The sequence below is a fragment of the Euzebyella saccharophila genome (assembly GCF_014855495.1).
GTDB lineage: Bacteria > Bacteroidota > Bacteroidia > Flavobacteriales > Flavobacteriaceae > Euzebyella > Euzebyella saccharophila.
On the sequence record NZ_JACYFJ010000007.1, the window covers coordinates 1 to 115,343 of the forward strand.

General features: G+C 40.8%; 100 protein-coding genes and 1 tRNA gene (1 of these 101 running past the window's edge). 45 read left to right on the forward strand and 56 right to left on the reverse strand.

Annotated elements, in window-relative coordinates; all coding sequences use genetic code 11:
- Positions 1-119: 119 nt before the first annotated feature.
- From IL355_RS16675 to bla, 4 genes are all read right to left on the reverse strand, one after another.
- Positions 120-1,028, reverse strand: coding sequence for a DNA adenine methylase (locus IL355_RS16675; protein WP_317175510.1), 909 nt, complete (start codon positions 1,026-1,028; stop codon positions 120-122).
- On the reverse strand, positions 1,013-2,350 hold the full coding sequence (locus tag IL355_RS16680; protein ID WP_192463253.1) for a hypothetical protein: 1,338 nt from the start codon (positions 2,348-2,350) through the stop codon (positions 1,013-1,015). The genes IL355_RS16675 and IL355_RS16680 overlap by 16 nt, the downstream gene beginning before the upstream one ends.
- A 280-nt stretch (positions 2,351-2,630) precedes the next feature.
- Positions 2,631-4,145, reverse strand: a complete 1,515-nt coding sequence (locus IL355_RS16685; RefSeq protein ID WP_317175511.1) for an alkaline phosphatase D family protein — start codon at positions 4,143-4,145, stop codon at positions 2,631-2,633.
- 171 nt (positions 4,146-4,316) lie between these two features.
- Entirely contained in the window at positions 4,317-5,072 is a 756-nt protein-coding gene (bla, locus tag IL355_RS16690; RefSeq protein ID WP_317175512.1) for a subclass B1 metallo-beta-lactamase, read from the reverse strand.
- Positions 5,073-5,105: 33 nt separating this feature from the next.
- On the opposite strand from bla, the gene IL355_RS16695 reads away from it, so the two are divergent.
- Positions 5,106-5,483 carry a GTPase gene (locus tag IL355_RS16695; RefSeq protein ID WP_192463256.1) on the forward strand — a complete coding sequence of 126 codons (378 nt, stop codon included), beginning with the start codon at positions 5,106-5,108 and terminating at the stop codon, positions 5,481-5,483.
- On the opposite strand, the gene yihA is transcribed toward IL355_RS16695, so the two are convergent.
- Both yihA and IL355_RS16705 read right to left on the reverse strand, forming a co-directional pair.
- On the reverse strand, positions 5,480-6,097 hold the full coding sequence (gene yihA, locus IL355_RS16700; RefSeq protein WP_187458835.1) for a ribosome biogenesis GTP-binding protein YihA/YsxC: 618 nt from the start codon (positions 6,095-6,097) through the stop codon (positions 5,480-5,482). The genes IL355_RS16695 and yihA overlap by 4 nt on opposite strands.
- Positions 6,098-6,238: 141 nt before the next feature.
- Positions 6,239-7,003: an alpha/beta fold hydrolase gene (locus tag IL355_RS16705; RefSeq protein WP_192463257.1), complete on the reverse strand. Its 765-nt coding sequence runs from the start codon at positions 7,001-7,003 to the stop codon at positions 6,239-6,241.
- A 243-nt stretch (positions 7,004-7,246) separates the two neighbouring features.
- Here IL355_RS16705 and mraZ point away from each other — a divergent pair, with 243 nt between their 5' ends.
- From mraZ to IL355_RS16780, 15 genes are all read left to right on the forward strand, one after another.
- On the forward strand, positions 7,247-7,717 hold the full coding sequence (mraZ, locus tag IL355_RS16710) for a division/cell wall cluster transcriptional repressor MraZ (RefSeq protein ID WP_187458833.1): 471 nt from the start codon (positions 7,247-7,249) through the stop codon (positions 7,715-7,717).
- Positions 7,689-8,606 carry a 16S rRNA (cytosine(1402)-N(4))-methyltransferase RsmH gene (rsmH, locus tag IL355_RS16715; RefSeq protein WP_225621306.1) on the forward strand — a complete coding sequence of 306 codons (918 nt, stop codon included), beginning with the start codon at positions 7,689-7,691 and terminating at the stop codon, positions 8,604-8,606. The genes mraZ and rsmH overlap by 29 nt, the downstream gene beginning before the upstream one ends.
- A gap of 18 nt (positions 8,607-8,624) precedes the next feature.
- On the forward strand, positions 8,625-8,951 hold the full coding sequence (locus tag IL355_RS16720) for an FtsL-like putative cell division protein (RefSeq protein WP_192463258.1): 327 nt from the start codon (positions 8,625-8,627) through the stop codon (positions 8,949-8,951).
- Positions 8,951-10,957 carry a penicillin-binding protein gene (locus tag IL355_RS16725; protein WP_192463259.1) on the forward strand — a complete coding sequence of 669 codons (2,007 nt, stop codon included), beginning with the start codon at positions 8,951-8,953 and terminating at the stop codon, positions 10,955-10,957. Before IL355_RS16720 ends, IL355_RS16725 begins: the two co-directional genes overlap by 1 nt.
- Positions 10,954-12,417, forward strand: a complete 1,464-nt coding sequence (locus IL355_RS16730) for a UDP-N-acetylmuramoyl-L-alanyl-D-glutamate--2,6-diaminopimelate ligase (RefSeq protein ID WP_192463260.1) — start codon at positions 10,954-10,956, stop codon at positions 12,415-12,417. The genes IL355_RS16725 and IL355_RS16730 overlap by 4 nt, the downstream gene beginning before the upstream one ends.
- A 60-nt stretch (positions 12,418-12,477) precedes the next feature.
- On the forward strand, positions 12,478-13,698 hold the full coding sequence (gene mraY / locus IL355_RS16735) for a phospho-N-acetylmuramoyl-pentapeptide-transferase (protein WP_192463261.1): 1,221 nt from the start codon (positions 12,478-12,480) through the stop codon (positions 13,696-13,698).
- A complete protein-coding gene (gene murD / locus IL355_RS16740; protein WP_192463262.1) occupies positions 13,699-15,033 on the forward strand; it encodes a UDP-N-acetylmuramoyl-L-alanine--D-glutamate ligase in 1,335 nt (444 codons plus the stop codon).
- 31 nt (positions 15,034-15,064) lie between these two features.
- The gene (locus IL355_RS16745; protein ID WP_192463263.1) at positions 15,065-16,261 is read left to right on the forward strand and encodes an FtsW/RodA/SpoVE family cell cycle protein; all 1,197 of its coding nucleotides are present in this window, start codon (positions 15,065-15,067) and stop codon (positions 16,259-16,261) included.
- Positions 16,248-17,336 (forward strand): undecaprenyldiphospho-muramoylpentapeptide beta-N-acetylglucosaminyltransferase, encoded by a 1,089-nt coding sequence (gene murG / locus IL355_RS16750; RefSeq protein WP_192463264.1) that lies wholly within the window; start codon positions 16,248-16,250, stop codon positions 17,334-17,336. Before IL355_RS16745 ends, murG begins: the two co-directional genes overlap by 14 nt.
- Before the next feature lies 1 nt (position 17,337).
- Positions 17,338-18,696, forward strand: coding sequence for a UDP-N-acetylmuramate--L-alanine ligase (murC, locus tag IL355_RS16755; RefSeq protein ID WP_192463265.1), 1,359 nt, complete (start codon positions 17,338-17,340; stop codon positions 18,694-18,696).
- Positions 18,680-19,399, forward strand: a complete 720-nt coding sequence (locus IL355_RS16760; protein WP_192463266.1) for a cell division protein FtsQ/DivIB — start codon at positions 18,680-18,682, stop codon at positions 19,397-19,399. The genes murC and IL355_RS16760 overlap by 17 nt, the downstream gene beginning before the upstream one ends.
- 3 nt (positions 19,400-19,402) lie before the next feature.
- Positions 19,403-20,749: a cell division protein FtsA gene (gene ftsA, locus IL355_RS16765; protein WP_192463267.1), complete on the forward strand. Its 1,347-nt coding sequence runs from the start codon at positions 19,403-19,405 to the stop codon at positions 20,747-20,749.
- A gap of 42 nt (positions 20,750-20,791) precedes the next feature.
- Positions 20,792-22,750 (forward strand): cell division protein FtsZ, encoded by a 1,959-nt coding sequence (ftsZ, locus tag IL355_RS16770; protein ID WP_192463268.1) that lies wholly within the window; start codon positions 20,792-20,794, stop codon positions 22,748-22,750.
- A gap of 115 nt (positions 22,751-22,865) precedes the next feature.
- Complete coding sequence (locus IL355_RS16775) at positions 22,866-23,312, forward strand: GatB/YqeY domain-containing protein (protein ID WP_192463269.1); 447 nt, start codon at positions 22,866-22,868, stop codon at positions 23,310-23,312.
- Between the two features lie 6 nt (positions 23,313-23,318).
- Positions 23,319-23,392: transfer RNA gene (locus IL355_RS16780), tRNA-Arg, on the forward strand.
- Between the two features lie 561 nt (positions 23,393-23,953).
- Here IL355_RS16780 and IL355_RS16785 read toward each other — a convergent pair.
- The 4 genes from IL355_RS16785 to IL355_RS16800 are packed head-to-tail and all read right to left on the reverse strand — an operon-like array spanning position 23,954 to position 27,694.
- Complete coding sequence (locus tag IL355_RS16785) at positions 23,954-25,027, reverse strand: nucleoside hydrolase-like domain-containing protein (protein WP_192463270.1); 1,074 nt, start codon at positions 25,025-25,027, stop codon at positions 23,954-23,956.
- Between the two features lie 52 nt (positions 25,028-25,079).
- The gene (locus tag IL355_RS16790) at positions 25,080-25,964 is read right to left on the reverse strand and encodes a dienelactone hydrolase family protein (protein ID WP_192463271.1); all 885 of its coding nucleotides are present in this window, start codon (positions 25,962-25,964) and stop codon (positions 25,080-25,082) included.
- Between the two features lie 12 nt (positions 25,965-25,976).
- Complete coding sequence (locus tag IL355_RS16795) at positions 25,977-26,681, reverse strand: LytR/AlgR family response regulator transcription factor (RefSeq protein ID WP_192463272.1); 705 nt, start codon at positions 26,679-26,681, stop codon at positions 25,977-25,979.
- Positions 26,682-26,686: 5 nt separating this feature from the next.
- The gene (locus tag IL355_RS16800; RefSeq protein ID WP_192463273.1) at positions 26,687-27,694 is read right to left on the reverse strand and encodes a sensor histidine kinase; all 1,008 of its coding nucleotides are present in this window, start codon (positions 27,692-27,694) and stop codon (positions 26,687-26,689) included.
- A 200-nt stretch (positions 27,695-27,894) separates the two neighbouring features.
- On the opposite strand from IL355_RS16800, the gene IL355_RS16805 reads away from it, so the two are divergent.
- Positions 27,895-30,306, forward strand: coding sequence for an outer membrane beta-barrel family protein (locus IL355_RS16805; RefSeq protein ID WP_192463274.1), 2,412 nt, complete (start codon positions 27,895-27,897; stop codon positions 30,304-30,306).
- 74 nt (positions 30,307-30,380) lie between these two features.
- Here IL355_RS16805 and IL355_RS16810 read toward each other — a convergent pair whose 3' ends face one another.
- From IL355_RS16810 to tamL, 14 genes are all read right to left on the reverse strand, one after another.
- The gene (locus IL355_RS16810; RefSeq protein ID WP_192463275.1) at positions 30,381-31,025 is read right to left on the reverse strand and encodes a response regulator; all 645 of its coding nucleotides are present in this window, start codon (positions 31,023-31,025) and stop codon (positions 30,381-30,383) included.
- Entirely contained in the window at positions 31,015-31,302 is a 288-nt protein-coding gene (locus IL355_RS16815) for a hypothetical protein (protein ID WP_192463276.1), read from the reverse strand. Before IL355_RS16815 ends, IL355_RS16810 begins: the two co-directional genes overlap by 11 nt.
- A complete protein-coding gene (locus tag IL355_RS16820) occupies positions 31,299-33,224 on the reverse strand; it encodes a tetratricopeptide repeat-containing sensor histidine kinase (protein WP_192463277.1) in 1,926 nt (641 codons plus the stop codon). The genes IL355_RS16815 and IL355_RS16820 overlap by 4 nt, the downstream gene beginning before the upstream one ends.
- A 50-nt stretch (positions 33,225-33,274) precedes the next feature.
- On the reverse strand, positions 33,275-33,763 hold the full coding sequence (locus IL355_RS16825) for a hypothetical protein (protein ID WP_192463278.1): 489 nt from the start codon (positions 33,761-33,763) through the stop codon (positions 33,275-33,277).
- Positions 33,764-33,863: 100 nt separating this feature from the next.
- The gene (locus IL355_RS16830; protein ID WP_192463279.1) at positions 33,864-34,844 is read right to left on the reverse strand and encodes a YpdA family putative bacillithiol disulfide reductase; all 981 of its coding nucleotides are present in this window, start codon (positions 34,842-34,844) and stop codon (positions 33,864-33,866) included.
- Positions 34,823-35,503: a ribulose-phosphate 3-epimerase gene (gene rpe, locus IL355_RS16835; RefSeq protein WP_192463280.1), complete on the reverse strand. Its 681-nt coding sequence runs from the start codon at positions 35,501-35,503 to the stop codon at positions 34,823-34,825. Before rpe ends, IL355_RS16830 begins: the two co-directional genes overlap by 22 nt.
- A gap of 350 nt (positions 35,504-35,853) precedes the next feature.
- Entirely contained in the window at positions 35,854-36,087 is a 234-nt protein-coding gene (locus tag IL355_RS16840; RefSeq protein WP_192463281.1) for a VF530 family protein, read from the reverse strand.
- Positions 36,088-36,314: 227 nt separating this feature from the next.
- Positions 36,315-37,178, reverse strand: a complete 864-nt coding sequence (locus tag IL355_RS16845; RefSeq protein WP_073180565.1) for a sigma-70 family RNA polymerase sigma factor — start codon at positions 37,176-37,178, stop codon at positions 36,315-36,317.
- Between the two features lie 168 nt (positions 37,179-37,346).
- Entirely contained in the window at positions 37,347-39,590 is a 2,244-nt protein-coding gene (locus tag IL355_RS16850) for a polyribonucleotide nucleotidyltransferase (protein WP_192463282.1), read from the reverse strand.
- Between the two features lie 188 nt (positions 39,591-39,778).
- Positions 39,779-40,048 (reverse strand): 30S ribosomal protein S15, encoded by a 270-nt coding sequence (rpsO, locus tag IL355_RS16855; protein WP_187458807.1) that lies wholly within the window; start codon positions 40,046-40,048, stop codon positions 39,779-39,781.
- Positions 40,049-40,176: 128 nt separating this feature from the next.
- Positions 40,177-41,895, reverse strand: coding sequence for a tetratricopeptide repeat protein (locus tag IL355_RS16860; RefSeq protein ID WP_192463283.1), 1,719 nt, complete (start codon positions 41,893-41,895; stop codon positions 40,177-40,179).
- 134 nt (positions 41,896-42,029) lie between these two features.
- Entirely contained in the window at positions 42,030-42,890 is an 861-nt protein-coding gene (accD, locus tag IL355_RS16865; RefSeq protein WP_192463391.1) for an acetyl-CoA carboxylase, carboxyltransferase subunit beta, read from the reverse strand.
- A gap of 33 nt (positions 42,891-42,923) precedes the next feature.
- Positions 42,924-43,991: a class II fructose-bisphosphate aldolase gene (gene fbaA / locus IL355_RS16870; RefSeq protein WP_192463284.1), complete on the reverse strand. Its 1,068-nt coding sequence runs from the start codon at positions 43,989-43,991 to the stop codon at positions 42,924-42,926.
- 141 nt (positions 43,992-44,132) lie between these two features.
- Positions 44,133-46,745 carry a translocation and assembly module lipoprotein TamL gene (tamL, locus tag IL355_RS16875; protein WP_192463285.1) on the reverse strand — a complete coding sequence of 871 codons (2,613 nt, stop codon included), beginning with the start codon at positions 46,743-46,745 and terminating at the stop codon, positions 44,133-44,135.
- Positions 46,746-46,768: 23 nt separating this feature from the next.
- Here tamL and IL355_RS16880 point away from each other — a divergent pair, with 23 nt between their 5' ends.
- Positions 46,769-47,491 carry a TrmH family RNA methyltransferase gene (locus IL355_RS16880; protein ID WP_192463286.1) on the forward strand — a complete coding sequence of 241 codons (723 nt, stop codon included), beginning with the start codon at positions 46,769-46,771 and terminating at the stop codon, positions 47,489-47,491.
- Positions 47,492-47,497: 6 nt separating this feature from the next.
- Here IL355_RS16880 and porT read toward each other — a convergent pair whose 3' ends face one another.
- Positions 47,498-48,217, reverse strand: a complete 720-nt coding sequence (porT, locus tag IL355_RS16885; RefSeq protein WP_192463287.1) for a type IX secretion/gliding motility protein PorT/SprT — start codon at positions 48,215-48,217, stop codon at positions 47,498-47,500.
- A gap of 85 nt (positions 48,218-48,302) precedes the next feature.
- Positions 48,303-49,031: a bifunctional demethylmenaquinone methyltransferase/2-methoxy-6-polyprenyl-1,4-benzoquinol methylase UbiE gene (gene ubiE, locus IL355_RS16890; protein ID WP_192463288.1), complete on the reverse strand. Its 729-nt coding sequence runs from the start codon at positions 49,029-49,031 to the stop codon at positions 48,303-48,305.
- A gap of 209 nt (positions 49,032-49,240) precedes the next feature.
- Between ubiE and trkA the strand changes: the two genes are divergently transcribed.
- Complete coding sequence (trkA, locus tag IL355_RS16895) at positions 49,241-50,590, forward strand: Trk system potassium transporter TrkA (protein ID WP_192463289.1); 1,350 nt, start codon at positions 49,241-49,243, stop codon at positions 50,588-50,590.
- Positions 50,590-52,080: a TrkH family potassium uptake protein gene (locus tag IL355_RS16900; RefSeq protein WP_192463290.1), complete on the forward strand. Its 1,491-nt coding sequence runs from the start codon at positions 50,590-50,592 to the stop codon at positions 52,078-52,080. The genes trkA and IL355_RS16900 overlap by 1 nt, the downstream gene beginning before the upstream one ends.
- A gap of 80 nt (positions 52,081-52,160) precedes the next feature.
- On the opposite strand, the gene IL355_RS16905 is transcribed toward IL355_RS16900, so the two are convergent.
- Positions 52,161-53,369: a pyridoxal phosphate-dependent aminotransferase gene (locus tag IL355_RS16905; protein ID WP_192463291.1), complete on the reverse strand. Its 1,209-nt coding sequence runs from the start codon at positions 53,367-53,369 to the stop codon at positions 52,161-52,163.
- 63 nt (positions 53,370-53,432) lie between these two features.
- On the reverse strand, positions 53,433-54,536 hold the full coding sequence (locus IL355_RS16910) for a fatty acid desaturase family protein (protein WP_192463292.1): 1,104 nt from the start codon (positions 54,534-54,536) through the stop codon (positions 53,433-53,435).
- Positions 54,537-54,645: 109 nt separating this feature from the next.
- Here IL355_RS16910 and rsmG point away from each other — a divergent pair, with 109 nt between their 5' ends.
- Positions 54,646-55,281, forward strand: a complete 636-nt coding sequence (gene rsmG / locus IL355_RS16915; protein WP_192463293.1) for a 16S rRNA (guanine(527)-N(7))-methyltransferase RsmG — start codon at positions 54,646-54,648, stop codon at positions 55,279-55,281.
- A gap of 337 nt (positions 55,282-55,618) precedes the next feature.
- On the opposite strand, the gene IL355_RS16920 is transcribed toward rsmG, so the two are convergent.
- From IL355_RS16920 to IL355_RS16940, 5 genes are all read right to left on the reverse strand, one after another.
- Positions 55,619-56,131 (reverse strand): DinB family protein, encoded by a 513-nt coding sequence (locus IL355_RS16920; RefSeq protein ID WP_192463294.1) that lies wholly within the window; start codon positions 56,129-56,131, stop codon positions 55,619-55,621.
- Positions 56,132-56,301: 170 nt separating this feature from the next.
- The gene (gene pruA / locus IL355_RS16925; protein ID WP_192463295.1) at positions 56,302-57,930 is read right to left on the reverse strand and encodes an L-glutamate gamma-semialdehyde dehydrogenase; all 1,629 of its coding nucleotides are present in this window, start codon (positions 57,928-57,930) and stop codon (positions 56,302-56,304) included.
- 143 nt (positions 57,931-58,073) lie between these two features.
- Positions 58,074-58,460 carry a Co2+/Mg2+ efflux protein ApaG gene (gene apaG, locus IL355_RS16930; protein WP_187458793.1) on the reverse strand — a complete coding sequence of 129 codons (387 nt, stop codon included), beginning with the start codon at positions 58,458-58,460 and terminating at the stop codon, positions 58,074-58,076.
- Between the two features lie 14 nt (positions 58,461-58,474).
- Positions 58,475-59,596 (reverse strand): DUF3667 domain-containing protein, encoded by a 1,122-nt coding sequence (locus tag IL355_RS16935; RefSeq protein WP_192463296.1) that lies wholly within the window; start codon positions 59,594-59,596, stop codon positions 58,475-58,477.
- Positions 59,597-59,627: 31 nt separating this feature from the next.
- The gene (locus IL355_RS16940; protein WP_192463297.1) at positions 59,628-60,872 is read right to left on the reverse strand and encodes a type IX secretion system plug protein; all 1,245 of its coding nucleotides are present in this window, start codon (positions 60,870-60,872) and stop codon (positions 59,628-59,630) included.
- 155 nt (positions 60,873-61,027) lie between these two features.
- On the opposite strand from IL355_RS16940, the gene IL355_RS16945 reads away from it, so the two are divergent.
- The 8 genes from IL355_RS16945 (at position 61,028) to IL355_RS16980 (ending at position 68,590) form a co-directional block, all read left to right on the forward strand.
- Positions 61,028-62,380: a Na(+)-translocating NADH-quinone reductase subunit A gene (locus IL355_RS16945; RefSeq protein ID WP_192463298.1), complete on the forward strand. Its 1,353-nt coding sequence runs from the start codon at positions 61,028-61,030 to the stop codon at positions 62,378-62,380.
- Positions 62,381-62,382: 2 nt separating this feature from the next.
- A complete protein-coding gene (locus tag IL355_RS16950; protein ID WP_192463299.1) occupies positions 62,383-63,657 on the forward strand; it encodes an NADH:ubiquinone reductase (Na(+)-transporting) subunit B in 1,275 nt (424 codons plus the stop codon).
- Between the two features lie 2 nt (positions 63,658-63,659).
- On the forward strand, positions 63,660-64,409 hold the full coding sequence (locus IL355_RS16955; RefSeq protein WP_187458788.1) for a Na(+)-translocating NADH-quinone reductase subunit C: 750 nt from the start codon (positions 63,660-63,662) through the stop codon (positions 64,407-64,409).
- Position 64,410: 1 nt separating this feature from the next.
- Positions 64,411-65,058 (forward strand): NADH:ubiquinone reductase (Na(+)-transporting) subunit D, encoded by a 648-nt coding sequence (locus tag IL355_RS16960; protein WP_187458787.1) that lies wholly within the window; start codon positions 64,411-64,413, stop codon positions 65,056-65,058.
- A 21-nt stretch (positions 65,059-65,079) separates the two neighbouring features.
- Positions 65,080-65,832, forward strand: a complete 753-nt coding sequence (gene nqrE, locus IL355_RS16965; RefSeq protein WP_192463300.1) for an NADH:ubiquinone reductase (Na(+)-transporting) subunit E — start codon at positions 65,080-65,082, stop codon at positions 65,830-65,832.
- 2 nt (positions 65,833-65,834) lie between these two features.
- Entirely contained in the window at positions 65,835-67,142 is a 1,308-nt protein-coding gene (nqrF, locus tag IL355_RS16970) for an NADH:ubiquinone reductase (Na(+)-transporting) subunit F (protein WP_187458785.1), read from the forward strand.
- A gap of 77 nt (positions 67,143-67,219) precedes the next feature.
- On the forward strand, positions 67,220-67,579 hold the full coding sequence (locus IL355_RS16975) for a Na(+)-translocating NADH-quinone reductase subunit F (protein ID WP_192463301.1): 360 nt from the start codon (positions 67,220-67,222) through the stop codon (positions 67,577-67,579).
- Positions 67,580-68,590: an FAD:protein FMN transferase gene (locus IL355_RS16980; protein WP_192463302.1), complete on the forward strand. Its 1,011-nt coding sequence runs from the start codon at positions 67,580-67,582 to the stop codon at positions 68,588-68,590. It begins immediately after the preceding gene.
- Here the strand turns inward: IL355_RS16980 and IL355_RS16985 are convergent.
- The 3 genes from IL355_RS16985 to gpmI are packed head-to-tail and all read right to left on the reverse strand — an operon-like array spanning position 68,587 to position 71,765.
- Positions 68,587-69,360: a class I SAM-dependent methyltransferase gene (locus tag IL355_RS16985; protein ID WP_192463303.1), complete on the reverse strand. Its 774-nt coding sequence runs from the start codon at positions 69,358-69,360 to the stop codon at positions 68,587-68,589. The two genes, IL355_RS16980 and IL355_RS16985, sit on opposite strands and share 4 nt — an antisense overlap.
- A gap of 39 nt (positions 69,361-69,399) precedes the next feature.
- Positions 69,400-70,218 (reverse strand): type I methionyl aminopeptidase, encoded by an 819-nt coding sequence (gene map / locus IL355_RS16990; RefSeq protein WP_192463304.1) that lies wholly within the window; start codon positions 70,216-70,218, stop codon positions 69,400-69,402.
- Positions 70,219-70,247: 29 nt separating this feature from the next.
- Complete coding sequence (gene gpmI / locus IL355_RS16995) at positions 70,248-71,765, reverse strand: 2,3-bisphosphoglycerate-independent phosphoglycerate mutase (RefSeq protein ID WP_192463305.1); 1,518 nt, start codon at positions 71,763-71,765, stop codon at positions 70,248-70,250.
- A gap of 291 nt (positions 71,766-72,056) precedes the next feature.
- Between gpmI and IL355_RS17000 the strand changes: the two genes are divergently transcribed.
- Complete coding sequence (locus tag IL355_RS17000) at positions 72,057-72,449, forward strand: ankyrin repeat domain-containing protein (RefSeq protein ID WP_192463306.1); 393 nt, start codon at positions 72,057-72,059, stop codon at positions 72,447-72,449.
- A gap of 103 nt (positions 72,450-72,552) precedes the next feature.
- Here IL355_RS17000 and IL355_RS17005 read toward each other — a convergent pair whose 3' ends face one another.
- The 3 genes from IL355_RS17005 to IL355_RS17015 form a co-directional block, all read right to left on the reverse strand.
- Positions 72,553-72,720 carry a DUF6747 family protein gene (locus tag IL355_RS17005; protein WP_192463307.1) on the reverse strand — a complete coding sequence of 56 codons (168 nt, stop codon included), beginning with the start codon at positions 72,718-72,720 and terminating at the stop codon, positions 72,553-72,555.
- A gap of 250 nt (positions 72,721-72,970) precedes the next feature.
- On the reverse strand, positions 72,971-73,735 hold the full coding sequence (locus tag IL355_RS17010; protein WP_192463308.1) for a M48 family metalloprotease: 765 nt from the start codon (positions 73,733-73,735) through the stop codon (positions 72,971-72,973).
- A 38-nt stretch (positions 73,736-73,773) separates the two neighbouring features.
- Positions 73,774-74,508 (reverse strand): M15 family metallopeptidase, encoded by a 735-nt coding sequence (locus IL355_RS17015; RefSeq protein WP_192463309.1) that lies wholly within the window; start codon positions 74,506-74,508, stop codon positions 73,774-73,776.
- Between the two features lie 562 nt (positions 74,509-75,070).
- On the opposite strand from IL355_RS17015, the gene IL355_RS17020 reads away from it, so the two are divergent.
- The 3 genes from IL355_RS17020 to IL355_RS17030 are packed head-to-tail and all read left to right on the forward strand — an operon-like array spanning position 75,071 to position 82,956.
- Complete coding sequence (locus IL355_RS17020) at positions 75,071-75,790, forward strand: hypothetical protein (RefSeq protein WP_192463310.1); 720 nt, start codon at positions 75,071-75,073, stop codon at positions 75,788-75,790.
- A 45-nt stretch (positions 75,791-75,835) separates the two neighbouring features.
- Complete coding sequence (locus IL355_RS17025) at positions 75,836-78,982, forward strand: beta strand repeat-containing protein (RefSeq protein ID WP_192463311.1); 3,147 nt, start codon at positions 75,836-75,838, stop codon at positions 78,980-78,982.
- Positions 78,983-79,035: 53 nt separating this feature from the next.
- On the forward strand, positions 79,036-82,956 hold the full coding sequence (locus tag IL355_RS17030) for an Ig-like domain-containing protein (RefSeq protein WP_192463312.1): 3,921 nt from the start codon (positions 79,036-79,038) through the stop codon (positions 82,954-82,956).
- Positions 82,957-83,147: 191 nt separating this feature from the next.
- Here the strand turns inward: IL355_RS17030 and IL355_RS17035 are convergent, their stop codons facing one another.
- Together IL355_RS17035 and IL355_RS17040 are read right to left on the reverse strand one after the other, a co-directional pair.
- Positions 83,148-84,299, reverse strand: coding sequence for a gliding motility-associated C-terminal domain-containing protein (locus IL355_RS17035; RefSeq protein ID WP_225621307.1), 1,152 nt, complete (start codon positions 84,297-84,299; stop codon positions 83,148-83,150).
- A complete protein-coding gene (locus IL355_RS17040; protein WP_192463313.1) occupies positions 84,299-88,288 on the reverse strand; it encodes a beta strand repeat-containing protein in 3,990 nt (1,329 codons plus the stop codon). The genes IL355_RS17035 and IL355_RS17040 overlap by 1 nt, the downstream gene beginning before the upstream one ends.
- Positions 88,289-88,615: 327 nt before the next feature.
- Between IL355_RS17040 and IL355_RS17045 the strand changes: the two genes are divergently transcribed.
- The 6 genes from IL355_RS17045 to IL355_RS17070 all read left to right on the forward strand — a co-directional run bounded on the left by IL355_RS17045 (position 88,616) and on the right by IL355_RS17070 (position 94,159).
- Positions 88,616-89,356, forward strand: a complete 741-nt coding sequence (locus IL355_RS17045) for a hypothetical protein (protein ID WP_192463314.1) — start codon at positions 88,616-88,618, stop codon at positions 89,354-89,356.
- Between the two features lie 79 nt (positions 89,357-89,435).
- The gene (locus IL355_RS17050) at positions 89,436-90,203 is read left to right on the forward strand and encodes a carboxypeptidase-like regulatory domain-containing protein (RefSeq protein WP_192463315.1); all 768 of its coding nucleotides are present in this window, start codon (positions 89,436-89,438) and stop codon (positions 90,201-90,203) included.
- A 54-nt stretch (positions 90,204-90,257) separates the two neighbouring features.
- Entirely contained in the window at positions 90,258-90,764 is a 507-nt protein-coding gene (locus IL355_RS17055) for a DUF6702 family protein (RefSeq protein ID WP_192463316.1), read from the forward strand.
- A 61-nt stretch (positions 90,765-90,825) separates the two neighbouring features.
- The gene (locus IL355_RS17060; RefSeq protein ID WP_192463317.1) at positions 90,826-93,135 is read left to right on the forward strand and encodes a M1 family metallopeptidase; all 2,310 of its coding nucleotides are present in this window, start codon (positions 90,826-90,828) and stop codon (positions 93,133-93,135) included.
- A 119-nt stretch (positions 93,136-93,254) separates the two neighbouring features.
- Positions 93,255-93,584 carry a Sec-independent protein translocase subunit TatA/TatB gene (locus tag IL355_RS17065; RefSeq protein ID WP_187458420.1) on the forward strand — a complete coding sequence of 110 codons (330 nt, stop codon included), beginning with the start codon at positions 93,255-93,257 and terminating at the stop codon, positions 93,582-93,584.
- Between the two features lie 2 nt (positions 93,585-93,586).
- Positions 93,587-94,159: a phosphatase PAP2 family protein gene (locus tag IL355_RS17070; RefSeq protein WP_192463318.1), complete on the forward strand. Its 573-nt coding sequence runs from the start codon at positions 93,587-93,589 to the stop codon at positions 94,157-94,159.
- Here IL355_RS17070 and IL355_RS17075 read toward each other — a convergent pair.
- On the reverse strand, positions 94,125-94,766 hold the full coding sequence (locus IL355_RS17075) for an O-methyltransferase (RefSeq protein ID WP_192463319.1): 642 nt from the start codon (positions 94,764-94,766) through the stop codon (positions 94,125-94,127). The two genes, IL355_RS17070 and IL355_RS17075, sit on opposite strands and share 35 nt — an antisense overlap.
- Before the next feature lie 64 nt (positions 94,767-94,830).
- On the opposite strand from IL355_RS17075, the gene IL355_RS17080 reads away from it, so the two are divergent.
- Positions 94,831-95,307, forward strand: coding sequence for a GNAT family N-acetyltransferase (locus tag IL355_RS17080; protein WP_192463320.1), 477 nt, complete (start codon positions 94,831-94,833; stop codon positions 95,305-95,307).
- Between the two features lie 38 nt (positions 95,308-95,345).
- Positions 95,346-96,614 (forward strand): kynureninase, encoded by a 1,269-nt coding sequence (gene kynU, locus IL355_RS17085; RefSeq protein WP_192463321.1) that lies wholly within the window; start codon positions 95,346-95,348, stop codon positions 96,612-96,614.
- On the opposite strand, the gene IL355_RS17090 is transcribed toward kynU, so the two are convergent.
- Positions 96,615-97,001 carry a response regulator gene (locus IL355_RS17090; RefSeq protein ID WP_192463322.1) on the reverse strand — a complete coding sequence of 129 codons (387 nt, stop codon included), beginning with the start codon at positions 96,999-97,001 and terminating at the stop codon, positions 96,615-96,617.
- A 47-nt stretch (positions 97,002-97,048) separates the two neighbouring features.
- Positions 97,049-98,641: a sensor histidine kinase gene (locus IL355_RS17095; protein WP_192463323.1), complete on the reverse strand. Its 1,593-nt coding sequence runs from the start codon at positions 98,639-98,641 to the stop codon at positions 97,049-97,051.
- Positions 98,642-98,898: 257 nt separating this feature from the next.
- On the opposite strand from IL355_RS17095, the gene IL355_RS17100 reads away from it, so the two are divergent.
- A complete protein-coding gene (locus IL355_RS17100; RefSeq protein ID WP_192463324.1) occupies positions 98,899-100,050 on the forward strand; it encodes an MFS transporter in 1,152 nt (383 codons plus the stop codon).
- Here the strand turns inward: IL355_RS17100 and IL355_RS17105 are convergent.
- Entirely contained in the window at positions 100,043-100,717 is a 675-nt protein-coding gene (locus IL355_RS17105; protein ID WP_192463325.1) for a hypothetical protein, read from the reverse strand. The genes IL355_RS17100 and IL355_RS17105 overlap by 8 nt on opposite strands.
- A gap of 146 nt (positions 100,718-100,863) precedes the next feature.
- On the opposite strand from IL355_RS17105, the gene IL355_RS17110 reads away from it, so the two are divergent.
- The gene (locus IL355_RS17110; protein ID WP_192463326.1) at positions 100,864-101,412 is read left to right on the forward strand and encodes a ClpP family protease; all 549 of its coding nucleotides are present in this window, start codon (positions 100,864-100,866) and stop codon (positions 101,410-101,412) included.
- 157 nt (positions 101,413-101,569) lie between these two features.
- Here IL355_RS17110 and IL355_RS17115 read toward each other — a convergent pair whose 3' ends face one another.
- Complete coding sequence (locus IL355_RS17115; protein ID WP_192463327.1) at positions 101,570-103,102, reverse strand: cryptochrome/photolyase family protein; 1,533 nt, start codon at positions 103,100-103,102, stop codon at positions 101,570-101,572.
- A 247-nt stretch (positions 103,103-103,349) separates the two neighbouring features.
- Here IL355_RS17115 and IL355_RS17120 point away from each other — a divergent pair, with 247 nt between their 5' ends.
- Positions 103,350-104,690: an FAD-dependent oxidoreductase gene (locus IL355_RS17120; RefSeq protein ID WP_192463328.1), complete on the forward strand. Its 1,341-nt coding sequence runs from the start codon at positions 103,350-103,352 to the stop codon at positions 104,688-104,690.
- Between the two features lie 66 nt (positions 104,691-104,756).
- Here IL355_RS17120 and IL355_RS17125 read toward each other — a convergent pair whose 3' ends face one another.
- Positions 104,757-105,536, reverse strand: coding sequence for a zinc ribbon domain-containing protein (locus IL355_RS17125; RefSeq protein ID WP_187458432.1), 780 nt, complete (start codon positions 105,534-105,536; stop codon positions 104,757-104,759).
- Between the two features lie 6 nt (positions 105,537-105,542).
- Positions 105,543-106,637: a Nif3-like dinuclear metal center hexameric protein gene (locus tag IL355_RS17130; RefSeq protein ID WP_192463329.1), complete on the reverse strand. Its 1,095-nt coding sequence runs from the start codon at positions 106,635-106,637 to the stop codon at positions 105,543-105,545.
- Between the two features lie 47 nt (positions 106,638-106,684).
- Here IL355_RS17130 and lpxK point away from each other — a divergent pair, with 47 nt between their 5' ends.
- Positions 106,685-107,689, forward strand: coding sequence for a tetraacyldisaccharide 4'-kinase (lpxK, locus tag IL355_RS17135; protein WP_192463330.1), 1,005 nt, complete (start codon positions 106,685-106,687; stop codon positions 107,687-107,689).
- Here lpxK and IL355_RS17140 read toward each other — a convergent pair.
- From IL355_RS17140 to murB, 8 genes are all read right to left on the reverse strand, one after another.
- Positions 107,670-109,913 (reverse strand): tetratricopeptide repeat-containing hybrid sensor histidine kinase/response regulator, encoded by a 2,244-nt coding sequence (locus IL355_RS17140; protein WP_225621308.1) that lies wholly within the window; start codon positions 109,911-109,913, stop codon positions 107,670-107,672. The two genes, lpxK and IL355_RS17140, sit on opposite strands and share 20 nt — an antisense overlap.
- Positions 109,910-110,920 carry a type I glyceraldehyde-3-phosphate dehydrogenase gene (gap, locus tag IL355_RS17145; protein WP_192463331.1) on the reverse strand — a complete coding sequence of 337 codons (1,011 nt, stop codon included), beginning with the start codon at positions 110,918-110,920 and terminating at the stop codon, positions 109,910-109,912. The genes IL355_RS17140 and gap overlap by 4 nt, the downstream gene beginning before the upstream one ends.
- A gap of 43 nt (positions 110,921-110,963) precedes the next feature.
- Entirely contained in the window at positions 110,964-111,839 is an 876-nt protein-coding gene (gene lipA, locus IL355_RS17150; protein WP_192463332.1) for a lipoyl synthase, read from the reverse strand.
- A gap of 129 nt (positions 111,840-111,968) precedes the next feature.
- Positions 111,969-112,523, reverse strand: coding sequence for an RNA polymerase sigma factor (locus IL355_RS17155; protein ID WP_192463333.1), 555 nt, complete (start codon positions 112,521-112,523; stop codon positions 111,969-111,971).
- 24 nt (positions 112,524-112,547) lie between these two features.
- Positions 112,548-112,766, reverse strand: a complete 219-nt coding sequence (locus tag IL355_RS17160; protein ID WP_192463394.1) for a membrane or secreted protein — start codon at positions 112,764-112,766, stop codon at positions 112,548-112,550.
- Between the two features lie 85 nt (positions 112,767-112,851).
- Positions 112,852-113,610, reverse strand: a complete 759-nt coding sequence (locus IL355_RS17165; RefSeq protein ID WP_192463334.1) for an anti-sigma factor — start codon at positions 113,608-113,610, stop codon at positions 112,852-112,854.
- A gap of 3 nt (positions 113,611-113,613) precedes the next feature.
- A complete protein-coding gene (locus IL355_RS17170; RefSeq protein WP_192463335.1) occupies positions 113,614-114,180 on the reverse strand; it encodes an RNA polymerase sigma factor in 567 nt (188 codons plus the stop codon).
- 207 nt (positions 114,181-114,387) lie between these two features.
- On the reverse strand, positions 114,388-115,343 hold the 3' portion of the coding sequence (murB, locus tag IL355_RS17175; RefSeq protein WP_192463336.1) for a UDP-N-acetylmuramate dehydrogenase. The gene runs 61 nt beyond the window's last position; 956 of the gene's 1,017 nt are visible here — the last part of the coding sequence; its start codon lies off the right edge, out of view — the gene reads right to left on this strand; the stop codon is at positions 114,388-114,390.

Consider the following 115,343-nt stretch of genomic DNA (forward strand, 5'->3'; position numbering starts at 1 on the left):
ATTGGTATTGAATGATTGATAATCCTATCGGAATTATCAACGATTCAACACCCCAAAATCAACAATATGAAGTAATTAAAAAATTAAATAGTAACTTTAGAGAACTGGACTAGGGCTTTTCATAGGACACAATGTTGGGCATAGTACTTTTTCACTTCTTTTTTGTTGGTCGGATTTTCAATCTCGGGAATTATTAGCTTATCATCATATACAATAACTTCCGAACCTTTAGCAGTTGTTCCGGCACTATAACTGAGAGAATACTGTTTCTGTCTGTAATTTTTATACATTTCTTTAATTTCTCTGTGGTCGTCATACGAGATAATCCAATTTCCTTTTGTTACTGATTTTATTAAATCGGCTATTTCAATATGGTCATTGTGTTCGTAAAAATTGATGTAAAGCTGTTTTCCTTTATTGTAGTACGGTGGGTCTAAATACGTCAAAGATTTTTGAGGAATAATTTTTTGAGTTTTTTTAATAAAATCAATTGCATCTAAATTGTAAATATTAATACGATTACCATAGCGGGCAATCATTGTTATTCGATTGATTAAATCTTGCTTATTGAACCGAGCATCAATTTTCCATTTTCCAGTTTGTTCCAAGCCTCCAATCACACCTGCCTTTAAAATTCCCGAACGGTTGGTCCTATTTAAAAAAAATGTTGAAAATCCAACATCTAACATAGAGTTGTCCGATGGTTTTTTTTGAATTGCCTTCTGCTTTCTCCATTCATCAACATTAATTTCTGTTTGTTGAATTTTTTTGCACAGATTATCTGTGTCAAAAATAACTGAATGCCAAAAGGAAAAAATACGTTTGTCGATGTCGTTAATATGAACGCTGGAAACATATTCATTTATAACTAAATCAAGTGCTACGGATGCTCCGCCTGCATACGGCTCAATATAGTGGCCATCAATCAAATGATTTGTTGAAATAATAGTTTTGACGTAATCGGCAATTTTAGCTTTACCGCCAGGATATCGAAGAGGTGAATAGTAGCCCATTATATTATTTCCCACAATTTAGTTATAAATTTTTCAAATCCATCCCACGTGGTTTTCAAATCTTTAGGTATAGGGCTAAAATGTTTATTGTGAACGTAAGCATTAAAAGTATTAATTGAAAGAATTGAATTGGGGTTAGTTACAGCCGTATTTATTGGCTTCGCTTCGTGTTTTGTTACAACCTTATTGTTAACCAAGTCGGCACTAACCGCACCTACTTTGTTAGCCAAAGTTTCTCGACCCTTATATGTTATTTTCTTTTCTTCAATGTAAGTGTCAATGCTCAATTCAATAAACACTCTGAAAAGAATTGAGCCAGCATTTTCAAAATATCTTAAATCCAAATCTTTCAATTCACGGTAAATTTTGTTTATCCTCGGTTGATTTATTGGTATAACACAGCTCTTTGGAATTATTGTATTCCGGTCAGTCGATAATCGTTTGCCCTTCTTTTTACTTTTTTTGGAAGTGTTTTTAGGTGGTGTCGAAGTAATAATCTCCCATTGACCAACTGAAGCCGTATTATCAGGAATATCAGTTGGTTTGAAGGTTTCTATATAGTTTAATCTGTCACTTTTGCTATAAATTTCCTTGACTTTAAAGTCTTTACTCGTAAGGTCTTTGATTATTTTAGTAAGTGGTTTCTTTATCTCGTCTGGTGTTAATTGCGAGGTAAGTTTACCATCCCTTACTTTCAAACCGACAACCTTTCTAATATCTGGGTCTCCGATTAATCTTTGTAAACTTGATGATGGAACTTTTGGTAGTTTCTTTTTTAAACTCGCATCGAAATCCTTGTCTTTTTTTAGAAAATCAATTACTTGAAGTGCATAACTTGATTTACCTTCATTTCGTTCTTCAAATCTGTCTTTTTGTTGCGCGTCCCAAGTTACAGTCCCTACACCTTCGTTCTCTCCAGTATGTTTTAACTTAATCCATTTATATGCATCATCCTCGTTTTTGAAAATTACACAAGGAATTTCATCGATTGGATTTTGAGCAAAGGTGTCTGAATAAGACTTAAATTTTTTAAAAGTGCTTTTGTGTTTTTCATTTATCAAATTTGGGTTATTGAGCAATTTTAAAGTAGTAACTCTGCGATTGCCTTCAAGAACATCGAATTTTCCTCTATCTGATTTGTTGGGTGTTACAATTGGAATATCTGAGGGATTAGTACCATTCTTTAATATGTGCTGTCCGAGTTTCTCAAGTTTAGCTTTTTGTTCTTCAATCATAACAGATAGAGCTTCTCTCTGATTGCTTACCATTTCAAATCTTGGGTTTTCGGTACTCAAAAGTAAATTTGATACTTTGATGTCTTTAATCTGATATTCCATATGGTTGTTTTTGTATTATGCCCAACACATAAATATCTGGAACTCCAACATATATATGTGTCTTATTTTCAGTACTTTTTAAAATTTAACCTTCGGTAAAACATATATCAGTTCAATTATCCTTATAGAATGATATACCCCTAGCTATTGGCATACACTCAGGTCAATACCCTAACTTTTCATCGCAAAGTAGCACCAACTATTGACCTTTCTTTACAGAAAAGCGTAATCCGTAAAAATTAAATGGGGGAAAGTACAGCCTTAAAAATAGTATTTTTTTCTATTCCATCGCTACCGTAATGGGCCAGCCCTCAAATTGTTGGGCATTGGCTTGGGTCACATCGGCATCGCGGGCCCAGCATTCAAAAGTGGCCGTGCCTTCTTTTTTGTTCAAGCGGGTAAGGCCATAGCCGCCACCGGCAGACTGGCTTTCAGGGTTTACATAGGCCATCATACTGATCTTGTTGCCAAAACCATCCAAATAATCCCCGGTCCACGGTAGGCTGGTATTGGTATTGGGGTTGGGGCCGGCCTTTTCATCTTCGGGCCACCACCAACGGCTGTAATAATCGTTTACAATGGCGGGCACCACAAAAGACCAGGGGCCATCGCCAAATTCGTCCACACCCTGTTGTATAACCGTCGCCAAATGCTGGTCCCCGGCAATATGTACGGCCTTGGCGGCCTTGATCAGGCGCAGTGCCTTGTTCCGGCCCGTTTGCGGCCATCCGTTGCTATCGAGGTCGGCATGCAGTCGGTTGTCCTTTTTTCCATGAATATGGGCGCCCCCACAAAAACCGGTCTGCGAAAGTACCACTTTTAGCTGCTCGGGGTTTTGCTGCCCCCAGTCTTCCAAAAAGGTCAATTGACGCTCGCCCAAAAGGGTGAGCCCCGGTAGGTCAATACTCGCAGGGTCGTACTCCGGATTGCGAATATGGTCCGGTCGCGGCCCTTGCTGCGGTATTTTACCATTGGGTCCCGATTTAAACTTGCGGTCTTCCAGAATGGCAAAATCCACGCCGCCCCAGCTAAGGTTGGTATAGTAAACGCCAATGCCCTGCTCAATGGGGGTAGGGTCATAGGGATCCGGCAAATGGGCCGTTTGGCAGCGCTCTACCATTTGTACATATTCGGGGTGGTAGGTGTAGCCGCCGTCATTGGAACCTTTTACGACGGACTTTTTACCGTTCTCGCCCCAAAGGTTGCCCTGGCCAATATCATGATCATCGGGGATGCTAATGGCAGGTCGGTTTCTAAAGGTCTCCCTGAACTGCAGCCCAAATTTGAGCCATGCGGCGGTATGCTCCGTATGGTCGTAGGATTGGTCGCCTGCAAAAAAGATAAGGTCCGGATCCTGGTGGTTGATGTTGCGCACATAGTTCTCGCGCATGCCGCGGTCTTGGTTGCTATTGCAGCTAAGGGCGGCAATGGAAATCTCGTTCTTGTTCACCGGATTTCTGCGGATCAGGCCTTCGTACATGGCTTTTTCACCATGGCGGATGCGGTAGGGCACATTGGCGGTATCGTCCCAATTCTCCACCCGAAAAAGGGCCGACCAGCCGAGGTCGTTCACGGTGGCGGACTGAATTTCTTGCCATTCCCCTTCTTGCTGAAACTCCAAACGTACCTCCCGGGTTTCCTCAGGGTAGAGCGGATACAGCTGGGCGCTCATTTTGAGCACGCCCCCGGAAACGGTATAGATGCCAAAGGCCACCACTTGGTCGCGTTCCACTTTTAAATCGATGATGGGGTTATCGGCGCGGTTCCACCAATCGTTCGTACTCAAGGTATCCACCTTTTCAAAAGGGGCTTTTACGGGCGGAATGCGTTCAGCGGTTTTCTTTTCGGCGCAGCCCAAAGCAAAAAGGGCGATCAAGGGTAGGAGGTAACGTTTTTTCATGTTGGGTCGGGTTTGTATTTAAGTTTTTATTTTGTCAGGTCGAACTCAGTCGAGACCTCGGTTCGTTTAGGGTTCTTTAAACAGTTGTGCCGTATAATCCAGCAATTCCGTTCCGCCATGCTGCCCGTGCCCGGGAATGACAATTTTGGCATCCGGGAAGGCTTCTTTCACCTTTACAGCGGTACTGCTCCATTCGTTGACGTTCGCATCACCCAAATACCCTTTGCTGGCATCCACTTCCTTTACCAGGCAGCCACCAAAAAGCAATTGGTCTTCGGGTACATAGCTCACAATATTGTCTCGGGTATGCCCTTCACCCACAAATTGATGGATGATCTTGCCATCGCCTACCTTCATTTCCAGGGTTTCGGAAAAAGCGTTTTGCGGCACCTGATTGCCTTCTTTTTTGGCCAGTTCCAAGGTCAGTTCATTGCCGTAGGAGGGAATTCCCTTTTGGTGAAAGGCTTCCAGTCCGCCCACACAATCATCATGAAAATGGTTGGCCACCACGGCGGTAATGGTTTTTTGTTGGGTTTCGCTGATCCAATGCATTAATTCTTCGCTTACCTCGGCATCTACCGGCGTATCGACCACCACGGCCTCGTTTCCGTTCATATAGACCAAGCCGTTGCAGGCTACCTTGCCAAAGGAATCCGTCTGCAAATAAGAAACATGAATGTAGCTATTTTTGCTTACCGGAATCATTTTTAAGGTCTCGCTGCTGTAAGCAATGCTGTTTTTTGCGGACTTACAAGCAAGGCCTGTCAAAAGCAGCAGGAAAAGAAAAACGGGAATTTGGACACGCATGGTAGGGAGTTTCATTTCCGTCTAAATATAGCATATTACCTTTCAATAATGGATAACCAACGCATAGAGAAACTCATTTTTGTGTACAATGCCGATGCCGGATTAAAAAACGCGGTGATGGACAGCCTGCACAAGGTGATGAGCCCCCAAACCTATGATTGTAAGTTGTGTGAGCTTACCTTCGGTGTTTTTACGGAAAACAAACGCTGGAAAGATTTTCGGGAAAATGCCGAAGTGGACATGGTGTTCTTGCACAAGGACGAATTTCAAAAAAGCTATGCCTCCAAATTTGCGGCCAAGTACAGCTATCCTTGTGTTTTGGCAGCTACAGCTCACGATTTGCAGTTGTTTATGGATACGCAGACCTTGAACCAGTTGCAGAGCCTAGAAGAACTGATCGCTTTGGTGCAAAAGGGAATCGCTTAATTCTTTAGCGCCTGAAAGAAATCCGTATTGATGCCGTCTATATAGGTGAGGAGTTCCTCACGGCCCATATTTTTGGAAGAAGAAGTGATAAAGTAGGAGGGGGCTTCTTCCCAAAGTCCGTTTTCCATTTCGTTTAAATAGGCGTTCACGTTGCGCTCAATGGCGCCGGGTTTGAGTTTATCGGCCTTCGTGAAAATGATACAGAAAGGAACTTGGTTCTCTCCCAGCCACTCCATAAATTCCATATCTATTTTTTGCGGACTATGGCGAATATCCACCAGAACAAAGGCGCAGACCAGTTGCTCGCGTTGGGTAAAATAATCCGTAATGTATTTTTGAAAGGTTTTTTTATCCTTTTTGGACACGCGGGCGTAGCCGTAACCGGGCAAATCGACCAAAAACCAGTTTTCGTTGATCTTAAAATGGTTGATCAATTGGGTCTTTCCCGGCCGTCCGGAAGTCTTGGCCAAGCTTTTACGCTCCGTAAGCATGTTGATGAGGGAAGATTTTCCCACATTACTACGGCCTATAAAGGCATATTCGGGCAACAGCTCATTGGGGCATTTAGAAACCTCGGTATTGCTAATGATAAAGTTGGCCGTTTTTATTTGCACGTCAATACTTGTTTTTATGATTTGTCCAGGTCCAGCGCAGTCGAAACTCCAGTGCTGTTTTTGCCCTTTTTTGTCAGGTCGAGCGCAGTCGAGACCTCAGTAGTTCTGTTTTCAATTTGTCAGGCTGAGCCCAGTCGAGACCTAAAACCCTCTTTTTTGCAACCAGGCATCCAAAATTTCGTTGAATGCATCGGGGTGCTCCATCATGGGTGCGTGTCCGCATTTCTCGATCCAGTACAGATCGGAATCCGGAAGCAGTTCGTGAAACAGATTGGCTACATCAGGTGGGGTAACGTTATCATCCTCTCCCCAAATGATACAGGTAGGCGTTTCCATGGTGGGCAGGTCATTGGCCATATTGTGCCTAATGGCGCTTTTGGCAATGGCAAGCGTCTTGATGATCTTGTTGCGATCGTTCACTGTAGCAAAGACCTCGTCTACAATTTCTTTGGTGGCCACTTCGGGATCGTAAAAAACCGCTTCGGCCTTTTTCTTGATAAATTCATAATCGCCCCGGCGCGGATAGCCATCGCCCATGGCACTTTCGTACAGTCCGGAACTTCCTGTAATAACCAGGGCCTTTACCATATCGGGGTACATTTTGGTATGCAACAATCCAATATGTCCGCCTAATGAATTACCCAAAAGAATCACGTCTTTTAAGCCTTTGAACTCGATAAAGCCTTCCAAGAATTTGGCAAACTGCTTTACGTTGGTCTTAAGCATGGGCATGTCATAAATGGGCAGTTCCGGCAAGAGGATTTTGTACCCTTTTTTCGGGAAAAAGTCCGTAACCCCATGAAAGTTGCTAAGCCCGCCCATGAGCCCGTGCAGTATAATGATAGGGGTTCCTTCCCCTATCTCCATGTACCGGTATTTTCCTTCCTTAATAATGTTTTCTTCCATTCAGGATGCTTATCAACGTTGCCAAAGATAGGCATTTCAAATATATGCACATACGCTTTGGCGGTCCGTAAAGTAATCATTTTTGTCTCTTTCCCACAAACTACCACTCTTTAAATTCCCACAGAGATGGGACTAGGATATGCACAAAAGCCACAATTTATCAACAAAGTGGTAATTTGTGGTAAAATGTGGTAATAAAATTTGTAATTTTGAGTTATTGTACTGAAAAACTAGCCATTTAGCGTGATTAATTTCATTGGAACATACGATTGTAAAGCCGATACCAAAGGTAGGATAATGGTTCCGGTTGCGCTAAAAAATCAGATGGCACCCGTGCTAAACAAGGGGTTTGTGATCAAAAGGTCGGTTTTTCAGCCCTGTTTGGAACTGTATCCCATGGACGAGTGGAATTTGCTTATGGCCAAGGTGAACAAGAAGAACAGGTTCAAAAAGAAGAACAATGATTTTATACGCCGTTTTCAAGCCGGTGTAAAGGTGGTGGAAGTAGATGCGGCGGGAAGATTGTTGATCCCTAAGAATTTGGTGGATGTGGCCAATATTTCCAAGGAAGTGGTGTTGAGTTCCGCTATCAATATCATTGAGATTTGGGACAAGGATAGTTACGAGCAAGTACTCGAGGAAACAGCGGAAGATTTTGCCGCATTGGCCGAGGAAGTCATGGGAGATGACGGAGACGATGAAGATGTATCATAATCCAGTGTTGTTACAAGAGTCCGTAGACGGGCTCGCCATCAAAGAAGATGGGGTGTATGTGGATGTTACTTTTGGAGGTGGCGGTCACAGCAAGGAAATATTGAAGCGCTTGGGAAGTGAAGGAAAACTCTTCGCTTTTGATCAAGATGAGGATGCGCTTGAAAATAGGTTGGATGATGGGCGGTTTACGTTGATTGCTGCCAATTTTAGGTTCATCAAGCAGTATTTAAAGTTCTATGGCATAAAGAAGGTAGATGGTATCCTGGCGGACTTTGGGGTGTCCAGTCATCAGTTTGATAAAGCGGAACGTGGTTTTTCCACTCGTTTTGATGCGGATCTGGACATGCGTATGAGCCAGCAGAGTGAACTATCTGCCTATGAAGTGGTCAACGGTTATGAGTATGATGACCTGCGCAAGGTGCTTTTTCAGTACGGGGACCTTCGCAACGCCAACGCCATGGCCCGCACCTTGGTAGAGCAGCGTGAAAATACACCCATCAAGACCACGGCAGACCTTAAAAGGGTGTTGCAGCGGTTTTTGCCCAAAGGCAAGGAGCACAAGGTGTTGGCACAGATATACCAAGCCATTCGAATAGAGGTGAACCAAGAGATTGCCGTAATCGAGGAGTTTCTGTTGCAGACCCCGGATTTGCTGGAAGAGGGTGGTAGGTTGAGCATCATCAGCTACCATTCCTTGGAAGATCGCTTGGTAAAGCGCTTTATCAGGGCCGGTCAGTTTGAAGGCGAGCCCGAAAAGGATTTTTATGGAAATATTTCCGTGCCCTTTAAAAAGGTGGGCGGACTCATAGTTCCCACGGCCAAGGAGATAGCCGAGAATAACCGTGCCCGAAGTGCAAAACTTCGGATTGCAAGAAGAATAGGTGAATAAAGAATAAACATATAAAAGGTGAAAGACGGACTGTTGAACATATTAAAAGGAAAGTTTTTGGTGAGCGGCGATGCTCCCAAGCACTGGCTGTTCATATTGTTCGTGTCCTTTTTGGCAACCGTGATGATCGGAAGTTCGCACAGCGCCGATAAAAAAGTGCACCAGATTGCCGCCTTGAACGAGGAGGTGAAGGAATTGCGCAGCGAGTTTGTGGATGTACGATCGGATGTTCAAAAATTAAAATTGGAATCTACTGTAACCGAGATAGTTTCCGCCAAGGGGTTGTATCCGCCAGAGGTGCCGCCCAGACAGATAAAAATAAAATCCCCTAAGAAAGAGGAATAGTGGCCGTAACCGAAAAGAACATATTAAATAGACTCTACTTTGTAGTGGCTTGCATGTTTTTGTTTGCCGGTGCCATCTTGTTCAAATTGGTGAACATACAGTTGGTGCAGGGCGAAAAATATCAGGAGCTGGCCATGAAGCGTACGGAGAAGATGTTCACTATCGCGCCCAATAGGGGTAACCTCTATTCGGATGACGGTAGTTTGTTGGCTACTTCCGTTTCCCGCTATACCATTCGTTTTGATGCCGTAACGGTCAAGGACGATGATTTTAGGGAGAATGTGAAGCCTTTGTCCAATGCGCTTTCCCGTATGTTGGGAAAATCGCCTTCCCACTATCAGCAACTATTGCGAAAGGCAAGGGTGAACAAAAATCGCTATGCCTTGATAGCTAGGAATTTGGATTATTCGGAATACATGGCCGTCAAGGAGTTCCCGTTGTTTAACAAAGGTCCGTACAAAGGTGGTTTGGTCATTGAGCAAAAAACCGTACGTGAGCATCCGTTGGGTAAAATTGCGGAGCGCAGTGTGGGCTATGAGCGTGTGGATGAAAACGGCTACTATACCCGTGTAGGGCTGGAAGGTGCTTTTGGGGAGTACCTACGGGGCGTGGAAGGAAAGCGTTTAAAGCAGAAAATTGCCAAAGGCCAATGGAAGCCTATTGGGTGGGAGAACATTGTGGAGCCAAAAGATGGCTATGACGTGATTTCTACCATTGATATCAATATTCAGGATATTGCCCATCATGCTTTGTTAGGGCAGTTGGAAAAATATAAAGCGGACCATGGCTGTGTCATTGTTATGGAAACCGAAACCGGCGAGGTAAAGGCCATTTCCAATTTAGGCCGTACCGAAGCCGGAAAGTATTACGAGCGTTTGAACTATGCCGTGGGGGAATCCCATGAGCCTGGCTCTACCTTTAAATTAATGACCATGGTAGCGGCCTTGGAAGATGAGGTGGCAGATACTACGGATATTATTGATACGCATGACGGAACCTGGAAAATTTATAACCACCGGGTAAAGGACTCCAAATGGGGCGGTTACGGTAAAATTTCCTTTGCCAAGGCCTTTGAGGTGTCTTCCAATACGGCTTTTGCCCAAGTTATTCATGAGGGTTATAAGAATAATCCGGACAAGTTCGTCAACCGCTTGATGTCCATGAATGTGCACCGCACCTTGGATTTGCCCATAAAAGGAGAGGGGAAACCGGTACTCCGTTCCCCGGGTGATAAAGGTTGGTCCGGACTTTCCTTGGCGCAAATGGCCTATGGCTATGAGGTAGCCATGACGCCACTGCAGGTGTTGACCTTTTACAACGCCATTGCCAATGATGGGGAAATGGTGAAGCCAAGGTTGATCAAGGAGGTAAAGGAATGGAACCGTACCGTAGAAAAGTTTGATAAGGAAGTCATAGACGCTTCCATCTGTTCAAAGGAGACGGCATCCAAGGTGCAGGATCTTTTAAAGAACGTAGTGGAAAGAAAGACAGGTACGGGGCATGGGCTCTATTCCGCTAATTTTTCCATGGCAGGAAAAACGGGAACCGCCCAAAAGGATTACGTTTCCAAGGACCCGGACAAGCTAAAGTACATCTCCACCTTTGCAGGTTATTTTCCTGCGGAAAATCCAAAATACTCCTGTATCGTGGTCATTCACGAGCCGGATAAAAGTGTGGGTTATTATGGTGCCGATGTAAGCGGACCCGTTTTTAAGTCCATCGCACAGAAAGTATATGCATCCAACCCCCTTATCGATGAAGTGGAAATGGATGAGGTAGAAGATCCTAATTTGGATAAGAACTACCAAAGATTTTATGCCGAAGCCCAAAAGAAATACAGTAAGGTGCCCAATGTAAAAGGTATGAGCGGAATGGATGCCATTTCCATCCTTGAAAATTTAGGCCTTGAGGTAGAGGTAAAAGGCAACGGAAAAGTAAAAAGACAGTCGGTTTCCCAAGGAGCGGACCTACGTACAACCAAAAAAATAACCCTGGAATTATCTTGAAACTGCTAAAGGACATATTGTACGGTGCTGGCTTAACGGCCGTTAACGGCTCTACGGACATACTCGTGAACGAAATTCAGTTCGATTCGCGCAAGGTGGCCATGGACGATGTTTTTATAGCGATCAAGGGTACGCTAACGGATGGACACTTGTATATTCAAAAAGCGGTGGACTTGGGAGCCAAGGCCATTGTATGCGAAGAGCTTCCAGAGTTGCTGGTAAACGGTATTACCTATGTTCAGGTAGCGGATGGCAATACGGCCCTGGCCGTTATGGCTTCCAATTTTTACGGAAACCCGTCTAAAAATTTAAAATTGGTGGGCGTTACCGGTACCAACGGTAAAACCACTATTAGCAGTCTGCTATACCAATTGTTCAAAAAAGCGGGGTATAAAGTGGGCTTGCTTTCCACAATTAAGATCATGGTAGATGACGAGGTGCATTCCACAACGCACACTACTCCAGATGCCTTGACCATCAACAAGCATTTGTCTTTCATGAACGATGCAGGAGTGGAATATTGCTTTATGGAGGTGAGTTCCCATGGAATCCATCAAAAAAGAACCAAAGGGCTGGTCTTTGAAGGAGCTATTTTTACGAATCTCTCCCATGATCATTTGGACTACCATAAAACCTTTGCGGAGTACCGAGACACCAAGAAAATTTTGTTCGATGAGCTGCCAAAAACAGCTTTTGCCCTTACCAACCTAGATGATAAGAACGGTAATGTGATGCTACAAAATACCAAGGCCCGTAAGTTGACCTATGCCTTAAAAAGCTATGCAGATTACAGGGGCCAAGTATTGGAAGCCCAGTTTAGCGGGCAATTGATCAAAGTAAACGACCATGAATTTTGGACCAAGCTTATAGGCCACTTTAATGCCTATAACCTCTTGGCCATATATGCTACGGCGGATCAGTTGGGTCTTGACAATTTGGAGGCCCTACGGTTAATGAGCGAGCTGGACAATGTGGACGGCCGCTTTCAATATTTTATTTCTGAAACGAAGATAACGGCGATAGTGGATTATGCCCATACACCGGATGCACTTAAAAATGTGCTTGAGACAATCGGCACATTGAGAACTGGAAATGAACGCGTCATCACCGTTGTGGGGTGTGGTGGCGACCGAGACAGCTCAAAGCGTCCGGTTATGGGTCATATCGCCTCGGAGATGAGCAATCAGGCGATTTTTACTTCGGATAATCCAAGAGGTGAATCGCCTGGTGCCATTATCAAAGACATGGAGGCCGGCGTAGAGGCCCATAACGTTAAAAAAATCCTTTCCATAGAAAATAGGGAACAGGCCATAAAGGCGGCTTGTCAAATGGCATCGGCACAAGATATTATCCTCGTGGCCGGTAAAGGCCATGAAACCTATCAGGAAGCCAATGGCAAACGAATAGATTTTGACGATTTCAAAATAGTTAAGGCGCAATTGATGGGCCTTAATAAGTAAGAAGAATTAAGAACCGTACCAAACAAGATTACCAATTAATACCGTGAAACCAGAATAGTTATGTTGTATTATTTGTTCGAATTTTTGGAAAAACAATACCAGTTGCCCGGGGCGAGCTTGTTTCAGTTCATGACCTTTAGGGCGGCCATGGCCATTCTATGTTCTTTATTGATCGCAACGGCATATGGAAAGCGTATTATCCTTTTTCTTCAAAAACAACAAATAGGCGAAAGTATTAGGGATTTGGGGCTGGAAGGTCAAAAACAAAAGGCCGGTACCCCTACCATGGGCGGTTTGATCATTATCATGGCTACCCTTATTCCTGTACTGCTTTTTGCCAAACTCGAGAATATATACATAATCCTATTGATCGTTACCACCTTGTGGATGGGTTTTATTGGTTTTGCGGATGATTACATCAAAGTATTTAAAAAGGACAAGCAAGGTTTAAAAGGTAGGTTCAAGGTGATGGGTCAAGTGGTGTTGGGCCTAGGGGTGGGAGCTACCCTTTATTTTCACCCGGGGGTGACCATGAAGGATGAAGACCATAGCGTAATTACCGAAAATTTTGAGGTGAAATCCATAGAAGGTGCAGAGGTGAAATCAACCAGCACCACCGTGCCATTTTTTAAGAACAATGAGTTGGATTACAGTGATTTTATCAGCTGGGCGGGAGATGGCGCCAAGGAATATGCGTGGTTGATATTTATTCCCATTGTCATTCTCATAGTTACCGCCGTTTCCAATGGTGCTAACCTTACGGACGGTATAGACGGTCTTGCGGCAGGCTCATCGGCAATTATCGTATTTACGCTTGGCATTTTTGCATGGGTTTCCGGTAACATCATTTTTTCAGATTATTTAGATATCATGTTTATCCCCAATTCAGGGGAATTGGTAGTGTTCATCACCGCCTTTGTGGGGGCTTTGGTAGGCTTCCTTTGGTACAATGCCTATCCGGCACAAGTGTTTATGGGAGATACCGGTAGTCTTACCATTGGGGGGATAATTGCTGTCATCGCCATCATTGTACGAAAGGAACTTTTGATTCCCCTTTTATGCGGAATTTTCTTTGCGGAATCCCTTTCCGTAATGATTCAGGTAAGCTATTTCAAGTACACCCGTAAAAAATATGGGGAAGGCAAGCGGGTTTTTCTCATGTCTCCCATACACCACCATTACCAAGTAAAAGGGTATCACGAGAGTAAGATTGTTACCCGTTTTTGGATCATAGGTATCCTATTGGCCATTCTTACCATTGTGACGCTTAAGATCCGATAGATGAAGCGATTGGTGATTTTGGGCGGAGGCGAAAGTGGTGTGGGTACCGCTATTTTGGGGAAGAAACAAGGATACGGGGTATTTGTATCCGATAAAGGAAAAATAAAAGACAAGTATAAAGAAGTTCTTGAACATTTTGATTTTGATTGGGAGGATGAAGGCCATACCGAAGCCAAGATTTTAAATGCCGATGTGGTTATGAAAAGTCCCGGGATTCCAGATACGGTTCCCTTGGTTAAGAAGTTGGTAGCGCAAGGTGTTCCGGTGATTTCGGAAATCGAGTTCGCATCCAAGTTTACCAATGCCACTTTGATCGGCATAACCGGAAGTAATGGGAAGACCACTACCACCATGCTTACCCACCACCTTTTAAAGGAGGGCGGTTTGCACGTAGGAATGGCAGGAAATATTGGCGATAGTTATGCGCAAATGGTAGCGGAAAATGACTATAGCCACTACGTGCTGGAAATAAGCAGCTTTCAGTTGGATGGGATTGTGGATTTTGCTCCGCATATAGCCATTTTGACCAATATTACCCCGGATCATTTGGATAGGTATGATTATAAGTTTGAAAATTATATCGCATCCAAATTCAGGATTGTGGAAAACCAAACGGAGGATGATTATTTCATTTATGATGCCGATGACCCAGTAATTACGGAATGGTTGGACAAAAACCCTATCAAATCAAAAAAAATACCCTTTTCGTTGGAGAAGGAGTTGGAAGAAGGAGCCTTTTTAAAAGACGATGAAATACTACTAAAAATAACTAACGAGACATTAAAAATGAAAACAGAAACACTGGCATTAGAAGGAAAACACAACGTAAAAAACTCAATGGCGGCAATGACCGCTGCAAAATTGGTAAGCATTCGCAAGCAATCGATTAGGGAGAGTATTGCGAGCTTTCAAGGGGCACCCCATCGATTGGAGAAAGTATTGAAAATTCACCACGTACAGTACATCAATGATTCCAAGGCTACCAACGTAAATTCGGTATTTTATGCCTTGGACAGTGTTAAGACCTCCATTGTTTGGATAGCCGGTGGTCAGGATAAAGGAAACAACTACAAAGAACTAATGCCTTTGGTAAGGGAAAAGGTAAAGGCAATTGTTTGTTTGGGCCTGGATAATGAGAAATTAAGGGATGAATTTGGTAATGCCGTGGATTTGATGGTAGAGACCAATTCCATGGAGGAGGCTGTAAAGATGGCCTATAAAATTGCCGAAAGGGGAGATACGGTTTTACTTTCGCCTGCTTGTGCCAGTTTTGACCTGTTCAAAAATTATGAGGATCGTGGAGATCAATTTAAGAACGCGGTAAAGAATTTATAAATAAAAGTATTCACCGGAAAGAGTAGAAAATTTGAAGTCATTTTTTCAAAATATAAAAGGAGATAAAGCTATTTGGGCCGTAGTGGCCCTTTTGGCGTTGTTTTCCTTTTTACCGGTCTATAGTGCCAGCAGCAACTTGGTCTATGTGGTGGGCAATGGTACCACCTTTGGCCATTTGCTTAAGCATGCCATGCTTTTGGTGCTCGGTTTCGGAATTATCTATGGGGTGCATAAGATACCCACGCATTTTTTTAAGGGGCTTTCCCTAATTGCATTGCCAGTGGTCTTGGTGCTTTTGGGCTTTACCCTGGCACAAGGTACTACCATAGATGGGGCCAATGCCAGCCGCTGGATAAGTATACCTTTTGTAGGTGGGTTTCAGCCTTCCAATTTGGCGGCCGTGGTGCTAATGATCTATGTAGCACGCTACTTAAGCAAAGTGCGCGATAAGAAAGTCACTTTTAAGGAAAGTATTGTGCCTTTGTGGTTGCCTGTATTCTTGGTGGTGGTATTGATTCTACCGGCCAACTTTTCAACGGCGGCCATCATTTTTACCATGGTGCTGTTGCTTTGCTTTTTGGGCGGGTACCCTATCAAGTATTTGGTGGGTATTATAGGAACGGGAGTGGTCTGTCTCACCATTTTTATTCTTGCTGCCAAGGCGGCTCCGGGTATGTTTCCCAATCGCGTGGATACGTGGATGAGCCGTATTGAAAGTTTTAGCAATCCTGAAGATAGTGAAGCCAATTATCAGATAGAAAAAGCAAAAATAGCCATAGCCACAGGTGGAATTGTAGGCAAAGGAGCTGGAAAAAGTATTCAGAAGAATTTTCTGCCCCAGAGTTCTTCGGATTTTATCTATGCGATCATCGTAGAGGAATACGGTCTGATCGGTGGGGTGGTGTTGATGCTTTTCTACCTCTTTCTACTTTTCCGGATTACGGTAGTTGCCAACGGTAGTATGACCATTTTTTCCAAATTATTGGTGCTTGGGGTGGGGTTGCCTATTATATTCCAGGCCTTGATCAATATGGCGGTAGCGGTAGAACTATTTCCGGTGACAGGTCAAAATTTACCCTTGATCAGTAGGGGTGGTACCAGTAGTTGGATGACCTGTTTGGCAATCGGAATCATTTTGGGAGCAAGCAACAAAGAACAAACGGCCGAATCAAAATCGGACAAAATAGATGAAACAAACCCTTTAGAGATTTTAAGTGGACAATTATAGATTCATATTATCCGGAGGGGGAACGGGTGGGCATATCTATCCCGCCATAGCCATAGCCAATGAGCTAAAGAGAAGGTATCCCAATGCGGAATTCCTTTTTGTAGGGGCTCAGGGAAGAATGGAAATGGAAAAAGTGCCGCAGGCCGGTTATAAAATTGAAGGTCTTTGGATTACAGGGTTGCAACGGAAACTCACCCTCAAAAATGTAATGTTTCCTTTTAAAGTGATCAGTAGTTTGTTAAAATCAGGTAAGATAGCAAGGAGATTTAAGCCCCATGCCGTAATTGGTACGGGCGGCTTTGCCAGTGGTCCTATGCTCCGGGTGGCTTCGGGAAAGAATATTCCCTGTGTGCTTCAGGAGCAGAATTCCTTTGCGGGTATTACCAACAAACTTTTAAAAAATAGAGTATCTAAGATTTGTGTGGCCTATGACGGTATGGAAAAGTTTTTTCCGGCCGATAAAATTGTGAAGACCGGTAACCCGGTTCGTGGGGATTTGGTGGAAATGCAGGTAGACAAAAAAGAGGCTTTATCCCATTTTGGGTTAGATCTGCAGAAACCTACCCTTTTAATATTGGGAGGTAGCTTGGGTGCTCGAAGGATCAATCAATTGATTGCCGCCAAATTGGAATATATTCAATCCTTAGGGTTGCAGGTCATATGGCAATGCGGCAAACTGTACATAGAAGAATACAAAAAATATGAATCGGATACCGTAAAGGTGTTCGACTTTATGAACCGAATGGATTATGCCTATACCGCTGCAGATGTAATGATTTCCCGATCAGGGGCCGGAGCAGTTTCGGAATTGAGCATTGTGGGCAAACCGGTACTTTTTATTCCATCGCCCAATGTGGCAGAAGACCATCAAACCAAAAATGCCATGGCATTGGTCAATGAAGATGCAGCTTTAATTTTAAGGGAATTGGAATTGGACGAGAAGTTTGAATCGGTTTTTTCCGGTTTGATCAATGACCCGTCCCGCCAGAGAAAATTATCGGCAAATATTAAAAAAATGGCTTTGCCAAATGCCACAAAGCATATTGTGGATGAAATAGAAAAATTGTTGAAGTAAAGTGAATTTAAAAACCGTACATAACGTCTTTTTTATAGGTATAGGTGGCATAGGTATGTCTGCCTTGGCGCGGTATTTTAAGTTTATAAACAAGAATGTGGCCGGTTATGACAAGACCGAAACGCCGCTTACCCAAGAATTGGTAGAGTTGGGGGTGACCGTCCACTATGAAGATGATGTGAGCCTTATTGGTACGGAATTTAAGGATACGGCCAAAACATTGGTGGTTTATACGCCCGCCGTACCTATAGAGCATTCACAGTACCAATATTTTCTAAATCGCGGTTTTGATATTAAAAAACGATCGGAGGTTTTAGGCTTGATTACCAAAAGCTCTTATTGTTTGGCGGTGGCCGGTACCCATGGTAAGACCACGACCACGAGCATTTTGGCCCATTTGCTAAATGAGGTGGAAGCTCCGTTTACCGGATTTTTAGGAGGTATTTCAGAAGATTTTGATAGCAATTTTGTGTTCCGGGGAGCAGATATATCAGTGGTGGAAGCAGATGAGTTCGATCGCTCGTTTTTAAGGCTGTTCCCAAACGTAGCCTGTGTTACTTCTATGGATGCCGACCATTTGGATATTTATGGGGATGTGGAAGCGCTCAGAACCTCCTTTAGGGATTTTGTGGGACAGCTACAGCCTGGGGGGCATTTATTGGTTCGTAACGGACTTCCTCTTGAAGGGTTGACTTATGGTATAGAAGACGGAAGTGATTTTTGTATAGAAAACCTGAAAGTTGAAGGCGGCAGTTATCAATTTGATGTGCGTACCCCACAAGAATTACTAACAAATTTAAGGTTCAGCAAACCCGGTAGGCACAATCTTTTAAATGGATTGGTGGCCTTGGCTATGGCCAGCTTTACGGATTATCCGGTACAGGAACTGGCTAAGGGGCTGTCCACTTTCAAAGGCGTGCAGCGCAGGTTCAGTTATCTCATTAAGCGGGATGATTTGGTTTTCATTGACGATTATGCCCATCACCCAACAGAAATAAATGCGGTGTTTGAAGCGGTAAGCGAAATGCATCCCAACAAAAAAACGGTAGTGGTATTTCAGCCCCATTTATTCTCAAGAACCCGTGATTTTGCTGATGAATTTGCGCAATGCCTTTCGCAATTTGACAGCGTACTGTTGATGGATATCTATCCCGCAAGGGAAAAGCCAATTGAAGGAATTACCTCAGATTGGTTGCTAGAAAAAATACAGTCGCCTTACAAGAAAAGAATTGAAAAAACAAACCTTCTAGCGGAAATCAAACAGCAAGAGCCTCAGGTTTTGATCAGTATGGGTGCAGGAGATATTGGTTTGTTGGTAAAAATTATAAAAAAAGAATTTGAGCATGCGCATGAACTATAATTATCTTAAGTTGATAGTCCTGTTGCTTGTAATTACGGGACTTTACGCATTTTCTAACCATAGGAGCAGCGGTAAAACCGTTTCCGGAATGGAGGTGGAATTTGAGGGGGATGACAACTTGTATATCACCCAAGGAGCGGTTAATAAATTGTTAATACAAAAATTTGGGAGTCTTGAAAACGTGCCTAAAGAAAAATTAGTTTTGAATACTATGGAGAAGGTCCTTGAGGCCAACAAAATGGTGAAAAGTGCACAAGTTTATCTCACCGTTAATGGGCAATTGGCGTCGAAAATCGTTCAGCGCAAACCAATCGGAAGAATAGAAGGGGATTCTCAATTTTATCTTGATGATCAGGGAGAGCGCATGCCATTATCAACTAGCCACTCTGCCCGAGTGCCGATTATTACCGGGGTGATTTCCGGTGAAAGCTTGGCGGATGTTTATGAAATTTTGAACTATATCAACAAGGATGATTTTTTACGAAAAAATGTCATTGGAATACATATTGCGTCTGAAACCAAATACCAAATAAAGTTCAGGACAGAACAATTTGTGGTGGTCTTGGGAGAAGTTGAAGACTTGAACAAGAAGTTTGGCAATTTCAAGGCCTTTTACGTAAAAGCAAAGAAAGACAAGGCCTTGGGCGCGTATAGTATGGTGAGTTTAGAGTTTAACAATCAAGTAGTGTGCACTAAAATTTAAGATATGGAATTAGGTAATTATTCGGTAGGACTGGACATTGGAACCACCAAAATTGTGGCCATTATTGGTCGTGAAAACGAATATGGTAAAATTGAGGTTTTAGGGATTGGAAAATCCAAAAGTCTTGGTGTGCACCGTGGTGTGGTGAACAATATTACCCAAACCATTCAATCCATTCAACAAGCGGTAGAAGGTGCAGAGGCCAGCTCAGGGCTTAAAATAGGCTCTGTGGTAGTGGGTATTGCCGGACAACATATTCGCAGTTTGCACCACAGCGATTACATTACCAGACCAGATTCTGAGGAAGTGATCAATGAAGAGGACTTGGACAAGCTGTGCAATCAAGTGTACAAATTGGTAATGCTTCCAGGTGAAGAGATCATACATGTGCTTCCGCAGGAATACAAGGTAGACGGGCAAGCAGAAATCAAGGAACCCATAGGTATGTATGGAGGTCGTTTAGAGGCCAATTTCCATGTGGTCGTAGGTCAGGTTTCTTCCATAAAAAATGTGGGACGCTGTATAAAAAGTGCCGGTCTTGATTTAGGAAATATTACGTTGGAGCCATTGGCTTCCTCCGATGCCGTTTTGAGCAAAGAGGAAAAAGAAGCCGGGGTTGCTTTGATAGATATAGGTGGCGGTACTACGGATTTGGCCATTTTCAAGGATGGTATTATCCGTCATACGGCGGTCATACCCTTTGGTGGCGGAGTTATAACCGAGGACATCAAGGAAGGATGTTCCATTATTGAAAAGCAGGCCGAGCTATTGAAAATAAAATTTGGTTCTGCTTGGCCAGGAGAAAACAAAGACAATGAGATAGTGTCCATTCCAGGCCTTAGGGGGCGTGAACCTAAGGAAATTACCCTTAAGAACCTTTCAAAAATTATTCACGCCAGGGTCGTGGAAATCATTGAACAGGTGTATACGGAAATAAAGAACTACGGGCATGATGAACAGAAAAAGAAACTCATTGCCGGTATTGTTCTAACCGGTGGTGGAAGTCAATTGAAACATTTAAAGCAGTTGGTGGAGTACATCACAGGAATGGATACCCGTATTGGCTATCCCAATGAACATTTGGCGGGTGATTCCGACGAGGAAATTGCCAGTCCATTGTACGCTACGGCGGTAGGTCTATTGATGAACGCCGTAAACAATGAAAATAAGAACAGGAAAAAATCGGCTCCCAAAACTGAAACCATAGAGGATGAAGGGGAGTTGGTAATGGCCGGTCATGAAGAAGAGCCCATTCAGGCTCCACAACAGGCCAAAGTGAAGAAGGAAAGAAAATCGGTTTTTGATGTATGGTCTGAGAAGTTGAAGGACTTTTTGGACAATGCAGAATAAAACCTATGCAAAAAGAACATTAACCAGTAATAAAAAATAACTATGAGCAGCAACACGGAATTTGATGGAATATCCTTTGATCTCCCCAAGAATCAAAGTAACGTAATAAAAGTGATTGGAGTAGGTGGCGGTGGTAGCAATGCCATTAACCACATGTTCCAATCGGGAATAAACGGAGTGGATTTTGTTATCTGTAATACAGATTCCCAGGCTCTGGGCAATAGCCCGGTGCCAACCAAAATTCAGTTGGGCGTTTCCTTGACCGAAGGATTGGGCGCAGGTGCCAACCCTGAAGTAGGGGAGCAGGCCGCTATGGAAAGTATGGAAGAAATAAAGCAGATGCTTTCCACAACAACAAAAATGATTTTTATCACTGCAGGAATGGGTGGAGGAACGGGTACTGGTGCCGCTCCTGTTATCGCAAAGCAGGCAAAAGAATTGGACGTGCTTACCGTGGGCATTGTTACCATGCCTTTTGAGTTTGAAGGTAAGATGAGATGCGAGCAAGCAAGGATTGGAATAGAAAAGCTGCGTTCCAATGTAGATTCGCTTATCGTCATCAACAATAATAAATTAAGGGAGGTGTACGGAAACCTTGGATTCAAGGCAGGGTTCTCCAAAGCAGATGAGGTGCTTTCTACGGCTGCAAGAGGAATAGCAGAAGTAATTACGCATCACTATACCCAGAATATTGACCTTAGGGATGCCAAAACGGTACTTTCCAATAGTGGTACGGCCATTATGGGCTCTTCCATTGCAAGTGGTTCCGCAAGGGCCAACGAAGCGATCATGAAAGCTTTGGACTCTCCACTATTGAACGATAATAAGATCAAAGGGGCCAAGAACGTACTCTTATTGATTGTTTCGGGTTCTCAAGAGATTACCATAGATGAGATCGGAGAAATCAACGATCATATTCAAACAGAGGCCGGTCACGGAGCCAACATTATTATGGGTGTTGGTGAAGACCAAGATTTGGGAGAAGCAATAGCCGTTACCGTAATTGCTACAGGGTTTAATGTAGATCAGCAAGATGATATCGTAAATACCGAAAGCAAAAAAATCATCCATACGCTTGAAGACGAGCAAAAAGCGCAACAAGATTTAAGCAATAATAGAAATATCGTTCACCATTTGGTAGAGGAGGAAGAGGTACGTGAGCCTGTTATTAAGCACACCTTGATCGAAGAGGAGGAAGAAGTGGAGTTGGGTATGGATTTGGTGAAAACTACCAATTACATTAAAAACTTCAATGTTTTCTATGAAGAGGTAGTTGAAAAGGTGGAGAAGAAACCAGAGGTTTTGGATGATGATTTTGTCATCATAGAATCAAAAACGTCCTTACACGATATTGAGGTGGTAGACCCTATTACCGTGGAGTTTGACCGCTTGAAAGAGGAGCAGATTACCATGAGTTTTGATATGCCACTTCCTAATAGCGTGCAAGAAGAGGAAGAGAGCAAGGAGAACGTTATTACTTTTAATCTTGATGATGACATTAGGAATATAGAAGTAAGAAACCCCAAAGAAGTTGTTCCTACTGCAAAACATAACAGCAAGGGTGAGACGCGTCATAGTCTTGGGGATTATATGGAATTGGAAAACAGGTTGAACAATGCGAAACCATCTCCGGAACAGGAAGTGGTAGAAGAGGAGTTAATGATTGAAAAAAAGGCCGTGAAGCCAGTTTCCCAAGGCGGAGCTCCCCAACGTGTACAAGAAACCGAAGTGGATCCAATGAACAGTCCTATCGAAGAATTACTTAAGGAGAGGGCAGATGAGAGAAGAAGAAAACTTAAGGACTTTAATTATAAATTTCAAAATAGTGTAAGTAGTATAGATGAAATAGAGAAGCAACCTGCTTATAAAAGACAGGGAATTGACCTAAGTGATTCTAGAAATAATGAAGGTAGGGTTTCCAGAACTACTTTAGGGTCTGATAGTAACGATGATATTCAATTGCGTTCTAATAATTCATTTTTACACGATAACGTAGATTAAGGTCAAGGTCTTAGAAGGACCTTACACTTACTGTGCTAACTCAATCCTAAACCCGAAAAAATAATCAATTTTTCGGGTTTATTTTTTATCTTCGCAGTCCTTAAAAATAAAAGAGATGAGCTTACAGCAAAAAGTAATGGAGCAGATGAAAGTAGCTATGAAATCCAAGGATTCGGTTGCTTTAGAATCATTACGTGCCATAAAATCGGCTTTACTCTTGGCCCAGACCAGTGGATCAGGTGCTGAAATGACGGAAGAGGAAGAGATACAGCTAGTTCAAAAATTAGTGAAGCAACGTAAGGATAGTGCCGCTATTTTTAAGGAACAGGGAAGGGATGATTTGGCAGAACCTGAATTAGCTCAAGTTGCGGTAATTGAGCAATTTTTACCGGAACAATTGACCGAGGAGGAAATAGAAAAGGTAGTAGTTCAAACAATAGATTCTATAGGAGCGGAAGGTATGAAGGATATGGGAAAGGTCATGGGTATTGTCTCCAAGGAATTGGCAGGGCAAGCTGATGGTAAGACCATATCTGCCATAGTGAAGCAAAAATTAGCATAAAATTACGGCCCAGTAGTTCAACTGGATAGAATATCAGATTTCGGCTCTGAGGGTTGGGGGTTCGAATCCTCCCTGGGTCACGAATAAATAATTCGACAAGAAAAAACGCCAAGCCTGCTTGAGCGTTTTTTTGTTTGAATTATTTTCAAAGCGGAGCTTTGAGAGGAAGGGCGAGCGCAGGGAGCCAATCCTCCAAAAGTTGTTTTATTTCCTCATCGGAGCTTTGAGAGGAAGGGCGAGCGCATGGAGCCAATTCTCCAGAAGTTGTTTTATTTCCTCATCGGAGCTTTGAGAGGAAGGGCGAGCGCAGGGAGCCAATCCTCCAGAAGTTGTTTTATTTCCTAATCGGAGCTTTGAGAGGAAGGGCGAGCGCAGGGGAGCCAATCCTCCAGAAGTTGTTTTATTTCCTAATCGGAGCTTTGAGAGGAAGGGCGAGCGAAGGGGAGCCAATCCTCCAAAAGTTGTCTTATTTCCTAATCGGAGCTTTGAGAGGAAGGGCGAGCGCAGGGAGCCAATCCTCCAGAAGTTGTTTATTTCTCGAGCGGAGCTTAGTGAGGAAGGGTGAGTGTAGCTCCTTTTTTCTGATGGATTTTTTAGCTCATTCTTTAAAAAGAGCTAAAATTAATGAGAATTATAGCTTACTATTTCTCGTATCGGTCCCATCTAAGCTTCCAGTCATTTAGAAAATCTTGCCGCCATTTGGCAATGGTCATTTGGCATTCTTTTGGAGGTAGGTCTAGGTCCACATAGTAATTAGGATATTTTTTGGCGTCAAAATGCCTGAACTGACCTCCCCAACTTTCTTGGGTGGGGTCGTTCACCTTACCTACATTTCCTAAGACAGGAGAAATCAAATAGAGTAGGGAAGGGCTGTCCCCTTCTTTTAAACTGTTCTTTGGGTAATTTGCCGTAGGAAAAATATCTCCATTTTTTTCTTTGAACATTCCGGCATGATAAGAACCATGTTTTCTTATGTTGGCAGTGATGAATGAGGTATATGCCCATTCCCCCTCTTGTTTTCCCAATTGGTAGACTCCTCTAAATGTTTCATGACTGCCTTTGGGCAGTACTCCATTTTCGATCCACCATAAATTCGGAAATTCCTTTTCCATAAAATTAAATACGAAATTCCTGCTTTCGGTATCGTGTAGGGTATTGGTGGAGCCTATATAGTATATTCTTATTTTATCTGCAATGTCCGGGGCGTCATGAAGAGCTTGGGCCGTGGTGGTCATACTACCCCAAACCAAAATCCACAATGGTTGGTCTCTGGTATAATTACGGGCTGTTGCTATAATCCAATTAGAGCCTTCAGATGAACGCAAAGTTGAAGGTGCGCCTTTTGATTGGGAACCTTCCTTTACTGAAAGTAATAGTTCCTCTTCGGTCATGAGGTGAGTGTATCCTTTCCTTCTTAAGTAATCTACATCAATACGTTTAACCCAATTCTTAATGAGGTTTACGTTAGGTATGGTATCCCAAGGATGGTGGTTTTTATCACTGTTGGGGGTAGAAATAATCCCCTTTATCTTTAGAATGTCACTATAATGTACGGCCCTGAACAATGATTGTATATCATCTGGGTCTCCTCCTAAGTCGGTATCAATAATCACATCAAAAGTGGTTTCCAGGTTCTCAGGTGGTTGGTAGCCTAGCAAAGTATTGCTTGACTGTATGCACCATAGAATTAAAGAGACCTTGATGAGTCCGTTCATTTTAGTTTCGCTCTTTATAAGGCTGTTTAGTTACTTCATTGGTAGATGTATCCTATTGCAGGTGTTTTTTAAAGAAATCAATGGTCCGTCCCCATGCCAATTCTGCCGCTTCTTTATCATATCTTGGGGTAGATGTATTGTGAAAACCGTGGTTCACATCTGGGTAGGTGTATGCTACGTACTCCTTATTATGCTCTTTTAACGCTTTTTCATAAGCGGGCCAGCCGGCATTTACCCTTTCGTCCAAGCCGGCAAATTGAAGCATTAGGGGAGCATTGATGTTTTCAATATCCTCGGTAGGTTGACCGCCGTAGAAGGGAACTGCCGCAGCCAAATCCTCTACTTTTACCGCCATCATATTTGATATCCACCCACCAAAACAAAAACCTACGACACCAATTTTACCAGAACAATCCTTGTGGTTCTTTAAATAATTATAAGCGGCAATAAAATCTTCTAACATTTCATTGCGATCTCTTTTACGTTGCATTTCCCTTCCTTCGTCATCGTTTCCTGGATATCCTCCCAGGGGACTCAAGGCGTCCGGTGCCAATGTGATAAAACCTGATAAGGCCGCTCTCCTGGCAGTATCTTCAATATAGGGATTAAGTCCCCTGTTTTCGTGTACTACGACAATACCACCCAGCTTACCCTTAAATTCTTTTGGTTTGGAGAGCAAGCCCTTAATTTTGCCTCCTCCGTTGGGAGAATTATAGCTAATAGTCTTGGAGTCAAGTTGGGGGTCGTCTTTAGGAACAAGAAGGGTATCCTTATAATTGGGCATTAAGAAACTCATCAAGGAAGCAACGGTAATGCCACCTACGGCATAGAGTGATAGTTTCTCTAAAAATTCCCGTCTTTGCAGTTTGTTATGGGCGTAGGCATCATAGAGATCAAAAACCTCTTGTTGGATCTGTTCTTTTTTTAACGGTTTCATAGGGTGCTCTTTTTAGTTTAAAATTCGCTTTACAAATTCATCCTTATAGGCCCTGCCAATTGGGAGAATACTCCCATTGAGTAAGTAGACTTGATTGCCTACAAGTTTTTCAATCTTTTCCGTGTTGATAATATGGGATCGGTGTATGCGAAAGAATTGATCTGACGGAAGGGTATCTTCCCAGAATTTTAATGATTCACTGGAAAGGTGCTTTTTATGTTCGATGATGATTTCGGTATAATCGGCATCGGATTCAATATGAATGATATCGGCAATTACAACTTTTATATGTTCGTATCCGGACTTGATATAGATTTCCTTGGGGTGCTCTTTGGAAGAAACAGCTACCGTATCACCTTGGGGTATAATTGTTTTGAGGCTTACCTTGGAAACGGCTTTAACAAAACGTTGAAAAGAAAAAGGTTTCAATAAATAATCTACCACGTTAAACTCATAACTCTCTAAAGCGTAATCCGGAAAAGCTGTGGTAAGAATTACCTTTGGAGGATTTTGCATACTTTTTAAAAAGTCTATCCCCGAAATTTTTGGTAGATGAATGTCCAAAAACATGAGGTCTATAGGTTCCTTGCCAATAAACTCCATGGCTTGTATGGCATCGGAAAAAACACCTCTTAGTTCCAATGCGCCCATATCATCAATGTATTTTTTCAAGATACGTTGAGCAGGCGGTTGATCTTCAATGATGATACATCGCATAGGGATTACATTTTTTCCAACTGCATAGTAAGGAATACAGCGAATTGGTTGTGAGTTTCCTTAATTTCAAGCTTATGTTTATCGGGGTATAACAGTTCCAATCTTTTTCTAACATTTTTTAACCCGATTCCTTTCGCCACGGTGTCCATACTGGTAACCTGTTCAAAATTATTTTTACACACAAACGTCAAATGGTTGTCTTCCATGCTTACCTCAATATCAATCTCAATATCTTTAGACTGTCCAGATTGACTATGCTTAAATGCGTTTTCAATGAAAACTACCAGAATAAGAGACGCAATTTTAAATCCGGAGTCCATGGTGCCTTCCGTAAAGTTAACCTTTCCTCTTTCTTCAATCTGTAATTTATATAGCTTTATAAAGTTACTAAGTTGTTCTATTTCTTTGTTTAGGGGTACAAGTTTTTCTTTACACTCATAGAGCATATATCTTAGAACACCACTCATTTCAAGGATAATTTCAGGGGTTTTGGAAGACCCTTCCAAAGCGTAGGAATAGAGATTGTTCAAGTTGTTGAAAAGGAAGTGTGGATTTATCTGTGACTTTAAAAACTGCAGCTCGCTTTCCTGCACGTAGTTTCTAAGTTTTTCTACTTCCTGTTGGCTGCCAATGGCATCCCACGCAAATTTAAATCCGGCTAAAATGGCCAAGACCGGTAGAATATCAAAAAACGCGTAGTAAATACCGGGAACAATACTTGCCCTTATCGTACCAGGAAAAAGTACTGTTTCCAGAAGTTCTTCAATCATAATTACGGTAAAAAAAACACATATGGTCAAACCTGTAAATGTCCCATATCTCTTTTTATAGAGATATTTGGGCATTAGGTAGTAGGTGATAATTACGGAAGCAATGGTATAGATAGCAAAAAACAGGAAATGGTCATAGGAAATGCCCGGATTGTTCCTGTCAAAAGAATAAAAAAGGAAAACTATGATATGAAGAATGGCTTGAAATAAAAGCTCTCCCCTTGTAATGAAAGATGTATTCATCTTATAAAACTAAAAATTTGCACCAAGTACTTCAAATGCAATATCCTAAACAACAAGTTTTTTACCCTTAACGACGCATAGCTGGCTCCAAGCCTAACATTTGTCGTTTACTGGTTTAGTTCTGTCGTTTACGGATTTGAATTTCTACATCCTATAATCCATTGCATATTTGACCTATTCAAATCAACAAGAAAATTACAATGATACCAGAAAATAAATTTTACCTCCCACTGTTGGCGGCCCTGTTACTTCTTGTAAGTCCTACCATCAGATCTCAAGAAGCACCTCCTATCACCATTAAAGGAAAAGTCATAGAACAGGGTAGTGGTATTCCAATTGCTTTTGCTACCGTTATGGTGGCAGATAGTGAAACTAAACAACCTATCACCGGAGGTACAACAGGAGATGATGGAGCCTTTAACATTGAAACAACAGCTGATAATTTTTATGTGGAGATAGGTTTTTTAGGATTTCAATCAAAAACCTTTGGACAACCTGCCACCCGAACTACTGTAATGGATTTGGGAGAAATATTCTTGGCAGAGGATGCTGAGCAGCTACAGGAGGTGGTTGTTGAGGGAGAAATAAGCAGAACGGAATTTAAGTTGGATAAACGTGTGTTCAATGTTGGTAAAGACCTGAGCAGTACGGGTGCAAGCGCGTTGGAAGTGCTAAATAACGTGCCATCGGTAAATGTAAATATTGAAGGTCAGGTAAGTTTAAGGGGAAGCCAAGGGGTGCAAATGCTCATTAACGGTAAGCCCTCGATTATTGCTAGTGAAGAAGGCAATGCCTTGGGAACTATTACCGCTGATATGATAGAGCGAGTGGAAGTTATTACCAATCCTTCTGCTAAATATGAAGCTGAGGGTACTTCTGGAATTATCAACATTGTATTAAAGAAAGAGGAACGAAAGGGACTTAATGGTTCCATTTCTGTAAATACAGGTACGCCTGCTGGTCATAGCGTTGGAGTAAGTCTCAACAGAAGAACAGAAAAGTTCAATCTTTTCAGTCAGATCGGAGTGGGGGTACGGGATATACCTACCGAGGTGGAAAACAGAAACCTAAACCTAATAGATAATACCACCATTACCAGTATTGGCGATGAATATAGAAATGAGAACTACTATAACCTGGTATTGGGAACGGATTATCATATCAACGATATGAACGTGTTGACCTTATCGGGTAATTTTGCCCTTGAAATGGAGGACCAACCTTCTACCACCAATTTTGCTGAGTATGATGCCACTAACTCATTGGTTTCACAGTGGGAACGTACCGAAGTGACCGATGCTAGAAATCCAAAATTTCAATATGAGCTTCAGTACAAGAAAAACTTTGATGAGGAAAATGACGAACATACCCTTCTGTTTAGTGGTTTGGGCAATTTTTTTGGAAAAGATCAATCTTCAGAATTTAGCAATGCCACCGTTTCAGGAGAAAACAGGGATTTAAATCAGCAGACCAGAACTGACTTTAAAGAGTCTGTCTTTACATTTAAGTTGGATTATACCAACCCTTTGACTGATGAGGTTACCATAGAAACCGGAGCGCAATATGTGCTGAACGATGTGAGTAATGATTATGAGCTTAATAATTTGGTGAATGGGGCTTATGTAAATGACCCTGATCTTACCAACATTTTCGACTACCAACAAAACGTTTTGGGGGTGTATGGTACGGGCTCCTACGAGGGTGAAAAATGGGGAGTGAAGGGGGGACTCCGTCTGGAGCATACAGATTTGAGCACCTTTTTGGCCACTACAGGGCAGGCAAATGACCAAGATTTTATAAATCTATTTCCCAGTGCACATACTTCCTATAAATTCAGTAATAAAATTTCTTTACAGGCAGGCTATTCCAAAAGAATCTATAGACCAAGAATGTGGGACTTAAATCCTTTCTTTAATCCCAGGAACAACTTTTTTATAAGACAGGGAAACCCTGACCTACAACCAGAGTTCACAGATTCCTATGAAATTACCAGCATATACATTTTGGGTAAAGCTTCCCTGAACTTTGGCGTGTACCACCGTTACACCAGTGATGTGATAGAAAGGGTATCAACCTTTGAAGATAATGTTACTACCGTAAGACCTGAAAATATTGGAACCAATAATTCTACGGGTATAGAGTTCAATGCTAAGTATAGTCCTTTAAACTGGTTGACCCTCAATGGGGATTTTAACTACAGCTCCTTTAGTAGGGATGGGGTTTTTAATGAGCAAGAATTTGACTTTTCTGGAGACCAATGGACTTCCAAACTGATGACAAAAGTAAAGCTGCCGGCTGATTTTGATCTAGAGATGACTGGAAATTACCAATCTAGTTATAGAACGGTTCAAAGTAAAGTGGCTGATATTCTTTTCATGGATATGGGAGTGCGTAAGAACATTATGAAAGGCAAGGCGGTTTTAAACTTAAGTGTTAGGGATTTATTTGCTTCCAGAATAAATGAAAGTCTTTTGACCCAAACAAACAACAATCAAATAACCAATGAAGTCTTTAATAGAAGACTGCGAGGAAGGTTTATTGCGTTAGGTTTTAGCTATGGCTTTGGCAAAGGGGAGGCCATGCAATATTCTGGGCAACGAAGAAGATTTTAACCGAAAATAGTTTGTTGGTTGGCCAAATGCAATGATGGTTTTTTTGACTTGAGCCATGGCATTTGGCCTTTTTTTTACTCCCTCAACAATCCCATTTTGATAGCGTGTTTGGTAAGGCCCGCAAGATTTTTTACTTGGAGTTTAGAGATTAGGTTTTTCCTGTAGCTCTCAATCGTGTGTTTGCTAAGAAATAGGGAATCTGCTATTTCTTGTGTGGTGTATTCTTCCGCAATAAGCTTCAAAACTTCTTTTTCCCTTTCGGTAAGGTGAACTTCTTCTTGCTTTCTGTTTTCAAACATCGCATCTGTGTAGGCCTTTTTAATTTCTGAAGAGAAGTATTTATCCCCTTTTAAAATAGTATGGATGGCCTGTAGGAGCTCATCCTTCTCCGCATTTTTAGGAACATATCCGTCCACATTATTTTTGATTAATCGGTCTATCATACCGCCATCAATATGCATGCTTACCACCAAAGTTTTTAATGTTGGATAGGTATCTTTAACAATGCTGTTTAGTTCAATACCATCTACTTCGGGCATTGTAAGGTCCGTAATCAATAAATGAAGTTCTTGAGTGCCATTGATTTCCAAAAACTTCAATACTTGTGCCCCGTTTTTAAACGTGGTAGTCACATGCAGTTCGTTGTCCTCATGTAAGATACTCAAGAGTCCGTCAATAAACATTTGGTGATCATCGGCAATAATAATATTAAAACTCATTTAGGGATAATTTTTTAGTTTTAAAATAATGGGTGATATGTAGGAACAGGGCTAATGGGACTCCTGTGAAAATGAAAAATAAGTGTATGCCCAGAGTTGTTAAACCGCAATCCATGGTCTGTCTTTCTGGATAAAACCACAAAGGAATAACCCAAAGGTAATTGGCAATTACCAGCAAAAGCAAGAATGTTTTTGCGTTTTTGATTCTCAGATGATTGAAAAGTTGGTATCCAAACCACTGAAATGCCAAGACCAATAGCAGGGCTATAACTTTCATGTGATGGGAATATTTATAACGGCCACCGTGCCCCTGTTAACGCTTGAATCTATTTGAAGCGTACCGTTTAATTCTTGTACGCGACTATTTACATTTTCAAGACCGATACCATTGGTTGTATTTTTGGAATCAAACCCCACGCCATTATCTTCAAATAAGAGAGATAATTCGTTTTCAGTCAAGGTAAGATTGATGGATACATGGTCTGCCTGGGCATGTTTTATGGTATTGGTCATCAATTCTTGAATTATTTTATATAGTTGCAGGTGTAGAGCATCTTTTAATGCGTTGATTTCTTCGTTTGGATACTTATGAAAACTTACTTTTAAATTTCCATTGATGGATATGGTATCGATATAATCTGAGATGAGTTGTGTAAAAGGTTTTTCCTTGAATTTTTTGGGAATTAACGTGTGGGAAATATTCCTCACTAGCTGATAGGTTTCATCCAATTGGTGCTTGATGGTATTCCAATTATCAGTATTGTTTTCTTCTCCGGAAATTTGAAGTTTTATTCCCGCTAGGTTACCTCCAATACTATCGTGTAATTCTTGGGCTATTCGCTTTCGCTCTTCGTCTTGAGCTTCAATGGATGCTTTAATGAGGTCCAGTTCCTGATCTTTCTTTAATGCCTGTAATTTTTGAATGTTGACTTCCTCTTTCTTTTTTGCAAGTTCTGTTTGTGCTTGTATCTTTTGATAGTAAACGTATAATAATCCCAGAACAGGTATGAGTACCACAAGAAATCCTATAAGGATGGCATTTTTAATAGTCCGTTGTGCCTTTAGTTCCGCCTCCTTTAAAATCTGGTTTTCTTCCAATTCACTTATTTCCTTGTCTTTTTCTAAGGTTTCATATTGTATTTCCAGTTCTTTAATCACTTTTTGCTGTTGTCTATGGGCTATCTGTTGATTAATACCCGCCATTTGCGTCATGACAGCATAGGCATTGCTATAGTCTTCCTTTGCATTGAAAACTTTTCTCTGAATGTCTAAAATTTCTTTTTGGTAATAAAGATTATCTCTTTGAATAGCATTAAAATAGGCGACCGAAAGTGCGGCATTAGCGGCGTCAAAGTTCTTTTCGCGATAAAAGAGTTCTCCCATGCGTATGGTTCCTTCAAAATAGATATTGAGAAACCCTTCTTGCATGCCCTTTTCACGGGCAGTGTTATAAAGCTCAAAAGCTTTGTCATAATCCTCGTCCAATTCCGCTAAGGAACCTAACTTAAGTTCCAGGGTTAGCGCTTGTCTATCATCTTTCTGCTCCCGTGCCTTCTGTAGCCCATTGTTGTATATTTCCTGGGCTCTAGTATACTTTTTTTGTACGTAATAGGCATCTCCTAAAAAAGTAATTGCTTTTGGTAATAGGATTTGATACTCGCCAACTAAATCATCAATAATGGGTTCCAGAATTTCTATGGCCTTCTGTGGTTCTTGTTTAAGATTGTAGGTGTTGGCCAACCCTATTTTGTTTCTAAATAAAAACTCTTTTTGTAAGGAGCTTTCGGCTTCCTTAATTCCCTGAATATGCCATTTGGTGGCATTGTCCAATAGACCGTTAAATCTACTTCCAATGCCTAAAATATAGTAGGCCTTAGAAAAGTGTCTTGATTTGGCTAGGCTGTCTGCATTCCAATGGCGTATCTCTATAAGGTACTTGTTCCCATATTGAATAATACTGTCTGAGTTGGCCTTATCTATATGGTGTCCGGCCAACTTCATAATCGCCAAAAACCTATTGGGACCATATACCGAATCTGTTAAAGTCCGGTAATAGCGGTTCAAAGAAGTGTCGCGCTCATTGGGTTCCGTGGAAAAGCTTATTTGTTGCTCTTCGCTATTGTTTTGTGCGCATACTCCCTTTCCCAGAACAATGGTAAGGGAGAATATAAGTAAGACTTTTAATGTTTGGTTGTTCAACTGTATGGCTATTAAAACTAATCAGTTTAAGACTATCTATTGGATGTATATTAACCTGGGGTGTAAATTCGATGTAAGTCATTACCTTCCATCTCAACCACTTTTTTGTCAATATATTTAATCAAATCAGGACAGTCATTTGAAAAATCATCGCAAATTACGGTTTTTGATTTTTTGTCGTGTTTTAATGTGACAATCAGTTGGCTAGGGCAGGAAGTTTCGGTAGGATAATGGTCATCTAGCTCCCAGAATCCTTCCACCTCCAATTTTTTAAAGAATCCTAAGGTCGGTAATGAGTCTAAATAGGTTTCTGTATAGTGATTGTATTTGGCATCGGCTTTACTTTCAAAAGTATCTGGGGTATACCTTATTTTGTTCTTATATAGGTCAAACCTGTCATCGTGGAAAGCGCCTCTTTTTACAATGAGATGATAACCATGGCCATCTCTTGCGGACTGGTAATTTTTTACGGAACGATTGTTACAATAAATAGCTACAACTAGACAAACGGCTAACAACTTGGGGTACATGTATTTCATTTCTATAGGCTTTTTGTTCACAACAAATGTGAAAATTTGCCGCGCTTAGAAATACACTTGTTTCAGCCTTTTGTGTACCCCTGAAAACAGGGGTGGCAAATTACTGGTTGGTAATGACCTGCTCCTTGAGTATAGATGATACAATCATTTGGGCATGTACTCTTGAGTTTTCAATAAACCATTTATGGGTTTCCATGCCCCCACAAATTACTCCTGCAAGATAAAGACCGCCTATATTGGTCTCCATGGTATCCGGATTGTATTTTGGTAGCTTTTTTTCATCGTTAGTGAGTTCGATTCCCACCGCCTCCAGAAATTTAAAATTAGGTTTGTAGCCGGTCAAAGCCAGCACAAAATCATTTTCTATTTCTTTATCGCCCTCCGGAGTGTTCAAAACCAATGAATGTTCTTTTATTTCTTTTACGGTAGTATCATAATAGGCTTTAATACTACCTTCTTCTATGCGATTGATGATATCTGGCCTTACCCAATACTTTACGCGCTTACCCACTTCCGGGCCTCTGATGATAAGAGAAACTTCCGATCCTTTTCGGTAGCATTCCAATGCGGCATCAATAGCGGAATTACTTGCTCCAATGACTGCTAATTTCTGACTTGCATAGAAATGAGGGTCTTTGTAGTAGTGGGAAACCTTTGGTAAGTTTTCTCCGGGAACATCAATGGTATTTGGGATATCATAGAAACCTGTTGCTATAATTACCTTGTCTGCCGTGTAGTTTGTTTTGTTGGTGGTAATGGAAAATTGTTCGTTTTGCTTTTCAACATGGGCCACTTTTTCAAATAGCCGAATGTTGAGGTTATTTGAGGTGACAATTCTTCTGTAATATTCCAAGGCTTCGTTTCGCTTAGGTTTGGCTTCCTTGCTAATAAATGGAATGTTGTCAATTTCCAATTTTTCCGAGGAAGAGAAAAATTGCATGTTTATAGGGTAATTGAAAAGGGAGTTGACTATAGGGCCTTTTTCAAGGATTACATAACTCAATCCTTTTTTTTGAGCTTCCAATCCACATGCAATACCTATGGGACCTCCGCCAATAATTACAATTCGAAAATGCTCCATTTATCTGTTGCTGCTTTTAGGTCCTTAATAGTTTTTTGTGGCTCGTCGCTCTTAAAGATGAAACTTCCGGCAACCAGAACATCGGCACCTGCCTTTATAAGAGCCTTAGCATTTTTAGCCGTAACACCGCCGTCTACCTCTACCACCGCCTTGGAATCGTTCATTTTAATAAGTTCCTTGGCGTCCGTTATCTTTTCATAACTGTTCTCTATAAAACTCTGACCACCAAACCCTGGATTTACGCTCATGATAAGCACCAAATCCAAATCTTTGATAATATTTTTAAGCAGGTTTACATTGGTATGTGGATTTAAGGCCACCCCAGCCTTCATTCCCGCATCTTTTATGGCTTGAACGGTCCTGTGCAAGTGTGTACATGCTTCATAATGCACCGTGAGGTAGGTAGCACCTAAATCTGCAAATGTTTGTATGTACCTGTCCGGATCTACAATCATTAAATGAACATCCAAAGGTTTGGTGGCATGTTTGGCAATGGCTTTTATAACGGGCATTCCATATGAAATGTTAGGCACGAACATACCGTCCATAACATCTATATGGTGCCAATCTGCTTCGCTTTGGTTCACCATTTCTACATCTCGTTGTAGATTGCCAAAATCTGCTGCCAGTAGGGAAGGGGCTATTTTAGATTTATTCATTGCGTACTGCTTCAATTCTTATACAAAAGTAAGGAAATGGTATTTGTTGGGTTCTCTGTTTCCTTGTTTAGTTTTATATGACCATTAGAAATGTAAATGGTAACTATTCTAGTCTTCCAAAGGGTTGAAAACTTATTTTTTTAGTAGGAAGGATGCGTAGACTGTTTTATAGAGATGGCAGGTAAATATTATAGGGATTTAATTTGTTATAGTGCCGATATTCCAACTGGCTCTTTTCAGTACTATTTTAGAAAGCTCAAATTTCTTTGGTATTATCAAATCTATTTTTGTGTTGGGAAGAAAACTCTATAATTTTTTGAAAAAATCTTGTTACCTCGTTTGCAGATATTTTAATTCTTTTCCTTTCTTATCGAATTGAGGTACAAGCGCTCCACTTTTTCTCGTGCCCAAGGTGTTCTTCGTAGAAATTTAAGCGAGGATTTTATAGAGGGATTATTTTTAAAGCTGTTAATGTCAATTAGCGAAGCCAATTCTTCCCATGTGTATTTCTGGGAAAGATACACTAGAATATCTGCCAATTTTACACCATGTAACGGATTGTTCGGTTGAGATTCTTTTTTCATGGTGATAGGTGGGTTTTTAGTTTTAAATATAAAGCACGTAACTGTACAGTTTTTTGACATAGTTGAGTAATGTCCTAAAATGAAAAAACTCCGGTAATCAGCCGGAGTTTATTCATCAATCAAAAAACGAACAGTCATGATAACTGTTGTTACTTTCAAAATTACAACTAATATGCCAAATTTCCAATTTAAGGATAATTTAACGTGTAATTCACAAATGGTATTTTCTAACCTAGATAGGTTTTAAGTATTTTACTTCTAGAAGTATGCTTCAATCTTCTGATTGCCTTTTCCTTGATTTGGCGAACCCTTTCTCTTGTAAGGTCAAACGTTTCTCCAATTTCTTCTAAAGTCATGGAATGTTGTCCTGCCAATCCAAAATAAAGACGGATAACATCCGCTTCCCTAGGGGTCAAAGTTTCCAAGGCTCTTTCAATTTCCGTTCTTAAAGATTCGTGTAAAAGCTCTTTATCGGGATTTGGAGACTCACCACTTCTAAGTACATCATAAAGATTGGAATCCTCACCGTCAATTAATGGGGCATCCATAGAAACATGACGACCTGAGTTTTTTAAGGATTGTTTTACATCCTCCACGGTCATGTCCAATTCCTTTGCAATCTCTTCTGCTGAAGGAACACGCTCGTGGGCTTGCTCCAAAAATGCAAATGTCTTGTTGATTTTGTTGATGGAACCAATCTTGTTCAATGGCAAACGAACAATTCTTGATTGCTCTGCCAAAGCTTGTAAAATAGATTGTCTAATCCACCAAACAGCGTAAGATATGAATTTAAAACCTCTGGTTTCATCAAATCTTTGAGCTGCTTTAATAAGACCTAAGTTACCTTCATTGATCAAATCAGGTAGGGTCAATCCTTGGTTTTGGTACTGCTTGGCAACGGATACTACGAATCTAAGGTTGGCTTTTGTAAGTTTTTCAAGAGCGATCTGGTCGCCTGCCTTGATTCGTTGTGCCAATTCTACTTCTTCATCTGCAGTAATCAAATCTACCTTGCCAATTTCTTGCAAGTACTTGTCCAAAGACGCCGTTTCACGGTTGGTTACCTGTTTTGTAATCTTAAGCTGTCTCATCTAAATTTCCTTTCTGTTACGTGCGTTATGCATAGTTGCATATACTTATACGTAAAAAACATAGAAATGTTACATGAGGGTAAAAAAAACTTGAAATTTTAGCTAAATGGCATAAAAAAGCCTCGAAAGGAAAATTTCGAGGCTTTTAAATATTTAAAATACAGAGAATTAGTCCCTTCTAGGCTTTCGGTCCCTGTTATCTCTACCGCGATTGTTATCCCTGCCACGATTGTTGTCCCTACCGCGATTACGGTCGTTGTTATTACGTGGAGGTCTTTCTTTGTAGCCCTCAGGTTTAGGAAGAAGAATTTTTCTTGAAACCTTATCCTTTTTGGTACGCGAATCTATACCCATGTACTTAACATCAAAGACATCTCCCATGTTTACTACATCGCTCACATTTTCAGTGCGTTCCCATGCCAATTCTGAAACGTGCAGTAATACTTCGTTTCCAGGCGCTTCTTGGTATTCTACCACGGCACCAAAATCTAGCATTTTTATTACTTTCACCTCATAAACGCTTCCTTCTTCAGGGGAGAACATTAAAGAATCAATTTTTCTCAACACTGCGTCTATGCCATCTTGATTGGTACCAAGAATCTCAACAATTCCTTCTTCTGTAACAGGATCTTCATTAATAACAATAGTAGTATCCGTTTCTTTCTGAAGTTCTTGAATGACTTTACCGCCTGGGCCGATCAGCGCTCCGATAAATTCATTAGGTATAATTCTGGTAACCATTTTAGGAGCGTGTGGTTTAACGTCTCCGTTTGGAGTGGCAATGGTGTCAGTCAATTTCTCCAAGATATGTAACCTTCCATCCTTGGCTTGATTAAGGGCGTTTACCAAAATTTCATAGGAAAGGCCTTTAACTTTAATATCCATCTGGCAAGCGGTGATACCGTCTGCTGTACCGGTTACCTTAAAGTCCATGTCTCCCAAATGATCCTCATCACCTAAAATATCCGAAAGTACGGCATATTTACCGCTTTCCGTATCGGTAATCAACCCCATGGCGATTCCTGAAACTGGTTTCTTCAATTGAACACCGGCATCCATCATAGCCATAGTACCTGAACAAACGGTTGCCATGGAAGAGGAACCATTGGATTCCAATATTTCGGAAACAACTCTTACCGTGTACGGGCAATCTTCAGGAACCATTCCTTTCAAAGCTCTTTGCGCCAAGTTACCGTGACCTACTTCCCTTCTAGAGGTTCCTCTTATGGGTCTAGCTTCTCCTGTTGAAAAAGGAGGGAAATTATAGTGCAGGTAAAAACGCTCTTCTCCTTCATAAGAGGGCATATCTATCTGGTTGGCATCTCTAGAAGTTCCTAAAGTTACCGTTGCCAAAGCCTGTGTTTCTCCTCTCGTAAAGATAGCTGAACCGTGGGTAGAAGGAAGATAATCGACCTCACACCAGATTGGACGAATTTCATCTGTCTTACGGCCATCTAAACGTAATCCTTCATTTAACGTTAGATCTCTAACAGCAGCTTTTTCAGCTTTGTAAAAATACTTACTGATCAAACCGTTGTATTCTTCTTGTTCTTCTTCTGAGAAAGAAGCGATTACTTCTTCTTTAATAGCCTGAAAAGCAGCACTTCTTTCATGTTTGGCCGAACCTGCCTTAGCAATCTCATACACTTTGTCATAGGTTAGACTGTGCACCTTTTTCTCGAGATCTGCATCTTCTCTTTCTGGCTCGTACTCCCTAACTTCCTTTTTACCAAAAGCTTCGGCCAATTTTACTTGTGCCTCACATTGTACCTTAATGGCTTCATGGGCAAATTTGATAGCCTCTGTCATTTCCTCTTCGGAAATCTCTTTCATTTCACCCTCAACCATCATAACAGAATCGGCAGAAGCACCAATAACCATGTCAATATCAGATTCTTCTAACTGCTTAAAAGTTGGGTTAATGATAAATTCACCATTGATTCTACCCACTCGCACTTCTGAAATTGGACATTCAAAAGGGAAATCTGAAAGTTGAATAGCTGCAGATGCGGCCAAACCGGCCATAGCATCTGGCATTACGTTTTCGTCATGAGACATTAATTGGATCATCACCTGGGTTTCAGAATGATAATCTTTTGGAAACAATGGGCGTAAAACGCGGTCTACTAGGCGCATTGTAAGAACTTCCCCGTCACTTGGTCGTGCTTCCCTTTTAAAGAAACCGCCGGGATAACGTCCTGCAGCTGCAAATTTTTCCCTGTAATCTACCGTTAGGGGAAGGAAGTCTACATCAGAGGCCTTATAGTTGGAAACTACGGTACATAATAACATACATTTTCCGGAGCTCACCACCACGGAACCGTGCGCCTGCTTCGCTAATTTTCCGGTTTCGATAGTAATTTCCCTACCGTCACCAAGGTCTATGACCTCTTTAAATACTTTTGGAATCATAAATGTGATTTACGTTCGCATTTGTGCGAACTGTTAAACAATGGTCTTACCGGACAATTTAATAGGCCGGAGTTGTTGTGTTGTGTTGACCAATGAAAAACTATGTGAAGCTTTTTGAATTTGCCTCTAAGATAGAGGACTTTATGTAAATAAAAAAGGGACTGAAAAAAATCAGTCCCTTTATAACTTTATTTTCTGATACCTAATTCTTTGATCAGTTCACGATATTTTACAATATCATTCTTGATCATATAATCTAAAAGACTTCTTCTTTTACCTACCAAACGAACCAAGGAACGCTCTGTATTATAGTCTTTTTGATTTCTTTTCAAATGCTCTGTCAAGTGGTTGATTCTGTACGTGAACAATGCAATCTGACCTTCAGTAGAACCTGTGTTCTCTTCTTTGCCGCCGTATTGCTTAAAAATTTCGGCTTTCTTTTCTTTGTCTAAATACATGCCAATATTGTTTTTAATGATTATTATGTATCCGATTGATTTTCAATCAGGGCGCAAAGATACTATTATTTAGTTATTCCATGGTGAAAAAAGCAGTTTTATTGAAATACCTTGTGTGAAGAGTTTGGTTACCATATTCTGGAGGAAGATAATTCAATGTCTGCGGTGGCCCATATTTGTTTCAATAGGTTGTTTGTTTCTTGAATTTCCTCCTCAAACTGTAATGCTTTATAGGCCGTTTGCAGGCCGTGAAGTGCCCACCCATTTTTTGGGAACTTTTTTAAGTCTTGCATGTAAGTGACAATGGCATCCTCATATTTTTTTCCTTCTAATTGCACAGCCCCTAGGTGATGTCTTACTGAAAAGAACCAATCCGGGGGTTCATTATAATTGAGCTGGTCTTCAAGGATTACAGCTTCCGAAAGTAATTCTATACTTCTTTCAAAGTTAAGTTCCTTTGCCCATATTTCAGCCTCTAAAATACGCTCCGCAATTTTAACCAAAACATCTACGGAATTAATGTCCCAAATGGTTACTTCCTTAAGTTCTGGATCTATGGCCAAACTTTTTAACTTGTCTAGTTCCAATTTGGCTTTCTCAAGGTCATGGAGGCCTATGAATGCCAAGCCGCGGGCATAATTTCTTATGGCGGCGGGATATTTTAAACTGGGGTCCAAATCGGGTATTTTTAAAATTGCCTCCCATTCCGCAAACTTTACATTTATATGGTAGGGAATGGTATAAAAATGTTGAATAGTGCTCCAGCCAGGTTCTTTCATTAATTGTAAATTGGCTTGGGAAGCTACTTTGTTGGCAGCTTTCAGTGCTATTTTTTTATTCCCTTCCAAAGTGGCCGTTGCGGCCATAAAATGATAGTTGTGAGGGTATAGGGCCAAGGGGTAGGCCCCTTGGGCATTACAGGCAGAAACGTAAGAGCTATCTACTTTTACCGCTCTTAAATTGGATACCGTGCCTTTGTGGTAATCCCCGGTTCTAATATAAATGTGCGAAGGCATATGAACTAAATGTCCCGCCCCAGGAACTAGGTCTTCATCAAATGCTTGTGCGCTAGAGAGTGCTTTTTCTGGATTTTTTGAGGCTTCTACGGCATGAATGTAAAAGTGGTGCGCACCAGGGTGATCAGGGTTAATTTTCAGGGCCTTATCCAAATGTGAAATAATTTCCGATGTCCAATTCTTAGGATCTCCATTACTCTCCCATAGATCCCAGGGGTGTTGGTCCATGATGCTTTCGGCATACAGTGTTTGTATATTAGCATCATCTGGAAATTGTTTTGATAGTTCCTTCAGAGCTTCTGAATAGGCTTGGTCAAGATCTGATCGGTCTTCAGGAGGTTCTTTTGAATACCTTTTTGCTAAAGCATTAATAAGTCCTTTTTCTTTTTCAGTTAGGTTGGTGGACAAATTTTTAGCTTGGTTTACGGCTTCAAATGCTCGAGAATAGTTGTCCGCTTCCATTCCGGCATTATAATTAGGGCCCAAAACATAGGCGTAGCCCCAATAGCCCATAGCAAATTGGGGGTCTAGCTTGGTGGCGTAATAGAAGGATCGAGCAGCTTCGGCATGGTTGAAGCCGTAAGCCAACACCAAACCTTGGTTAAAATACACTTGGGCCAAGCTGTCATTTGTACTTGTTGGAACATGAAGTACATTCAGTCCTTCAATTATAGGAGCTTTCTGATTTGTTTTATACCAATCTGCATCTGTAGTTATAGGCTTACATCCAATAGAGACCATTTGGGGCAACTCTTTTTTTGGCTCTTTATCAATTTTACAGGCTGAGAGGGTGAACAGTAAAGCAATGGTAAGTAAATAGACCACTTTCATTTAAGTAGAATTAAAATTAAACAAAAGGGGAACGGAACAGACTGCAATATAAAATAAATCCCGCTACTTATTTGAAGTAGCGGGATTTAATCATCTGATGGCTAATTTTTTATCCGCCTAGGCGAAATATAAAATTAACTTCTCACCGGATTGTTCTGTATGAGGTCTAAATATAGATTCACTTTTTTCTTAAGGTCCCTTCTGTGCGAAATAAAATCCAAGAACCCATGTTCTTGAAGAAATTCTGCAGTTTGAAACCCTTCCGGTAAATCTTGACCGGTAAGATCTTTGACTACCCTTGGACCGGCAAAACCGATCAAGGCACCGGGCTCAGAAATATTTATATCTCCTAACATGGCGTAAGATGCGGTGGTGCCACCCGTTGTAGGGTCTGTACATAAAGAAATGTACGGAATTTTGGCATCTGCCAATTGCGCTAATTTAGCCGATGTTTTGGCCAATTGCATCAATGATAGGGCCGCTTCCATCATACGGGCACCCCCAGATTTTGAAATCATTAAAAAAGGAATCTTTTTCTTGATGGAGTGGTCAATGGCACGTGCAATTTTCTCTCCAACAACGCTTCCCATGGATCCACCTATAAAGCTGAAATCCATACAGGCCACCACCAAATCTTTACCTAAAGATTTACCAACCGCTGTGCGAACGGCATCCTTAAGGCTGGTTTTCTTTTGGGCGTCCTTTAAACGGTCTGCGTATTTTTTGGTGTCCTCAAATTTTAAGGGGTCCTTAGATGTAAGTTTGGTATCTAATTCCTTAAACTTATTGTCATCAAAAATTATTTCAAAATATTCCTTACTGCCTATTCTAACATGGTAGTCATCTTCTGGACTAACATAGAAATTTTTGGCTAGCTCCTCAGACTCAACAATCTTCCCGGTAGGCGATTTGTACCAAAGGCCTTTTGGGGTGTCTTTTTTTTCTTCGGTAGCCGTTTGAATGCCCTTCTCCTTTCTTCTGAACCAAGCCGTCATATTCTCCATATTATCGTTAGCGGATTATTCTTACTATAGGGTGTTTACGTTGTTTAAGTCTTCAAAAGCCTTTTTTAAACGCTCTGTAAACGCTTTTTCTCCTTCCCTTAGCCAAACCCTTGGGTCATAAACTTTTTTGTTAGGCTCATCAGGACCGTCTGGGTTACCTATTTGCGACTGTAAATAGTCTTTTTTGCCTTGAACATAATCACGAACTCCAGATAGAAAAGCATATTGCAAATCTGTATCTATGTTCATTTTGATCACTCCATAGCTTATGCCTTCCCTAATTTCTTCTACAGTTGAACCAGAACCACCATGGAAAACAAAATCTATATGGTTGTGCTCTACTCCATACTTTTCGGAAATGAATTCTTGTGAGTTTTTAAGGATTTTTGGTGTTAGTTTAACATTGCCAGGTTTGTAAACTCCGTGAACATTTCCAAAAGCCGCAGCAATAGTAAATCTATGGCTTACTTTAGAAAGTTCTTCGTAGGCATATGCAACTTCTTCAGGTTGGGTGTACAATTTAGAGTCGTCCACATCAGAATTGTCCACACCATCTTCTTCACCACCTGTAATACCAAGTTCTATTTCCAAGGTCATGTCCATTTTGGCCATTCGCTCCAAATAACCCTTACAGATTTCAATATTCTCTTCAATAGGCTCTTCGGATAAATCGATCATATGAGAGCTAAAAAGGGATTTTCCCGTTTCGGCATAATGCTTTTCACTGGCATCCAGCATACCATCTATCCATGGCAATAATTTTTTGGCACAGTGATCCGTGTGCAAAATTACAGTGGCACCGTAGGCTTCTGCCAATTGATGTACATGCTTTGCGCCAGCAACAGCACCTAAGACGGCAGCCTTTTGATCTTCATTGGAAAGACCTTTACCAGCATTAAACTGGGCACCTCCATTGGAGAATTGAATAATTACGGGAGCGTTTAGACTTGCGGCAGTCTCCAGAACTCCATTAATCGTATTGGAGCCTATTACGTTTACTGCGGGAAGGGCAAAACCTTTCTCTTTTGCGTAATTAAAAATTTCTTGAACTTCCTCTCCGGTGGCAACCCCGGGTTTAATATTGTGGGCCATAATTTTCTAGGTTTCTATTTTAATGCAACAAAAGTAATAAAATATTATCTCTAAAGACCAAGCTCACTTAAGATTGTGATGGTCAGATGTAACAAGAAGTTACCTTGTTGTACCAGCTATAAATAATGAATTTCTTTTGGGCTAGAATGGATAGTTAATACCAATTTGAAGTACCGCGTTGGAGAAGTTAAAATCGTTCAACCATCTATCCGATATATCATTTGCAGGATTATAGGTCTTAAAACCCAGATCGGCCCTTAATACAAAATAGGTAAAATCATACCGCAAACCAAAACCGGTACCCAGGGCGATATCTTCTAAGGAGCTTATTCCGGTAAAGGTGGCTTCGGGGTCTTCTACGTTATCAAAGACATTCCAGATGTTACCTGCGTCTGCAAAGAGAGCGCCTTTGAGATTTCCAATGAGGGGAAACCGGTATTCTAGATTAAGCCCTATTTTTAAGTTGGCCTCGTTAAAATCGTTTACGGCATCTGTACGGCCCGGACCCAAAGAGTAGGGAGACCATGCCCTAATATCATTGGCCCCACCAGCAAAATAACTACGTACGAAAGGAATGTTATCAGAATTTCCATAGGGAATCGCAATTCCGAAAAAGCTTCTAAAAGCAATGACGTTATTTCGTGATACGTTCCAATATTTTATATAATCGAACTCGGTTTTTATATATTGGCTATAGGGAACCCCAAATACCAATCTGTCTTCATTGGCATTTTCTTCAAATGGGATAATCTGTGAAATTGTGGATAATAGGTTGCCCGCACTTTCCAATTTAAAACGAAACTGATAAAAATTATTATCCGTAATGCCTTCCCTGTTGTTGAGGTTAAGGGTATAGTTGCTGGCAAAGATCAGGTTGTTTTCGGTCAATCGCTGTCTTCTTTCCTCAATTCTACTTACGGACTGATAAATGGCATCGGTCGCGTTGACATCTCTATTCAAGATGGCCTGGGTAAATCCGGTAGTTCCATCTGGAATAATTAAACTTGGATTGCTGGAATCTCCGTTTAATTCAAAAAAATCCTCCAACTCAGGATACTGGACTTCGTCCAAGTAGCTGTCAAAATTATTGGCGATGTTGTCAAGCTGTTCATAGGAGTTTCGGTAAACATTAAAAAAACGATCAATATTTACATTGCGTACAAATTGTACATTTAGAAGTTCTACATTGTGTTTTATAAAGTCTGAAGGAACCCAATTGTAGCCTAAAACGGTATTAAAGGTCTGCTTGTCCAATCCAATATTTTTCTGAAAACTGGTTCCTAGGGATATCCGCGTTTTGGGAAGGGTATAGCTGGGAATAAGCTTTGTAGTGTTTAAAAAGGGAAACCAGATTCTTGGGATGTCCAAATTAATATCTGCCCCGTATTCTTGAATGTTGAAAAACCTGCTGTCTATAATACTGGGGTCGTTAGATGATCCAATGCTAACCCTGCCTGCTAAACCAAGGTTTTCTGCACCTCCAAATAAATTTCGGGCCTGAAGGGAGGGACTTAAGGCCAAGCCTACTTGCTGAATATTGGAACGGGTTACCTCAAAAGAGGTTCCTAGGGAGTACCTTGGCCTCGCGGCTAGATAAATATTGGCATCAAGGGTTTCGCCATTTGGACTAGGCTGGGAGGTAATAGTAGGATATTTAAAAACCCCGAGGTTGGTTATTTGTCTATAAGTTCTGGTCCGATCTATTTCTCTATAAATGCTGTCCTTTTTAAAAAACACGGCATTGGCAAGCGTCTTTGGTTTAAACCTCAGTTTGTTTTTGTAATAAATGGTATAGTCTTCGTACTCAATGGACTGTTGTTCAGCATCTTCACCATTAAAAAGGTAATCTGTATAAATATTGATTTTGTCAAATTTGTACACTTTATATTCCGAGGAGGTAACGGTAGAATCCCCCCTTCTTTTAAAGTTGTCAATATTCAACTCAATATTCATTTGTTGGTCATCTGCTACCTTGGTTGTATCCGTTGCAATATCGTAGGAAATAGAACTTTCCTGAAAGTTGTAGACTCCATTGTTTCTAAAAATGGTACTTAATCGTTCCCGTTCCCGAGCAAATTCGGCCAAATCAAATTGTGTGCCTGCTTTAACAAATGATAGTTCTTGGTGTTCCTCATAAATGGAATCAATGGCTTTAGAGCTAATCCGGTGGCTTACGGTATCAATGAAAAAAGGTTTGCCCAGCTCTATTTTGTATTCTAGGCTAGCACGTTGTTTTTTATCAAGCGAATCTATAGTATAGGTGGTATTATTATTAAAATATCCTTTGCTGCCGTAGTAAGCACTTAAACGCTCCAATGTTCTTCGGGCCTTTGTGGTATCGACAATTATGGGAGATTCCCCAATTTTTTTGAGCCATTCGCTCAGTCCCTTCACTACAAATGATTCTCCAAGCCGGTTTACCTGTTTTTTGGAGAGAAGTTTCTCCAAACGCTCTTCTCTATGTTCTTTTTTATGTAGCCAAGCCTGATAGGAAGAGTCAGGGTCTTTTTTTGCCAGATTGTAAAGATTAAGTCTTAAAGGGTACCCTAAAATTCGTGTGTTGGGCTTTTGTAAAATAAGACTGTTGATGTCCTCATTCTTTATTTCTTCACCGTCTGCAAAAATGGTGTTTTCCCTAAGTAATAGCTCATCTTCGTCTACCCGTTTTAGAGTGTTGCATGCATTGATCGCAACCGCTAGGAATAATAGGCTTATTTTAGCACCGATTTCTTTAAAGCGCGACGATTTACACATAGCCACCAAAATTACATCTTTTTATGATTGTTAAAAGTCAAATAAAACTTATAAAAAGCCTACATCAAAAAAAGTACCGTAACCAGCACGGGCTTTTTTTTGTAGAAGGGGTAAAGGCGGTACAGGAAATTTTAGATTCCCATTTTGAAGTGGATAGTGTTTATGCCACGGAAGAGAACTTGGTACATTCCACAGAGTCTATAGTTCATATAATTTCGGAGTTGGATCTTAAAAAAATAAGCGCTTTGACTACTCCGAACAAGGTGTTGGGAGTCTTTAAAATTCCAAAGGCAGCACCTCTTGTTTTTGATGATTGGATTGTTGCGGTTGATGATGTGCGGGATCCTGGAAATTTAGGGACCATTATTAGGTTATGCGACTGGTTTGGAATAAAGAATCTGCTATGTTCTGCTCGGACGGTGGATTGTTACAATCCTAAAACCATACAGGCAACCATGGGTTCCTTGGCTCGGGTTCATGTGGGGTATACTAATTTAGAAAGGTTTTTAAGGGATGCGCAATTACCTATTTACGGAGCTTTTATGAACGGCACCAATATATATTCAAGTAATTTGCCTTCCAAAGGAATTTTGGTAATGGGCAATGAGGCCAATGGCATATCAAGCGAGATAGAAAAGGTGGTCGATGAAAAAATAAGTATTCCACAATTTGGCAGGCAACAGACCGAAAGTTTAAATGTGGCCACGGCCACGGCCATTTTGCTCAGTGAAATTAGAAGGTGCTAGCTTTTTTTATTCAAACGTAAAGTTAACAAAAATACCCCTGGTGCTCATTTTTTCAATGTTGCCGGTCCAAGGGCTGTTAGGGTCTACATCCCGTACCAATTCATCGGTAAGTCCAAAAACCCCACGTATGGATGGGGTAAATTTGAAATATTCCAAATAAAAGTCGATACCAAAACCAAGTTCGTAATTGTAGGTCCATTTTTTCATTCGAAAAGTTCCACTACTGTTGTCATCCGGGCTGGCTTCATTGCTGCCCAAGTTAAGGGAAGCAGATGGTCCGGCAACTAAAAATGGCTTCCAGTTTCCTAATCTTCGGGTACTAATTTTAGCCAATATTGGAAAATTGATGTAGGTAGACTTTACTTCCCTAATGGCATTTCGCTCTCCTTCTTCCGTTGCTTGAAAACCAGGGAAACCCAATGTACGGGAATTATAATATAGGCCGGGTTCCATTCGTATATCTAAAAACTCGTGAAGGTTCATTTCGCCAATAAGTCCCACATTAAACCCTGTGGACTCTAGAACTAGGACTTCCGTATTTTGGTTGCCTCGGTCATTTTTATAATCGAACTTAAAACCATATCGGTTAAAACCTAAAAAATATCCGTAATTAAGAAACTTTTTATCCTTATTCTCTAGATTTAGGACTGGGTTGGAATTGAATTGAGCATGAACTGTAACTCCTAGAAACAGCATACTTGCCAAAAGCAGAAAAAATCTTTTCATTCAAAAAAAATTATCCCGTTTGTGCCGTATCCTTTTGTTGAAAGGGGGTGCGGGTGTCTATAGGCTTTATCAAGCCCTGTTTTATTTATTTCTTTGCAACGTAAATAGATGCCACCCCAAGTGTTTGGGGCTTGTTCTCTACCTCTATAAACCCAATTTTACGTAAAATATTGTTGAAGGCTTCTCCATGGGGGAAAACGGATGCAGATTCGCTTAGATATGAATAAGCAGAGCGGTCCTTGGAAAAGATTTTGCCTATAGCGGGTAGAATATACTTGGTGTAAAATGTATACCCTTGTTTAAATGGAAACTTTGTAGGTACGGATGTTTCCAACACTACAAATGTGCCTCCTTTGGCCAACACCCTATAGATTTCCGATAGTCCTTTATCAAGATTTTCAAAATTACGCACTCCAAAGGCTACGGTGACCGCATCAAAACTATCATTTTCAAAGGGTAGGTTTTCACTGTCTCCTACTACCATTTCAATGGTGTTCTCCAATTTCTTTTGTGCCACCTTTTTCTTTCCTACCTCCAGCATACCTGGGGAAATGTCCAGGCCTACAATATTTTTGGCGCCCGTTTGGGTTAAATTAATAGCAAGGTCCCCTGTTCCTGTTGCGATATCCAAGACGGATTCAGGGTGGGTTTTTTGTATAATGGAAACCACTCTTTTTCTCCATTTAATATCAATTCCAAAAGAAATAACGCGGTTAAGCCCATCGTAGTCCTCAGAAATGGTATCGAACATCTGGGTCACTTGGGCTTTTTTTCCCATTTGGGAGTTTTTATAGGGGGTCACCTTATTGGCCATGTGGCAATTTTTGTGGCAAAGATACAATATAGCCTGCACTATGCGTTTAGCATTTTGGTAATTACAAGGGAGGTAAATATCAATTAAGCATCAAAATAAAAGGGGCTACGGATTAAATGTGTAATTTTGCGACGCAATTAACGACCTAAGAAGGCTTACTTTTTGTTGCTTAGTCAATTAAATTGCAGACCACACAAAGTTGTTAGTAGATGAAAATTATTATTGCAGGTGCCGGTGAGGTAGGATTTCACCTTGCTAAACTGCTATCTTACGAATCTCAGGACATCACTTTAATCGATACCAATAAGGAGAGTCTCGCATACGCGGATACCCATTTGGATATACGGGTTTTACGTGGTGATGCCACTTCTATATCGGTGCTTAAGGATGCCAACGTTCAAGATTCCAATCTAATGATCGGGGTTACGGCTTCTGAAACTACCAACCTCACCCTTTGCATGCTTGCCAAGCAATTGGGGTGTGAGCGTACCATTGCCAGAATTTCCAATACCGAATTTATAGATGACCGGGAAACCATTCGTTTTTCAGAATTGGGTATAGATGAGCTTATTTCCCCGGAGGAGCTGGCAGCAACGGAAATTAAGTTATTGCTTAATAAGAGCGCCTTCAACGACACCTATGAATTTGAAGATGGTAAATTGATCATGGTGGGCGTATCCCTTCCGCCTTCTGCACCCTTTGTGGGTAAAATGGTGAAGGAAGCTGCAAAAATTTTTCCGGAGCTGCATTTTATGCCCATCGCCCTTCAGCGAACAGGAACCCAATATACAGTGGTGCCTCGTGGTGATACCATTTTTAAGGATGGTGACCAGGTATATTTCATTACCACCAAGGAAGGGGTAGATGAACTGTACAAGCTTACAGGTAAGAAAAAGGAGGAAATTAAGAATGTGATGATTTTGGGGGGTAGCAAGGTAGGTTTCAAATCTGCTCGTGACCTTTGCCAGAATCGCTTCAATGTAAAATTGATAGAAAAAGATAAGGAGAAGGCTTTTGATTTGGCAGATGATCTTCCCAATGCCTTGGTCATTAATGGCGATGGTAGAAATGTGGAGTTGCTGGAAGAGGAAAGCTTGGAGTCCATGGATGCTTTTATTGCGGTAACCGGTAACTCGGAAACCAATATTATGTCCTGTCTGGTTGCCAAGTCCAAAAGAATAAAAAAGACCATTGCTCTAGTTGAAAATATGGATTACTTTCAACTTTCCCATTCTATAGGTATCGATACCCTTATCAATAAAAAACTTTTGGCGGCGAATAACATTTTCCGTCATATCCGTAAAGGGGAGGTTGTTGCCCTTATGAGATTGAATAATCTAAATGCCGAAATTTTGGAATTTGTGGTAAAACCAAGTTCTAGAGTAACCGGAACTATTATTAGAGAGTTGGATTTTCCTAGATCTGCAACCATTGGAGGAGTCATTAGGGATGATGAGGGTATAATCGCGCTAGGGGGGTTTGAGATAAAGGCGGGGGACCGTGTAGTGGTTTGTTGCCTTCCAGAAGCCATTCCAAAAATTGAACGTTTATTTCTCTAATGCGTCTTAATACCAAAATCATATTCCATATTATGGGGCTGTTATTGCTTTGCAATGGGGCCTTTATGTTATTGGCTGCGCTTTTAAGCGGTATATACAAGGACGGTGCTACCTTGGGCATAGGTTTGGCGGCCATTACCACCATGTTTGTGGGAACTTTTGCTATGTTCTATACAAGGGGGCATAAGAAAGAGGTGAAGAAAAAAGAGGGGTACATTATTGTTACTTTCGGTTGGATTGTAATGTCCGCCAGTGGTATGTTGCCTTATTTATTTTCGGATGCCATACCCTCTGTAACCAATGCCTTTTTTGAAACCATTTCGGGTTATACCACAACTGGGGCATCCATTTTGGATGATATTGAGGCCCTGCCCGAAGGACTCTTGTTTTGGCGTAGTCTTACCCACTGGATAGGAGGAATGGGAATTATCGTTTTAGCAATTGCCATCCTTCCATTATTGGGAATAGGGGGGATGCAGCTCTTTGCTGCTGAAGCTCCGGGGCCTAGCGCAGATAAACTGCATCCTAGAATTACCGATACCGCCAAAAGACTTTGGCTTATCTATGTGGGGTATACCATTGCGGAAACCATTCTTTTGAGGCTCGCCGGGATGTCTTTTTTTGATGCTATTAACCATTCGCTGGCAACATTGTCAACAGGTGGCTTTTCAACAAAAAACCTGAGTCTCGCCTATTGGAATGACCAGCCGCTGATTCAATATATTGTAATTTTATTCATGTTTTTGGCGGGTACCAACTTTGTATTGAGCTATTTTGCTTTTAAAGGAAAGGTGCAGCGAATTATAAAGGACGAGGAGTTAAAATTCTATACGGGCTTTATCCTGTTTTTTACAATAGTTGCCGCCTTGGTGGTATACTTTAAGGCGAGCCCCGTGGTGAACGATTACCATCCTATGGTTTTGGGCAATGCCGAAAGTGCCTTTAGACATACCTTGTTTCAAGTAATTGCAGTAGTGACTACAACGGGATTTGTTACTGCTGATTTTACAAGTTGGACACCCTTTTTGACCGTATTCTTTTTTGGTTTAATGTTTTTGGGCGGATCGGCCGGTTCCACTGCAGGTGGTATTAAGGTAATGCGCCATTTATTGATTATAAAAAATGGCTTGCTTGAATTTAAAAGGTCACTGCATACCAGTGCGGTCATTCCTGTACGCTATAATGGTAGAACTGTAAAGGAACATATTGTTTATAATATAATCGGTTTTTTTGTGCTTTATATGCTTCTGTTTATCATAGGAGCATTGGGGTTGGGAGCTATGGGGATAGATTTTGTGACGGCCATTGGCGGAGCTGCTTCTTCATTAGGTAACGTAGGGCCCGCATTTGGTACCTTAAATCCGGTGAGTAATTTTAACGGACTACCAGATATTGGTAAGTGGTGGTGCGGCTTTTTAATGCTGGCGGGCAGATTGGAATTATTTACGGTGTTAATTCTCTTATCTCCCTATTTCTGGAAGAAAACATAAGTCTTGCTCTCCTTTAAGAGTTTGAACATATAAAAAATGCCCCTAAGATGGGGCATTTTTTATGAGTAAAGGAATTTGTTTTAGTTAAGGGCCTTCTTGATTCTAGCAACGGCCTCTTTGATTTCGTTCTCAGAAGCGGCATAAGATATTCGAATGCTGTTTCCATTCCCGAAAGCGTCACCTGTAACAGTGGCAACATTGGCGTGTTCCAAAATGTACATGGCCAAATCTGAAGCATTGTTAATGGTAACTCCGTTCAAGGTTTTACCAAAATAAGCACTCACATCTGGATACACATAAAATGCACCTTCCGGTTCGTTGCAACGAAAACCTTCAATTTCGTTTAATAGGCCAAGTATCAATTGTCTTCTTTCCTGAAATTTATCCACCATGTATTGAATTCTGCTAGGGGATTCGTTCAGCGCGGTAATGACAGCTCTTTGTGCGATACAATTGGCACCACTGGTAACTTGCCCTTGTAGCTTGTTACAAGCGCGAGCTATGAACGTAGGAGCGCCAATATAACCTATTCTCCATCCCGTCATGGCAAAAGCCTTGGCTACACCATTAACGGTAACAGTCCTGTCATACATGTCTTCAAATGCCGCCATGGAAGCGTGCTTGGTAACTCCGTAGTTGATATGCTCGTAAATTTCATCACTAACTACGATAATTTGTGGATGCTTTTGCAGTACATCTGCCAAAGCCCTAAGTTCTTCTTCGCTATAGATAGACCCGCTGGGGTTGCAAGGAGAGCTGTACCAAAGCATTCTGGTTTTTGGCGTAATAGCGGCTTCCAACTGCTCCGGCGTCATTTTAAAATCGTTTTCAATGGTCGTTTCAACCTCTACCGGAACACCATCTGCCAATTTTACGATATCACTATAGCTCACCCAATATGGACATGGTAAAATAACCTCTTCGCCTTTGTTGAGTACCACTTGCGCCACATTGTACAAAGCTTGTTTTGCTCCTGTTGAAACCACAATTTGAGCAGGCTCATAGGCAATTTGGTTATCTCTTTTAAATTTGGTAATGATAGCCTCTTTTAATTCACCGTACCCATCTACCGGAGTATAGGAATTGTAGTCATCATTAATGGCCTGTATGGCCGCCTCCTTAATGTAATCAGGGGTATTGAAATCCGGTTCGCCCAAACTAAGGCCTATAATATCCTTGCCGGCGGCCCTAAGTTCGCGAGCCTTTGCCGCCATCTCCAATGTGGCCGAGGGGGTTAAGCTGTTAATTCTTTCAGATAGTCCGTTAGACGTAGCTAGTGTTGAAGTCATCTGTAATGTTTAGCTGTTGAAGTGATATGGAAAATTCTTCCTTTCACCATTTTAGGGTTTAAATTATTGCAACTGAATGCTAGGTCTTTTTCCTAGTTCCTTCAGGTGTTTAAAGTGCGAAATTATAGCTTTTCTAGTAGTTTCATACTCGTGATAGGGTAAATTAAACTCCCTTGCGGTTTCTTTCACAATTTTGGAAATTTTTGTGTAATGTATATGGCTGATGTTAGGGAAGATATGGTGCTCGACCTGATGGTTAAGCCCTCCGGTAAACCAATTGACTATTCTATTTTTTGTGCTGAAATTAACCGTAGTGAACAATTGGTGAATGGCCCAAGTGTTCTTCATAGTACCGCTTTCATCCGGTAAAGGGGTCTGGGCGTCGTGAACTATGTGCGCCAGTTGAAATACAACGCTTAAAATAACTCCGGCTACATAGTGCATGATAAAAAAGCCCAGCAAAACTTCCCACCATGCCACATCAACAAATATCAATGGAAGTACGATCCAGATGGTAATGTAAAGCAGTTTGGTTATAACCAAGGTACTCCAATTTTTAACAGGGCTTGGAAGCTTCCCATAAGAAAGTTTCCGCTTCATATAGCGGTACATTTGTAAAAAGTCTGTGGTAATGGCCCAATTGAAAGTAAGCAGTCCATAAAGTAATACGGAATAAAAGTGTTGAAACCTGTGGTGTTTTCTCCACTCGGCATGCTTCGAGAACCTAAGGATGCGTCCAGCCTCCATATCTTCATCATGTTCATGAATATTGGTGTAGGTGTGGTGTAGTACGTTGTGCTGTACTTGCCAGTTGTATACATTACCTGCCAAAATGTAAATACTGCTTCCCATAAGCTTATTTACCCATTTTTTGTTGCTGTAGGCCCCATGGTTTCCATCGTGCATTACGTTCATGCCAACACCTGCCATGCCAACACCCATAACTATAGTCAGCAATAAATTGGCCCAGTTTGGTAACCCCATGGTTAAAATGGCAAAATAGGGTGTCAAGAAAATAGCGAACATGATGACGGTCTTAAGGTGAAGCCGCCAATTGCCCGTCTTCTTTAATTGATTTTCTTTGAAATACTCATTGACCCTTTTGTTAAGTGTCTTAAAAAACTGAGCGGGATCTTTACGTTGAAATCTTACGGTTGTTCGATTCATTATAGTTTAAGCTTTTGTGGATAATAGTAACCTTTTATCCTTATAAATTGTATTGAAGTTATTATGTAACCGGTATATATAGTAATTTAGCCGACATACAAATATACGCATGACAGCCGAAATAGTTTTTAAATATTTTCCCAATTTATCCGATGTACAACAGCAAAATTTTATAAAGTTGGAGCACCTGTACAAAGATTGGAATCAAAAGATAAATGTGGTTTCAAGGAAAGATATTGATGAACTCTATTTGAGACATGTGCTGCATTCTTTGGGAATTGCCAAAGTACAAGAGTTTAATCCCGGAAGCAAAGTTCTAGATGTTGGAACGGGAGGCGGTTTTCCTGGAGTGCCCTTAGCAATTCTTTTTCCGGAAACGGATTTTACCCTTGTAGATTCGATTGGTAAAAAAATCAAGGTTGTGGATGAAGTGGTACAAGGGTTAGAACTTGACAATATCAATACTGTTAATTCTAGGGTTGAGGAATTAAAGGGGCAGTTTGATTTTATTGTTAGTAGGGCGGTGGCCGCCATGCCTACTTTCACCCATTGGGTGAAGGGTAAAATTAAAAAGGATTCCGTACACGAAAGGAGGAATGGAATTTTATACTTGAAGGGGGGCGATTTGAGTGAGGAACTTAAGGAGTATAAAACAGTTCAAATTTATGACCTTCCCAACTTTTTTGAAGAGGACTTCTTCCAAACTAAAAAAGTAGTGTACCTACCTCTTAAATATAAGGGCTAAGTTATAAGCTCAACATCCTGTAATAGGTCTTCCTATACTTTCTCGCATAAATTTTCATGTGTCCCCAAATATGGATTTGGAGACAGGTGAGAATCATTCTTGTTCTTTGGGCAAACATCGTTCTTTTCATAATCCAGCGCATTTATCATTGTACAAAGGTGGGTTAATTACCTTTAATTTACAATTAATTAACGTTAAATTTACATTAGAATTGTGTTGGCCGGTACTTTTTACGGGTTTAGAATGTAGATAACGTGAAGTTTTGGTTGGTTATCTTAAATAAAAACCCCTCTAAAACTAATTAGAGGGGCGAACAGAATAAATGTTATGTTTATGCTTATTTGCTCCAAGGTGGTACAACCCCATTAGATCTAGCATATGCTATAAGTTGACCTTTGTGTTCTCCATTATGCTCCATTATTATAAGCAAACCGGATAATTTATTCATCTGGGCAAAACCAAAATCAACTTCATCGTTTAGATTGCCGTCTTCTATTTTGGTTACGTTTTCTAGGACAAATTCATTGGACTTTTTAAGGACTTCGATAATATTATCCTTGCCTGTTATTTTTGCCATATTCATCATATCCACATCTTCTGGTGGTGGGAAACCCAATTTGGATGCTAAAAAATAATTGGCACCAGCCACATGCAATAATGCTTCTCCTACTGAATTGACTCCTTCCATGGGGCGCCAATTGTATTGTTCTTCAGAAAAGGCCTGTGCTAGACTAAGAACCTGTTCTTGATTTCCTTTCAAAACTCCTTGTATGGTGTTTTGGGTTAATTTCTCTTGGGCGAAAGACATAAGGCAGCAAGAGAAAAATAGTAAAAAGACTAATTTTTTCATTTGTTCAATGTTTTAGTTGATGTTGTTAATCTGATGTAAGTGAATTCATTACCTCCCTTACAAGGTATGAAATCAATTAAAAAAATCCTCGTCAAACGAGAAATATAAATATTGGTTCATAAAAAAAGGGGATGTTATCCATCCCCTTCCTACTTAATTCTGGAATATATTTACCCTAAGAATGGATATCTATAGTCCGTTGGTGTAACAAACGTTTCCTTGATCAATCTAGGTGATACCCACCTCAAAAGGTTTTGGGCTGAACCTGCCTTATCATTGGTGCCAGATGCTCTTGCTCCTCCAAATGGCTGTTGACCAACAACCGCTCCTGTAGGTTTGTCATTGATGTAGAAATTCCCGGCACAATTTTGCAATGCTTTGGTGGCTTCGTCAATGGCATAGCGATCTCCGGATAAAACAGCACCCGTTAAGGCATATTCTGAAGTTTCATCTACCAGTTTTAGGGTATTGGACCAATCCTTGTCTTCATACACATAAATAGTTACCACAGGTCCAAAAAGTTCGGTTTCCATGGTAGTGTATTTCGGGTCTGTAGTCAAGATTACTGTGGGCTCTACAAAGTACCCTCTGGATTTATCGTAATTACCGCCAATGATAACTTCCGCATTTTCGTCCTTTTTGGCCTGGTCAATATACTTGGCCAATTTGTCAAAAGATCCCTCATGGATAACAGCAGTAATAAAATTGCTCATATCTTCTGGACTGCCGGGCTTGTTGAAAGTTCCCACATCGTTTTTAACCCTTTCCAGAACATCTTCGGAGATAGATTTTGGTAAGTACACTCTCGAGGCAGCACTACACTTTTGTCCCTGAAATTCAAAAGCCCCTCTGGCAATAGCCGTCGCTACCTGTTGAGGATTGGCCGTTGGGTGGGCGATAATAAAATCCTTTCCGCCGGTTTCACCAACAATTCTTGGGTAGGTCTTATAGTTATGAATGTTGTTACCTATTTGCTTCCACAGTTCTTTGAACACATTTGTAGAACCTGTAAAATGTAATCCAGAGAAATCTGGACTTCCCAAAACCGTTTCGGTTACCATAACGGGGTCTCCGTAAACTACGTTGATCACACCATCCGGCAAACCAGCTTCTTTGAAGATATCAACAATTACTTTGGCGGAAAAAATTTGGGAATCGCTGGGCTTCCAAAGCACAACGTTGCCCATCATGGCAGCACTGGCTGGCAGGTTACCTGCTATTGCCGTAAAGTTGAAGGGGGTAATGGCATATACAAAACCCTCCAAGGGTCTATATTCTACTCGGTTCCAGGTTCCAGGTGCAGATTCCGGTTGTTCCTCATAGATTTGCGACATGTATTCCACATTGAATCGAAGGAAATCAATAAGCTCACATGCCGAATCAATCTCAGCCTGGTGTATATTTTTGGATTGAGCAATCATTGTGGCCGCGTTTATCTTAGCGCGGTACGGTCCCGCAATAAGGTCGGCTGCCTTTAAAAAAACCGCAGCACGTTGTTCCCAAGTAAGATTGGCCCAAGCTGTTCTAGATGTTAAGCAATTATCTATTGCTTCTTGTACATTCTTTTTTTCGGCCAAATGGTAGTTACCCACAATATGTTGATGGTCATGTGGGGGTGACATGGGTTTGGTGTTGCCCGTTTTTACTTCTTTACTCCCAATGTATAGGGGAACTTCAACATGTCCGTTGTAAAATTCTTTATAAGCAGCTAAAACTTCCTCGCGTTCTGGAGTGCCTGGCGCGTAGCTTTTAATTGGCTCGTTTACAGCTGTTGGTACTTGGAAAAATCCTTTGCCCATATAGCGTATATTTTTTTAAAATTACTAATACGCAAAGGTAGGAGGACTAATTTGAAATAAAAAAGAAAGGCTATAGTATTCTGAATGCAATGACGGGCTTTACCTCTGATTTCAATTTGTGAAAACTACTTAGTTGCCATCTTTTAATTGAGGGCAAAAGGAGCATGGAACTTAAAGGTGGGTACATAGACCCTGAATTTTTCTGTTGAGGCAAAATTCACCATGTTGTAATGACCTCTCATGGCGCCGATAGGCGATGCCAATAAACATCCTGAAGTATAGGTGTGGGATTCCCCGGGCTTAATAACAGGTTTTTTACCAATAACACCTTCGCCATCAAGAATTTCCAATTCGTTTAGGGCATCATGAATCTTCCAATGTCTGGAAGTTAGCTGAACGGAATCCTTGCTTTGATTTTCGATAGTTATGGTGTAGGCGAAAGCGAAGTGCATTTTATAGTTTTTGAAAAAAGTACCTTCAAAACTAGTGTTCACTGAAATTTTAATGCCTTTGGTAACCTGTGTAATCATTTTATAATCTGGGGCTAATAGGTAATAATGTTTCCCGTTATTAGTGTAAGAGTCGAGACCGTAGCTAAAATAATAAAAATTGCATTTAAAAATAGATACTTAACAATAGTTTTAAAAACGTTTTGGCCATAAAATTTTCGCATTGCCTGAAACAAGTAAACCGAAAAAACACTCAAAAACAGCCAATTACTGTTAAAATCAAAAAGCGTATCGAACAAATAGCTAATAATGAGCAAGATAAACAATAGCGAGGTGTTGTGAAAGCTAAAGATTAAATGATCGGTATAATTGAACCTTTTTCTGATGTAAACCAGCCAAATGAACAGGGTGAAGAGGGGTAGAAAGAAAAACACTGCAAAGGGTAGCCTAGAAATCATTGTACGTAAAAAATCTCCGGGGTTAGCGCTTATTTTAGCAAAACTTCTTCCTGCGGTAAATACAAATTGATTTTCTTGAGAGTCTATAAATTGATATTTTTTAAGTGCATCCGTGTAAGTGCGAATGCTCCCGTTTTTGATTACGGTATTAAAAAAATCCTGTTTTCGCAAAATTCTTAATGTCTTGGATTCGTCTGTTAAAGAGCTAAAATAGGTGGCCGGGTCAGCTTTAAGGACAGAATCTTTTTTTGAAACAAAATCAATGTAGTTGCTAATAGGCAATGAATCTGCAAGCACTAGGAATCTTCGCTTTTCGTTTTCATTTTCGTATTGAATGGTATCCAACGTTTTTTTAAGGTCAAAATCCGCAATTTCGGCTGTATTTGGTTTTAGGTCTATTTGGTCAAAATCTCCGGTAAGGCCTAAAATCAAGAAATAAACAATGGCCAAACTCAGTAAAAATCGAAAGGGGTTGGTGTAAGAAACCCGCTTGCCGTCTATATAATCCCGAGTAATTCTCCCTGGTTTTAACAGCAATGCTGATAAGGTTCTTAAAAGTTTGGAGTCATAAGCGAAGTAATTGGCAAAAAATTCATCCACAAAATCCTTTATGGATAACTTCTTTGTGCTATTGGCCTGTGAACAATTAGGGCAATACCTATCGCTTAGTTTTAAGGGGTGACCACAGTTAAGGCATTCCGTTCCCCTAAAATACATTTGATAGCGCCCTTTTTCCTTAATGGCTGGTTTGTCTTCCATTAAGCACTGCTAATACGGAAATAAATATAGGTTAATTGCTGATATTTCGAGAATTGGCGTTACCAATGCCTATGATGCTATCGTAAAGGTCTCCAAAATTTCTGTAGTACACCAGGATTAGATAGTTGTTCTCGGTAAAATGAAAATTTCCGCCAACTAGACTGTTATCAATAGTAGTGTCTTCTTTTTGTACTACATATTTATAGTTGTAGAACCCTTGTTTAAGTTTTATTGTTCCCTCCATCATACCGTTGTCCTCGTTATAAGTAAGCTTATTTTCGTCTGTAAGGGCATAATTGTTAAACTTTCCGTAGATATAAACGGTATCCAAATTAAGTAAGGGGTCATAGGGTAGGGAAAAGTGTACCATACTATATTCCGCTTCTCGGGAATGGTCCTCGCCCTGCAAGGTTCTAACAACAAAATCCCCGTTAATATCCGGGAAATAAGTATAAGCGTCCATAGATCTAAATCCGTCTGCAAATAAATAATGGTGATAGAGATCCCCTATTTCAATTTTTCCTATTTGCGAACTTGGTGCCCTAAGGTCGCTAGTGTCAAAATTGAGATATTCGTTGCCGGCAAAAAAGCTGGTCTCTTGGTCGTACTTGTAAACTAGTTCGTTGCCTATGGTATATTGAGGTTTAATGTTATAAAGGGCCGTATTCCATTGGTAGTTTTGTATGATTGCCACCTTCACTTCTTTCTTTGGGTTTACAAGTTTAAAGCTACCGGCGTTTATGGTAAATTGTACTACCTGTTTTTCCATTAAAAAGTTAAAGTCTCTTGAGCGCTTTACGGTGGCGCCTACTTGAACGGCATCTGTATAAACAACAAATTTTCTTGAAAATTGAAGCTCGTAATTGTCGTCATAGATTTCCAATACATAGTTGCCGCTTACTTTTAGGCTAACATTTTCATTGGGTATGATCAATCTATAATTGGAATAGGGCTGAAGGGTGGAATAACTATTTTCATAATCAATGATCCGTTGGTTGTCAACTCCGTTCAAATATTGGGATTTTAGCAATTGCGAAGGCGTCCAATCATAATCACAATGAATTATTTTATAGTAATAATCACTTTCCGAAGCGGTGAGGTCATCAAATTCCAATTGTATGGTTTCCCCCAGTTCTACTACCGGAAATTGGTCTTCCGTTGGACCTCCAAAAATCACGGTCTTGATATGGGGAGGTGGATTAATTTCTTCTTGTACCTGGGCAATGAGTTGTGTAAAAAAGAATAGGGATAATAGGAATGTAAATTTTCTTAGCATGAATCTGCTATTTTTTTGTGGTAAAGTTAAACAAAATGCGTGCCCAATAAATTAAGATCGATATAGGATCCAAATTTATAGGCATTTATTATGAAAACTATCCTTTAAGTACTATTTTTGCGCAATATTTCAGTTAACCTAAGGTCTACAATAATATGTCTAAAGACATTCGGATTAAAAAGGGCTTGAACATTAATCTTGTTGGTGCTGCAGAGCAATCTACTTCTAAAGCTGTTCTAAGCAATGTTTACGCCATAAATCTTGACGATTTTCACGGAATAACCCCTAAAATGTTGGTGAAGCAAGGAGCCGAGGTAAAAGCCGGTGAGCCTCTTTTCTTCAATAAGAACAGGGAGAATATGCTTTTTGTTTCTCCCGTGAGCGGGGAATTGGTGGAAATCAATAGAGGAGCAAGAAGAAGAATTCTATCCCTAAAAATTTTAGCGGATAAAGAACAATCACAATTAGCCCATACGCCTTTACAGGTGGAAACCGCCTCTAAAGAGGAATTAAAAGCTTATATGCTAAAAGGTGGTGTTTGGCCATTTATAAAGCAGAGGCCCTATGATATAGTGGCGAATCCTGATGCTACTCCAAAGGCGATTTTTGTTTCCGCCTATGCCAGTGCTCCTTTGGCAGCCAATTATGAATATGTGTTACAAGGCAAGGAGGCGGAGTTGCAGGCGGCCATAACTGCTTTGGGTAAATTTACGCCAGGTAAGGTACATGTCTCCGTTGGGGCCCAGTCCAACTCACCGTTGTCCGGTGTGAATGGGGTTGAGTTGCATAAAGTTTCTGGTCCGCACCCTTCAGGGTTGGTAGGTACCCAAATTAATAAAATTGACCCAATCAATAAAGGGGAAACCGTTTGGACGGTAACACCTCAGGATTTGGTAATCATAGGTGAGCTTTTGTTAACAGGAAAGTTCAATGCGGAAAGAGTGATTGCGCTTGCAGGCTCTTGTGTGAAGGCTCCTAAATATTACACCACAAAGATAGGTGCCGAAATTTCTACTTTCCTGTATAGTAGTGGGGTTACCAATGAAAACTTTAGGGTAATAAATGGTGATGTGCTAACAGGTAGAAAGAGTAGACCAGATGGCCATCTAGGTTTTTATAACAATACGGTTTCCGTGATTCCAGAGGGTGATGATTATGACCTTTTTGGATGGAACAAACCTATCTTCAATAAAATATCGGCAACAAGGGCGCTTACCTTTTCTTGGATGCAGCCAAATAAGAAATATGATTTAGATACCAATACCAACGGGGAGCACAGAGCTTTTGTGGTTACCGGAATGTATGAAAAAGTATTTCCCATGGACATCTATCCGCTACAGTTGTTAAAGGCTTGTATGGTTCAGGATTTGGATGAGATGGAACAACTTGGTCTTTACGAGGTGGCCCCGGAAGATTTTTCACTTACGGAATTTGTGTGTGTATCCAAACAACCACATCAGCAAATAATTAGGGAGGGTCTTGATTTGTTACATAAAGAAATAGGATAGAGATGAGTGATAAAAAATTAACATTGAAAAAAAGGCTGCACATTATTAAGCACCATTTTCGTGGAAAGAAAATGGCCCCGGCTTTTAATGCGTTTCATACCTTTTTGTTTACCCCGGATGAAACTACCCATAGTGGTAGTCACGTTAGGGCTGCGGATGATTTAAAAAGAACGATGAACACGGTTATTATGGCCTTGGTTCCCGTTTTGCTTTTTTCCATGTTCAATGCGGGATACCAGCATTACTCGGCAGTCAATGGTTTTCCGGAAAACTTCTCGGTAATCGAGCATTTCCTTACTTGGGATAACTTCTGGATCGGTATTATTAAAGTATTGCCGTTAGTGGCGGTATCTTACATAGTGGGTCTTACTGTGGAATTTATCTTTGCGGTAATTAAAGGTCACGAGGTAGAGGAAGGATACTTGGTAACCGGTATGTTGGTGCCTCTGATCGTACCAATAGATACACCTCTTTGGATGTTGGCCGTAGCCGTAGTCTTCGGGGTGGTCATAGGGAAAGAGGTTTTTGGTGGTACCGGAATGAATATTTTGAATCCGGCATTGACTATTAGGGCTTTCTTGTTCTTTGCATATCCTACTTGGATGAGCGGTGACAAAGTTTGGGTGTATGAAGCTGTTGAAAGGGCCGGTGGTCCGGATGCTATTTCTGGAGAAACTATTTTGGGATACTTGGCACAGAACAAGGCCGCTGAAATGTCTTATTCGGTTTCTGATATGTTCTGGGGTTTTATTCCCGGTTCAGTTGGTGAAACCCCTACTTTCTTAATTCTCTTGGGGGGATTGTTCTTAATTTTCTCCAAGATTGCAAGCTGGAGGATTATGTTGAGCGCTGTTATCGGTTCTTTGGTTATGGGCTTGATCTTTAATGGTGTTGTAGATGCAGGTTGGATAGGTGAAACCAGTAAGTTCTACGGTTTGATGAGTTTTGATTTCTGGAAGCATTTAATTGTTGGAGGTTTGGCCTTCGGTATTGTTTACATGGCAACTGATCCTGTAACCGGAGCTCAAACCAATAGGGGAAAATGGTTTTATGGTTTTTTTATCGGGTTTATTTCTGTGTTGATTAGGGTGTTCAATCCTGCTTATCCAGAAGGTGTTTTCTTGGCCATTCTTTTGATGAACGTATTCGCACCTACCATTGACCATTATGTGGTACGAGGTAATGTAAACAGAAGGATGAAACGATTGAAAAATGCTACCATCTTGCCAGAGGACTCAGAAGGCAAGGAAAAAGAACTTCAAGTAGAAACAGCTTAATTATGGCAATTAATACAGATAAGAACGTATACACCGTAGTGTTTGCCGCGGTTATGGTTATAGTAGTGGGTTCACTCTTGGCTTTTATGGCCTCAGGTTTAAAGAGTAGAATCCAAGAAAACGAACGCTTTGAAAAGCAGCAGAACATACTTTATGCCATGGGGGTTAATGAAAACCCGGATGAAGGTAGTGTTGCCTTTGTTCCTACGGACAAGGTAGAAGCGGAATTTTCAAAGTACATTAAGGAACAAATAGTTGTTAAGGGAGGTGAGGTTACCGAGAATCCGGAAGCTTATCTAATTGATATGAAAAAGCAACTAGCCAATTATAAAAAGGGGGAAACTCCAGAATTACCGGTTTTCATAGGTGAAAAAGACGGAAAGAAGTCTTACATCATCCCTATGTACGGTAAAGGCTTATGGGATGCTATTTGGGGCTATATTGCTTTAGATGAAAAAATGGTTGTTCAAGGGGTGTTTTTTGATCATAAAGGGGAAACTCCTGGTCTAGGTGCCAATATCAACCAAAGATATTTTATGGATGACTTTTCAGGGGAATCTATCCTAGACGGTACTAGATATGCAGGCATCAATGTGGCCAAGGGTAACAACGATCCATTGAACGAGGATAAGGATGATAATGAAGTGGATGCCATTGCCGGTGCTACCATTACCGGAAATGGAATTGCAGCCATGATCAAGGAGAGTATAGACCTGTACAAAGATTATTTACAAACTATTAGCGCAGAATAAAATGGCATTATTGACAAAAAAGGACGCGAAACTTATTTCTGACCCATTAGCGGACAATAACCCCATTACTATTCAGGTATTGGGTATCTGTTCCGCATTGGCAATTACTGCAGAGTTAAAGGCATCTATTGTAATGTCCGTAGCGGTGATATTCGTTTTAGGTGTAGGTAACGTTGTTATTTCTCTTATGAGGAATATCATTCCTTCTAAAATTAGGATTATTGTTCAGTTGATAGTTGTAGCCACCCTGGTAATCGTGGTGGATCAGGTTTTAAAGGCATTTGCCTATGAGTTGAGTAAAACCTTATCGGTATTCATTGGCCTTATTATTACCAACTGTATTATTATGGGGCGTTTTGAAGCCTTTGCATTAGGTAATGGTCCGTGGAGATCCTTTCTAGATGGTATCGGTAACGCCTTGGGTTACGGTGTTATTTTGATCATTGTTGGTTTCTTTAGGGAACTTTTGGGTTCAGGAACCTTATTGGGGTACAAAGTTTTGGGAGACCCAATTGCCAAAACAGGATTATATGCTACGGGATACGAGAACAATGGATTTATGATCATTCCTCCCGCTGCCCTGATAGTTGTGGGTATTATCATCTGGGTACAACGTTCTAGAAACAAAGCACTGATCGAGGATCATTAATAAAGATTTAAAAGAAAAATTATGTTAGAGCATATTGAATTATTTTTCAAATCCATTTTCATAGACAACATGGTATTTGCCGTGTTCTTGGGAATGTGTTCTTACCTTGCGGTTTCTAAAAAGGTGTCTACAGCTGTAGGTCTTGGGGCTGCCGTTATATTCGTATTGGCGGTTACCGTACCCTTAAACTGGTTGTTGGACCAGTATTTGCTTCGTGATGGGGCATTGGTTTGGTTAGGGCCTGAGTACGCGGATTATAACCTGAGCTTCCTATCTTTTATCCTTTTTATCGCCACCATTGCAACCATGGTGCAATTGGTAGAGATCGTAGTAGAGAAATTTTCCCCCTCCTTATATAACTCTTTGGGGATATTCCTGCCTTTGATAGCTGTAAACTGTGCCATCCTTGGAGGTTCCCTGTTTATGCAATCTAGGGATATACAAAGTTTAGGCTTGGCCTTCAATTATGGTGTAAGTTCTGGTATTGGTTGGTTCTTGGCTATTTTGGCCATTGCCGCCATTCGTGAAAAAATTAGGTATTCCAATGTGCCTGCGCCTTTACGTGGTTTGGGTATTACCTTTATCATTACCGGTTTAATGGGAATTGGTTTCCAAAGTTTTGGAGGAATGTTGACTGGCGGTGATGATGCGGCTCCTGTAGAGGATGAGCAAAGAATGGACTATGATAAAGTTTCTGAAATCAAGAAAGAAAATCTTGATAAGGAAGACATAGACGAAAAGGAAATTTCATATAACGACGCAATAAACGAATAGATATGCTATTAGCAGCAAGTACGGGCGGAACAATATTAATTACCGTTGTCGCATTTTTGATCTTATTAATGGTTTTGGTAGCACTTCTGTTGTTTACCAAAGAAAAACTATCGCCTTCTGGTCCCGTGACCATAACTATCAATGGGGAGAAAAAGGTTGAGGTGGCCTCAGGAAGTTCATTGCTTTCTACATTAGGTAACCAGAAAGTCTTCTTGCCTTCAGCTTGTGGGGGAGGGGGTACCTGTATTCAATGTGAGTGCCATGTGCTTTCAGGCGGTGGTGAGGCATTACCAACAGAAACGCCGCATTTCTCAAAAAAGGAGTTGAACGCAGGTGCGCGGTTGGCGTGTCAGGTGAAGGTGAAGCAAGACATGGAAATCGAAATTCCGGAGGAGGTTTTCGGTATTAAAAAATGGAACGCCAAAGTAGTTCGTAACTATAATGTGGCTTCTTTCATTAAGGAATTTGTAGTTGAGATTCCTGAGGATATGAACTACAAAGCTGGAGGTTATATTCAAATTGAGGTTCCTAAATGTGAAATTAAATATGCTGATATTGATATCACGGCTCACCCGGAGGAACATGAAACACCGGATAAATTTCAGGCTGAGTGGGATAAATTCAACCTATGGCCTTTGGTAATGAAGAATCCGGAGTTGGTAGAAAGAGCGTATTCTATGGCTTCCTATCCTGCAGAGGGAAGGGAAATCATGTTGAATGTGCGTATTGCTACCCCACCATGGGACCGTGCTAAGAATGGTTGGATGGATGTAAACCCTGGTGTAGCTTCTTCTTATATTTTCTCGTTGAAGAAAGGAGACGATGTGGTTATTTCAGGACCTTACGGAGAATTTTTCATCAATGAGTCAGATTCGGAGATGTTGTACGTAGGTGGTGGGGCCGGTATGGCGCCAATGCGTTCACACTTGTACCACTTGTTTAAGACGTTACAGACTAATAGAAAAGTGACTTACTGGTATGGAGGTCGTTCTAAGAGGGAATTGTTCTATTTAGAGCATTTTAGGGAGTTGGAGAGAAACTTCCCTAATTTTAAATTCTACTTGGCACTTTCAGAGCCTTTGGAAGAAGACAACTGGAAGGTGAAGGAAGATCTTGATGCCCCAGGTGATGGTTTTGTTGGGTTTATCCATAATTGTGTAATCGACAACTATTTGAGCAAGCACGAAGCTCCCGAGGATATTGAGCTTTACTTCTGTGGTCCCCCATTGATGAACAAAGCGGTTCAAAAAATGGGTGAGGATTTTGGAATTCCGGATGAACACATTCGTTTTGATGACTTTGGAGGATAATCGTACTTCAGGTGTAAATCAAATGACAAAAATAAAAACCGGTGTGCTTTGCATCGGTTTTTTTGGCTAGATAGGTTATGGGAAAGGAATTAACGGAACAGGAATTGCACAATCTGGCAATGAATATTGTTGGCAGGGAATTAGAAGCGAACGGTTTTGAATTTATGGGTGTGAATAGTAAGCCTAAAAGAAATCCACAATTCGTCTGCTTAAAGGATAAAATACTTCATTTTATAGTAGTGAGATATGTATCGTATCCAAAGAACCCTAGGGACTATGATAAGACTTTAATGGCTAAAATGAAAGATCATGCAGATAAGCACGAGGCTAAAACATACTTCGCCGGAGTGGGCTTGTCCAATGCTCAAGATAGAAATTTGCCAGTTTACTTAAATGAGGAGTATATAGTTGATTATAGAGGGTTGATAGAAATTTAAATGAAAAGGATTTTAGCAGTACTATTCGGGTTTCTTTTTTTTACTTGTGGCGATGGCGAACCCGAAATTATACGAAATGAAAGTCACGGGTCTGCCTTAGGGACTACCTATAATTTAATTTATTTTTCGCTTCACAAGCGTATTGATGTACAAAAGGAAATTGATTCTACTTTTGCCACTATCAATCAATCGTTATCGACCTATATACCGGATTCTGATATATCTAAAATTAATGATGGTGCGGAGGATTTAGTTGTGGACAAGATGTTCCAAGAGGTTTTTAATCTATCAAAGACAATCCATGAAGCAACTAACGGGTATTTTGACCCTACTGTGGGCCTTTTGGTAAATGCATGGGGATTTGGTTCGGAAAAAGGAATACAAATGGATAGCGCCTCTGTAGATTCTTTGATGAAACGAGTAGGATTTGATAAGATGAAACTCAATGGGAGAAATGTAATTGAAAAGCAGGTTCCCAATATGTACTTGGAGTTCAATGCCATTGCCAAAGGATATGCTGTGGACCGTCTTGCTGCATTGATGGATGAAAAAGGGATTCAGGACTATTTACTCGAAGTTGGTGGGGAATTGGTCGCAAAGGGTACAAATATTCAAAGGCAGAAACAATGGGTGGTAGGTATAGATGACCCCCAGGTCATAGATGGCAGGGAATTAAAGGCAACGTTAGCACTTACAAATAGGGCACTGGCTTCTTCTGGTAATTATAGGCATTTTAGAATAGACGAGGAAACGGGCAAAAAATATGTTCACACCATTGACCCTACTACTGGATTTACAAAAAACGGCAATACGCTTGCAGTAACTATTTTGGCGGAAAATTGTGCAACGGCAGACGCTTATGCAACTGCATTTATGGCTATGGATTTAGATGATGCCCTAAAGCTTTTGACCTCTCAAAAGGATTTGGATGCTTACATTATTTATGTGGATGAGGAGGGAAATACCCAAGAATTCATGAGTCCGGGTTTTGAAGAGGTAGTACTCAACTAGTAGTCTAGTTTTCTCACCACGGGAATGATTTCATTGGGAGCCAATCTATATTTATCCAATTCTTCCTCGCTTAGTATGGAGGTGTAATCAACTTCTTCCACATCAAAACCTATGGCCCTTAGTTTGTCAAAATAGTCCCAGCCATAAACACGAACATGGTCATATTGGCCAAAAATTTTAGTACGCTCTCTTTTATCGGTTATGGAATTGTCCTCAAATGTACGGTCTCTGGTCAAATCTTGAGGAATTTGAAAAACACCCCATCCACCGGGTTTTAGTACTCTGTAAAGCTCCTTCATTGCCTTTGTATCATTGGGTATATGCTCCAAGACATGATTGCAAAGAATGACATCAAAACTATCATTGTCAAAAGGGAGGTGGCAGATATCTGCCTTTACATCGGCTAAGGGCGAGTTAAGGTCTGTAGTGATGTATTGAAGGTTCTTAAGCTTTCTAAAACGTTTGTAAAAAGGTTGTTCTGGAGCAAAATGCAATACCTTGAGAGAGGCATTAAAGAAATTGGACTCTCCTTTGAGATACAGCCATAACAGTCTATGTCTTTCCAATGAAAGAGTGGAGGGGGAAAGAACATTTTCCCGGGGGTCCTCATAGCCATAGGGTAAAAATTTTCTGAAACTCCTGCCGTCTATGGGGTCCGTATATTTTGAGCCCTTCATCCAAAAAGCAAAAATAGGCCTAACCAAATAACTTAAGCTAATGAGCCATGGCCTAGGAATGAGATTGAGGAAAAACTTGAAAATTCTGGACACAAAGGCAATTAATTAGTACCAAAGCTACGAGCTTCGGGATTAGAGAACTAGTTTCTTTTGACGAAATTCATCTTCCTCCTCACTTTTTATACCCAAAGCTTCATAAATATATTGATAGGTTGAAAGTAGTTCCGGTTTACCGTTTACTATTGCAACATTATGCTCAAAATGAGCGCTGGGTTGACCATCTGCGGTGAGAATGGTCCATCCATCTTTTAATTGCTTAATTCTACGAGTACCCATATTGATCATGGGTTCAATGGCAACTACCATTCCTTCGGCAAATTTTTTGCCCCTACCACGTTTTCCGTAGTTGGGCATTTCGGGCCCTTCATGTAGTTTTGTTCCCAATCCATGACCTACGAGTTCCCGTACCACGCCATATCCATGGTTTTCACAGTAATTTTGAATGGCAAAAGCCACATCGCCTACTCGATTACCTACTTTGAACTCCCTAATACCTATATAAAGAGACTCTTTGGTTACCTGTAACAACTTTTTCGTCTGAGGAGCCACTTCACCTACTTGAAAGGTATAGGCGTGATCACCGTAATACCCATTTTTAAGAGCACCGCAATCTACAGAAATTATATCCCCATCCTTAAATGGTTCTTTGGTGGGTATGCCATGGACCACTTGCGCGTTAGGACTCATATTTAGGGTGTTGGGAAAGCCGTACATTCCCAAGAAACCGGGTTCTGCACCTTGGGACCGAATAAAATCTTCGGCCAACTTATCTAAATAGAGTGCATCAACGCCTGGTTTTAATTCAGAGGCGATGAGTCCCAAGGTTTTGGAAACAACTAATGCGCTTTCGCGCATTAGTTCTATTTCTTCTGGAGTCTTTAATTTTACCATAGCGGCAAAGGTACGTAATTGCTAGTATTTTATACCAAAGCTTCCCTAGTCATTAATTCAGGTTGGGCCACACCCATCATTTTCAGAATAGTAGGTGCAATATCCCCTAAAACACCATCCTTAATGGCTTTAATTTCGTTGTCTACCAAGATAAGCGGAACGGGATTGGTAGTGTGGGCAGTATTAGGGCTGCCATCTGGATTGATCATGGTATCACAATTTCCATGGTCTGCAATTACAATAGTAGAATATCCGTTTTCCAAACCGGTACTTACGACTGCATTCGCACATTCATCAACTACCTCACAAGCTTTAATTGCCGCGTTCATATCTCCAGTATGCCCCACCATGTCTGGATTGGCAAAATTTAAGCATACAAAATCCACCTCTCCTTTTTGCAGTTCAGGGATAATGGAATCTTTGATTTCATAGGCACTCATTTCCGGTTTAAGATCGTAAGTGGCTACTTTTGGGGAAGGACAAAGTAATCTTTCCTCGCCTTCAAAGGGAGTTTCTCTTCCTCCATTGAAGAAAAAGGTAACATGAGGGTACTTTTCCGTTTCGGCAATTCGTATTTGCTTCTTACCGGCTCTTTCAAGTACCTCTCCTAAGGTATCTTTAATGTTTTCCTTATCGTAAACAACGTTGACCCCCTTGAAGGAATCGTCGTAATTGGTCAAAGTAACATAATAAAGGCCTAATTTCTTCATTTGAAATTCAGGCATATCTTCTTGACTTAGTACTTGTGTGAGTTCGCGCCCTCGATCGGTTCTAAAGTTGAAAAAGATAACCACATCATCTTTCTTTATTTGGGCTACTGGACTGCCAGAGTAATCGGTCATTACTATGGGTTCAATAAACTCATCGGTAGTTCCGGCATCATAACTTTTTTGTAATGTAGGGCCTATTTCAGTAGATTTTTCGCCCACATTTTTTACCATTACATCGTATGCCTTTTTTACCCTTTCCCAGCGTTTATCACGGTCCATGGCAAAATAACGTCCAATAACGGTTGCCAATTGGGCATTCTTATCTTTAGAGTAGGATACCAAATCTTCTAAAAAGCCTTTACCGCTCTTAGGGTCCACGTCCCTACCGTCTGTAAAGGCATGCACGTACATGTTCTTAAGTCCAAAACCATGACCGGCGTCTATGAGTCCTTTTAGGTGGGAAATATGACTATGGACGCCTCCATTACTTAAAAGCCCTAAAAAGTGAACATCCTTATCGTTTTTCTTTGCATAGTCGAACGCTTCTTGAAGTACCTTTTCATCCTTTAAAGTATTTTCTTCCACGGCAAGGTTGATTTTTGCCAAATCTTGGTAAACAATCCTACCCGCACCTAAGTTCATATGACCTACTTCACTGTTTCCCATTTGCCCTTCTGGCAGACCCACGTTCATACCATCGGTCAAAAGATTGGCATTTGGGTATTTCCCATAAAGGGAATCTACAAAAGGAGTGTTTGCGTTGGCTATAGCAGAAACTTTTGGGTCTGGAGACTTGCCCCATCCGTCAAGGATCATTAAAATTACTTTTTTGTTCATTCTTTATTGACTTTTACTGAGTTTCAAATGTACTGTTAAATGGGCCACTAGGCAATTATATTAGCTGTTTTTTGAAGGGGTTTAACCTGTTCACGACCTTTATTTAAACGAATCAACTTTGAACCTTGGATAGTACTTTTCTCTAAACGGTGTTTCTTAAATTGAAGTTAAGTAAAAGTGAGGTTTTGTTAAAAATGAAATTTTTTTGCATAAAGTTGAAACAATATGCAAAAAGGGTCGTCTATAATAGTACAATCAAAATATTCATTCATCAATCAAAAATCAATCATCATGAAAAAAACGATTCTTTCCGCCGCTTTAGTTTGCCTAGCATTTTCTACTGGTCTTGAGGCCAACGCATCCGACAAGGGAAATGAAGGTGTTGTCATTGAAAACATTAAAAATTTAGAGGTAAGTTCTTTCTGCAAAGCAATTATGCAGGGTGATATAGATACCGTGAAGAAGCTTATTGACTTAGGCGAGGATATCAATCAAAAATCCCTAGGTATGACCCCGGCCATTTATGCCGCAAGGTATAACAAGGCTGAGATTTTACAGTTGTTGATAGATAACGGTGCCAACTTAAAAATTAAAAGTGATAAGGGGTATTCCGTTAAGAAGTATGCAGAACTTTCAAACGCCACGGAAGCTTTGCAAGTAATTGAAACAGCTATGGGTAGCTAAATAGTCAACTCCAATCCAAACAAAACCCGGACCATTTGGCCCGGGTTTTTTCATTTTCAAAAAAAATAGTGTGTCTACATAAAAGAGCGACAGAAAGACTGTCTTAAAACTCAAATCCGTTAATGGCTCGGTACATGAAAGCATATACTGCCATTAAAATCATAATTGCACTAAAAACGGAATAGGCCTTTAAAAGCACTACTAAAATTTCCGGTTTGCAATTATCAAATGCCTCAACATAAAGATTTTTAAAATGTGTAATTGTTCCCATATAGTTTCATTTTCAAACCGGGTTCTCAAGCCGGTATATTAGCAAATCAGAGCTATAAGGGTTAAATAAAAGGTAGCTTATCTAAGCAAATTTGGGAATGGTAAAGATAGGCAATTAGTAAAAGCAGGGTAGAGGCTTAAGTAGCGGTTCATCGAAATTAACAGTATTTCAAAGGAAAAACATACTAGAAAACATCCTTTGAAAGAAGAATTTTACAAGATAAATACGATACGAAGTGCAATTGCGAGAATTACTGGTTTCTATACTTTTGAATGGATTCCCTAATTTTTTCAATTCTATTTTCGGGATCGGGATGCGTGCTCTGAAATTCAGGTACACGATTGGGGCCCGCTGCCTCCTTTAAAATTTTCATAACCGTGATCATTTCTTCGGGTTCATATCCGGATTGCATCATAAAGAGTACCCCTAGATCATCACTTTCCAACTCATCATCCCTACCGTTACTCAATAGGGTGTTCTGGCCAATTCCTCCCACCAAGTCGCCTAAATCTCCACCTACGGAAGCTCCGGTGGATACAGTTTGCCAAAATTCACCTTCAGCAATTCGTTCTGCAGAATGCCGCCCGATGACGTGTCCTATTTCATGTCCTAGTACGCCTGCCAATTGTGCTTCGTTCAATTGTTTAAAAAGAGCGTAGGTAATAAAAATTGGTCCACCAGGTAAGGCAAAAGCATTGATTGTTTGGTCATCTGCCAAAAGGTGAAAGTCATACTGGTAGGGCGTTTCGCTGGCGATACTATTCTTAACAAGTCGGTTGCCTATTTTGTCAACATACGCTTGCATTTGCTCATCGGGGTAGAGTCCGCCATATTGCTGCGCTATTTGAGGTGCACTTTGGAGACCAATGGCAATTTCTTGGTCAGAAGACATATTAATGGTCTGTATTCTACCCGTATAGGGATTTTCCTCCTTACTGTTGCAACGCTTTATAAAAGCAAAGGCAACAATGGCCAACCCAATAAATATGCGTATTTTCCAACTGCCTCTTCTCATAATTATGATAATCTATTGCAAGCCAAGGTACAAAAGAGTTATAAAAGTTCTGTGTTGATATCCAAGATATTATCTTCTATATAGTTGGTAAGGAAGCCTTCAGTAAAATGTTCACTACCATAAAAATCTTCTTTGGACAGTAACTGCATTATATTCTTGCTTCTAAATTCCTTGAGCATAGGTTTGGAAATAGGGGCGTAACTAAAATGCCAGGGCTCATATTTAAAACCTCTTCTTCCGGGAGTATCCGTGTATACAAGATAAAAATGGTATTTGTTGGCATTTTCATCCATCCATTTTTTTAAATTGTTAAATGGCTGCCCTTCACTAAATTTATCGGGGTCCAGAACATCGCCTTGTACTTTTTGATACCCATCGATAATATCAATATCCGTTCCCCAATGATGTCTACTCGTGCCCGGTATGGTAGAATATTCAATGATTTTGTCAATGGCCTCAATAGGCTTCATTTGATTATCATCTGTATACTTAAGGTATTTGCGCTCCCAAATTCCTCTTTGACGTTCAAAACTTCGGTAACTAGAAACTATTTTTATATCGATTCCATCGCTATATGCTGCCTTTTTCATTTCAACAAAGGCGTCATGGGCTTCTTTCCTAAGGTTGATGTCCTTACCGTACAGTTTAATATCTGTCTTGCCCATGAGTTCCAGAATGGAAAATTCAAATTCTTTACCGTTGGCCAAAAGTGGAAAATGGCTTAAAGCCAATGCACCTATGGCAGATGTTTTTATAAATTTCCTTCGCTGCATATGCTATCTTGAATTTAGTCGGTGAAAATCTTGTTGCTTATACTATTTATAAACGCTCGGGTAGGGTAAATGTTATCATATAGAACATAAACCTTTTGCAATTTACTCCATAAATATCAAAGATGCTGCCAAAAGTTAGGAAGGCCAAAACTGAAAATAAAAGGGAGTTGAGATTTCAATTTTGTTTGATGCTTCAATTTACATTCTTGTCAGAGGTCTTTCCTAGTCTCTTCTTTACAAATTTGTAGGAATAGTCTGTTTTTTTCATTTTAGACTGGCTAGATAATTTCTTACACTTTAGTAATTACCACTTCCGTGTTGATTACTTTAAAAATACTTACATGAATGAACGAAAACGTTATAGTTTATAGTCGTATACGTTCAATTAAAATAGTATTTAATCGGTAAACTACATATTTTCTTCGTTTCATGTACAAAATGTAAGTAATTACAACATTTTGTTCTTGTGGGTTAATCTTAAAAATATATTTGTCTTTATATAAATGTTGTTTATTCCTACAAAAATATTAATCGTTATTATAAGACAAATAATTCAAAAGTGATGAAAAACAATTTCGTGCTCCCCACAGAACCCAAGCGTGTTTATGGTCTCATTCTTTTTCTAATGTTGACCAGCTTGGCACTTACAGTTGCATCTGCGCAATCTGTTGGTATTAATACATTAACCCCTAATGCCGCTGCCGCATTGGATATTGAATCTACTACAGGTGGTCTTCTCATACCTAGAATGACCACTACTCAAATGAATGCTCTAAGTAGCCCTCCAGACGGGTTGTTGGTTTATAATACCGATGAAGAAAATACCATGATGTTCGTGCAGGGTAGTGCTTATGAATTATTTAACCGTACCGCAACCAATACTATGGCCGTATTATCTGGATTGGAGCCCGCGATTTGGTTAAACGTTGGGTTCTTGAATCCTACGGAAATATTGGGATTATCCGTTCATCGCTTTAGAATGGACCTCACCAATGCCAGACAGGCCAGGGTTGTTGCCAATGTAACCGGTTTAACTTTGGGCTTGGGTTCTGGACTTACCTTGTCCCTTCAATATTCCACAGATGGGTCTACCTGGCTCCCATTAAACTCGGCCACTTTTGGACCTGGTCTATCCATTACTGTAAACGGTTTGTTAACTACTCCTTGGGTAGATATTGATGCCGGCGCCCAGAATGATGTTCAGCTTCGATTGGTTGGTCAGGCCAACGGAGGGATTGTTACCCAAGTAGGTCTTGGGCTTGTTCAGGTGGAGGTAAGGTAAAAAACCTTTCTCCCTTTAATCCTTTTTAATAATGTAGCTCCCCAGATGATGAAAACAGCATATTACCTAAGTTTCCTGCTATTTTTTAACCTATTTGTACTTTCGGCTCAAGATGGACTTAATTTGATTGGCAGTTCCGTGTCAATTGTAGATGGAGGATCCATTCGAGTAAAAGGAGGAGATATAAATGTTTCCGATGAAGGTCAAATAAAGAATTCTTCCCTGATAAGCGTTGGGGGAGATTGGATCAATAACAATACTACCGGCCAAATCTTTACGACCGACTCTGAAGGTACCGTAATTTTAAATTCAACTGCTCCGGTAACCATTGGTGGTACAACATCTACACTTTTCTACAATCTGGTACTACAGGTAGATCAGGCCACCTTGGATGTGAATACCATTGTAGGTGGGCATATTTCTGGGGCCAACCTAGGAGTTTTGGATTTGGACAATGCACAGCTTAACTTAAATTCCCATACGCTACAAATAACGAACTCAGTTGTAGGTGCGTTGATAGAGAATGGAGGCTTTGTCGTAAGTGAAGACGTTTTAAACGAAAGTAAGGTTATTTGGGAAACCTCTGTTGACGGTGGTGCTTACACCATCCCCTTTGGTACTGTGTCAGGTGAGGTCATCCCAATGGGTATAGAAAGATCATCAGGAGATTTGGGAACCATTACGGTATCTACCTATCCCGTAGGTGCAGATATGCTACCCTTGCCAACCGTACCGGAGACGGCCACGAGTATGGTAAACACCAACGGAAACGATTTAACTACTGGTACGGTCAACAGGTTTTGGCAACTTGATAAATCCGGAACTGGATCGGCAAATCTTTCTTTTACTTATGCCGATGCAGAAACCCCCGTTGATGGGGAAAACAATATAGCGGCCTACAGGTACGATACCAATTCCGATAGATGGCAATACCAAGGGGCTACCTTGTACGATGCAGCAAGTAACTCCCTTACAGTAAATAATGTCACCTCTTTTTCCCCTTGGACAGCTTCTGGAGGGGCTTCACCGGTTATTGACTTAAACGGGATAACCGCAGGCGTTGATCATGATCAGCAGTTTAGGCCAACAACAGGAAATATAGCTGCTATATCCGTATCCCCTACCTTAACTTCGGTTGATAATACCATTACCAGTGCTACACTCACTTTTGGTGGAAATGTGGATGCCACCGAATATTTGTATGTTACCAACGGACCCGTTCAATTTGCTTTTACGGCGGCCTCAAACACCTACGACTTTACGGTAAATGGCACTATTATCAGAATGGTGCAGAACTTTGGCACTTTTACCTTTACGGAACTTTCTGGAAACCCGATTGCTAACGATATATTTATAGAATTTTTAAACAGTTTATACTATAGAAACAATACGAACACACCAACGGACGGAGTAAGAACGGCTAATTTATCGGTGACCGATACGAATTCCGATACAGCTTCTGCAACAACCACCATTAGGGTTTATAATAATGGTCCGGTAGCAGTTGATGATACCAATTCAATTGCCGCAAATAATACAGGTTCCGTAACTGGTAATGTTTTAACGGATGGTACCCCAGATTCAGGAACAGGTCTTTCCGTTTCTGAAATAGATGTTTACGCACCTCAAGTAGGGGTTCCCTATAAAACACTTTATGGCACGTTCACCATAAATTCAAATGGAAGCTATAGCTATGATGTGGATGAATCGAATTCCGCTGTAACGGGGCTTAAGAATGGAGAGAGTATACAAGATATCGTATCCTATACGGTAAAGGATGCCAACGACATTACTGATTATGGAATTCTTAGTATTACCATCAATGGTGTGGATGAAGCTCCCGTAGCTTTGGACAATACCGATGAAATTTACGTTATAACTGAATCCTCCGTTTCAGGAAATATTATAACGGATATTGGGGTAGATGGCGCCGATTTTGTAGATAGGGGCCTGTCTACTTTAGTATGGGAAAATGAATTTAGTGCCCCAGGGGGCGTTTTCGGCGGGCTTTCCGCACCGGTCAATGGACAAACTAGGACCATTTCAGGAGTAGATTTAAATTTTTCTTCGACCGATCCATCAAATATTGGAATTCCGGATCAAAACCAGACGGTATTTCAAACGGGGACCAATGGAGGTCATACAGGCTATCTTTTGTTTGCAATTAATGCTGCTTCAAATCCATCCAGCGATACCCAATTGATTATTGATTTTAGTGAACCGGTCTATAATCTAGGGTTTTTGGTAGCCGATATAGATTTTGCCCAGTCCACTTCTTGGCAAGATCAAATGACTATTTCTGGAACTCTAGGTGGGGTTTCCTCAGCTTTTAACATAACAACTACCGGCGGGGTTATTGATGCCGGGAATGGAACTTACTACGGTGTTGGCAACGCCATTGCCAGTGATGCTACGGGCAATGTCAATGTCTTCTTTGAAGAGGCGATCGATCAATTGGTTTTAAGCTATAATTATGGACCTAATGCTACGGATGCCGATCAAGGTGGGCAAATTGCCGGTATATCCGATATTTATTGGCAAGGTGTTGACCCAAATATTGTTATTTCTGAGATTGATGCGAATGCGGCCAACGTGGGTAGCTTGTATACTGGTACCTACGGAACCATTGTAGTAAATGCGGATGGAAGTTATACGTATACCCCGGATACCGGGAATCCGGATGTTTCCAGACTTTTGGTCGGCGAAACATTGACCGAAACTTTTGAGTATAGGCTGACGGACGGAGCAAATTCAGATACGGCCAACCTGATTATTACTCTTAGGGGAACACAAACGGATTCTGATGATGATGGAATTGTGGACTCCGTTGATTTGGATGATGATAACGATGGTATTTTGGATACTGCCGAAAATACAACCTATGATGCTTTTGGGGATGAAGATGGTGATGGAATATTTAATTATTTAGATATCCAGGATGATGGAAATGCAGGAGACGTCACAAACACTTCCTATATAGATTCAAATGGTGATTCTATTCCTGATGTTTATGACGCAGATAGTGACGGTACTCCCGATCATTTAGATACAGATTCTGATGGTGACGGATGTTTTGATGCTGTGGAAGCTGGCCATTTAGACGAGGATTCAGATGGGGAAGTAGATGGTACCGGTTATGACTCCATGGTCAAGTTACAGGAGCTACCACTTCTTATACGGGTACAACTTTAGCGGTTACCAATGCTGTACAAAAATCGATTGATACGGCACCGGTAAATCAAGAGGTGAGTAATGGGTCGGACGCAACCTTTAGTGTAGTTGCTTCAGCACTAGCCGCATCATCTTATTCGGGCGGCACTCCAAATTATGATACCAACGCGAATGGTGGGCTTACCTATCAATGGCAGGTAAGTTCAGATGGGGGAACTAGCTTTTCCAATCTGTCGAGTGAAAATTCTTCCACCTTAAACTTAACGGCTGTGGATCTTTCCATGGATGGAAATATATATAAAGTGCTGGTGGTTCATACAAACAACCCGTGCCCCATGGAGGCGCAGGCTGTTCTGGCCGTCAATAACCATATTGATGCGGTAAATGACAATGTCAATATATCCGCTGTAGAAGGGTTTTTGGGCGTAACTAATGTGGCAAATGTGTTGGATAACGATGAAATTAATGGCGTCTTTGTCAACCCGGCAGAGGTTACCTTAACACCTGTAACCGATGGACCACTAACGGTAAACTCCAATGGTTCCATTGATGTCGCAAGTAATACGACTTCCGGGGTATATACCATCAACTATCAGATATGCGAAACTGCGAATCCCACCAATTGTGATACGGGTATTGCTACCGTATCGGTGGGAGCGAATAGCCTACCCACTGCAGAGGATGATTCATTTACAGTGGCTGAAGATAGCTCCAATAATAGTCTAAACGTTTTGGCGGATAATGGAAATGGAGTAGATGATTTTGGAGCCGACGGGCCTAACGCTGGTTCCATAACCCTACCAACCGCAACTACTGTAAATGGAGGGGTAATAGCTGTGGATAATAGCGGAACGCCAGCGGACCCTACCGATGACACTATCGTATATACTCCTGCAACTGATTTTGTGGGAACGGATACGTTCGATTATACCATCACCGATGCTAACAATGATACTTCAACCGCTACAGCGACTATTACGGTGGTAGCTACCCCAACGATTGCCATTGATGTAGTGGCCATTGATGATATTATCAATGCAACCGAAGATGATAGTCCGGTAACCATTAGCGGAACAACCACCAATGTGGAAGATGGACAGACGGTTACCGTTGTTTTGAACGGGCAAACGTATACCACTACGGTTGCTTCGAATACATGGAGTTTGGATATTTCTGCAACAAATGCACAGGCACTTCCTGTTAATGCAACAATTACTGCAGATGTCGCAAATGTTTTTGGAACAGATGCCGTTCAAGCTTCTAGGGGCATTCAGCATATAACAACTTTGCCCGTTCCAATTTTAGAGATAGACGACATTACTGCGGACAATGTATTGAACGCAGCGGAAGCGGGCGGGAACGTAGACGTGACCGGAACGGTCAGCGGCGACTTCAATGCGGGCGATACCGTGACCCTGACGGTGAACGGCACCGATTATACGGGCACCGTTGATGCACTGGGCGCATACAGCATATCCGTACCGGGCAGCGAATTGGCCGCCGATGGCGATACGACCGTCGATGGCAGTGTAACGACCACCGATGCGGCGGGCAACCAAGGTACTGCCACGGACACCCAAACATATACGGTGGATACCGTAAATCCAGTACCAGTACTATCAATCGACGACATTACTGCGGACAATGTATTGAACGCAGCGGAAGCGGGCGGGAACGTAGACGTGACCGGAACGGTCAGCGGCGACTTCAATGCGGGCGATACCGTGACCCTGACGGTGAACGGCACCGATTATACGGGCACCGTTGATGCACTTGGCGCCTACAGCATATCCGTACCGGGAAGCGAACTGGCCTCCGATGGCGATACGACCGTTGACGGCAGTGTAACGACCACCGATGCGGCGGGCAACCAAGGCACGACCACGGGAACAAAGGCCTATACGGTGGATACCGTAAATCCAGTACCAGTACTATCAATCGATGATATCACAGCGGATAATGTATTGAACGCAGCGGAAGCGGGCGGGAACGTAGACGTGACCGGAACTGTCAGCGGCGACTTCAATGCGGGCGATACCGTGACCCTGACGGTGAACGGCACCGATTATACCGGCACCGTGGATGCGCTTGGCGCATACAGCATATCCGTACCGGGCAGCGAACTGGCCGCCGATGGCGATACGACCGTCGATGGCAGCGTAACTACAACAGATACTGCGGGCAACCAAGGTACCGCCACGGATACCCAAGCATATACGGTGGATACCACATTACCGACTATCGATATTGCAACACCTATAGAAGGTGACAATATCGTGAACGCTAGTGAGGATAACGATGTGACCATCTCCGGAACCACTACCGATGTGGAGGACGGGCAAACCGTGACCGTTACCTTCTCCGATGGTACCAATACGGTTACCACAACGGCTACCGTTACCGGTAATACGTGGACGGCGGCAGATGCCGATATCTCCGGATTGGACAACGGTACCATTACAGTGACGGCTGATGTTACGGACGTAGCCGGCAACCCGGCCACCGATAACGACCCGGTTACTTTGGACAATACCCTACCGACTATCGATATTGATTTACCTATCGAAGGCGATAACATAGTAAATGCCAATGAGGATGGTGACGTGACCATCTCCGGTACCACCACCGATGTGGAAGATGGACAGACCATAACCGTTACCTTCTCCGATGGTACCAATACGATTACCACAACGGCTACCGTTACAGGTAATGCATGGACAGCGGCAGACGCCGATATCTCAGGATTGGACAACGGTACCGTTACCGTAACAGCGGACGTAGCCGATGTAGCGGGCAACCCGGCTACCGATAACGACTCGGTTATTTTGGACAATAACACTCCAGAAGTAGATAGTTTTAGTACTATTGATACTACCCCTATCTTAACCGGTCAAGGAGATGCCAACGAACAATTAACTATTGAATTGGATACTGATAGTGACGGTACTGTTGATGTTACCTACCAAGTAACAACAGACAATTCTGGTAATTGGAATATTGATACAGGTAGCGCTACTCCAATAAGTGGTAGCTTCCCATCCCTTGGTGATCAGGATGTAATTGACATCACTGCCACAGATATTGCTGGAAACAGTAATACGGGAACAGTTACCCTTTCTGTAGATACGGATGGTGATGGATTGAACAATAACGAAGAGATTACTCTTGGCACCGATCCTAATAATCCAGATTCCGATGGAGATGGTATTAATGACGGTCAAGAAGTGTTGGAAGGAACCAATCCTTTAGATGATTGTGATTCAGTAGACGGTGCACCACTAGGCTCAAGTGATTGCGATACTGATGGCTTGACCAACACGGAAGAGGCCGATTTAGGTACGGATCCGAACAATCCGGATACGGACAATGATGGTCTGTTGGATGGGGAAGAGGTAACCTTGGGAACCAATCCTTTAAATGCCGATACCGATGGCGATGGCATCAATGATGAGCAGGAGGTTTTGGATGCCACCAATCCTTTGGATGATTGCGATTCTATTGGTGGAACTGCTCTTGATGACAGTGATTGTGATGCCGATGGTCTTACCACAGCGGAAGAGTCAAATTTAGGCACCGATCCTACACTGGAAGATACCGATGGGGATTTGATTCCTGATGGTCAAGAAGTTGAAGATGGAACGGACCCATTAAATCCTTGTAGCAATAGAGGAGGTACTCCACCTGCGGGCACCCCTTGTGATATTGATATAGAAACCGATTTGGTAGCTCCGGGCATCAATGACGGACGCTTTATCATCAATAACATTGAAAGTTTCCCGAACAATACGGTGGAAGTATACAATAGATGGGGCGTAAAGGTTTTTGATACTGAAGGCTATAACAACGCCGACAGGGCCTTTAAAGGAGTTTCCAATGGAAGGGTGACCATTAATAAAGAAGAGGAATTACCGGTAGGTGTTTACTTCTACATTATTAAGTATGTCAATAACAATGAGCATAAATCGGTATCCGGTTACTTGTATGTCAATAGATAAAATTTAAAATACAAAAGGGTAGTCAGGAGTTACCTGCAGGATATGGAGTTACACTCTCTGAGTACCCTAAGCCTATGACAACCTAAATATTGAAAAGGAGAATTTAGTTAGGAATGGCCAAGCCATGGTGGTGAATCCGATTGGACATCGGAGCTGGGGAGCAATCATCACTGTGGTCTTGGTTATTTTTTCTAGTCGTTTGCTAAATACAAAAATCCTTGAAATTCTAGATTTAAATCGTCCAAAGACACGATGTAGAAATACACCCCGGATGGCAATCCGCCCTCGCGATTGATGACAAAGTTATTTTGATTGGATAGGCCGTTGAATTCATTGGTGTAATTGGTCTTTTCAAACACCTTGCTTCCCTGCCTGTCAAAAATCATCATATGGTTGTTAGGGGAAAGCGCCAGTTCCGGTATTTCCAAGAAATCATTGATACCGTCGCCATTGGGCGAAACAAAATAATTCTCCAAATCCAGAAAATCCCTGGGTTCCCCAAAAGCCCCAAACGTAAGTACTTCATAATCATCCGGTATAAAGGAACCGGAAATGGCCACTCCGTTGATCAAATCTCCCACAGAGGCCGGTCCGCCCAACATTTCCCATTGGTTGGTAATCTTGCTCCAACCTACCACCACTATTTCTTCCACATCCTCACTTAAGGAAGCAATATCACTGCGATTGTTCCAGGTTAATTGCACGGAGGAGGGCACGGAACCTTCCAGTCTCCAAAATTCGCTGGTACTTATTTCGTTTATGCCGTTGGCCCGGCTATTGGTGCTAAAAGCCGGAAATTCACTGGGGCTGTTAGGGTCTTCAAAAAAATAGGCCGCTTTTGCGAGATTGTTGATTCCTTCGGAGTTTAAACTTAGTTGACGTAGTTGTTCTGAATCGCCTACCGGAAAGGTAAAGTCTTGCTGACCGCTCACACTGGCATACCCGTTGACCTTACTGGCATTGTTTTCCCCGGAAGGGAACGCTGTATCTAAAAAGTTAAGGGTAATGCCGGGTTGCGCCGGGATGGTAATGACATCTCCGGAAATAAAATTGGCATTGTTGCTCACATTTACGGGATTGTTTAAAAAAGTACCCGTTTGGGTAAGAAACTCCACATCCTGAAAAGTAGGGGGGAGGCTACCATTGATGGAGCGGCTATCTGTACTATAAAAACCGGCCAGACCTTGGTTTTCATCAAAAGAGCCGTCATTGATCAGATCGGTATGAAAGCCCATTTCGCCACCGTCATGAATACGTAGGTTGCCCGTATTGTACAAGGCGGTTTGCGCACAAAGACCGGCACTTAGCAGCAGAAAAGGTATGTATAGGGTGTTTTTCATCATTAATTTATTTGATGCCAAGTTGTACCGTCGCTTTGTAGTTGGGTGACACCTGTATCTAGTGTTGTTGTGCTTACTCCATCGGAATCAGAATATTGGTCGATGGTTATTGGAGCGCCAGTGACATTCTTTAATATGTATATTTTGCCTACATTAATTCCAGTACCTGTTGTAGCTGGAGCGGGTAAGGTAATGTCTGATGCGTTATTAAATATAACTGTGTAGTCGTTACCCTCAATTGTGACAGTACCTCCACTATTGTCGGTTCTTATGTTAGTAGAAAAAGAACCTCTTACAGTAACATTTGTCTCACCTTTTGTAGGTTCGTCGATATGAAGAGCTTCATTTCCACCTACGCTAAAGCCAATTTCATCTGCTGCGGGTCGATACATTCCAGTATCAGTATCGCTGCTTGTACTGAAACTATAGGCGGGTGACCCCTCGGTGCCAGCTGAAGAATTGATACCCTCAACACGAACTTCACCCGCAAAATGAAACTTATCCAAAGGTGGATTTGCACCATTACCAAAACCTAAAAAACCAGCTCCGGTAAAAGTTAAGGACTGACCTGATCCGATTTCATATGTTCTGACAGCAGCTGTTTGAGTTAAATTAGCATTAGAAAGATTACTTCCGGCGTTGTCATCAACATACTTTTTGGTTGCTGCGTCAGTGTCCAAAGTAGGTACCGCTAGGTTTATAATTTTTTGAGAATTTAAATTGATATCAGCAGTTGGATTACCAAATCCGGATAAAGGAATATTGACTTTGTCTAGTTTAACATTTGTGATTCCTCCATCTTTTATTTGAAGATTTCCACTGGCAATTTCAATAGAGGCGTCGTCCACATTTACGCTGAAGTTAGAACCTGTCAGTGTTAATCCTGCCCCAGCTGTATAAGCAACTCCACCAGCGTCGTTTGCAGGTGCCCAGGCGGTACCGTTCCATTTAAGAACTTGGTCGTTTGCGGCGCCCATGTCTGCAAGGTCTTCGGCAAGAATGGTGCCGTTTAATATGTCAGCTGTTTGTACTTCGCCATCAACAATTTTTGCAGAATTGATCGTATTGTTCGCAATAACAGTGGCAGTTGTTGGTCCGGTAACTTCCCCAGCTAAATCATCAACACTAAATTCGTTTGCACCTGAAAGGGTAAGTCCTGTCCCTGCTGTATAAGCAACTCCACCAGCGTCGTTCGCAGGTGCCCAGATGGTACCGTTCCATTTAAGAACTTGGTCATTTGCTGCACCCATGTCCGCAAGGTCTTCGGCAAGAATGGTACCGTTTAAAATATCGGCTGTTTGTACTTCGCCATCTACAATTTTTGCAGAATTAATGGTATTGTCCGCAATTACAGTGGCAGTTGTTGGTCCGTTAACCTCCCCAGCTAAATTATCAACACTAAATTCGTTGGCGCCTGAAAGGGTAAGGCCACTCCCCGCCGTATAAGCAACTCCACCAGCATCGGCTGCCGGAGCCCATGCGGTGCCATTCCATTTAAGAACTTGGTCATTTGCTGCGCCCATGTCCGCAAGGTCTTCGGCAAGAATGGTACCGTTTAAAATATCGGCTGTTTGAATTTCACCATCTAAAATTTTTGCAGAGGTGACGGCGTCATCTACTATTTTTAAAGAGTTTACAGAGCCGTCTTGCAGTTTTGCTGTTGAAACGGCATTGTCCGCCAATGCGATAGCGTTGGCAACGTCGGTGCCATTTCCGGTAATAGTTGTACCATCCGTGGTTACGGTGCTGAGTCCACCCCCCCCAGTTCCCCAAACGGTTTCTCCTGCTGAATTTATGGTAAGAACATTACTTGGGCTTCCGGCTCCATTTTGAGCAATAAGATTTCCGTATAATTGAATGTCCCCATCATTTTGAATGGTAAAGGCTTTGTCGGTAAGTGTCGGGATTGAGTTATCGCCCACTTGATTCTGTAAAAAATGGAAATCCCCAATACCCCAAGGTCCAATTCTCTCATACACCAAACCACCTTTTCCAAAACTTCCTAGCGATTCAACGGCAAATAGAATACCTGCGGCGCCACTACCCGTATCAGTACCGTTTTCGTTTTGCAATTGTAATGGATAGGACAGTCCTTGTTGTGGATGTGATGGGCCAATTCGCTCACTTATAACAACTTTTGAATTATTACCAGGAGCAGGACTTCCTGCTTGTCTACCAACATACAGAGCACCATAAGTGTTAGAACTAACTGGTCTTGCGTTGGTGTCCCAAATTAGTCCAAAATCATCATTGGGGTTTGTATTGTCCTCGGTTGTTGTAGGTGTACCGTCTGTATCAGCAAAAAAGATAGATTTGGCGGTTCCAGTGGGTTCTGTACTGGTACCTATTTCCCATCCGCCAGCACCACTATTGGCAGCGGTGTTCCATTGTAAAATTTCACCATCTGCAGTGGCCCCCATATCGCTTAAATCTTCCAAGGCAATGGTAGCATCTTTAATTTTTAATGAAGTGATAGAGTCATTTTGAATAGTTAGAACTCCGGCATTATCCATGGTGGCATCGCCGCTAATAGCGACCGATTGTGCATTGTCGGTAGCATCCCCCACTAAAATTAGGCCATCGTTCAATGGCTGTCCGCCAGCAGCAATTTGAGCGTTTACAAAACCTACGGTGGCCGCTGCGGTATTATCAGTACCGTCAGTGGTCAAATTGGTGATTCCGGCAGCTCCGGCATCGTTGCCTTCGGTCAGTACTTCACTTATATCCTGTGCTCCAACTCCCGCTGATGCCAGAGCTGCATCTATACCAATCAGATGGGCTTCCACATCGGCCGTGGCTGCCGTGTAGTTGGCAGGTGTAGCCGCTACCGGTACCTCGGCAGCATTTTGATTGGTACCTGTACCTCCTTCTAATGAACTAAGGTCAATTACATTATTAAAAGCACCAGGAGTACCAGTAAATGTAAGTTCACTAGTTGTTTCATTCCATGTTACATTTGAAATTACACCATCGGCAGTACCACCCCCGGCCAATCCACTTAGGTCTATTTCATTAGTGGCTGTAGCGGGGTTGGTAAGGGTTAAAATGTTCGTCGTGGGATTGTAAGCTAAATCCGTTAGCTCATTGGTAATATCGGTATCTACCCCGGTAACGTTGATCTGATATGGAGTTCCGGTTGTACCGTTTCCAGCAACTGTGGTATTGGCTCCGTTCTCAATTTTTGTGTCTGATCCACTAAAAGTGGGAAGGGTAATGGTATTTCCATCCGTTATGGTCAACTGATCACCTGTAAGGGACAGGTTTTGAAATTCATTGGTTGGGCTTTGATCGGTATCCGCGGCATTGGCCGTGGTATTGGCCGCTACTTCAGCCACTAAGAGTGAATCGTCATAAAAAGCGCCATTATCGCTACCCGGCTGTATGCTGTTGCCGGCATCATTGCTTATGATGTCCGCATTGGTGATAAAACCTTGGTCATTGGTAAAATCGGACAAATTGATATTGTCATTGTCCAAAGCAAATGCCCCTACGGAGTTTTCAGAAAGCTTATCTTGGGTTACAGAGTTGTTCTGTAACTTTCCTTGACCTATAGAACCGTCCTGTATATCAATACCGTTGATGCCTCCATTGACAATTTGCTCGCTATTGATGCTGTTGGGAGCTATTTCAAAATTGCTTCCATCCGCAGATTGCGTTATGACGATAGTGCTAATGTCATTCACTATGGGATCAGCGGTAAGGTTGCCTGCCGCTGCGCCACCTTCGCACAGGTTCACCCACTGGGAGCCATCGTAATAGAATACACAATTTTCCGTGGTATTATAGACCAAGGCGCCTCGGGTGGGCACAATGGTTGCCATTTGGGCTGCATCTACACGGGTAATGACCAATACCTTGTCATTGCTCTGCAATTCCAATAAGGAAGTGGCATTAATGTTCTGAGGGTTGTCTCCAATCTTTACCTGGGCCGTAGCCAAAGTAGTGGTTAAGAGACCCATAAAAAGAAGTGGTAACGCAATTCTATTCAGCATAGATCAAGATTTAAGCTATTAGGGTCAACAAAAATAAAATTATCCGCTTAGTTTGCTAATATTTAAGGATGAACTACCACGAAGCACAGTTGAACGGGTTAAAGTTTTTCCTACAAGAGTCAGGTTTCGGCCTACATTTAGGCACAGAACGAATTAACAAAAGTTTAGAGACCGGTTTTTTTATAAGACCTTAACATGTAGTTTCTTTATGAACTTTTTAAGTTGATTCCGGTAATTTTAACCGACCTTTATTTTCAAAACAATGCGAGGATAAGCACTTTGTAAAATACACTTATCCATTTCTAAATTATGTAATAAAACAACCCAATGAGGAATATCCCTACCTTAATTTTTATACTTTTTTTATCCCTGTTTGCACAAGCCCAAGACGAAGATAGGGCAATGGTGAGAGGTACCGTGCTATACAGAAATGTACCCGTACCCAACGAGAATGTCATCAATATTACAACGGAAGATGCGGTAATTTCCAATGATGGCGGACAATTTGCCATTGAAGCGAAAGTGGGGGATGAATTGGCTTTTTCCGCCGTTAATTACCAGCTAAAGGTAGTGAAGCTTACCCAAGCCATGATCGATAACGGTAGACTGGTGGTGGAAGTAAAGGAAAAGATTACGGAACTGGACGAAGTTGTGGTGAGCCCGGAAAACCAAGAACATTTTTTAGCGGTAAAGAACCAAGAGTTCAAGGAGATAGAATATGAAATAGACCGTTCTACCGAAGTGGAGAATACAGCTTTAAGCCAGACTGAACGAGGTATGGAAAACGGACTCAATTTTGTGAACATTTTCAAAGCCTTGGCAAAAGCGGCCCAAAAGGACAATGTGGAGCGACCCAGGTTAAAAATGAGCGAAGTGCTTAGGCAAGTATATGATGATGAGTTCTTTGTGGTGGATTTAAAACTATCTCAAGACCAAATATTGGACTTTTTAAGTTACGTGGATACGCGTGCTCCCGAATACAATTTGCTATTGAAGCAAAATGAATTTGAGCTGATAGATTTTTTGGTCACCGAAAGCAAGGCATACCGTAAGCAGGTAGATGAATAAATTGAAGCATCCGTTTTGGCCAATGAGGGAAAAAGTAGGTTGTAAGCAACCGCTGGCTTTTTCTTTTTGTCTAAAACGAATGTCTTTTTTTATTTTATTTCTTTTTTTCCTTCCTAAGATTTATTCCCAAGACCTTTTTCAAAAAAAGCAGGAAGGCAGGGTCTACAGTAAAGACGGTGATGTTGCCGCTACCCATGTGCTCAATACCACCACCCAAAGAGCTACCATAACCGATTTGCAAGGGTTTTTTTCCATTCCGGTAAGCTTGAACGATACTTTGGTGTTTTCCGCAGTACAGTATAAAAGGAAGGAAATAACAGTAACCTTGAATGTGTTGGATTCCAAATTGTTACTTGTTCCGCTGGAGGAAGGAGTAACCGAACTTGAAGAAGTGGTGGTCATGCCCTATAATCTTTCGGGTGCCATGGACAGGGATTTAAACAGGTTAACAATTGAACCTGTGGTAACGGCTTCTACGCTAGGACTACCAAATGCCTACGCCATATTCCCCACCCAAGCGGAACGGTTGCTGAACGAGGCAACCACCGGGGGCGGTTTTCTTCCCTTAAACCCTATTTTGAACGGAATTTCCGGTCGCACAAAAATGTTGAAAAACCGGGTGAGAAGAAATGAAACCTATGCAAGGACCAATAGGGTGAAGGCATTTTACCCAGATTCTGTCTATGTAAAGCAATTTAAAATTCCGGAAGAAAAAATAGATGACTTTATGTATTTCTGTGAGGTAGATCCCGTTTTTCAAGTAACCGTAGATACCCATGACCGACTCAAGATATGGGAATACCTCAAAAAAAGAAGTGCTATTTACCGCGACAACAACGGACTATAGAAATCCGTATTATGGCACAGGTTTTGTTTAAATTTGCTCCTAAATACTATAGGTATGCCAATGATACTCCGCTTTATTCCCCTTTTCGTACTCCCTTTACTGGCGTTTTCCGTAGCTCACAAATTTTATGTGAGCGTAACGAACGTTAACTATTCCGAAAAGGACCAAGCTTTACAGATTACCAGTAGGGTTTTTATTGATGATTTGGACCGGCTCCTAATGGCCAGGTATGACTTGGAAGCGAAATTGGCCTCTAAAGAAGAGAACAAAATGGCCGATGCCTACATTGAAAAATACCTACGATCCAAGTTTGTGGTATCGGTAAATGGTTCACCTGTAGAATACGACTTTATAGGGAAGAAATACGATGCGGATGTAGTAGTGCTTTATCTGGAAGTGCCTAAAGTGGATTTAAATAAGACGGAATCTGTACAAATCGAAAATGAAATTCTCACGGATCTGTTCGATGATCAGCAAAATGTGGTTCACATAAAGATAAAAGATACCAAGAAAAGTTTCGTACTTATCAAATCGCATCCTAAAGGAATGTTAAACTTGTAACATTAGATTAACGATTCCTTAAAAAATTTTATTTTTCACGGATTAATAACTAAAGAAGCAAATGACAAGATTCAAGTATCACCTTTTGTCCGCTCTTTTCCTGTTCGCAGCTTTGGCGACAGCTCAAGAGGAGCAAAAAAAAGAAAAAGAACCGGGACACTACAACCAAAGCAAGTTCAAACAAATGTACGAGGAGTTTGCCACTCCCAACAACTACCGTTCGGCATCTGGAGCCCCTGGTCCCGATTACTATCAGCAACAAGCAGATTATGTAATGGACATAGAACTGGATGACAAGAATGCCAAGATTTATGGGGAGGAAACCATTACGTACACCAATAATTCCCCTGATGATTTAGAGTATCTATGGGTTCAGTTGGATCAAAATGTACGCGCTAAAACGTCTAAATCCCCTCTTAGGAACGGTGGCGGCGTTCCCATGGCAGAACAGGCCGGTTCCTTTGTCCAAAAGTATATCACGGAACCTTTTGATGGTGGTTTTAACATTGAATTTGTAAAGGATGCCAATGGCAAAGACCTGTCTTATACCATTAACCAGACCATGATGCGGGTGAACATTCCGCAACCTTTAAAAAGCAAGGAACAAATTTCTTTTTCCATCAAATGGAACTACAACATTCCTGATCATACCGTGAACAGGGCCCGTTCCGGATTTGAATATTTTCCAGCCGATGGGAACAGGGCTTACGTAATTGCCCAGTTCTTCCCAAGAATGGCCGTTTATAGTGATGTAGAAGGCTGGCAAAACCATCAATTCTGGGGTAGTGGAGAATTTGCGCTTCCTTTTGGGGATTATGAAGTGAACATAACGGTTCCTGCAGACCATGTGTTGGATGCCACGGGAACACTTCAAAATAGAAAGGAAGTATTTTCCAAAGAGATGATGAAGCGTTACGAGAAAGCCAAAAAGTCGTATGACAAGCCGGTAATTATTGTAACCCAAGAAGAGGCTGAGGCCGCTGAGAAAAATTTCAGTACTAAAAAGAAAACATGGAAATTTAAGGCAGAGAACGTTCGTGATTACGGTTTTGCCACTTCCAGAAAGTTTATTTGGGATATGCAGGCCGTTAAATTGGGCAATCGCGATGTAATGGCCGTTTCTATGTACCCAAAAGAAGGGAATCCACTTTGGGAAGAGTATTCTACCAAAGCGGTGGCCCATACGTTACGTTCGTATTCTGCACATACATTTGATTACCCTTATCCGAAGGCTATTTCGGTACATGCCAAAAACCAAGGAATGGAGTATCCTATGATTTGTTGGAACTACGGAAGGCCTAATGAGGACGGTTCGTATTCCGATCGTGTAAAATATGGGATGATAAGTGTTATTATCCATGAAGTGGGTCATAACTTCTTTCCTATGATCGTCAACTCCGATGAGCGTCAATGGGGTTGGATGGATGAAGGTTTGGACACTTTTATGCAATTTATGGCAGAACAGGAATTTGGTGAAGCCTATCCAGAAGCGATTGCTCCAAACAGTACATATCCATCTAGAAGGGGAGCGCCTTCTAAAATTGTACCATACATGAGTGGGGACCAAAGTACCATCGCTCCAATTATGAGCAATCCGGAGAACGTTTACCAATTAGGACCCAATGCCTACGGGAAGCCGGCTACCGCTTTGAATATTCTTCGTGAAACGGTCATGGGACGTGAGCTTTTTGACCATGCTTTCAAAACGTATTCCCAACGTTGGAAGTTTAAGCACCCAACCCCGGAAGATTTCTTTAGGACTATGGAAGATGCCTCTGCGGTAGATTTGGATTGGTATTGGAGAGCTTGGTTCTATACTACGGATTATGTGGATATAGGTGTAAAAGGAATCAAGAAATATTATGTGTCCGATAAGCCTAGCAAGAAAATGCAAGAATATATGGCGGCCAGAAACATTACCGAAGCAGATTTACCTCCATTGGTATATTTGGCAGAGGAAGATAGTGAGGATGCGGACCCCAACTTAAAAGGGAAGGCACCTTCGGATAATTCTAAATCCCTTAAGGAATTTATGATGGACAATATGACCGAGAGCGAAAGAGCTGCGGTAAAGGAGCCAAAGTATTTCTATGAAGTTACTTTTGATAAACCAGGAGGTATTCCAATGCCATTGATTGTGGAGTATACCTATGCTGATGGCAGTACCAAGAATATTACCTATCCTCCTGAAATTTGGAGAAAAAGTGATAAGGAGGTAAGCGTTGTTATTTCCTCACAAACAGAATTGACGGGTATTGTGGTTGATCCAAAAATGGAAACTGCGGATATTGATACCACCAACAATTCATGGCCGGCCCAGAACGGACCTTCGGACTTTGATAAAATGAAGGAAAATATTAAAGGGAAGTAATTTTTCCCATTTATAACAAAGACCTGTTAGGTTAAAGCAATTTAAGTTGCTTGCTAAAAATCCTGACAGGTCTTTTTAGTTTCGAACCTAATCTTCACTATATTTGCTGTATGTACGGTATGCATTTATTATTTATTAGCGGCGGTGAGATATTTTTTATCATGTTCATCGTGGTCATGGTCTTTGGAGCGGATAAGATTCCGGGAATTGCCAAAGGTCTGGGTAGTGGTATGCGTCAATTGAAGGATGCTACGGAAGATATAAAAAGGGAGATTCAGAAAAGTGCCGAAAAGCAAGGGATAGATACCAGCTTTGTAAATGACATCAAAAATGATATTGATGATGTAAAAAGCAATCTTACCGATGGTATTGGAACTGATATCAAAAAAGAGGTGGATCAGGTAAAAAAAAGTGTGGACGAAGTAACCGGAACCATTAAAAGAAGTTAGTCTTGCTAGAAAGAATTCTAGAATGGGACAGACAAACATTTATCTACTTAAACAACCTGGGCATTGACGAATATGATGCCTTTTGGACCACCGTTACCAGCTTCAGTACTTGGATTCCCCTCTTTCTACTTTTTATCTTTTTGATTTTTAAAAAGTATCCCAAACGGGAAGCCATCTTCGTAATTATTACCATTTTGTTACTATCCTTTTTTGTGGACACGCTAACGGATTTGACCAAACACTCCGTGGCTCGACTAAGGCCTAACAACAACACGGAAATCAATACCTTGATACGTATTTTAAAGAACCCTACAACGTATAGTTTTTTTAGTGGGCATTCCGCAAGTTCTTTCTCCATTACTACGTTGGTGGTCTTATTTTTAAGAGACCGTTTTAAATGGAGTTGGCTGTTTTATATCTGGCCGGTGCTCTTTGTAATGAGCAGAATCTTTGTTGGGGTGCACTTTCCTGTAGATATTCTTGTGGGAGCTACCGTAGGAATTGTTTCCGCCATTTTTTTCTATTTCCTGTATGCTAGGTTTATAGGACCCTCGTTAGGGTTAGACCGTCCCTAATGGGAAGTAATACGGTTTCTACCCTAGGGTCTTCTTTCAGCATTTTATTATACTCTAAAAGTATAGGCGTCACCTTATCTTTTTTCTGCAAGGGTTCTATGACCTTTCCGGACCAAAGTACATTATCAGAAAGTATAACACTGCCAGAAGTTGTTTTTTCCAGTATCTTTTCAAAGTAAACCGGATAGTCTTTTTTTTCCGCATCAATAAAAACAAGGTCAAAGACTACATCTAAATTTAGAATGATTTCCTTGGCGTCTCCAATGTGTTGAACTATTTGGGATGCCCAATTACTCTTTTGAAAGTACTTTTTTTGAATAGGCTCCAGTTCTTCATTAATGTCAATGGTATGGAGCTTACCATCTTTTTGCATGCCCTCTGCCAAACATAGTGCCGAGTAGCCCGTATAGGTTCCAATTTCAAGAATATTCTTGGGTGCTATTATTTTGGAAAGCATGCTTAGAACCCTGCCCTGAAAATGACCGGTAAGCATTCTGGGCCTAAGAATTTTTAAATGCGTCTCGCGAGTGAGTTCCTGTAATAAATTTGGTTCCTCTTGAGAATTATCCTGTATGTAATTTTCCAGAACTGCAGATAAAAAATGCATGCTTCAAATTTTGTGCAAATATAAAGTACTTTGTAATCTTGTTAGGAAATGTAATAGGACTATTATGAGCGAGTATTCCCTACGGACAGCAAAAGTGGCCGATTTAGATTTGTTATTGTCCTTTGAACACGAAATTATCAAGGCCGAAAGACCTTTTGATCCAACCATACAAAAAGGGAAAATAAGTTACTATGACCTAAATGAGTTGATTTTAGGGGATGAATCCGAAGTAATGGTCATTGAATGGGAGGGAACTTTAGTGGCTTCTGGCTATGTGAGATTAAGGTCGGCTAGGCATTATCTCGACCATAAAAATTATGGGTATTTGGGTTTTATGTATACACATCCGGATCACCGTGGTAAAGGCTTGAATGCGCAAATAGTGGAAGCGTTAAAGAAATGGTCTTACCAGAGAGGGATTATGGAAATTAGATTGACGGTATATAGCGACAACCTTCCGGCAGTGAAGGCTTATGAAAAGGCCGGGTTTAAAAAACACATTATTGAAATGCGTTTGCCAAGGGAGGAAGGTTCCTTTTAATTGGGGATGAAGTCGTACTTTTGAAAAAACCTCATTTTATGCAGTTTGAAAATACCTTGGGCTTTTCCCAATCCTTGGATAAGGAGGACCGTCTTTCTAAATACCGTGAGCAATTTCATTTTCCAAAAGTAAAGGGTAAGCAGGTAATTTACTTTACTGGAAACTCTTTGGGCCTGCAACCTAAAAATGCTCCTTCCTTCGTGAACGATATAATGGAAGATTGGGCCAATTTGGCGGTAGAGGGACATTTTCATGCAGAAAAACCATGGTGGGATTACCATGAGCGCTTGGCTAAACCTATGGCCAAAGTAGTAGGGGCAAGGGAGGAAGAGGTTTGCGTAATGAACACTTTAACCGTTAACCTACACCTCTTAATGGTTTCCTTTTATAGACCTCAAGGGAAAAGAACCAAGATTATTTGTGAAGAAAAGGCATTTCCTTCGGACCAGTATATGCTTCAAAGTCAAGTAAGGCATCATGGCCTCGATCCTGATGAGACCCTGGTTGAGATTAAAAAACGCGAAGGAGAACATTTTTGGAGAACTGAAGATGTACTTTCTAAAATTGAAGAGGTAGGAGATGAGTTGGCCTTGGTCCTAATTGGAGGTGTCAACTATTACAACGGCCAGGTTTTTGACATGGAGGCCATTACAAAGGCCGGTAAAAAAGTGGGTGCTTACGTGGGTTGGGATTTGGCCCATGCGGCCGGTAACATAGAACTTCAATTACACGATTGGGGAGTGGATTTTGCCGCTTGGTGCAGTTATAAATACATGAATAGTGGTCCTGGAAATGCTTCGGGAATCTTTATTCATCAAACTCATCTGAAGAATCAGGAAATACCTCGGTTTGAAGGATGGTGGGGAACAAAAAAAGAAACCAGGTTTTTAATGAAACCGGAATTTGAACCTACCGGAACAGCAGACTCTTGGCAATTAAGCAATCCCCCGGTATTATCCTTGGCACCGTATTTAGCATCTTTAGAAATGTTTGAAGAGGTTGGGATGGCCGCCCTAATTGAAAAACGAAATCGCATCGTATCTTATTTGGAATTTATTTTAAAGGAAATTGATAAGGAAACTACCGGTTCTTTCGAAATTATTACCCCAGAGGATAGGGGATGTCAATTATCCGTTTTCTTGCACGGGCAAGGAAGGCAATTGTTCGATTACCTTATGGAAAATGGGGTAATTACAGACTGGAGAGAACCCAATGTGATTCGGTTAGCGCCAGCTCCATTTTATTGCTCCTATGAAGATATGTATAGGTTTGGACAGATTCTTAAGGAAGGCATTTTAAAAAACTGATTACATATCGATAGGCGCCTCTAACTTTTCTATGATATAACTTATTTCATTTCGTAGTTTGTCCTCATCAATGGGTTTTTTGATGATGTGAAGCGGTTCTGTATGCGAAGCCCTCTCCAAAGTAGGCTTATCGGAATTGCCAGTTAGGTACACGAATGGAATATGATACTTTTCTTTGATTTGCTCGCCTACCTCAATACCACTTAGCTTACCGGCCAGACCAATATCCAATAGTATGAGATTAGGGCTTTTCGTTTCAATCAAATCAATTGCGTCAACACCATTGTCTACCGCACCAACCACTTGGTGCCCCATTGACTCTATGCCAGATTCCAAAAACATCTGAATAATAAAATTGTCCTCTACAATTAATACTTTTAAATCCATATCTTCTACATTTTATTGGTTCAAACTTTGTATTGCCTTTCTGCTTTCTATGAAATTTGTTCTATCTCTTTGAATGTGATTATATAATAGGTCCCTTTTTTGGAATTGTCCTTTTCTATATTTCCCCTTAGCTGTAAAGTCAATTTGTGAATCAATTTAAGTCCAAGGGATTTGGTATTTCTGAAATTGATAGTATCTGGAAAACCAACGCCATCATCGCTAACAATCAATTTATAATTATGATTGGAACTTTCTATCCTTTTAAGTTTTATAAAAATTGTTCCTTCGTTCTCATTAGCAAAACCATACTTTAATGAGTTGGTTACAATTTCATTGACAATTAAACCTAAGGGAATGGAGGTATCAAGGTTTAGGTGAATATTATCAATTTCGGTTTTTAATTTAATATTTGTTCCTCTACCCTTCATGGACTGTATTAGGGCATTCACCAACTCCGTAACATACTCCTTATAGTCAATTCTACTAAGGTCACCACTTTTGTACAACATTTCATGAACCATACCCATGGAGTTGATTCGGTACTGGCTATATCTAAAAAGTACCTTTATGCTTTCATCTTCAATAAAGCTGGATTGCAAGCTGAGAAGGCTGGCCACTACTTGTAAATTGTTTTTTACCCTATGATGGATTTCCTTGATCAAGGTATCTCGCTCTCTCAATTGAGATTCAATGTTTTTATTGAGTGTGGAAATCTTGGAATTCTTTTTTAGTAGCGTATAGGTAATTATCAAAAGAAATAGAACGCCTGCGGATAGTAGGAGGCAATTACGATAAGTTGTTCTCTTAAAATGAGCCAATCTAGCGTCCACCAAATCTGTGTTGGCCCTAGTATACAATGTCCAGGATTGGTTCCCTTCCAAGCTTAATATTTTATGGTAAAACTTAGGATGCGCATGTTTATCAAGAACATTTAAATCTTCATCAAAGGGTTGGTAAAGTTGCTTTTGTTCGTCAAAAAATACCACATTGTCGCCATTCAACAAGCCGATGTTTTTACCGGCAAAGGAGTCGAACCAATTTTTAATATTGAGGTTCAAACCTATAATCCCTATTTTTTCACCCTTTACAACTAATGGGGTTAAAAACCGAATTGTAGGTCTATAAGGTTTTTCGATTTCCCCGTTTTCCATATTTAAGTCTAACTTGGAGACGTACAATTCTCCTTCCTTAAGCTTAAGTGCTTCCTTTACATAATATCTATTGGCTTTGGACTGCAGTTCTTTGCTAGGAACTATCCTTACACCATTATTAACGGTTTCAACTTTAATGAGCTCCGCCCCCGTGGAATCAATAATTCTCGCCTGAAAATAGTTGGAGTCCATTTCAATGAATTTGGACATTTTAAAGGCGATAAGTTCCACCTCATCCTTATTGATCATTTCCACTTGTACCATATTGCGCATCATGGAAATGTTCTTTTTACTGATGTCGTAAAGATTCAAGAATTGGTTTTGAGCTCGGTCAATTCTATTGTTTGCCCGTACTTGTTCCAATTCAAGAATATTGGTGGTAAAAGTTTCAATCCTATATGACGCGGAAGTCCATATAATAAGATTGGTAATGATGAACAGAACCAAAGAAATTATAATCAGATTAACGGATGTTAACTTGAGTTTCATGGGTTGGCAACTTTTTTAGTTAGGTTAGCTGTATAGGGGTTGGAAGCGTCTAACGGATAATATAAAATTATTGATATTTAATTAACATATTCTTAAATTTTTCAGAAAATACTTACTTAATTAATTGGATTTTGTAAGTTGTTATTAGTCAATGGGTTAGTTTGTCCGGACCTAGATGTAGGTTAAATTTCCGTTAGAATGAAGAAGATTTCCTTTGGTATAATCCATTATATTCGTTGGTCTATTCCACAACCAACATGAAATCACTTTTATTAATTCTAACCAATCCGCGCTATTTTGGTCCCTCATGGGTTTTTGCCAGTATTAATATTCTTTTTGGAACATGGGCCATTTATATCCCTACGGTAAAGGATAAATTGGGGATAGACAAGTCTCAACTAGGAATTGCCCTGTTCTTTCTGGCCCTCGGGGTTTTTACCATATTTCCATTTGCCTCAAAAATCATTGATAAAATGGGCGTTGGGAAAGCCACTAGGGCAGGTGTACTTCTTAGTTGTCTTACCGCAATTTTGCCGTTACTGGTGCCTAATTATTACTCACTGGCTGCTTCGTTGTTCCTTTTTGGTATTTGTAACGGATTCACGGATATTTCAATGAACACCTTGGTTACCGAGATAGAAAAAGAAGATAAGGAAAAATTTATGTCCGCCTCCCACGGTTTTTTCAGTTTGGGCGGGGTTTTGGCCGGTCTAGGTAGTTTTTTGATTGGTCCCCTTGGGAACCCTCCTCTTCACATGCTATTAGCTATTTTGTTGGTTTTGGTGGTGAATTTGACTTTTTTTAATCGATATAAGAATGTGGTCGCTCCCAGTGAAGAAAACGATGGCTTTAATTGGTCTTTGTTCAAACCTTTGATATTACTGGGACTTATTTCTTTTTTTTCAATGGGAAGCGAGGGTGCTATAGTGGATTGGAGCGGTCTATACTTAAAGGAAGTGAGTTTGGCCCCGGAATTTTTATGGGGTGCTGGTTTTTTAGGTTTTCAGGTGACCATGACCGTAGGTAGATTTTTAGGCGATGGCATCAGTTCTAAATTGGGTTCGATAAAAATGGTGGCATTGGCCTCCATTTTGGTCATGCTTGGGTACGGTTTGGTGCTTACGACTCAAACACATATGGCTATTGCAGGATTTGCCCTTAGCGGACTTGGCTTCTCGGTTATAGTACCGGAAGTTTTTAGAATTGGAGGAAATGTAAAGGGCGTTGATTCCTCCAAGGGTGTTTCCTTTATAGCCGGAACAGGTTATGCCGGCTTTTTGGCGGCACCGCCTATAATTGGTTTTATTGCGGATACTTCTTCCTTGTTTACCTGCTTTATAGTTTTGTTGGTCTGCTCAAGCGCTATATTGCTATCTACTGTAATTCTTCAAAAAAAGTCTTCTAATTGACCTCTACCCCTGTAAAATACAGCTTAAAGTTCCCTTCTTCATTTTGGTGCATGTGCGCCAGTTTTAATCCGCCCTTGTCTTGATAGTCCTCCCAAGTGGTGGTCATGGAAGGCTCTTCTTGGTTGCCCTTTCTAAAGACCCATTCCTTTACCATAAAATCGTCCGTAAAATAGAAATCATAGGCATCCCCAGGGGTGTAACCTCCTTCTTGCCCATAAACGATGGTTAGCTTTTGCATGTTCTTTTTGCTGATAGGTGCTTCCACATTTTCTGAATGTTCCGTGCTGATGCTATTTTGGTCCCAAAGAATATTTATAGGTGCCATGAGCCAATATTTGTCATTTATAAAACCACCATTTTTCTCGTAGGCAAGGCTATCCATATCACTGCGATTATAGGTAAGGCTTTCATCACCGGAAATGGCAGTTACTTCATTGGCTTTTGGTTTCCATATCCAAGATCTTTCGTAATGGGTAGTGTCTCTATCTACGTTAAACGTAAATTTAAGTTCTTGTACGTTTTTCCAATTTTCATAGCCGTTGGCGTAGGCAATTTTTTCAAGTATGGAAAGTTCCTTAACTGGGCCTTCAACTTCCTTTTTTGGGGCTTCTTTACAAGAAATAGTTAAGACGGAGGCCATTAAAGAAAGGATAAAAAAGTTTTTCATAATCATTGGTTTTTTTCAAAGATACAGTATTTTGTAACTAAGTATTGGATGGTATACCGGTAGCTTTTTTTTGCTATTATGAGGAAAAAGTGCTGGTTAGGCATTGAAATAATTTGCGTAATTTTGACTATATCAAAAAAGATAAAATGAGTTCTAAAAAAGGAAAAGTACAAGAAGCTATAGATGAAAAATTATTGGAAGAAAGAAAAGTATTCCTATGGGGCATGGTAGATGACGATTCTGCCAAGCACGTAATTGATCGCTTAATGTACCTTGACATGCAGAATAATAAAGAGATACAGCTGTTCATCAATAGCCCTGGTGGATACGTTACTTCTGGTTTTGCCATGTATGATACTATAAAGTCATTAAAGAGTCCGGTTTCAACTATTTGCACCGGTTTGGCGGCAAGTATGGGATCTATTTTGCTTTCCGTAGGAAAAAAGGGAAGACGTTTTATACAGCCACATGCACAGGTTATGATTCATCAGCCAAGTGGTGGGGCAAGAGGCCAAGCTTCCAATATTGAGATTCAGGCAAAGGAAATTATTAAAACGAAAGAATTGAGTGCTAGAATTTTGGCCGATAATTGTGGTCAAGACTATGAGAAAGTACTCAAGGATTTTGATAGGGATTATTGGATGAACGCTCAAGAATCCATAGAATATGGTATAGTGGACGGTATTTTGGAGTAAATCTAAACACAGAATCACCTCATAAAAAAGTCCTTCGCAACTGTATTGTGAAGGACTTTTTTTTGGATATATATAGACGCTCTCGCGGAAGTTTAAATTATATACGTTTTGTTCATTGTAAATGGCTTACACGCGTCCGTTAAATAAATACTAAGATTTAAAATCGCTCCGGATGGTCAATTACTTCCTGTGCTCGTTTCTTTAATTCCAATAGCTCTTTGTTATCTTTTTTGTTCAGCAAGTTCATCATCATGGCCATGCGATTGTTATCCTTAAAATGGGCTCTTTTTTCATCCAAAAAATTCCAATACAACGCGTTAAAGGGGCAGGCCTTTTCACCTAACTTTTTAGTGTGGGAGTAGGAGCATTCTTTACAATAATTACTCATTTTGTTGATGTAGTTGGCGCTGCTTACATAGGGTTTGGTACCTACAATGCCTCCGTCCGCAAATTGACTCATACCCCTGGTATTGGTAATTTCTACCCATTCAATTGCGTCTATATATATGCCCAGATACCAATCATCTACCTCTTGCGGATCAATCATGGTTAGCAAGGCATAGTTTCCAGTAATCATCAAACGTTGAATATGGTGTGCGTAGGCCTCATCCAGACTTTGCTGAATACTGTTTTTGAGACAGTTCATTTTAGTGTTCGCTGTCCAATAAAAATCCGGTAATTGGTTCATGTTTTCCAGTTTGTTGAGTTGGGCGTAACCCGGCATCTCCTTCCAATAAATGCCACGCATATACTCGCGCCATCCTAAAATCTGCCTCACAAATCCTTCTACTTGGCTAATGTCTATTTGTTCTTTGTGCTCATAATAGAAAACGAGCACTTTATCTATCACTTCTTTTGGGGAAATTAATTTGCTGTTCATGACAAAAGACAAGCGAGAGTGGAAAAGAAATTTCTCCGTTGTATGCATGGCATCTTGATAGTCTCCAAAGTGTTCTAGTAAGTTTTTGCAAAAATAATTTAAGACTGATAGGCCATCTGCCCTAGATACCGGCCAATTGAAATTTTTAGGTTCAATATTCCCAAATGTGATTACCTCCGCCTTCTCCAAATCGTCAACAATGTCCGTCACATCCTTTCTAAACCCTCTCTCATGTGGAATTTCAGGCTCTCCGCTCCACTTTTTTCTGTTACTCTGGTCAAAGTTCCATTTACCGCCTTCCGGTTGGTCATTGTTCATCATTACACCGTGTTTTTTGCGCATCATCCGGTAGAAACTTTCCATGACCAAGGTTTTTCTATTGGAAAAAAAGTTCTTTACCTCGTATCTGATAGTGTAAAAATGTTCTGTGTCTTCAAAGTTGGTGTCTACATCTAAATTATTGCAAATGGATGTAAGCTGCTCGTCCAATCGATATTCATCTGGAAGTAGATATTCAAATTTTTCGGCCTTTGTTTGTTTTAGAGCTTTTTTAATGATGTCATCCAGCTTTTGTGGATTGTTAGCGTCCGTTAATTTAAAATAGATGAACTGATGTCCTTTATCAGACATTTCATCCTTAAAATGGCGCATGGCACTAAAAAAGGCTACAACCTTTTGAATATGGTGTTTTACATAGTCCGTTTCTTGGCGCATTTCTGCCATGAGGTAAACTACATCATCGTCCACTTTTTGGAACCAACTATGTTTTTGGTTGAGCTGATCGCCCAAAATCAATCTTAGCGTTTTCATTTCGTACGGCCTAGGTTTCAGTTGCAAGTAAATAGGTAAACGAGAATACGGTTGACCCTTTCAAATTTTATATGAACCGCTTTTAGCACTATATTTGTTTTTATTGATTTGTTTAATCACTCAACTCCATACGTCCGCTAGCCATGAATAAGGGCTTTCTGCCGTATGATTAAAAAGTTTTCAATACCTTTTAATTAGGTAAGCTTTTGATACCCTTACTCTTAAAAAGGGCGGCATTTACATATTTATGACTCAAACTCCTAAAAACATTGCCATAATAGGCTCCGGACTTGTAGGATCACTATTGGCAATTTATCTTAAAAAATTAGGGCATAGTATTACTGTTTTTGATCGCAGACCCGATATCAGGAATATAACCTTTTCTGGCCGTTCCATTAATTTGGCTATGAGCAATAGAGGTTGGAACGCTTTGGAACATGTTGGTATTGATGATGAAATAAGGAAAATTGCCATTCCTTTGGATAAGCGAGCCATGCACGTTATTGACCAGCCTTTATATTTTCAAAAATATGGGAAGGAAGGGGAAGCCATTTGGTCTATTTCGCGTGGGGTACTCAACAAAAAAATGATTGACCTTGCGGAAGAACAGGGAGTAGAATTCCGCTTTGAGGAAAAGGTTTGGGACGTAGACCTTCCGGAAGCAAAAGTTTTCACAGGTGAAAGTGAAAAAGGGGAGTGGAAAGAATATAAGTATGACCTTATTTTTGGTTGTGATGGAGCTTTCTCCCGTGTTCGCCATAAAATGCAAAGACGCAGTAGATTTGACTATTCCCAAGATTTTATAGATGTAGGTTACAAGGAACTTTCCATCCCTCCCAATGCGGACGGAACCCATCAATTGGATAAACATTCTTTTCATATTTGGCCCCGAGGAAAGTTTATGTTAATTGCTATGCCCAACTTGGACGGAAGTTTTACATGTACCTTGTTTTTGCCCTTTGAAGGCGAAATTTCTTTTGAAAGCCTGCAGACAGAGGAGGATGCGAAAAACTTCTTTAAAGAGTATTTTCCTAACGTAAGGCAGGTAATAGATGACCTTTTAGGTGATTTTTTCAAAAACCCAACCAGTGCTTTGGTAACCATGAAGTGTTATCCGTGGACCTATTGGGACAAGGTGGCTTTGGTGGGCGATTCTGCCCATGCCGTAGTGCCATTTTATGGTCAGGGAATGAATGCCGGTTTTGAGGATATCTTTGTTCTGAACGAGCTTATAAAAGTTCATGGAGATGATTGGCATGCTATTTTTAAGAATTACCAAGAAAAGAGAAAGCCTAATGCCGATGCCATTGCGGAATTGAGTTACCGTAATTTTATTGAAATGAGCAGTAAAACGGCCGACCCAAAATTCCTGTTACAGAAAAAGATAGAAAAGCATTTTGCCTCCAAGCATCCAGATAAATGGGTTCCTGCCTATAGTAGGGTCACATTTTCATCCAGACCCTATGCGGAAGCTCTTGCAGAAGGGGATGCCCAAGAAAACATAATGCAGGAAGTTATGAAAATGCCTGAAATTGAGGAGAAGTGGAACAGTATAGAAGTAGAGGAAAAGATGTTATCCCTTCTGTAAGCCCTAAAGTCTAGACATAAAAAAACCGCTCTTTTGGAGCGGTTTTTTATTTAGTTGTTTTACGAATTAAAGTTTCGTAAAAAGCTTTTGCATTTTTTCCTGTTCTTCTTCTGCTAGAACGGGGTCTACCAAAATTCTACCACTGTGCTCATCTGTGATGATTTTTTTGCGGGAAGCAATCTCTACTTGAACCTGCGGAGGGATAGTGAAGAAAGAACCACCAGAAGCTCCTCTTTCAATTGGAACAACCGCAAGACCGTTTTTCACATTGTTACGTATACGGGCATATGCTTTTACTAAGCGTTCCTCTATATTGTTCTGGTACTTTTCTGATTCTTCTAAAAGCGCCTGCTCTTCCTTTTCGGTTTCCGCGAGAATAGCATCCAATTCACCTTTTTTATGCTTTAGGTGTGCCTCACGCTCAGAAAGACGCTCTTTGGTTTCAGAGATAACCACTTTCTTTTGTTCAATCTGTGCCTTAAATTCCTTGATGTTCTTTTCGGCCAATTGAATTTCAAGTTCTTGGTACTCCAATTCCTTGCTTATAGAGTTGAATTCTCTACTGTTACGAACATTTTTTTGTTGTTCGCCGTATTTTTTGATCAATGCTTTGGCTTCCTCGATCAAGTTTTTCTTAGCACCAATTTCAAAGTTGATGGTTTCCACATCAGTCTTTAATTTGTCTATCCTGGTTTTGAGTCCAGTTACTTCATCTTCCAAATCCTCAACTTCCAGTGGCAACTCTCCTCGAACGTTGCGTATTTCATCCACCCTTGAATCGATCAATTGCAGGTCATACAAAGCCCTAAGTTTTTGTTCTACTGTAGCGTCTTCTTTTTTTGCCATAAATTTTTATAAATACTTGATGGGATTGGTTTTACTTTCCGATAAACGGACTGCAAAATTAGGAATTTTTTTTGTAAGATAGTCAACTAATAAATTTTTTGTAAACTGTTCGGTCTCATAGTGGCCAATATCTGCAATCACCAACTGGTTTTCAGCTTGATAAAACTCGTGGTATTTAACATCGGCAGTAATATATACATCTGCCCCGGCAGCCTTGGCGGCATTTATGGCAAAGGCCCCACTACCGCCCAAAACGGCCACTTTTTTTACCTTTTTACCCCTTAGGGCAGAGTGTCTGACCACTTTGGCATTCATTTGGTCTTTTACAAATTGTAAAAAGGCTTCTTCCTCTTTTGCCGTATCCAAAGAACCGATCATCCCCATTCCCACATGTTGATTGGTATTTTCCATGATGGAAATATCATAGGCAACTTCCTCATAGGGATGAGCCTCCATGAGTGCGCTTACTACATTATTTTTTACAATCGATGGAAATACGACACTTACCATGGTTTCCTCCTCGTAATGGGTTTCGCCTATTTTACCAATTGTTGGGTTGGCACCTTCCTTAGCCTCGTAACTTCCAAGACCATTTACGCTAAAGCTACAATTGTTGTAGTTGCCTATATGTCCCGCACCTGCCTTAAAAAGTGCCTCAAGAATTTTCTGTGCTTGCGCTTTGGGGACATAGGTGGTCAGTTTTTGTAACGTATTTTTTTTAGGAATCAAGATTTTTGGGTCTCGTATGCCTAATACTTCGCAAATTTTGGCATTTACCCCTTGCTGTACATTGTCCAGTGCCGTATGCATGCTATAAATGGCAATATCATTCTTAATTGCTTTTAGGACCACCCTTTCCACATAATTGGAACCCGTAATTTTTTTAAGTCCGCTAAAAATAATAGGGTGAAAGCTTACAATCAGATTGCAATTGTTTTCTATGGCTTCATCAACGACCTTTTCCAAGGTATCCAAGGTTACTAGAACTCTACTAACAGTCATGTTTTTGTCACCCACCAACAGACCTACATTATCAAAATCTTCAGCATTGCCCAAAGGCGCCAATTCTTCGAGAATTGAGGTTATTTCTTTTATTGTCATTATTCAATTTCTATCGTCTAAAGATAAAATATTATAATTTCGCCTAAATGCAACTGCTTAGAAAAATCCTTTTCCCGGTTTCACTTATATATGCCTTGGTGGTATATGTACGCAATTATTTTTATGATAGGGGTTGGCTTTCTTCCAAGAAATTTACCACACCTACAATTTGTATTGGTAACCTGAGCGTTGGGGGTACCGGAAAAACACCTATGGCCGAGTTTATAATTAAGAGGTTAAGGGAGCAGTATAAAGTAGCGTTGTTAAGCCGTGGATATAAAAGAAAATCTTCTGGGTTTTTATTGGCGAATGAAAACACTTCTGTTGAAGAAATGGGCGATGAGCCATTTCAGATATATTCCAAATTCCGGAATATTTCTGTGGCCGTAGACGCTGATAGGCAAAACGGGATAGCGAAGTTACAATCTTTAATTTCTCCCGAAGTCATATTATTGGATGATGCTTTTCAGCATAGAAAGGTGAGCTGCCACTCTTATATCTTGCTAACTCCTTATGATAATCTGTACGTAAATGACTGGTATTTGCCAACTGGCGATTTAAGGGATGCAAGGAATCAAGCGCAGAGGGCGCAAGTGATTGTTGTGACCAAATGCCCAAAGAATCTAAGTTTAGAAAAGCGGAAGGCAATTAGGGGCAAATTGAAACCAAAAGCCAATCAGATTGTTCTATTTTGTTATTTTGAATATGGTACGATGTTGTTGGGCAAAAATGAAATTTCGTTACAAGAGATTAACTTTAAAGATATAACGCTGGTTACCGGCATTGCCAACCCTAAACCCTTGGTAAGTTATTTAAAGGGGCGTGGCCTTACTTTTGAGCATCTATGCTTTGCCGACCATCATTATTTTTCTGGGGATGAAATAAGGGAATTGAACTCCAAGGAATTTGTCCTTACTACTGAAAAGGATTATGTTAGATTAAAGGATAAGGTAGCCAATCTTTGGTACATTTCTGTGGAACACAAGTTTTATGAAGAGGATGAAGGTGTGCTCCTAAATGAGATTACAGCGGTTATACAACAGAATTCTTAAGATTCTTGTTGTTAAAAATGTTCTCCCCAATTTTTTGATAAAAAACTTCCGGTTTAAAAGGTTTGGTGATTACATCATTGCAACCAGCGGCATAAAAGCTTTCCAAACTGTCATCCAAAGAAATTGCTGTCAAAGCCACAATAGGCGTTTTTTGATCAAACTTCCTAATTTCAATAGTGGCTTCTTCCCCTCCAATTCCAGGCATATGAATATCCATTAAAATGGCATCATAGGTATTTTCCTTGGCAAGATCAATGGCTTCCCCACCGTGATTGGCAATATCACTGGTAATTTCTTTTTTGGTAAGCATTTTTTTAGTGATTACCTGATTGATTTTATTGTCTTCAACGATGAGAATATGAAGTCCTTTAAAATCAAAATCTTCCTCTGTCAATTCAAATGAAACCTCATCTACCAAAGCATCCTTGCTCTTCACGTCCAGCTCAAAAAAGAAGCGACTCCCTTTACCTAATTCGCTTTCTAGTTGAATTTTACTGTCAAATAAGCCTAATAAACTTTTTACAATGGTTAAACCAAGACCAGAACCACCATATTCACGATTAATTTGGATGGAACCCTGTTCAAAACCTTCAAATATGTTCTCCTGTTGATCCTTGGAGATGCCAATGCCGTTGTCTTGTACCTCAAAATACAAACGTACATTTTCCTCGTCCTTACTCAGCATTTTGGCCATTACCTTCACCTCTCCATTTTTAGTGAACTTAAGGGCGTTACCCACCAAGTTGATGAAGATTTGCGATAGTTTTATTGGGTCACTAAGTAAATGGGAAGGAATGTTTTCATCATATTCAAGTATGAGTTTGGTTTTGTTGTTTTGTGCGCTTTGGTGAAGCGAATCTATGGTTTCTTGAAGTACCTTTTTAAGATTGAACTCCACATGGAGCGGCTCCAGTTTATCGGCATCAATTTTATTTATTTGTAAAATATCATTGATGAAATTAAGTAAATAGTCTCCAGAAAATTTTAAGGCCTTTAGATGTTCTTTTTGGTTCTCACTCGGATTCTCTTCCAGCAGTAGATGCGTAAGACCGGTTACGGCATATAAAGGAGTTCTCAACTCATGACTTACAGTTGAAAGGAAGTTGGTTTTAGCTTCCATGGCGGTGACCGCCGCATCTCTGGCTGCCTTGAGTTCTGTGTTTTTTGTTTGTAGAAGGTCGTTGGTCTTTAGTTTTATTTGATTGTTCCTAAATAAGGAAACTGCTAATAGCGTAATGATAATGAGGAGGGCAGAGGTTAGAATGGCCGCAATATCCGATTGGTTCTTGGATTCGTTTAATTCTTCTATTTTCTGTTCTTGACGCCTAATTTCGTCACTCATAAAATCAAACTGAATTTTTTCGGCCGTTTTACTCTCCGTTTTCATTTTTGCTATGTTGAACAAAGAGTCGCGTATATAAAGAAGATTTTTGTTGTTCGCCAGTGATAGATTATATTTACCTAAAGACTCATAAATTCTGCTAAGCATTTCGTTTGCTTCCCAAATCTCTTGTGAGAAGGCATTCCTTTTAGCTATTTTAAGAGCTTCCTCACCGTTCTTTGCCGCTTCTTCCCATTTGTTGGTCTTAAAATTCAGCTCTGCCAAACCTAAAAAGGCTCTGGCGGCCAGAAAGTCACTTTCGTAAATATCAGTATTTACAATAAGGGAATTGAAGTTCTTTGCTGCGCTCTCATACTTTTCAAGCTTCATATAAATCTGAGCTTCCGCTAAAAGTATGTTGTTAAAGAAATTACGGTCGTTATTTAGCTGTTTGGCTTCATTTAACAGAAAAATGGCCTGAAAATTTTTACCATCGTGAAAGAGCAAAATGGCCTCTATGTATTTTTGCATGGCATCTCCCGAGGGATATTCAATATCCTTTAGAAGTGCTTTGGCCCGATCCCAAAAGAAATAGGTAGTTTCTTCTTTATAAAGTTTTAAATAAAGTAAGGCATGAGCTTGGTAGCTGTCTATAAGTGCTTTTACGTCTTCCCTTTCTTCTGCAGATTTGGAAGCTTTTTCAAGTTCTTCTAAGGCAAGATCGGTTTCATTGCGATTACTATACTCCCTCGCCCTTTCAAAATGAATCTTCGGGTCTAACAGTTCTACCGTATCCTGTTTCTGTGTAATAGCTTCTTGGGCCACGCCCCCGAAAGAAAATAGGAGCAGGGCAAAAAATACTAAAACGTTATAATTGTTTCTATTTATTAAGTCGAACTTCAAACGTAATTTTTGCGTCTCAACAACTGAATTAAATCTATAATCCTACTACTATAACCGGTCTCGTTGTCATACCAACCAATTATTTTTACCATCTTTCCTATTACAGAGGTCATCTCAGAATCAAACGTACAAGAATGACAACTATTGTTTATGTCAATGGAAACTAATGGGTGTTCGCTATATAAAAGTATGTTTTTCAATCCACTAAGCGAATTTTTTTTAAAAGATGTATTTACTTCTTCTATGGTAGTTTCCCTTTTTACGTTAAAGGTGATATCTGTTAAAGAGCCGTTGGGTACGGGTACTCTAATCCCGCATCCTCCTATGACATCTGCCAAATGGGGGAAAATTTTGGTGAGAGCTTTGGCGGCTCCAGTGGTGGTGGGAACAATGGATTGACCTGCGGCGCGGGCTCTTCTCAGGTCTTTATGTGGTTGATCATGCAAACTTTGGTCACTGGTATATGAATGTATGGTGGTAATGTAGGCCTGTTCAATACCGCAAAGCTCATCTATCACTTTGATCATAGGAGCTGCATTGTTCGTTGTACAGGAGGCGTTGGAAATAACAGCATCGCCAGATTCCAGGATTTCCTCGTTCACCCCCATGACTATCATAGGAATATTTTCATCGGATGGGGGAGCCGATAAAATTACTTTTTTGGCCCCATTTGTAAAATGGGCCTCCAACTGATCTTTTGTTTTGAACTTACCTGTACTTTCAACTACAATATCCACAGCAAAATCGGACCACATGATATCCTTTGGTTCGGTACAATTAAAAAGGTGGATTTCCTTTTCGTCTACCAAGATTTTTTTATCCCGGTAAGCTACCTCAGCATTAAAAATACCGTGAATACTGTCAAACTTTAGTAAATGTGATAAGGTTCTGGCATCTGCAAGATCGTTGATTGCCACGACCTCCAATTCTGGATGTTCATTTAACAACCTGAATAGGGTACGACCAATTCGGCCAAAACCATTAATGCCTATTTTGGTAGTTTTCATAAGGTAACTGGAGGGAAAAACTAGGTTTCCGTTTGAGGTAAAGTTAGTCGATGTGTTTATGTGCTTTGTAAGACGATCTTACCAAGGCACCGCTTTCCACATGTCTAAAGCCCATTTTCAACCCTATTTCCTCATATTTTTTAAATTGTTCTGGGAGTATGAATTCTTTAACGGGCAAATGTCTTTTTGAAGGTTGAAGGTACTGACCAATGGTAACTACATCTACCTTGGCATTTCTCAAATCTTCCATGGTCTCAATAACCTCTTCTTCCAATTCCCCCAAACCAAGCATAATCCCAGATTTGGTCCTGTTTACACCACTTTCGCGAAGATACCTGAGTACTTCTAGGCTGCGCTCGTATTTGGCTTGTATACGCACTTCCCTGGTAAGCCTTTTTACGGTTTCCATATTGTGCGAGACCACTTCTGGAGCCACCTTTACAATTCTATCCAGATGGGTTTCTATGCCTTGAAAATCGGGAATTAACGTTTCCAGTGTAGTGGAAGGGTTCATTCTACGGATTGCCTTTACGGTCTCTGCCCAAATGATAGACCCCATGTCCTTTAAATCATCTCTATCTACCGAAGTGATAACCGCGTGCTTAATACCCATAATTTTAATGGAACGGGCCACCTTCTCCGGTTCTGCCCAATCTACCGTAGTAGGCCTACCGGTCTTAACACCGCAAAAACCGCAAGAACGGGTACAAATATTCCCCAAAATCATAAAGGTAGCCGTACCTTCTCCCCAACATTCGCCCATATTGGGACAACTCCCAGAAGTGCAAATGGTGTGTAAGTCATATTTGTCTACCAAACCTCTAAGCTGCGTGTATTTCTTTCCGGTTGGAAGCTTGACCCTAAGCCATTTCGGTTTCCCTTTTGGAGGTGCTACACTTGCTACGGTATCTGTACTCATACGTTCATTTATTTTGTACAAATATACGAACAATTAAAGGTTTTCTCGCACTGGAAGAAGCCAGCTGATAAGAACTGGATTCCGAAAAAGAAGGTTGCTAAATTAGGTGGACAAGGTATTCTTTTTATGCTATTTTTTACCCTTGATAACCTGCGCTAAAAGTTTTTTGGCCCGTAAAATCTTTACTTTAACGTTGTTGATAGGTTCATTGAGTTGTTCCGCAATTTCTGCATAACTCAATTCTTTAAAATACCTAAGGTTGATTACCTCTTGGTAGTGAGGTTTAAGCTTTTTAATATGGGAAAGTAGGGTGGCTAGATTTTGTTCCGTTATCAGAACATCTTCGGCGGTAGGGGCGTCATCCAGCACTTTTTTTACTGACTCTTGGTTTTCACCTGTCTCAAGGCTTTTTTTTCGCTTTCGTATAAGGTCTACATGAATGTTTTTGGAAATGGCTATAAGCCATGTTTTAAACTCGTATTTACTATCGTAAGTGTGAAGTTTATCAAAAGCTTTGGAGAACGTCTGTATGGTGATGTCCTCGGCATCGTTCTCATTCTCGGTGCGTTTTAATTGAAAGCCGTAAACACCGTTCCAAAATGTATCAAGTAAATTACTAAAAGCAATTTGGCTTCCTGCTAGCGCCTTTTTGATAGTGGCTTGTGTGTCATTTGTTTCTGCCAAACGGGAAGCGGTTTATTGGGAAAGTTATAGCTGAGTCTGAAGTTCTTGGTTATTGTCTTTGCGGCATTCCTGCTCATCTGGCATCTTACCGCACATACCGCATGCTTCGCCTTCCTTGTTCAGGAACGGGCTTTGGCTGGCGCAGGTGCCTGCAAATTTACCGTCTTTCTTGGCCCATATTTTAATAGCTATCCCGGCAAAGGCCACTGCCATTAATCCAACGGTCAATAATAGCAACTTCATATTGTTTCTTTTGTGCAAAGATACAAAATAAGCCCCGAAACAAAAGTTTCGAGGCTTAGGAAATAAAAGTGTCTATAGTTGATTTTTAATAGGCCAGATTGGCAACAATATTTTCTACTGTTGGAGTCTGGTTTCCGCCTTTTGGTTCAATAGTGATGTAACTAATGGCCTTGTCTGCATAGGGAAGGGCTAAAAGTTTTTCTTGGCTATCTGCCTCATGTATGATTCCTAGGTTGACCATTTCTCCGTTTACCTCGGCCCACATTTGATAACATTGGTCTTCCGGTAAATTGGGCAATTTACTTACGTTAATGTATGAAAGCCTTTTTACCGGATTAATATAGGCAACTGCCTTTAATTCTTTTGCCTTCTTATTTCCTTTGACTGCAACCTTTTTAGTTTGCGGATTTTGGAGCACTATAAATTGGTTTCTAACATCTTCCAACTGCTGCCTCATGGTTTCCTCCAGGTCATCTATTTTATTATTTACAATGCTATTCTCTTCCTGTAAACTTTGATTTTGGTCCCAAAAGAAAAAGCTGGCCCCAAAGGATACTAAAACCGCTACACTGGCGGCAATGGCCAATCTATAATACTTCTTACGGCCTACATGTTCTTTACGAACCCTGTTAAGGATTTGATCTTTAAGTTCTGCAGGAGCTTTGATAGCGTAAAGTTTAGCGTAGGTTTCTAAATTTTCCTGCAGCTCATTGTAGGCATCCCTAACTTCTGGGTACATGGATATGTACCGTTCTGTTTGCAAGGTTTCTTCTTGGTTTGCTGTGCCAACGAGGTACTTCTCCAAGATATCCGAGTCTAAAAATTGTTTTATTTTGTCTTTCATGTCTTAAGGTATCAGGTTCATTGATAAAACCAAAATAAGTGTTGGGCCATATATCTTTCTTAATTCCCTTAGGCCTATTTTTAAACGTGATTTAATGGTTCCTAACGGAATATCCAGTTCATCACTGGCCTCTTGTTGCGTCATTCCTTGAAAAAACAAGGCATCTAGCACAATCTGGTATTTTGGTTCTATCTTGTCAAGATTCTCACGTACGTCCATAAACTCCGGTCTGGTGCTATTGACGCCTAAATTATATACGTCTGAAACATCAATTTGGATTTCCTTATCGCTTTTTGTATTCACGCTACGTAACTTGTCTATGGCCGTATTTCGTGTAATCCTAAAAAGCCATGTAAAAAGTTTTGCCTTTGATGCATCATAGGAATCTGACTTTTTCCAAATCTTAACGAAGCTTTCCTGCAATACATCTTGCGCTAATTCTTCGTTTCTAACTACCTTATTTGCAACACCTAACAGTGTATCTCCATAATGTTCGTACAGAAGGGAAATGGCTTTTTCATTGCGTTCTTGAAGCAATTCAACTATGTGTTTTTCAAGTAAGGTGCTCATAAATTTTGGAAGGTCTCAAAAAAAAATTTGATTATCGGCATCCAATGTGGTAGTTTAGCCCGTATATGTTAAAACGCTAAAATATAAAATTGATTTTTATATAAGTGTTTTGCAAAAATTTTAATGAATAAATGTGCACTTGGTAACTGCACATTTAATTTTTGGTTAGTTTGGTTTGGTATAACCCCTGGAGATTTTCTTCAGGGGTTATTTTATGATATTCACTTCTGGAACAATGTCTATCCCATATACCTCCTTAACCTCTTTAATAATCCTTCTGGCCAATTTCAATATTTCTTCTCCTGTGGCATTGCCGTAATTGACCAGAACAAGCGCCTGGTTTTTATGCACCCCGGCATCATCAAATCTTTTACCTTTGAACCCGCATTGTTCAATAAGCCAACCCGCAGGTATTTTATATTCTGATTCCGATACCTTGTAAAAGGGAGCATTGGGGTTCTTCTCCAAAAAGGATGTAAAGGTTTCTTTGTCTATAACAGGGTTCTTAAAAAAACTACCGCTATTACCCAAAACTTTAGGATCTGGAAGTTTTTCCTGTCTTATAGCGATAACCGCGTTGGAAATATCCTTAATACTAGGGTCTAAAATGTTATTCTCCTTTAATTTTGCTTCTATAGCGCCGTAGGAGGTATTTTTTTTGTGGTTTCTTTTTGTAAGTTGAAGCGTGACGGATGTAATTACATATCTGCCCTTTACCACATTTTTAAAAATGGAATCCCTATAACCAAATTTGCAATCTTCCTTTGTAAAAGTTTTTAAGGTTTGCGTTTGCACGTCCATAGCCTCGCAACTAACGAAAGTATCTTTTAGTTCAACTCCATATGCGCCAATGTTCTGAATTGGCGCGGTACCCGTATTCCCGGGAATTAATGACATATTTTCCAAACCTCCATAACCTTTTTCCAAAGTATACATGACCATTTGGTGCCAATTTTCCCCCGCCATGATTTTTAAGGTTACGTCCTCTTCGGTTTCATGCACTACTTCAATGCCTTTTAAATTGATATGAAGAACAAGTGCATCTATATCTTGCGTTATCAGCATATTGCTCCCACCGCTTATTATGAATTTTTTTGGATGGGTTTCTTGTTGAAAAGCCTTTCTTAAATCCTCTATACTGTTAATTTCCAGAAAGTAACTGG

What these genes read in the sequence shown, in the direction of transcription:
- IL355_RS16680 (WP_192463253.1), bottom strand. Translation starts at nt 2,350, where the DNA reads ATGGAATATCAGATTAAAGACATCAAAGTATCAAATTTACTTTTGAGT.
- bla (WP_317175512.1), bottom strand. Translation starts at nt 5,072, where the DNA reads ATGAAACTCCCTACCATGCGTGTCCAAATTCCCGTTTTTCTTTTCCTG.
- IL355_RS16695 (WP_192463256.1), top strand. Translation starts at nt 5,106, where the DNA reads ATGGATAACCAACGCATAGAGAAACTCATTTTTGTGTACAATGCCGAT.
- IL355_RS16705 (WP_192463257.1), bottom strand. Translation starts at nt 7,003, where the DNA reads ATGGAAGAAAACATTATTAAGGAAGGAAAATACCGGTACATGGAGATA.
- rsmH (WP_225621306.1), top strand. Translation starts at nt 7,689, where the DNA reads ATGACGGAGACGATGAAGATGTATCATAATCCAGTGTTGTTACAAGAG.
- mraY (WP_192463261.1), top strand. Translation starts at nt 12,478, where the DNA reads ATGTTGTATTATTTGTTCGAATTTTTGGAAAAACAATACCAGTTGCCC.
- murD (WP_192463262.1), top strand. Translation starts at nt 13,699, where the DNA reads ATGAAGCGATTGGTGATTTTGGGCGGAGGCGAAAGTGGTGTGGGTACC.
- IL355_RS16760 (WP_192463266.1), top strand. Translation starts at nt 18,680, where the DNA reads ATGCGCATGAACTATAATTATCTTAAGTTGATAGTCCTGTTGCTTGTA.
- ftsA (WP_192463267.1), top strand. Translation starts at nt 19,403, where the DNA reads ATGGAATTAGGTAATTATTCGGTAGGACTGGACATTGGAACCACCAAA.
- ftsZ (WP_192463268.1), top strand. Translation starts at nt 20,792, where the DNA reads ATGAGCAGCAACACGGAATTTGATGGAATATCCTTTGATCTCCCCAAG.
- IL355_RS16775 (WP_192463269.1), top strand. Translation starts at nt 22,866, where the DNA reads ATGAGCTTACAGCAAAAAGTAATGGAGCAGATGAAAGTAGCTATGAAA.
- IL355_RS16785 (WP_192463270.1), bottom strand. Translation starts at nt 25,027, where the DNA reads ATGAACGGACTCATCAAGGTCTCTTTAATTCTATGGTGCATACAGTCA.
- IL355_RS16790 (WP_192463271.1), bottom strand. Translation starts at nt 25,964, where the DNA reads ATGAAACCGTTAAAAAAAGAACAGATCCAACAAGAGGTTTTTGATCTC.
- IL355_RS16795 (WP_192463272.1), bottom strand. Translation starts at nt 26,681, where the DNA reads ATGCGATGTATCATCATTGAAGATCAACCGCCTGCTCAACGTATCTTG.
- IL355_RS16800 (WP_192463273.1), bottom strand. Translation starts at nt 27,694, where the DNA reads ATGAATACATCTTTCATTACAAGGGGAGAGCTTTTATTTCAAGCCATT.
- IL355_RS16805 (WP_192463274.1), top strand. Translation starts at nt 27,895, where the DNA reads ATGATACCAGAAAATAAATTTTACCTCCCACTGTTGGCGGCCCTGTTA.
- IL355_RS16810 (WP_192463275.1), bottom strand. Translation starts at nt 31,025, where the DNA reads ATGAGTTTTAATATTATTATTGCCGATGATCACCAAATGTTTATTGAC.
- IL355_RS16815 (WP_192463276.1), bottom strand. Translation starts at nt 31,302, where the DNA reads ATGAAAGTTATAGCCCTGCTATTGGTCTTGGCATTTCAGTGGTTTGGA.
- IL355_RS16825 (WP_192463278.1), bottom strand. Translation starts at nt 33,763, where the DNA reads ATGAAATACATGTACCCCAAGTTGTTAGCCGTTTGTCTAGTTGTAGCT.
- IL355_RS16830 (WP_192463279.1), bottom strand. Translation starts at nt 34,844, where the DNA reads ATGGAGCATTTTCGAATTGTAATTATTGGCGGAGGTCCCATAGGTATT.
- rpe (WP_192463280.1), bottom strand. Translation starts at nt 35,503, where the DNA reads ATGAATAAATCTAAAATAGCCCCTTCCCTACTGGCAGCAGATTTTGGC.
- IL355_RS16840 (WP_192463281.1), bottom strand. Translation starts at nt 36,087, where the DNA reads ATGAAAAAAGAATCTCAACCGAACAATCCGTTACATGGTGTAAAATTG.
- IL355_RS16845 (WP_073180565.1), bottom strand. Translation starts at nt 37,178, where the DNA reads ATGAGACAGCTTAAGATTACAAAACAGGTAACCAACCGTGAAACGGCG.
- IL355_RS16850 (WP_192463282.1), bottom strand. Translation starts at nt 39,590, where the DNA reads ATGATTCCAAAAGTATTTAAAGAGGTCATAGACCTTGGTGACGGTAGG.
- rpsO (WP_187458807.1), bottom strand. Translation starts at nt 40,048, where the DNA reads ATGTATTTAGACAAAGAAAAGAAAGCCGAAATTTTTAAGCAATACGGC.
- IL355_RS16860 (WP_192463283.1), bottom strand. Translation starts at nt 41,895, where the DNA reads ATGAAAGTGGTCTATTTACTTACCATTGCTTTACTGTTCACCCTCTCA.
- accD (WP_192463391.1), bottom strand. Translation starts at nt 42,890, where the DNA reads ATGACGGCTTGGTTCAGAAGAAAGGAGAAGGGCATTCAAACGGCTACC.
- fbaA (WP_192463284.1), bottom strand. Translation starts at nt 43,991, where the DNA reads ATGGCCCACAATATTAAACCCGGGGTTGCCACCGGAGAGGAAGTTCAA.
- tamL (WP_192463285.1), bottom strand. Translation starts at nt 46,745, where the DNA reads ATGTGTAAATCGTCGCGCTTTAAAGAAATCGGTGCTAAAATAAGCCTA.
- IL355_RS16880 (WP_192463286.1), top strand. Translation starts at nt 46,769, where the DNA reads ATGATTGTTAAAAGTCAAATAAAACTTATAAAAAGCCTACATCAAAAA.
- porT (WP_192463287.1), bottom strand. Translation starts at nt 48,217, where the DNA reads ATGAAAAGATTTTTTCTGCTTTTGGCAAGTATGCTGTTTCTAGGAGTT.
- ubiE (WP_192463288.1), bottom strand. Translation starts at nt 49,031, where the DNA reads ATGGCCAATAAGGTGACCCCCTATAAAAACTCCCAAATGGGAAAAAAA.
- trkA (WP_192463289.1), top strand. Translation starts at nt 49,241, where the DNA reads ATGAAAATTATTATTGCAGGTGCCGGTGAGGTAGGATTTCACCTTGCT.
- IL355_RS16900 (WP_192463290.1), top strand. Translation starts at nt 50,590, where the DNA reads ATGCGTCTTAATACCAAAATCATATTCCATATTATGGGGCTGTTATTG.
- IL355_RS16905 (WP_192463291.1), bottom strand. Translation starts at nt 53,369, where the DNA reads ATGACTTCAACACTAGCTACGTCTAACGGACTATCTGAAAGAATTAAC.
- IL355_RS16910 (WP_192463292.1), bottom strand. Translation starts at nt 54,536, where the DNA reads ATGAATCGAACAACCGTAAGATTTCAACGTAAAGATCCCGCTCAGTTT.
- rsmG (WP_192463293.1), top strand. Translation starts at nt 54,646, where the DNA reads ATGACAGCCGAAATAGTTTTTAAATATTTTCCCAATTTATCCGATGTA.
- IL355_RS16920 (WP_192463294.1), bottom strand. Translation starts at nt 56,131, where the DNA reads ATGAAAAAATTAGTCTTTTTACTATTTTTCTCTTGCTGCCTTATGTCT.
- pruA (WP_192463295.1), bottom strand. Translation starts at nt 57,930, where the DNA reads ATGGGCAAAGGATTTTTCCAAGTACCAACAGCTGTAAACGAGCCAATT.
- apaG (WP_187458793.1), bottom strand. Translation starts at nt 58,460, where the DNA reads ATGATTACACAGGTTACCAAAGGCATTAAAATTTCAGTGAACACTAGT.
- IL355_RS16935 (WP_192463296.1), bottom strand. Translation starts at nt 59,596, where the DNA reads ATGGAAGACAAACCAGCCATTAAGGAAAAAGGGCGCTATCAAATGTAT.
- IL355_RS16940 (WP_192463297.1), bottom strand. Translation starts at nt 60,872, where the DNA reads ATGCTAAGAAAATTTACATTCCTATTATCCCTATTCTTTTTTACACAA.
- IL355_RS16945 (WP_192463298.1), top strand. Translation starts at nt 61,028, where the DNA reads ATGTCTAAAGACATTCGGATTAAAAAGGGCTTGAACATTAATCTTGTT.
- IL355_RS16950 (WP_192463299.1), top strand. Translation starts at nt 62,383, where the DNA reads ATGAGTGATAAAAAATTAACATTGAAAAAAAGGCTGCACATTATTAAG.
- IL355_RS16955 (WP_187458788.1), top strand. Translation starts at nt 63,660, where the DNA reads ATGGCAATTAATACAGATAAGAACGTATACACCGTAGTGTTTGCCGCG.
- IL355_RS16960 (WP_187458787.1), top strand. Translation starts at nt 64,411, where the DNA reads ATGGCATTATTGACAAAAAAGGACGCGAAACTTATTTCTGACCCATTA.
- nqrE (WP_192463300.1), top strand. Translation starts at nt 65,080, where the DNA reads ATGTTAGAGCATATTGAATTATTTTTCAAATCCATTTTCATAGACAAC.
- nqrF (WP_187458785.1), top strand. Translation starts at nt 65,835, where the DNA reads ATGCTATTAGCAGCAAGTACGGGCGGAACAATATTAATTACCGTTGTC.
- IL355_RS16975 (WP_192463301.1), top strand. Translation starts at nt 67,220, where the DNA reads ATGGGAAAGGAATTAACGGAACAGGAATTGCACAATCTGGCAATGAAT.
- IL355_RS16980 (WP_192463302.1), top strand. Translation starts at nt 67,580, where the DNA reads ATGAAAAGGATTTTAGCAGTACTATTCGGGTTTCTTTTTTTTACTTGT.
- map (WP_192463304.1), bottom strand. Translation starts at nt 70,218, where the DNA reads ATGGTAAAATTAAAGACTCCAGAAGAAATAGAACTAATGCGCGAAAGC.
- gpmI (WP_192463305.1), bottom strand. Translation starts at nt 71,765, where the DNA reads ATGAACAAAAAAGTAATTTTAATGATCCTTGACGGATGGGGCAAGTCT.
- IL355_RS17000 (WP_192463306.1), top strand. Translation starts at nt 72,057, where the DNA reads ATGAAAAAAACGATTCTTTCCGCCGCTTTAGTTTGCCTAGCATTTTCT.
- IL355_RS17005 (WP_192463307.1), bottom strand. Translation starts at nt 72,720, where the DNA reads ATGGGAACAATTACACATTTTAAAAATCTTTATGTTGAGGCATTTGAT.
- IL355_RS17010 (WP_192463308.1), bottom strand. Translation starts at nt 73,735, where the DNA reads ATGAGAAGAGGCAGTTGGAAAATACGCATATTTATTGGGTTGGCCATT.
- IL355_RS17015 (WP_192463309.1), bottom strand. Translation starts at nt 74,508, where the DNA reads ATGCAGCGAAGGAAATTTATAAAAACATCTGCCATAGGTGCATTGGCT.
- IL355_RS17020 (WP_192463310.1), top strand. Translation starts at nt 75,071, where the DNA reads ATGAAAAACAATTTCGTGCTCCCCACAGAACCCAAGCGTGTTTATGGT.
- IL355_RS17025 (WP_192463311.1), top strand. Translation starts at nt 75,836, where the DNA reads ATGATGAAAACAGCATATTACCTAAGTTTCCTGCTATTTTTTAACCTA.
- IL355_RS17035 (WP_225621307.1), bottom strand. Translation starts at nt 84,299, where the DNA reads ATGATGAAAAACACCCTATACATACCTTTTCTGCTGCTAAGTGCCGGT.
- IL355_RS17040 (WP_192463313.1), bottom strand. Translation starts at nt 88,288, where the DNA reads ATGCTGAATAGAATTGCGTTACCACTTCTTTTTATGGGTCTCTTAACC.
- IL355_RS17045 (WP_192463314.1), top strand. Translation starts at nt 88,616, where the DNA reads ATGAGGAATATCCCTACCTTAATTTTTATACTTTTTTTATCCCTGTTT.
- IL355_RS17050 (WP_192463315.1), top strand. Translation starts at nt 89,436, where the DNA reads ATGTCTTTTTTTATTTTATTTCTTTTTTTCCTTCCTAAGATTTATTCC.
- IL355_RS17055 (WP_192463316.1), top strand. Translation starts at nt 90,258, where the DNA reads ATGCCAATGATACTCCGCTTTATTCCCCTTTTCGTACTCCCTTTACTG.
- IL355_RS17060 (WP_192463317.1), top strand. Translation starts at nt 90,826, where the DNA reads ATGACAAGATTCAAGTATCACCTTTTGTCCGCTCTTTTCCTGTTCGCA.
- IL355_RS17065 (WP_187458420.1), top strand. Translation starts at nt 93,255, where the DNA reads ATGCATTTATTATTTATTAGCGGCGGTGAGATATTTTTTATCATGTTC.
- IL355_RS17075 (WP_192463319.1), bottom strand. Translation starts at nt 94,766, where the DNA reads ATGCATTTTTTATCTGCAGTTCTGGAAAATTACATACAGGATAATTCT.
- IL355_RS17080 (WP_192463320.1), top strand. Translation starts at nt 94,831, where the DNA reads ATGAGCGAGTATTCCCTACGGACAGCAAAAGTGGCCGATTTAGATTTG.
- kynU (WP_192463321.1), top strand. Translation starts at nt 95,346, where the DNA reads ATGCAGTTTGAAAATACCTTGGGCTTTTCCCAATCCTTGGATAAGGAG.
- IL355_RS17090 (WP_192463322.1), bottom strand. Translation starts at nt 97,001, where the DNA reads ATGGATTTAAAAGTATTAATTGTAGAGGACAATTTTATTATTCAGATG.
- IL355_RS17095 (WP_192463323.1), bottom strand. Translation starts at nt 98,641, where the DNA reads ATGAAACTCAAGTTAACATCCGTTAATCTGATTATAATTTCTTTGGTT.
- IL355_RS17100 (WP_192463324.1), top strand. Translation starts at nt 98,899, where the DNA reads ATGAAATCACTTTTATTAATTCTAACCAATCCGCGCTATTTTGGTCCC.
- IL355_RS17105 (WP_192463325.1), bottom strand. Translation starts at nt 100,717, where the DNA reads ATGAAAAACTTTTTTATCCTTTCTTTAATGGCCTCCGTCTTAACTATT.
- IL355_RS17110 (WP_192463326.1), top strand. Translation starts at nt 100,864, where the DNA reads ATGAGTTCTAAAAAAGGAAAAGTACAAGAAGCTATAGATGAAAAATTA.
- IL355_RS17115 (WP_192463327.1), bottom strand. Translation starts at nt 103,102, where the DNA reads ATGAAAACGCTAAGATTGATTTTGGGCGATCAGCTCAACCAAAAACAT.
- IL355_RS17120 (WP_192463328.1), top strand. Translation starts at nt 103,350, where the DNA reads ATGACTCAAACTCCTAAAAACATTGCCATAATAGGCTCCGGACTTGTA.
- IL355_RS17125 (WP_187458432.1), bottom strand. Translation starts at nt 105,536, where the DNA reads ATGGCAAAAAAAGAAGACGCTACAGTAGAACAAAAACTTAGGGCTTTG.
- IL355_RS17130 (WP_192463329.1), bottom strand. Translation starts at nt 106,637, where the DNA reads ATGACAATAAAAGAAATAACCTCAATTCTCGAAGAATTGGCGCCTTTG.
- lpxK (WP_192463330.1), top strand. Translation starts at nt 106,685, where the DNA reads ATGCAACTGCTTAGAAAAATCCTTTTCCCGGTTTCACTTATATATGCC.
- gap (WP_192463331.1), bottom strand. Translation starts at nt 110,920, where the DNA reads ATGAAAACTACCAAAATAGGCATTAATGGTTTTGGCCGAATTGGTCGT.
- lipA (WP_192463332.1), bottom strand. Translation starts at nt 111,839, where the DNA reads ATGAGTACAGATACCGTAGCAAGTGTAGCACCTCCAAAAGGGAAACCG.
- IL355_RS17160 (WP_192463394.1), bottom strand. Translation starts at nt 112,766, where the DNA reads ATGAAGTTGCTATTATTGACCGTTGGATTAATGGCAGTGGCCTTTGCC.
- IL355_RS17165 (WP_192463334.1), bottom strand. Translation starts at nt 113,610, where the DNA reads ATGAAAGACAAAATAAAACAATTTTTAGACTCGGATATCTTGGAGAAG.
- IL355_RS17170 (WP_192463335.1), bottom strand. Translation starts at nt 114,180, where the DNA reads ATGAGCACCTTACTTGAAAAACACATAGTTGAATTGCTTCAAGAACGC.